This is a genomic window from Benzoatithermus flavus, assembly GCF_037908215.1.
GTDB classification, from domain to species: domain Bacteria; phylum Pseudomonadota; class Alphaproteobacteria; order Geminicoccales; family Geminicoccaceae; genus Benzoatithermus; species Benzoatithermus flavus.
Genome location: NZ_JBBLZC010000008.1, coordinates 1 through 108,233 on the forward strand (window position 1 = coordinate 1; position 108,233 = coordinate 108,233).

Consider the following 108,233-nt stretch of genomic DNA (forward strand, 5'->3'; position numbering starts at 1 on the left):
CGGCGCCGCTGCGCCGGAAGGCGCCGGCAGCGGCCTTTGGCAGCCGCTCGGCCCGTGGCCGTCCGTCCTCGGTCCGCCCTCCGGTGAAGCCGCGCAACCCCACCCTAGGGCGTGTTAGGCACGGTCTTCAGAACGCGCTGATGCGCTCTGCGATAATGAAGATGCACGCAGCGGTGAGGAGGGCCAAAATGATGTGGCCGAGCCTGTCCCGCCGCCGGTCCAGGCGCTTATTCGCCAGCAACCACGCGCAATCGTGCTCGATGATACAGCGGACCGAACCCAACCCCGAGCCGTGTGGTGCACCGACCTCGCGGATGCGGGGCTCGATGCCGTCCTGCAGGCAGAGCTGCCGGTTCTCGGCGCTGTGGTAAGCCGCGTCGGCATACAGCTTGCCGATGGCCGCGCAGACCACCTGCGCCAAGCGCAGCCGATGCGGGAAGAGGCGCGTGTCATGGACGTTGGCCGCGGAGGGGACCGCCGCCAACGGGAGGCCGTCGGTCGAGGCCACGACGTGGTACTTGGTCCCGGCCTTGCCGCGGTCGGTGGGATTGGGACCGGTCAGCTCGCCGCCCCGCTTGGCCCGAACCGAACAACTATCGACCACCACGTCCCAGGTGACCTCGGGTCCTGCACGCACCATCCGGACCAGGACGACATGGACGTGGCGCAGCAAGGCCGTGGTGCTCCAGCCGTCCAGGCGGCGGCGCAAGGTGGAGCCGCACGCCCGCGCGGCGGTGGCCCGCAGCTCGCGCCACTGCACACCCTCGCGAACGAAGAACCGGAGCGCCTCGACCACCTTGATGGTCGGCAGGGGCGGCCGCCCAGCCCCGTACGGCCGGTTCTCGATCCGGTCGATGATCCCCGCCACCAACGCTGTCGCCTTCGGCCCCATGCTCGCCTCCCGCTGCCAAGGGCACGGGAAACCGACGCGAGGTCAGCCGGATGCAAGAAGGCTGACGAGCTGCCAGCGTTCTGGAAACGGCGCCTTAGTGTCTGATCCCATCGAAGGTGGTGGCGAGGCTCGAGACGGCGAGAAAGGATCGGGCGGTCTCGTCATAGCGAGTAGCTACGGCCCGCCACCCCTTCACGCGTGGCCATCGCCGCTCGACCCGTTCGCGCTTGACATAGACCCAGGCCCGACAGGCCACCGGGGCCTCGTTTCTTCTCGTCGGCACGGCTGGGGTCGAGCCGAGATCCCAGATGGCCGCACGCAGTGCATGGCAGCCGCGATCGGCGACCGTCGACACCGGCGTCCCGGCAGGAAGCCCAACAGCGCCTCGGCCTGGGACACCTCCGCCGCTTGGTCCGGGGTGAGCGCGAACGCGACCGCCCACCCGCATCGGCCAGGGCATGCCCTTTCGTGCCGAAGCCACCGCGCGAGCGGCCGGGCCTCGGCGCTCGCCGCAGGCGCCAGGCCCTGCTTGCGGGCACCGGCCGCTTTCCGATGCGCACGGATCACCGTGCTGTCGAGGAATACCATGCCGAGTTCGAGCCCGTACTGCTCCTGCACCCGCCGATGCAGGTGCGCCCACACCCCAAGCCGCGCCCAGCGAATGAAGGTCTGCGCCGCCATCCACCAGGGACCAAGCTCGGCCGGGATCGGGCGCCCCTTGGCCCCGTTCTGCTGCCGCCAGACGATGGCCTCGATCGTTCGACGCAGCGCGCGGATCGGGCGCGCCGCCCACAGCCGGACCTCATTCAGCAACGGTTCGAGCACCTCCCACCGAGCATCCGCCACCACCTGCACCGCCTTGTCGCTCCCGGCCTCGTTGCCGTGAGTACATGGCAATGCTCGCCGTGCCCGTCAGGCCGACGCTAACAGGCCCTCGTGCATCTTCCGGCGACCGAGGGTGCGAGGGGCTGGAGGAGCGGCACGTGGTCGTGCTCGCACAGGCGCTGCTGCCGCTCGACCGCGGCGCGCTCGCGCTCCGCCAGGAACGGACCTTCTGGCTGACGTGCCAGGAGGCGTTGTCCCAGACCAGGGCCCAAACCCGCTCCCCCTCGGCCGCGCGCTGCTCGACGGCCCTGCCGAGCAAGGCGCAGGTCACCGGGCTGACCGGCCGCCCCCCGACGAAGCGCGGCCGCCGCCGCTGCCGTGCCGGCAGCCACAGGCCGTAGCCGGCCAGCGCCTTGGGGGCGGGATCGGCCGCAGCGGCGGCGTGCAGGCCAAGGCGCAGCGCCTCGCCCGCCGTCCCGGCATGCAGGGCCGGTTGCGCCAGACGCGAGAACCGGACCTCGTCGGCAAAGCCGCGCACCCAGCCCGGCCGGTGCGCGGCCACGTGGAGCCGGCGGTCGCGGCGCCTTTTTGGCGAGCGCAGGCCGGGTCGGGGCTGGTCAGCCAGCGCTTGGCGCGCTTCCAGCCGACCTCCGGGCGCAAGAGGGCCCGGCGGATGGTCTCGGCCGACAGCACACCTGCGCTCGGCCCCTGCTGGTGCGCGACCCGCGCCAGGAGCGCCAGCGTCCAGCTGCTCCTCGCCTGACCGAAGGCGCGCGGCGACCGGGGCAAGATCGCGCGCAGCCGCTCCAGCTCGGCCCGATCGAGCACCGGCGCGGCGCTCTTCGGCCGCGCCGAGCCCGCGGTCGGCGCCAGCTGGCCGCGGGCGTCGCAGGTGCCGATCGCATCGCCCACGGTCTGGCGGGCGCAGCCCAGGCCGGCGGCGATCGCCCGCGGCGGCTGCCCCGACGCGCTCCACAGCACGATCTGGGCTCGGCGCATGGTGAACGCGCTCTCGCTGCGCCGGCTGGCCGCGCGCGGCTCACGAACGAAGATGGGCGGGCGCATCCCGGTCAGATGCGCCCCCGGCTCCCTTCGCACAAAGACCGCCGCGGAGGATGCGCTAAAGGCTGTCATGAACTGCGGGCCAAGGCCCTGCAGGTCGGATGACCCGCAAGCCCTACCCCTCCGACGTCTCCGATGACGAATGGGCGCTGGTGGCGCCCTACCTGATGCTGCTGCCCGTGGCCGCCCCACAGCGCGCGCCCCCTTTGCGCGAGCTGTTCGACGGCCGGCGCTACGTGGTCGAGAACGGCATCCCGTGGCGGGCCATGCCCGACGGCCGGCCACCCTGGGCGGCGGTCTGGCCGCCGGCCATGCATTGGCTCAGGGCCGGCTCGTTCGCGGCCCTGGTGCACGCCCTGCTCCGCGTCGCCGCCGGCCGGGAGCGCACGCCCGCCGCGGCCATCCTCGACAGCCGCACGCTGCAGAGCCCACCCGAGAGCGGGGCGCGCGCCGGCCGGGACGGGGCCAAGCGCAGCAACGGCGCGCAGCTCCCCCTCGCGGTCGACGCGCTCGGCCATCGGCTGGCCCTTCATGTCACCCCGGCCGACGCGCAGGATCGGGCCGAGGTCGGCCGGCTCGCCGCGGCGGTGCAGGCCGCCACCGGCGCGAGCCTCGGGCTGGCCTTCGTCGACCAGGGCGACACGGGCGAGCCGCCCGCCGCCGCGGCGCAGGGCATCCGCCTCGAGGTGATCGAGCTGCCCAAGGCCATGCGCGGCTTCGTGCTGCTGCCGCGGCGGTGGGTGGGCGCGCGCTCGTTGGCTCGGGCCGCGCGCTGCCGGCGGCTGCTCGGGGACTACCAGCGCCGGCACACCACGCTGGCCGGCCTGCCCGGCGTCGCTTGCCCCTGCCTCAGGCGCCGACAAGACGCCGAGCCGCTCCAGGTCCATAACAGCCTTCTAGGGCGTGTCTGCAAAGCGGTTGCACTGCCGGGATGTAGCCCCATCTGGGGCGGCTGGCACGCTTCGAGCTGACCGATCGGCAGTGGGCGCGGCTCGCGCCCCTGCTGCCGCCCGAGTGGCCGCGCACCGGCCGGCCCGACCACGACCACCGCCGCATCCTCGACGGCATCTTGTGGATCCACCGCACCGGCGCCCCCTGGCGCGATCTGCCGGCGCGCTCTGGCCCGGTCGGCACCGTGTCGAGCCGGTTCCATCGCTGGCGCGCGGCCGCGATCTGGGAGCGGATCCTGGCCGCGCTGCAGGCCGTGGCCGATGCGAGGGGTGCGGTCGACTGGGGCCTGCACTTTGTGGATGCCACCATCGTCCGCGCCGATCGGCACGCCGCCGGCACCCGCCGGACCGGCACGATCGGGGGGTGAGGTGCCGGGCCGTTCGCCGGGTGGCTTCGCGACCAAGATCCATCTGCGCGCCGAAGGTGGCGGCAAGCCGATCACCGCGGTGCTGACCGGTGGCGAGCGCCACGAGCAGATCGCGCTGGACGCGTTGCTCGACCAGGGCGCCATCCGCCGTCCAGGTCGGGGCCGGGTGCGGCTGCGCCCGCGGCGGGTGGCCGGCGACAAGGGTTACAGCAGCCCCATCGCTCGGCACCGTCTGCGCCGCCGCGGCATCGGCCGGGTGATCCCGAGCAAGCGCAAGCAGCAGCGGCAGCGTCGGTTCGACCCGCAGCCTATCGCGAGCGCAACCGGATCGAACGGCTGATCGACCGTTTGAAGCAGTTCCGACGTAGTGCGACCCGCTACGAGAAGCGAGCGGTCAACGACTTGGCCATGCTCACCATCGGCATGATCCTGCTGTGGCTATAAGCTTTGCAGACACGCCCTAGTAAGGGTATCCACTGCTTCGAGGGAGGATCAGAGGCAAGCCGCCATGCCTATTCCTGCCGCGTCGGCAGCCTGCTGGCTCGGCCGTCGTTCCTGCTGCTCGGCCCCGAATCCCGAACGGCCATTCCGGGAGATCTCCATCTGCTTGCCGGATCCACCGCTGAGCGCAGCCCGGATCAGGCCGTGAGCGACGCGGGCGCTGTCTCGTCCGGCCGCGCGGAGCCTGCGGGCGGGCCGGCCGCGGCACCATCCGCGATGCGGGCCCAGCTCTCGCGCATCGGGGTCAGATAGGCGATGATCTCGTCGCAGAGCGCCGAATCATTCTTCTGGTTGATCTGCAAAAGGCGGTTCATGGCGCTGCCATAATAACGGCACAGCATCGGCGCGATCGTGCCGCCAAGCTCGAAATCGAGGCAGGACTGCAGAGCCTGCAGGATCTCGAACGCCTTGAGCACGAAGCGGCAGCGATCCTCGATCCGCTGCTCCGTGATCGCGGTTCGGGCCTCGTGCAGCTGTCGGATGGCGATGTCGTAGAGGAGCGCGATCTGTCGAGCAGGATGTTCTGCTCGGGCAGCATTCTGGTAGGCGCTGGCGGCGCGCATGCGCGGGGAGCAGGCGTTCATCGGCGGATGGTCCTCAGTTCCTGGCCGTCATCGCGTCCATCTGCGCTTGAACCTGCCGCATCATCGTCTCGGCGAGGCTCAACGCGGTTTCCATGGCGCTGTAGCGCGCGACCAGGCGCGCCCGCATCGCCTCGGCCCGCTGGTCGATGGCGGCGATCTGCTTCCGGTAGGCTTCGTTCGTGGCAGCGAGATCGGCGATCGCGTGCCCGATGGGTCCGTCCAGCTCGTCGAGCGCATCGTCGAGGGCATTGAACAGCCTGTCGGCCACGCCCGTGCTGATCCTAACGTCGATGCTCGTCGAGCCTTTGCCGACCCATACCAGCTCGAGGCCCTCGTAAGCCGTGCCGGCCCGGCCCTCGATCCTCCCGCCCGTCACGTCGACGGCGACCCCGTCGATGCTGGCGCTCTCGGGCACGCCGTCGGCATCGGCGTCCACGATATCGAGCCGGAAGCTCGTGTCGGTCAGCGCGTTGCTGCGGCCGAGCACGCGCAGCTCGGGCGAGCTCGCAGAAAAGCCGAACGCGAGCACGCCGCGCACACTGTCGAGATCGGACAGGAGCTTCCGGTCGAGCCTGCTGCCGTCGATCACGAGGCGGTTGTCGGCGTCGAAGCCGAGCCCGATATCCCGCAAGGTCGCGGGCGCACCCGAAGCGAGGCCGACGACGCTGCCGCCCGCCAGCATGGCGAGGTCGACGGAAAGGGAGCGGAGCACGGAATCGCCGTGGAGCACGGCACCCTCGCTCACCTTGCCCGATGCATCGACGGCACTCTGCTTGGCGACGAAGTCGCGCACGGCATTGTAGGCGTCGACGAAGCTCCGGATGCCGCTCTTGATCGAAGCCAGATCCGGCTCGATGCCGACCGTGACCGTGGTTCCGGGCTCGGCCTTGAGCAGGCTCAGCGTGACGCCTTCGTAGAGGTCGTCGATCGTGTTGCCGGTGCGCTCGACCGTGACCCCGTCGACGACGATCCGGCTGGTCTGCGCCGCCTGGAGCCGGCTCAGGCCCATCCTGCCGAGCACGTCGTCGCCGGCCGGATCGCTGCCGAGCGTGATCGCCCGGCCAGTCTCCGTGCCGGTGAGGATCAGCCGGCAGTCCGTGTCCGAAACCTTGACGATGCTGGCCGTGACCCCGGTCTCGACGCTCTTCGCGTTGATGGCGGCGCGCAGATCGGCGAGTGTCATCGTGCCATCGACGGCGATCCGCTGCTGCGGGCCGCCGGCAAGACCGATGAGGAGCGTGCCCGCGAAGCCGCTGCCGGCGTTCCAGCCGTCGGCCAGGGTCACGCCGGCGCCGCCGACCGACGCCGTCGCCTGCTTCTCCGCCGTCGCCAACCGCTCCACGGTGAGCGCGAACGTTCCGACCGAAGCCCGGTCGGCGATATCGAGGCCGACCAGCGTGTCGGGCCGGGTCGTCGTGCTGGAGCTGAGATAGGCCTGCTTCGCCTCGAACAGGTTGCTCTCGCCGCCGAGCGTGCCCGGCGGATTGCGCAGGCCGTCGAGCGAGCTCTGGAGCTTCTCGAGCAGACCCTTCAGCTCGGCGAAGGCCGCGGCCTTGGCCTCGTTGCGGGTGATGCTGTTCTCGAGCCGGACCGCGGGTGCCCGCTTCGCCTCGTAGACGGCCTTGACCAGCGCCTCGGTGTCGAGCTGCGAGCTCGTGCCGACGAGGCGGGCCACCCCGCCCGCCGTGCTAAGGCTGCCGAGATTCAAGCCGGTCGGCATGGTCCGCTTCCGCTCGGCGCGCTAGGCCTCATCATGACGGAACATCCTTTCGGGACGGTGCGGGAAGGCGGCAGCAGCCGCCTCCCCGACCCCGGAGCTCTACTGCATCAGCCGCAGCAGGTTCTGCGGCATCTGGTTGGCCTGGGCGAGCATGGCCGTCGCCGCCTGCTGGAGCACGTTGGCCGAACTGAACCTCGACATCTCGTCGGCGACGTCGACATCCATCAGATTGGCGCGGGCCGCATCGAGGTTCTCGACCTGGGTGGCAAGATTGGCGCCCGCGAACTCGAATCGGGACATCAAGGAGCCTGCCGTCGCACGCGCGCCATTGATGCTCGCGATCGCCGTGTCGAGCTGGCTCGCGGCTGCGCTTGCATTGGCGCTGGTCAAAACGTCGTCGCCACTGAGCCCGAGCCCAGTCGTGGTCACGTCGGCCAAGTTGACGGTAATCGTGTCGCTGGATGCATTGGCCCCGATCTGGAAAGTCAGGGTACCGCTACCGCTGACGTCGAAGGTATTGCTGGAACTGACAGCGGCGCTGACATCGAAGTTCTTCAGATTGACACTGATGCCAGCAGTGGCGAAATCGAGGGTACCTTCGTAGACCGTGAGGCCGGTAGGGTCGATTTGAGACGTGTAGCTCAGCGTGCCATCAGTCAGCGTGAAGGTGTCGGTGCCATCGTAGGACAGGGTCCAGGTGCCAGCCTTGGCGTTGCCGGACAGCGCGACCGATATGCCCGCCCCGGCCAGGCCGCTGCCGATATTGCTGATGGACTTGCCAGCCGAGCCGTTCAGGAGTGTCTGGCCGTTGAAGCGGGTCTGGTTGGCGATACCGTTAATCTGGGTCCGCAGCGCCTGATATTCCTGATCGAGGAAGGAGCGTTCGTTGTTCGACACCGAGCCCGACTGTGATTGAGTCGCCAGCGCCTTCATGCGCAGGAGGATGTCGCTGATCCGCGCCATGCCGCCATCGGCCACCTGAAGCAGGCTCTGCGCGTTGCTGACGTTGGTCTGGGCAACTTTCAGCGCCGATATGTCGGCCTTGATCCTGGTGCCGATCGCGAGCGAGGCCGTATCATCGGAAGCCTTCACGATCCGCGAGCCGGAAGCGAGCTTGGCTAGCGAGCTCGAGGCCTCGGCGGCGTTGTTCTTCAGGTAGCGGATGGCCGTGCTGGCGGCCTGATTGGAAGTGGCGGTGAGCATGTCAGGTCCCTTCGGCACCCTACCTGGGCGCTCGGTCAGGAGGCCATCCCGCCTCTGCCTGAGGCGGGCGCCCGGGAACGACCCGCGGGCGAGTGCATATTCCGGCCTCACTCCTTAAGATGAGGTGAACGCCCCACCGCCGCGTCGGCTGGCACGAACATCCGAGTATGGCATGATACGCCGGCGGACACGGATCACCGCCTCAGCATGGGAACGGCACGGCATGACACCGCGGATCGCGACGGTCCTCCTCGGCTTGAGCGCGCTTCTTCCGTTCCTTTCGACGGCTGCGCCGGTCCGGGGCGAGCAGGCATTGGCACTCGGCCTGCCGCTCGCCTGCACGCCCGGCGAGGATTGCTGGGTCGTGCGGCTCAGCGACCGGGACCCCGGCCCGGGCTTCACCGACTATCGCTGCGGTGGGCTGGGCTCGGACGGCCACGACGGGACGGACTTCGCCCTGCCCGATCCCGCGCGCATGCGCGCGGGCGTGCCCGTGCTCGCCGCTGCTGCCGGCACGGTGCGGGCGGCGCGCGACGGCATGCCGGATCAGCCGCCGACCGGCCAGCTCGCCCACGACTTCGGCAGGCTGAGCTGCGGCAACGGCGTTCTTCTTCAGCACGAGGGCGGCTGGGAGACGCAATATTGCCACCTGCGCCAGGGCAGCGTGCGAGTCCGTCCCGGCCAGGCGGTCGCCGCCGGCGACGCGCTGGGCCTCGTCGGCATGAGCGGCGAGGCCAACTTTCCTCACGTCCATCTCGGCGTCCGACGGGAGGGACAGACGATCGATCCCTTCACCGGTACGCCGACCACGTCGCCCTGCGGCAAGGCCGGAACACCGCTCTGGGAGCCGGAGCTGCGGGCGGCTCTCGATTACGTGGCGGTTCCGATCGCGATCGTGGGTCTTGCGGGCTACGTTCCGAGCCACCGGGACATCGTCTCCGGGGCGGCCGCCTCGGTGGGACCTCGCCCGGACACGCCGCTGGTCGGCTACGTGCTGGCCTACGGCCTGAAGCGCGGCGATCGGATCGGCATCACCGTCACCGGCCCCGATGGCACCGTGGTGAGCCGGGCGAGCTTTCCGGTCGAGGAGGAGGCGCCTCGCGCCTCGCGCTCGGCCGGCCGCAAGGCGCCGCCGGGCGGCTGGCCTGCGGGCACCTACCGCGTCGAGGCGAGCGTCGAGCGCGGCGACGCACGCTGGTCCAAGAGCCGGGAGCTCACCTTGACTCAGTAGAGCCGCCCACCGTTCGGTACCGGCCGATCGACTCCGACCAGCACCACGTTGCCCACAGCGTCCGGGAAGCCCAGCACCAGGACCTCGGAGAGCGTCCTCGCGATCCGGCGCGGCGGGAAGTTGACCACGGCCGCCACCTGCCGGCCGAGGAGGTCCTCGGGCCGATAGTTCTCGACGATCTGCGCCGAGCTGGTCCTGCGCCCGATCTCGGGGCCGAAATCCACCACGAGGCGGTAGGCCGGCTTGCGGGCCCCCTCGTTGGGCACCGCCTCGACGATCGTGCCGACGCGAATGTCGAGCTTCAGGAAATCGTCGATCGTGGCGGTCATCGGCTCTCGGTGCCCGAACGGGAACGGCATCGGGCGACGTGCCGCCGCCCGCCCCCGCTTAGGGGAAGCCGCGGGAAGGCGTCAAGCCGCACGGACCAGGACCGCGGAAGAATCGCGTGTCGAAGCGGCCCTGGCCGCTTTCGAGCGGGCCGAGCGGCCGGGCGAAGCCCTCGCCGGGATCTTTCATGCCGGCTCACCGAAGTTCCGACCCGAGGGGCAGCAATGGCCGGTCGAGCTGACGAGCCGGCCAGACCCGACGGATCGTGAGCGTCAAGTTCTGTCGATGGGCTGGTGGCACCGGGCTGGCGAGCCGGTTCAAGCGGCCTCGCGAAGCGGGAGCTTTCTTCTGCTCTGGGAGGCCGTTCATGTAGGCAGCGGCTGGCTGCCAGCGATTCTCGCGGCCCTCGACCGCAAGCTGCCTCCGGCACCATCTCGCGCGCCGCCCCACAACCCGGCACGATCGTCGGCAGCCACGGGCTCGAGCCTGCATCTTCTCGCAGTGGGCATCGGGGACCAGGCAGACAGACGGCTCCGCCAGCCGTCGGCGGGCGCAGAGGCAGCGAGGCGCGGTTCGATGGCCGAGGCCGTGACGGCGTGGCCGTCCAGCCTTGGGTGATCGCCTTCACCTTTCGCGTCGACATGCCCTGGACGTGCATCTCGGCCAGGGTGGCCACGAGCGCCGGCCCGGATCGCTGGCAACGTCCGAACGGCCCGGTGGAGATCAGCAGCAGTGCCGTTCATCCGTTCCGGCCCGGATCGCGAGCGGCGCTCGCGATCCCGCGGCTCCAGCTTGCCGATCGATGGCGGCGCCATTGACTATGATCAGGGTACGACCGTAGCCGCCCGCGCGGCAGCCGAGCCTGCCTGCGGTGCGTTCGCGCTCGGCAACACCGGGTGCGTCGGTCATCTCGGTTTCCAGGACCTCCTGCAGCACGGTGCGCACGGATCCACAGGCCGCGGAGCATCGGATCGATGCTCACGTCACACGACGACAGCTATCAGGCGCAACGCTGCCACATGACGTTCCGGCAGCTTTCGACATCCATCGCGGGTGCAGGTGAGCGGGATGCCGACCGGCTCCCCGCAGCAGGTGCCGATCACTCCTCGTCGAGCGGCACGTCGAGCTCTTGCGCGTTGGCGAGCTCGGGATTCGCGAGCGCTCGAGCGAGATTGCAGATCGCCTCCTGATGCTTGCGGCTCGGCATGCTGATGAAGTTGCGCGCGAGCTCGAGCAGCATGCGCTGCTGCGGGGTCGGCTTGAACGCCCGCTCGCTCTCCATGCCGTCGAAGAAGTAGCCGACATCGACGCCGAGCGCCTGCGCGATCGTGAACAGCCGCCCCGCGGCGATCCGGTTGATGCCCTTCTCGTACTTGTGGGCCTGCTGGTAGGTCACCCCGATGAGCTCGGCCATCTGCTGCTGGGTCAGGCCGAGCATGATCCGCCTCTCCCGCATGCGCGCACCGACATACCGGTCGATATCCTGCGCCCGCGAGCGTCCGGGCCCCACCTTTGCTTTCAGGCTAGCAGTCGCCATCTTGACCTCCGTCACCTGCCTCGAACGTCGTGTCGGGTCGAACGCCTGGAAGCTTTCAAGGCCGAGCCTCCGTCCATGAAGCTTCACCACGAGATTGATCTACCACGAGGTTAGGCGAGCCACCCTTTAGGGATAGTTAACAGGAAACACGAAAAACACTAGTGCATCCATGTGGACGGAGATGTCAATCGAGCAACACCACCGACGGTTTAACACCCTATAGTATGGTTAATATGATGTTTATGAACGCTTAAGATGATCTCAATCTATTGCCGCCGCCGCTCTCAGCGAGAGGCGATTCGGATCTCGCGATCCGTGCTCGGCCTCTTCAACTGAAGAATATATTTTTTCATTTCAGTATTAACCCTAAAGGAGAAACATCTTGCTCATCGCGATGCAGTTGCGGACCTCGCTGGAGCGGGCGCTCGCTCCTGAACATCTCGAGATCGTGGACGAGTCGGTACGGCATCATGGCCATGCTGGCTGGCGGCCCGAAGGAGAGACCCATTTTCGCGTGCTCGTGGTCAGCGCCGTCTTCGCCGGGCGCAGCCGGCTCGAGCGTCAGCGCATGGTACACGCCGCCGCCGCCGGGCTTCTGCGCGAGCGGATCCACGCGCTGTCGATTCGCGCCCTGACACCGGAGGAGGCGGCCTCAGCCGCCTCCGGCTGATCCGTCCTCCTCGCGCAGCGGTCCGTTGTACCAGCGGGGGTGGTGCCGACGCACGACGTCGCCGTCGCGGGCGAGCGCGTGGCAGCTATCGAGATGTACCGGCGGGCGATCCTGCGCCACTGCCGGCCTCTCGCGGGCGAGGATCGGGTACACGGTCTGGTAGGCGGCCGTCGCCAGCGGCCAGAGCAGCTCCACGAGATGCGTGCAGCCCTTGACACCGCCGAGGCGACCCAGCACCTCGCGCCGCCAGCCGGGGCCAATCCTCACTCCTTTCAAGGTCGCGAAGGCGGGTGTTATGGCCGGACAGACCGCATAAGGGCCGGCATCGGTCACGGCGACGACGTCCCGAACGACGAGCTCGTCGTCGACCGTGAGCCGCAGCCACATCGCGTGCAGCGGCTCGCCCGACGGAATCTCGCCACGGAAAGCGTTCGTGAACGGATAGGCCTTGGTGTCGACCAGCCGGCCTTCGATGTCCCACAAGCCGTCCGCGCGCCGATAGCCGCGGCACTGGATCTCGCGGCTGTGGACGGGCTCGCGCGGGACCGGCTCGGGCAGCGGCACGAGCGGTCTCTTCAGGCCGAAGCCGTGCCACGGATGGCGCCGTCCTCGTCGGCCGCCGGCAACCGCCGCCGGCTGCACGCGGGTTCGGCACCTTCGTCGATGCCCGGAACGATTCGCTCCCTCATGGCACCCGCTCTCGAATCACGTGGCTCCGGCCCTGATCACGGAACGGTGCCTTGCCGCCATCTTCCTTCCAGGTCAAGAGAAATCACGGCGGCTCCGCGCACAGCCGAGGCCGGCCCGGAGCTGCCGCTGTCGATCACTCGCCCGTGGATGTCAGCTTGCCCTTGGCACGCTCGATGCCCTCGAGGATGAGCTGGTGCGCCCGCTCCGGTCCTTCCCAGCCCTTCACCTTCACCCACTTGTTGGGCTCGAGGTCCTTGTAGTGCTCGAAGAAGTGCGCGATCCGGGCGAGATCGAGCTCGGGGATGTCCTGATAGGTCCGCACATGCCTGTGCACGGGCGTGATCTTGTCGATCGGCACGGCAAGCAGCTTCTCGTCGAGCCCGGCCTCGTCTTCCATCTCGAGCACGCCGATCGGACGCACGCGCAGAATCGCGCCCGACATCACCGGCATCCGGCCCACCACCATCACGTCGAGCGGGTCGCCATCGCCGCCGAGCGTGCTCGGGATGAAGCCGTAATTGCAGGGATAGAACATGGAGGTGTAGAGATAGCGGTCGACGAAGATGAAGCCGCTGTCCTTGTCGTACTCGTACTTGATCGGATCGGAGCGCAGCGGCACCTCGATCAGCACGTTCACTTCATAGGGCGGGTTCTTGCCGGGGGGCAGGCGATTGATGTCCATTGAGCCTCGCTCCTTGAGTCGTGAGGGAAGGGCCGCTCAGGGCCAAGCGACGACCGGCGGCAGCGACATCAGGATGGCTTCCGGGTTGCCGCCGGTCCTGAGGCCGAACTGGGTGCCGCGGTCGTAGAGCAGGTTGAACTCGACGTAGCGCCCCCGGCGCACGAGCTGGTGCTGGCGCTCGGCCTCGGTCCAGGGCCGGTTCATGTGCCGGCGGACGATCTTCGGATAGATGTCGAGGAAGGCCTCGCCCACTTCTCGCGTGAAGGCGAGATGGCGTTCGAACTCGCCCTCGAGATAGTCGTAGAAGATACCTCCTACCCCGCGCGGCTCGTCGCGATGCGGAATGAAGAAGTACTCGTCGGCCCAGGCCTTGAAGCGCTGGTAGGCGTCGGGCGCGTAAGAATCGCAGGCCGCCTTGAGACGGGCATGGAACGCGGCCGTGTCCTCCTCGTCGGGGTAGATCGGGTTGAGGTCGGCCCCGCCGCCGAACCAGGCCCTGGCCGTGCGGATGTGGCGCGTGTTCATGTGCGCAGGAGGAACGTGCGGCGAGCGCAGATGCGCCACGAGCGAGATGCCGCTGGCCCAGAAGATGCCGTCCGCCTCCTCGGCACCCGGAATCTGGCGCCGAAACTCGGGGGCGAAGCTGCCCCAGACGGTCGAGACGTTGACCCCCACCTTCTCGAACACCCGGCCGCGCATCAGCGCCATCACCCCTCCGCCGCCGCCGGGGCGCTTCCAGGGCTTGCGCTCGAACCGGCCGGGGGGCAGGTCGGCATGCTCGGCCCCGGCATAGTCGTTCTCGATGGCCTCGAACGCGGCGCAGATGCGGTCCCGCAGGCTCTCGAACCAGGCCCGCGCCCGCTCCCGCTCGTCGTTGCTGTCGCCGCCCGCCGGCATCGTCATGCCTTTCCACATCCTTGCCTAGAGAGCGACCTCGTGAAAGCCGCCCGTCTGCCGCAACGCCTCGGCGAGCACGATCGCTGCCGCCGTCACGACATTCAGCGAGCGCAGGTCGGGCCGCATCGGGATCTTGACCCTGAGATCGGCGCGGACATGTACCGCCTCCGGCACCCCGGCGCTCTCGCGGCCCAGGAGCAGCACGTCGTCCGGCCGGAATGCGACCCGATGATAGAAATGCTCGCCGCGCGTGCTCAATAGGACCAAACGGCGTCCTTCCGCCAGACGTGCCGTCTCGAACGCGGCGAAGTCCTGATGCCGCACCCAACGCGCATGGGCGTGGTAGTCGAGCGCTGTCTGGCGGATGCGCCGGTCGTCGAGCGGGAAGCCGCACGGCTCGATCACGCCGAGCGTGACGCCGAAGCAGGCGCACAAGCGCAGGGCCGAGCCGAAATTGTGTGGCCGGTCCGGCTGGTAGAGCACGAGCCCGAGCCGGGGCAGGCCCGGCTGCGTTCCTCGCATCTCATCACTTGCCGACAGCATCGATTCATCTCCGTGGGCCGCAGCCTTCTAACGCTATGCGCGAAATTTCGACCGCGTCATGATCGCAAAAGCCTTCATGAAGGATGCAAAGCCATGAATTTTCAGAAAATTTATGCGACCAATAGTCGCTTGTTCCCGATATGTGGCCTCTATAGATTGCGCGCCAGTTTGTCCCAGGCCCTCACCAGTAGCAGCGGGCGCAGCGCATGGCCGATACCGCCAACCCCACCTCCACGCCGTCCGGCGGCACTACCCGCCGAGATTTTCTCGATCTGGTCACTTGGTCGACGCTGGCGGTAGGCACCGCTGCCGTGGTGTGGCCGCTCATCGATCAGATGAACCCTTCCGCCGACGTGCTGGCTTTGTCCAGCATCGAGGTCGATCTCTCCCAGGTCCCGGTCGGCCAGGCCGTCACCGTGAAGTGGCGCGGTAAGCCCGTGTTCATCCGCCATCGCACCGAGGAGGAGATCAAGGAGGCCGAGGCGGTGCCGCTCGGCGAGCTGCGCGATCCGCAGACCGACGAGCAGCGCGTGAAGAAGCCCGAGTGGCTGGTGGTGATCGGGGTGTGCACCCATCTCGGCTGCGTGCCTCTCGGCAACAAGCCGGGCGAGCCCAGGGGCGACTATGGTGGCTGGTTCTGCCCGTGCCACGGCTCGCACTACGACACTTCGGGTCGCATCCGCAAAGGCCCGGCGCCGTTGAACCTCACCGTGCCGGACTACGCCTTCCTGACCGATACCTCGGTCCGCATCGGCTAGAGCACGCGACATCCTCGACCCGGCTCACCCTGCCGGCGGCTGCGGCCCATGCGGGCCAGCCTCGACGGGCCGGGGAGACAACCACTGGAAGGTCCCATGGCCGCCGACGTACCCAATCCCGTGTTCAAGAGCGGTGTGCTGCGCTGGATCGATGACCGGCTGCCGCTCATCAGTTGGAGCTACAAGGAGTTCGTCGCCTATCCGGCGCCGAAGAACCTCAACTACTTCTGGAACTTCGGCTCGCTCGCCGGCATCATGCTGGCGCTGCAGATCGTGACCGGCATCGTGCTGGCGATGCACTACACGCCGCATGTCCTGCATGCGTTCGACTCGGTCGAGCACATCATGCGCGACGTGAACTACGGCTGGCTGCTGCGCTACGCGCACGCCAACGGTGCTTCGATGTTCTTCATCGTGGTCTACATCCACATCTTCCGCGGGCTCTATTACGGCTCCTACAAGGCGCCGCGCGAGCTCCTGTGGATGCTGGGCGTGATCATCCTGCTCCTGATGATGGCGACGGCGTTCATGGGCTACGTGCTGCCGTGGGGCCAGATGAGCTTCTGGGGTGCCACGGTGATCACCAACCTGTTCTCGGCGATCCCGTTCGTGGGCGACCCCATCGTCACCTGGCTCTGGGGCGGCTTCTCGGTCGACAACCCGACGCTCAACCGGTTCTTCTCGCTCCACTACCTCCTGCCGTTCGTGATCTTCGCCGTGGTATTCCTGCACATCCTGGCGCTGCATCAGTTCGGCTCGAACAATCCGGTCGGCATCGACCTCACGAAGAAGGACAAGATCCCCTTCCATCCGTACTACACGGTGAAGGATCTGTTCGGCCTCACCATCTTTCTGATCTTCTTCAGCTTCTTCATCTTCTTCGCGCCGAACTATCTGGGCCATCCGGACAACTACATCCCGGCCAACCCGCTCTCCACGCCGGCGCACATCGTCCCGGAGTGGTACTTCCTGCCGTTCTACGCCATCCTGCGCTCGATGATCTACGAGCAGCTCTTCACGCCGCTCTCGTTCCTCGCCTGGTTCGGCATCTCGGCCAAGCTCGCCGGCGTGCTCGCCATGTTCGGTTCGATCGCCTGTCTGCTCGTGGTGTCGTGGCTCGACACCTCGAAGGTGCGCAGCGCCACCTTCCGGCCGATCTACAAGTGGGTGTTCTGGCTCCTGGTGATCGACTGCATCGTCCTTACCTGGGTCGGCGGCCAGGTGCCGACCCGTGGCGTGGTCTGGATCGGCCAGTTCGCGACGCTCTACTACTTCCTCCACTTCCTCGTCATCCTGCCGCTCCTGGGCAAGCTCGAGCGCCCGCTTCCGCTGCCCGCGAGCATCGACGAGCCGGTCCTCGGCCGTCGCGGCGTGGCGGCGCAGCCCGCGGAGTGAGATCGATGCGCATGGCAAACCGTCTCTTCGCCGCCACCGTCGCAGCCTTCGCCGTGACCGCCGGCCTTGTTCCTTCGCCGACCGAAGCCGCCGAGGAAGGCATCGTCACGCGGCATCTGCACTGGCCGACCGACGGCTTCTTCGGCAGCTTCGACCGGGCGGCCGTACAGCGCGGCTTCCAAGTCTATCGCGAGGTCTGCTCGGCCTGCCACAGCCTCAAGTACGTGGCGTTCCGCAATCTCGCCGACATCGGCTACGACGAGGAGCAGATCAAGGCGATCGCGGCCCAGTACCAGGTCACGGACGGGCCGAACGACCAGGGCGAGATGTTCCAGCGTCCGGGCCTGCCGTCCGATCGCATCCCCGGTCCCTATCCCAACGAGCAGGCCGCCGCAGCCGCCAACGGCGGCAAGGCGCCGCCCGACCTGTCGCTGATGGCCAAGGCGCGCGAGGGCGGGATGGATCACATCTACAGCGTGCTCACCGGCTACGAGGAACCGCCCGCCGATTTCACCATGCCGCCGAGCGGCTACTACAACGTGGCGTTCCCAGGCCACGTCATCGCCATGCCGCCGCCCCTGAACCCGGACCAGGTGACCTATGCCGACGGCACCAAGGCGACCGTGGCGCAGATGGCGCAGGACGTGTCGCAGTTCTTGATGTGGGCCGCCGAGCCCAAACTCGAGGCGCGCAAGCAGACCGGTATCAAGGTGATCCTGTTCCTGGTCGTGCTCACGGGCCTCACCTTCGCGCTCAAGCGCAAGGTCTGGGCCGACGTGCCGCACTGACGCCGGACGGCCCCCGCGCGATCGCGAGACGAAGGGAAGGGGCGGACCCGTGCGGGCCCGCCCCTTCCTTCGTCCGGCGCCGTGCCGCACCGGTCAGTGCTTCTGCTCGCTCTGGTCGTGCGGCCCGCCCGGCTCCTTGATGCCGGTCACGGCCGTATCGGTGAGCGAGCTATCGCCCTGGATCGCGATGTCGCCGAGAGAGACGATGCCGACGAGCCGCTTGTTGCGGTCCATCACCGGCAGCCGCTGAACCTTGAGACGGGCCATGTTCTTGACGACGTGGTCGAGCTGCTCGTCCTCGTAGCAGTACTTCACGTCGCGGGTCATCGCCTCCTCGACCCTGGTGTCCGGGCCTTTGCCCTGGGCCACGGCGCGCACCGTGATGTCGCGGTCGGTGATCATCCCGACGAGCCTGTCGCCCTGGGCCACGGGCAGGATGCCGGCATCGAGGTCGGCCATCAGCCTGGCGGCCTCGCGGATCGTCACGTCGGGGGTGGTGGTCTTGACCGTGCGGGTCATGACGTCGCTGACTTTCATGGCTGCCTCCGTGTGATCACGGCCATTACCATAGCCGTCACGCGGCCCAGGGAAGTCCAAGGGCTGCGCGGTACGGCTGCCTAACGCCCGCCTCCTTGGGGGGTTCCGCCGAGGAAGCTCGGCCTTCGGCCGATCGATCGGCACCCTGGGAGTGCCGGACCAGGTGCCCCGGCTCACCTCGTGGAACCTGCCCTTTCACCCGTCGTTGGAGAGGTCGTCGGGCGCGGACGGCGCCGGGACCGGATCTGGAGCGGAGCCATGGCCACAGCCCCTTACGCGCAGCGCAGCGTCCCCGATCTTCTGAGCGATCCGACCCGCCTCGCCTGCCTTCTCGGCGGCGGCCTCCTCACCCTCCTGGGCGCGCGTCGCGGTGGCATGCTGGGCGCGGGCCTGGTGCTCGCCGGCGGGGCGGTCGCCTTCAAGGGCCTCGCCGATCTGCCACTCGCCGGCGAGGGTGGCATGCTCGAGGAGGGGCTGCACCGGCTCGAGCGCACCCTGCCCACCGGTGCGGTCAAGATCGCCCGCAGCATCACGATCGGCCGGCCGCGCGAGGAGGTCTGGCGCTTCGTGCGCGACCTGTCGGGGTTTTCCCGCTGGGCGCGCCACGTCGAGAGCGTGATCACCACCGATGACGGCCGCAGCCACTGGATGGTCCGCGCCCCCGGCGGCACGCGGATCGAGTGGGACGCGATGATCGAGGCCGAGAGCCCGAACGAGCGCATCTCCTGGCAGACCCTGCCGGGCAGCGAGATCCGCCACGCCGGGGTCATCACCTTGCGCGACGCCCCCGGCGGGCGCGGCACCGAGCTGATCTTGCGCCTGAACTACGAGGCGCCGGGCGGTGTCCTCGGCCGGACCATCGCCCGGCTCATGGGTGAGGAGCCCGGCATCCAGGCACGGGACGACCTCCGCCGCCTGAAGCAGCTCCTCGAGACCGGCGAGATGGCGACCAACGCGATGCGGCCGGAGGATGCCGGCCGGGAGAGGTTCTGATGCGCGCCTTGTGCTGGAACGGGATCGACGATCTTCGGACCGAGCGCGTGCCCGATCCGGGGATCGTCAATCCGCACGACGCCCTCGTCCGGGTGAAGCTGTCCTCGGTCTGCGGCTCCGATCTCCACCTCCTGGGCGGCTTCGTGCCGACCATGAAGCCCGGCGACATCATCGGCCACGAGTTCCTGGGCGAGGTGGTCGAGACCGGCAGCGAGGTCAAAAAGCTCCGCCGCGGCGACCGGGTGATCGTGATCTCGATCATCGGCTGCGGCCGCTGCTGGTTCTGCGAGCACGATCTCCATTCCTTGTGCGACAACACGAACCCGAACCCGAGCGTCGCCGAGACCGCCTACGGCCACGCCACCGCCGGCATCTTCGGCTACAGCCACGCGTTCGGCGGCTATGCCGGCAGCCACGCCGAGTACATCCGCGTCCCCTTCGCCGACGTCGGCGCCTTCAAGGTCCCCGATGGCGTGCGCGACGAGCAGGCCGTGTTCGTCTCGGACGCGGTGCCCACGGGCTTCATGGCGGCCGATCTCGCCGGAATCGAGCCCGGCGACGTGGTCGCGGTCTGGGGCTGCGGCGCCGTGGGGCAGATGGCGATCGCGAGCGCCTTCTTTCTGGGGGCGGAGCGCGTGATCGCGATCGACCGCTTTCCCGACCGGCTCCAGGCTGCGAACGAGCGCTACGGGGCCGATATCGTCAACTACGAGCAGGCCGACGTCTATGAGGTCCTCATGGAGACGACCGGCGGACGCGGCCCCGACCGCTGCCTCGACTGTGTCGGCCTCGAGGCCCACAGTCCCGGCCTCGGCCACTACTACGACAAGGCCAAGACGGCGCTCATGCTCGAGACCGATCGGATCTCGGTCCTGCGCGAGGCGATCCGCTGCTGCCGCAAGGGCGGCACGGTGTCGGTGATCGGCGTCTATGGCGGCTTCGTCGACAAGTTCCCGATGGGAGCGGTCATGAACAAGGCGCTCACCATCCGTGGCGGCCAGCAGCACGGCCAGCGCTACGCCGAGCGCCTGTTCGGCTATATCCGGAACGGCAAGCTCGACCCGTCCTGGCTATTGACCCACCGCCTGCCGCTCGAGCGCGGGCAGGAGGGCTACATGATGTTCAAGCACAAGGAGGACCGCTGCCTGCGGGTCGTGTTCGACCCGACGCTGGAAGCCGCCTGAGCGGGCTGTTATCCTCCTCAGGAGTGGAGTGGCAGGTTCATGGGTCGGATCGTCGTCGAGGGGCTCGCCGAGCAGATCGCGGCCGAAGCCGCGGCTTGAATGGCGCGGCCGGTTCCGCGAGGCTGAGCGTTCGCTGGACGAGGAAAGAGGAGCCCCGCCATGCACGCCATCTGCACGACCTGCGGTACGCAGTTCGCAGCCAGCGAGGCGCCGCCCGAACGCTGTCCCGTCTGCGAGGACGAGCGCCAGTACGTGGGCTGGGGCGGCCAGCGCTGGACCACGCTCGAGGAGCTGCAGGGCGCCCACAAGCTCGCCGTCCGCGATCAGGGCGACGGCCTTCTCGGCCTCGGCATCGAGCCCAAGTTCGCGATCGGCCAGCGTGCGCTCCTGGTGCCGGCGCGCGCCGGGAACGGCGGCCCCGGCCGCAACGTCTTGTGGGACTGCATCAGCCTCGTGGACGCGGCGGCGGTGCGCGTGATCGAGGCCCTGGGCGGGCTATCCGCGATCGCCATCTCGCACCCGCATTACTATGCGTCGATGGTGGAATGGAGTCGCGCCTTCGGCGGCGTGCCGATCTGGCTCCACGCCGCCGACCGCGAATGGGTCGTGCGCCCCGATCCCGCGATCCGCTTCTGGGACGGCGACGCGCTGGAGCTCGGGCCGGGCCTCACCCTCCTGCGCCTCGGCGGCCACTTCGCCGGCGGCACCGTGCTTCACTGGGCCGATGGCGCCGAAGGTCACGGCGTGCTGCTCGCCGGCGACATCCTGCAGGTCGTGCAGGACCGGCGCTGGCTCAGCTTCATGTACAGCTACCCGAACTACCTCCCGCTGCCCGCCGCCACGGTGCGGCGGATGGCGGCGATGCTCGATCCCTACCCGTTCGAGCATCTCCACGGCGCCTGGTTCGATGCCGCGGTGCAGGGCGACGCCAAGGCGGCCGTGAAGCGCTCCGCCGAGCGTTACCTGCGGGCCCTGGGCGAAGGATGAGAGCGAGGCACCCTCATCCCCCGACCGGCCGGCTCACAGCACGAAATCGGTAGCGGTGAGGGCGATCTTGCCCGTGAGCTGGATCTCGAAGTCCGCCACTTTGTCCCCGTTCACGTCGCCCTGCACGATGGTGTTGCCGCTGTCATAGAGGTAATGGAGCTGGCCCGCGGCGGTGAAGCCCTTGGTGCCGATGAAGGTGAAGGCCTGATCGCCCGCAATGCCGCTCTTGGCGTCGATCGAGACGAGGTCGATCCTGTCGCTGCCGCGCTGGAAGTCGGCGATGATGTCGCGGCGGCCGAGGCCGACGCCGGTGTCGCCGAGATTGATGTCGAACACGTCCTTGCCGGCCTCGCCGTACATCCGGTCGTAGCCGGAATCGCCGGTGATCCTGTCGTCGCCGACACCGCCGTAGATGGCATCGTTGCCCGCACCGCCGAACAGCAGGTCGTTGCCGGCAAGGCCGCGCAGCTCGTTGGCGCCGCCGCTGCCACGGATCTCGTCGCCATAGGCCGAGCCGATCGCGTTCTCGATGCCGTAAAGCCGGTCGAGCTCGCTGCCGCGCGTCGCCGTGCCGGTTGCCAGATCGATCTTGGTCGCGACACCGCTGACCTCGACGCTGATCGTGTCCGTGCCCGCACCGCCGTCCAGGAGATCGTCTTGGTCACCGTCGAAGCTTGCCCCTTCGGTATAATCCTGATCGACCGCGATCACCTTCGCATCGGTGAAGGACGTGCTCGCATCGAGCGACGCTTGGATCGTGTAGGCGGAAGGCGTTCCATCGTACACCGTGTTGACGCCACGTGCATCGAGGTAATAGATGCCCGATGAGCGAGCAGTGAAATCGAAGCTTGCTTCGTAGGAAATTCAGTAGAATTTCTCGTGCGCATCAACAGATTTGATGACGTTCCCGTTCGCGTCGCGCAAGGTCAGCGAGTAGATCGAGCCATACTCGCCATCGACACGGAAGGCATAAGACTGACCTTTGTTCAGGTAGATCCTGAACCAGTCGGAGTCGCCATCCCGATCGAAGTCGCTCTCCGACGCCACCCCGAGCATCAATGTGGCATCGGTGCCGATGTTGCCAGGAATATCCGTCACTGATTCATATCCTCGATTGACCGCTTAAAGCGTAATCAGAAGGATGTTCATAGCGTCCAGGTTGTCAATCATTGCTCCGGCGGTCCTGATATGCCCTATCGTATCGGGACGGGTCCATGATGCAGGCGCGTCCCGAATGCCGGAATGATTTGTCATTCCAAGAAAATAAACCTATAGTCAAGGCATGACGACCTGCCAATCTCCGGCCGGTCCCGCAGCCCGATGGCCGCACCGAGCTTCCATCGGGGAACATCCCCACCGGCACGAGCGAACCCGACCTCGGCAGCAGCTACTCGCTGCCGAGCGTCCGCTTCAGTCGAACACCGCCCGATCGGCATTCCTGGCCGCGTCCAGGCCTTTGATCGTCTCCTTGCCGACGAGCTTGCGCAGGATCGTGTCGGTGAGGTCGGCCCCGGTGAAATCGGCCCCGATGATGCTGGCACCGGTGAGATCGGCGCCGCCGAGGTCGGCTCGGGTCAGATCCGCACCGTCGAGCCGGGCCTTGCCGAGCTTGGCGAAGGCGAAGTCGGCGCGCGCCAGCCTGGCGTCGGTGAGATCGGCCGCTTCGAGCACCGCCCCCCTGAAGCTCGCCCGCATCAGGCCCATGGACTGGTTGCGCATGTCGGCGGACCCGTCCGCCGCGCGCAAGGAGGCGCCGCGCAAGGAGGCGTTGTCGAAGCCGGCCGCGATCCTGGCCCGGTCGAGCCTGGCCCCGTCGAGCTTCGCGCGCAGGAGCTGAGCCTGGAACAGGCCGGCCTCGGTGAGGTCGGCCTGGGAGAAGTCGGCCTCGAGCGCCCAGGCGAGATCGAGCCAGGCACCGGCGAGGCGGGTGCCCTTGAGCGTGGCGCGGTTGAGCCGCGCCCAGCGCAGATCGGCCGCGGCGAGATCGAGGCCCGAGAGGTCGAGCCCGTTCAGGCTGCGGTCGTGGAGATCGACACGGCCGTTGCGCGCGACCGCCTCCGCCGCCATCGCCGCCACCTGCTCACGGGTCAGCTCGGCCTTGACCATGCGCGGCGAATCGAGGTCGACGTGCCGCATCATGTCCTGGGCGCTCGGTCCCCGCTGCGGGATACCCGCCGCAAAGGCCGTACCCAGAGCACCTTCCAGCAACCGCCGCCGCGTCGTCATGGCCATCGCCCGTCCGGCGGGATCCCCGCAACGGGGTTCCCCGCGGTCTCGATGCTAGCCGATCCGAGCTTGCGCCGGGAAGGCCGGGATCAACCGGCGGCGCTCTCCGCCTCGGCCGCAGCCGCCGCCTGTTTCTTGCTGCTGCGCGCGCGGCGGTTCTGCGCCAGGCGCTCCTGCTTCGCCGCCTTCCTCGCCGAGAGTTCGGCCTCGATCGCCGGCAGCACGGCCGCGGCCGAGGCGCGCTGCTGCGCCGAGCCCGCCTCCTTGAGACGCACGGCATTGGCGTGCAGGTTGTTGAGGTCGGCATCCGCCATACCCGGCAGCTTGTCGACGAGGCTCATCGAAGTCCTCCGCTCGCTCGCCGGCCGCGGTGCGGCGCGGCATTCCTGGTCCCAAAACAGCGACACCCCCCGGAAGCCCGGAGGGTGTCGTCTGGCCGAGGCTGCGATCGCCCTGTTAGGAGGCGCGCTGCAGCTCCTCGGCCGAGCTCTTGCCGTTCTTGCCGCGTACCAGACGGTACTGCACGCGGTCGCCCTCGCGCAGCTCGCCGAGCCCAGCCCGCTCCACGGCGGAGATGTGGACGAAGGCGTCAGGGCCGCCCTGGTCGGGGGTAATGAAGCCGTAGCCCTTCGTCGCGTTGAACCATTTGACCGTGCCGGTCTGCATCAAATCACCTCGGTAGGTGGGTCGTGCACGCCGGGCGACAGACCGCGGCGTGAGGTGATCTCTGGCGTCTGTCCTGGAGAGTGGCCGGTAGAACCGGTCGGCCGGAAGAGCGGGTAGAGAACCTGAAGCTAAGATGGAACGTGCCGTGTCTTTCCGCAAGGGCAAATCGGCAGGAGCATCACCACGCGAAAGCCGGCCGAAGAAACAGCGGAATTGGCCGCTCCCGGCATACCGCCGTAGGCTTCTGATCCCTTCACCCATCCTCCCGCGCGATCTAGTCTCGAGGGTGGACGGTCCCGGCTTTCCGCTGGTCCGCCTGCCTGTGAAGGTGCCGCCATGGCGAAGGATCGCCGTCTCAGCGCCATGCTGCCCTCCGCCGGGTCCGGTCGTACCCGATCCGGACCCGGCGTGGCGCTGGCCGGATGCCTCGTGCTCCTCGCCGGCTGTGGCCGGGGCGAGGCCCCGCCCGCGTCCGTGGCCGACCTCGCCTGGCGCTGCGCCGACGGCCACGTGCTGCGGGTCCTGTTCCAGGAGGAGCAGAACAGGGCGGTGCTCACCACGAGCAAGGACGCGCTGACCCTCACGCGCTCGCCCGCCGACCGGGGCCGCCGCTTCACCGCTCCGGGCTGGGAGCTCTGGGCCGTGCGCGACGAGGCTCTGTTCACCTATCCGGGCGGTGTCCAGACCTACTGCCGTTACCGGCCCTGGTTCGATTCCTGACCGGGCCGCGCGCCCGAGCTTTCCATCCGGGTTCTCCTGCGCCATCATCGCGCGAGCCCGGCCTGCACCCGGAGGGGAAATGCCCTCGCCCGTCCCGCGCTCTTTGATCGCCCTCGCTGCCGCCGCCATGATCACGGAAGGCCCGACCCCTGTCCCCGGTGCTACCGTGCCCGAAGCGCGTTGGCATGGAGCGCCGGCCCGATCGACGCAGCCTGCACCTTCCGTCGAGGTCGTCCTTCCCCTGGATGCGGGCGGCCTCGGCCCCTGCGCCGACCAGAGCCGCCATCCCGGCCGCGCGCGCGTCGACAGCACGGGGCCGTTCGATCTCGAGACCGACGCCACGATCCCACCAGCCGACCTCGGCTGCTGAGTCTGCGTGCAAGGCCGGCTCGTCTCGCAACCCCGGCCGCGTCTCGGTGTTAGCAGGATCGGGCCCGTGACGGCCGAGCCGAGGCGTTCGGGGAAAAGGAATGAGGCTCGCCACCAGTCTGACCGATGCGGCCCGGAGCGCGCTGCGCTTCCTGGCACGCCCCGTCCATGTCGTACGAGACGACGGCGGCGTCGTGCTCCAGCCCTATCGGGGCTACGGCTCGAAGGAGGAGATCTTTCTGATCGGCCGGGTGTTCCGCGAGCCGCCGCGCCGCGCGGAAGGTGCGCCTTTGGGCAGCCTCGCCCGGCTCGGCCGTCACCTCTTCCGCCACGGCATCGGCGCGGCACCGGTCCTCGCCCGCTTCGGCGGCGCGGAGCAGCGGGTGGTGACCGACGCGGACGGCTATTTCCGCATCCATCTCGAGATCGCGCAGCCGCCGCCCGATGACCGACTCTGGCATCCCATCCCGCTCGAGCTGTTGCAGCCCGTGCGGCTCGAGGTGGAAGGCGAGCTGTTCATCCCGCCCACACGCTGCCGCTCCGTCGTGATCAGCGACATCGACGACACGATCATGGAAAGCCGGGTCGCGAGCCTGCCCCGGATGCTGTGGCGACTGTTCCTGCAAGGCGCGCACCACCGGCTCGCCTTTCCCGGCATGGCGGCGCTCCTGCGGGCGTTCCATCGGGGCGCTTCGGGCGAGGCGTTCAACCCGATGCTCTACGTCTCGCGCAGTCCCTGGAGCAACTACGAGATCCTGGACGAGTTCTTCCACCTCCACCTCATCCCGGTCGGCCCGCTCCTGTTCCTGCGGGAATGGGGTATGACGCTGCAGAACCCGCTGCCCCGGCGCGGCAAGAGCCACAAGCTCGACATGATCCGCCACATGCTCGCCCTCTACCGCGAGCTGCCCTTCGTCCTGATCGGCGACAGCGGCCAGCGCGACCCCGAGATCTACACGCGTCTCGTCCGCGAGCATCCCGGCCGCGTGCTCGCCATCTACATCCGCAACGTCAGCCGCAGCCCGGAGCGCCGGGCCGCGATCGAGGCGCTGGCGGCCGAGGTCGCGGCCGCCGGCAGCAGCCTGCTGCTCGCCGCCGACAGCCTCGCCATGGCCGAGCACGCGGTCGAGCACGGCCTGATCGCGGCCGAAGCCCTCGCCGAGGTCGCCGCCGAGCGTGCACAGGAGCCCGAAGCACCCGCACCGGCCACGACCCGCACCATCGTCCGTCCGACACCGGAGAAAACGCGGGCCGCGGTCGAGCGCGGCCGGCTCGATCAGGCTCTGGACCAGGGGGCAGCAGGTGGGACGCCGCCCAACGTCGTGGTCGAGCCGGAGGACAGCCGCCGCCTCTGAGCAGGTGCGCCGGGCATGGCCGATGCCCGCGAGGCTGTGGGAACGGCATCGCGGGCGTTCGTCGGCCCTTCCTACCCGCGAGCGCGAGGAACATGCCCATGCCGCGACGCCCATCATCCCTGCTCGGTGCCGCGATCCTGCTCGGCGTTGCCGCCTGCGCCAGCGTGCCGGTCGAGACGGACCGCACGGTAGCGGGCGATCCGGCCGAGGTGCGCAGTCGCATCGAGGCCGAGATCATCCGGCTCGGCTTCACGCGGACGACGGACGGCACGAGCGGCGTCGTCACGGCATCGCGCAGCGGAACGCCCGCCGCCTGGATGTCCTGCGTGCCCGAGATCGTGGGTCAGGAGGACCCCGAGCGCCGCATGGTGACGGTCCAGAGCCGCCACGGCACGGTCCGCGTCACGCTCGAGCCCGCCGCGGGCGGGACTCGCGTCGTCATCGCCACCGACTTCACGGGCACCTACCGCAACCCCTACACAACCTATCCCTTCGAGAAGCCCTGCCGCTCCACCGGGGTGGTCGAATCCCGTCTGTTCGCTGCCGCGAGCGCCGGCCCGACATCCTGACCCTCTTTCAGGGCATGGAGAATGGCCCGGGTGGCCGCGGCCGGGTCGTCCGCCTGCATCACGGCGCCGACGACCGCCACGCCGGCGGCGCCCAGCGCCCGGCACGCCGCCGCCGTCGCCGCGGTGATTCCGCCCAGCGCCAGCACGGGCAGCCCGGCCGCGGCCGTGGCGGCACCCAGCCGCGCGAGACCGCCGCTGTCGCCATGGCCGGGCTTGCTCAGCGAGGGCAGGACCGGGCCGAAGGTGACGTAGTCCGCTCCGGCAGCGCCGGCCGCCGCGATCTCGGCCGGGTCATGGGTCGAGATCCCGATGACCGGTTTCGGCCCGAGCCGCGCGCGCGCCGCGGCGACGTCAGCACCCGCGGGCAGATGCAGCGCCGGCAGGCGCAGGTCTGCAGCCGCCTCGAGATCCGCATGGACGCCGATGCAGGCCCCGCAAGAAGCCGCGCGCTCGAGAAGCCGGACGAGAAGCCGCCGTCTTTCCGAGGGCGGCAGGTCCCTCTCGCGCAGGCTCACCCAGCGGCAGCCGCCGGCGAGTGCTGCCGCCACCACCTGCTCGAGCGGCCGGGACGCGAGCTTCCGGTCGGTGATCAGCAGCAGGCGATCGGGCAGCCGGCTCACTCGATGAGACCGAGCTGCGGGCTCGACGCCTCGGCGTAGCGTCGCCGCGGGATCCGTCCGGCCGCCCTGGCGCCGATCCCGGCCTCGACCGCGTGGCGCATGGCGGCCGCCATCCGCACCGGATCGTGCGCCTTCGCGACGGCCGTGTTGAGCAGCACCCCGGAGCAGCCGAGCTCCATCGCGAGCACCACGTCCGAAGCGGTGCCGATCCCGGCATCGAGGATCACGGGCACGCCAGCGCGGCTGCAGATCAGCTCGAGATTGTAGGGGTTCAGGATGCCCATGCCCGAGCCGATCGGCGAGCCCAGGGGCATCACCGCGGCGCAGCCCACGTCCTCGAGCCGGCGGCACAGGACCGGATCGTCGGTGCAGTAGGGGAGCACCACGAACCCATCGCGCACGAGCGCCTCGGCTGCCGTCACGAGCTGCTCGGCATCGGGGTAGAGCGTCTCCCGGTCGCCGATCAGCTCGAGCTTGACCCAGCTCGTGCCGATGGCCTCGCGCGCGAGCTGGGCGGTAAGGACGGCATCCTGGACGGTGGTGCAGCCCGAGGTGTTGGGCAGGAGCCGGTAGCGGTCGCCCAGCACGTCGAGCAGGCTGCCGCCATAGGCATCGAGGCTGATCCGCCGGATCGCCGCCGTTACCACCTCGGCCCCGCCGGCCTCGAGGGCGGCCGTCAGCACCTGTTGATTCGGGTAGCCGGCCGTTCCCATGAACAGCCGCGAGCGCAAGGCCACCCCTGCAATCTCGAGCCGGTCGCCGCTCGGGGCGCCGTTCGTCTGCCCGTCCATGGCTCAGCCTCCGACGGAGAGGCGGATGATCTCGACGCGATCGCCCTCGGCGAGCCTGGCTCTGGCCCATTCCTGCCGGTGCACGACGACACGGTTGACCGCCACCGCCAGGCCGCGCGCCCGCTCCTCGAGCCCGCACTCGCGCAAGAGCTCGGCCACCGTCTCGGCGCGCACGGTCTCCTCGCTGCCGTTGATCCGGACCTTCTTCATGCCGATGCCTCCTCGCTCATGGCCGGCGCTCGCGACCCGTGCCGGGCGAACCGCTCGAGGCCGAAAGGCCGGATCTCGGGCGGGCGCTCGCCCGTGAGCACGAGCCGGGCCGTGGCCTCGATGGTGATGGGTGCGAGCAGGATGCCATTGCGGTGATGCCCCGTCGCCACCGTCAGCCCCGCCACCGGGGTCGGGCCGATGATCGGCGCGTCGTCGGGCGAGCCCGGCCGGAACCCGACCCACATCTCCTCGATCGGCAGCTCCTCGATCGCCGGCAGCGCCCGCCACGCGCTCTCGAGCAGCGCCAGTACGCCGCCCGCGGTGAGCGTCGCATCGAAGCCTCTCTCCTCGACGGTCGCACCCACGATCAGCCGCCCGTTCCGCCGCGGCACCAGATAGACCTTGGGCGCCCAGACCACGTGGCGCAGGAGCGGTGCTGCCGGGTCCATCCGCAGCGCCAGCATCTGCCCCTTGATCGGCCGTACCGGCGGCAACGCTTCCGGCGGGATGCCCTGGATCCGCCGCGACCATGCGCCCGCGGCGAGTAGCACCGCATCGGCGGGCAGGCACCGCTCGGCCGCGCGCACGCCCGTCACCCTGCCACCCTCGATCACGACCGCCTCGACCGGGGATGCCTCGTGCAGCCTGCCGCCCGCCGCCGTGAACGCCCGGACCAGCGCCGTCACGAGGGCGCGGTTGTCGACCTGATGGTCGTGCGGGCTTAGGACGGCGCCGGCGATCCCGGGCCGCAGGAACGGCTCGCGCTCGCGCAGCTCGCGCGCCCCGAGCCAGCGCAGCTCGATCCCGAGCCGCTCCTGGAACGCGACGTTGGCCCGAAGCCTGGCGAGATCGTCGCGGGTCAGCGCCAGAACGAGGGTGCCCTCCTCGCGCAGGTCCGGATCGATGCCGGTTACCGCCCGCAGCTCCTCGGCGAAGCCGGGCCACATCGCCTGGCTCGCCCGCGTCAGTGCCAGCAGGCCTTCCTCGCCGGGCTCGGTCTCCACCCCGGCCGCCAGCATGCCGGCCGCGGCCCAGCTCGCACCTCGTCCGGCTGTGCCGGCGTCGAACAGATCGACCGCGCAGCCGGCCTGCACCAGGCGCCAGCCGACGCCCAGGCCCACGACACCGGCACCGATGATGCTCACCCGCTGCGGGTGCTTCGCCGCAGCCTCGAGGACGGGTTCGATCGGAGCTCTCCGTTCGCTAGCATTACCTAGGTCACGTTCCGTGGGTATGCTCTCAGCCGACCGGCGATGCCGGTCAGCACCCCAAAGCTCGTGCCCGCATAGTCCGCGATCGGCGCTCCCGAGGCAAGCCCCGGCGTCAGGTCACGAGACGGTCCCGCTCTCTCAAGGCAGGAAACCAGCGTGCCCACAGGCCCGCGACGACCAGCGTGCCGATGCCGCCCACGACCACGGCCGGCACCGCCCCGATCAGGGCCGCGAGCACGCCCGATTCGAACTCGCCGAGCTCGTTGGAGGCGCCGATGAACACGGCGTTCACGGCAGCGACCCGGCCGCGCATGGCATCCGGCGTCTCGATCTGCACCAGGGTCTGCCGCACGAACACGCTGATCATGTCGGCGGCCCCCATGACGAACAGGAAGAGCAGTGACAGAGGCAGGCTCGTCGAAAGGCCGAAGCCGATGGTGGCGAGGCCGAACACGGCGACGGCTTGGAACATCCGCCGGCCCGTGCGCCGCGACAGCGGCCGATGCGCCAGGAGCACCGCCATGACCACCGCCCCTACGGCCGGCATGCTGCGCAGGATGCCGAGCCCCCACGGGCCGACATGGAGGATGTCGCGGGCATAGATCGGCAGGAGCGCCGTCGCTCCGCCCAAAAGCACGGCAAACAGGTCGAGCGAGATGGCGCCCAGGATCGCCGGTCGCGAGCGGATGAACCGGATCCCGGCGAGGAGCCCGGTCCAGCTCGCCTTCTCCTGTATCCCTCGAACGCCGCGAGGGTGCATGGCGAGGAGGAGAAGGAAGGTGAGGGCGAAGCAGAACGTCGCCGCCGCGAACACGACCGTGCCGCCGAAGGCGTAGAGAACGCCGCCGAGTGCCGGCCCGGCGATGGTCGCGGTCTGCCAGGCCGAGGAGTTCCAGGCGACCGCGTTCTTGAAATGCTCGATGGGGACGAGGTTCGGTACCAGCGCCTGCCCCGCCGGGTTGGCGAAGGCGCGCGCCGTGCCGAAGAGCAGGATCAGGGCGTAGATCGGCCAGACCGGGGGCGTGTTCTGTCGGGCGACGAGGAGGAGCCCGGCGGCGCTCGCCATGGTGAGGGCATAGCAGAGCAGGAGCACGCCCCGCCGGTCGAACCGGTCCGCGACGTGGCCGGTGAGGAGAGCGAAGCAGATCGCCGGCAGGAAGCCCGCGAGACCGACGAGCCCGAGGGCCAGGGGATCGCGGGTCAGATCGTAGACCAGCCAGCCCACGGCCACGGTCTGCATCTGGATCGCGAGCGCCGAGAGGAACCGCGCGGCGCAGTAGAGCGCGAAGTCGCGGTGACGGAAGGCCACCCATCCGGAAAGGCGCTGTTCGTGGGCGCTCGTCGTGTCCTGCATCTGCCCGATCCACCTTCTGGCAGCACCCGAGAGGGCATCGCCGCCTGCCCCGAAACGGGGCTGGGCACGATGCGCCGGAGAGCGACACCTGACAATGCCGGCCCGACGCGCTGGCCGCGAGCAGGCATCGGGCTTGATTTTCCCGCTCGGGCTCGCTAGCTCTCGGCCAGCGTCCCCATCGTCTAGCGGTCAGGACACAGCCCTTTCAAGGCTGGAACACGGGTTCGATTCCCGTTGGGGACGCCAGCAAAATCAAGCATTTAGCCTAGGTCAGCTCTCGCGGCAGCTCATACGGCAACGGTACGGCAAACCTGCCGCTGCCCAGATGTGGATAGCGGCGGACGACTGCGGCCAGAGCCTTGCTGAGCGCTGCCGCAGCGTGCGACGCTGACGGTCGGGATCGAGCAGGAGGATGACGGCCGCCGACTGGCCGAGGCGCCGGCCGTACCGGGAGCGATGGCCTACGGCGCCACGCCCGAGGAGGCGAGCGGATCGGCTGGTGCATCAAGCCTCGATCCGGTTCACACCGCACGCTGGCGCGCGGCGGTTGGGACGACGTGGTGTTCGCCTTCCACGACGAGGAGGAGATCGGCCCGAAGATGCTGGCGCGGATCGCGCGCCGCACCGGGCTCGAGCCGGGCGACCTTGAGGGTGCCGCCGGTCGGTGTTGGCGACCGACCTCCTTGCCGGCGGTTCAAAAACATCGGGACGCTTCGCGCTACCCCCGTCGCATCCGGAATAGCGGTCGGGTTCAGCCGATCCCGGTGGCCGCGATCCGGATCCGAAAGCAGGCCTCGCGGTCGGCGATGTCGGTCATGACGACGGAGGCTTCTGCCCGTACTGCAGAACCTGGACCTTCTCGAGGGTGACGAGGCCGCTGCCCATCATGCCGTCGAGGACGGGAAGAAACTGCCGGATCTTGTCCTCGCTGTCGACGATCTCGATCACCAGCGGCAGATCGGCGGACAGGCGCAGGATCTTCGCCGTGTGCAGCCGGCTCGAATGGCCGAAGCCCATCGGCCCGCGCAGCACGGTCGCACCGGCGAGGTGCGCTTCCCGCGCCTTCATCACGATCGCCTCGTAGAGCGGCTGGTGACCATGGCGGTCGCTCTCGCCGAGAAAGATCCGCAAGAGTACGGCGTCGCGTGGAACCTGCATGGGCCCTGCCCCTAATCGTTGATCGCGGCTGCGGCCACGTGGCCGAGCCAGACCGAAAGCATGCAGAGCACGACCGAGAGCACGATGTTGAGCCCGGCGAGCAGCCATTCCTCGTCGCGCAGCAGGCTCAAGGTCTGCAGGCTGAACGAGGAGAAGGTGGTGTAGCCGCCGCAGATGCCGACCATGACGAACTGGCGGGCATTGGGGCTCACGAGCAGCCTGCCGTCGGGTCCGGTGAGCGTGGCGAAGAAGCCGATGATGAACGAGCCGACGACGTTGACCAGCATCGTGCCCCACGGGAAGGTGCCGCCGAAGCGCTCGGCCACGAAGCCCGAGCACCAGAAGCGGCCGATCCCGCCCAGAGCGCTGCCGAACGCTACCCAGAGATAGGTATCCATCAGGGTAGCCGCCGCAGGAGGTCGAAGCGCATGGGCTGGGAGAAGGCGCGGCCGCCGTCGGGTGTCGGCTCGCCCAGGCTCGCGAACAGCCGCTCCAGCTCGGGCTCGACCTGCGCCAGCGCCTCGGCCCGCGCCGGGTTGGCGGTGAGAAAGCGCGCGCGGGTGGCGGCCCAGGAAGGCTCGGCGATGCGGGTGTCGTAGCAGCCTTCCTGCACGAGGCGCAGGCCCGAGGCACCGGCGGCGTGGAGCGCCCTGAAGGCCTCCCTCCGCGCTTCGGTCTCGTCCTCGAGCGGCTGGAGCAGGGCGAAGTAGTCGCCCTCGGGCAGAGGCTCGACGACGAGGAGCTCGCCGCCGCTGGCGAGCACGCGGGCGGCCTCGACCAGAGCCTGCCACTGCCGGGCGAGCGGCACGTGGTGCAGGCTGTTGAAGTAGAGGACGAGGTCGAGGCTGCCGGAAGCGAACGGCAGAGCCTCCCCCACCCCCGCCACGAGCGGCACCGCGGGCGCTTCGGCCCGCGCCCGCGCGAGCTGGGCCGGATCGGGATCGAGGCCGATGGGAGCGGCACCCTCGCGGGCGAGCCAGGCCAGCAGCCGGCCGGCACCGCAGCCCGCCTCGAGCGCGCGGCGGCCCCTGAACGCGGTGGTCTCGCGCAGGACATCGGTGTGGCGGCGGACCGGGAGCGGCATCGCGTGGCGGCCTCGACGGTTGGCGGGCGTCGCCGTCCGTCCTAGCCTTCCCGACGGGTCAGGGACAAGGAGGCACGGTCATGCTGCAGCGTCTCGACAATACCAGGCGCATCCGCGCCCCGCGCGGCCGCACGCTCACCGCACGGAGCTGGCAGACGGAAGCGGCCTTGCGGATGCTCATGAACAATCTCGACCCGGAGGTGGCGGAAGCGCCCGAGGAGCTCGTGGTCTATGGCGGCATCGGCCGGGCGGCGCGCGACTGGCTCTGCTTCGACGTGATCGCGGCCTCTCTTCGGGACCTCGCCGAGGACGAGACGCTGCTTATCCAGTCCGGCAAGCCCGTGGGCGTGTTCAGGACCCACGCCGACGCGCCACGCGTGCTGATCGCCAACTCGAACCTCGTGGCACGCTGGGCAACCTGGGAGCACTTCCACGAGCTCGATAAAAAGGGGCTCATGATGTACGGCCAGATGACGGCCGGCTCCTGGATCTATATCGGCAGCCAGGGCATCGTGCAGGGCACCTACGAGACCTTCGCCGAGGCCGGGCGGCGGCATTATGGCGGCGATCTCGCCGGGCGCTGGATCCTGACCGGAGGGCTCGGCGGCATGGGCGGCGCGCAGCCGCTCGCGGCGACGATGGCGGGAGCCTCCTGCCTCGCCGTCGAGTGCCGGCGCTCGCGGATCGAACGGCGGCTGGAAACGCGCTATCTCGACCGCATGGCGGAGACGCTCGACGAGGCGCTCGCGATCATCGAGGAGGCCTGCCGCGCGAAGCGAGCGGTCTCGGTCGGGCTCGTCGGCAACGCGGCCGAAATCTTCCCCGAGATCTGGCGGCGCGGCATCCGGCCCGACATCGTGACCGACCAGACCAGCGCGCACGATCCGCTGCACGGCTACCTGCCCCGCGGCTGGGACGTGACCGCCTGGGAGGCGGCGCAAGAGACCGATCCGCAGGCCGTGGAGCGGGCGGCCAAGGAATCGATGGCGGTGCAGGTCCGCGCCATGCTCGACTTCTATCATGCCGGCGTGCCGACGCTGGATTACGGGAACAATATCCGCCAGTTCGCGCTGGAGATGGGAGTAGCGGACGCGTTCGACTTCCCCGGGTTCGTTCCGGCCTACATCCGTCCGCAGTTCTGCCGCGGGCGGGGGCCGTTCCGCTGGGCGGCGCTCTCCGGCAACCCGCAAGACATCTGGAGGACCGATGCCAAGGTGAAGGAGCTGTTTCCCGACGATCCGCATCTCCACCGCTGGCTCGACATGGCGAAGGAGCGGATCGCGTTCCAGGGCCTGCCGGCCCGGATCTGCTGGCTGGGCCTGGGCGAGCGGGCGAAGGCAGGGCTCGCCTTCAACGAGATGGTGGCCAGAGGCGAGCTGGAAGCGCCCGTGGTGATCGGGCGCGATCATCTCGATTCCGGCTCGGTCGCGAGCCCGAACCGGGAAACCGAGGCCATGCGCGACGGTTCGGACGCCGTGGCGGACTGGCCGCTCCTGAACGCGCTCTTGAACTGCGCCTCGGGCGCCACCTGGGTCAGCATCCATCACGGCGGCGGGGTCGGGATCGGCTACTCGCAGCATGCCGGGATGGTGGTGGTGGCGGACGGCACGCCCGAGGCGGCGCGGCGGCTGGAGCGGGTACTGACCAACGACCCGGCGAGCGGTGTCATGCGCCATGCGGATGCCGGCTATCCCGAGGCGGTTCAATGCGCCCGCGAGCACGGATTGAAGCTGCCGATGGTGGCGGCGATGGAGGCAGGATGAAGGGAACCGCGGCGATCGTCGTCGTCCTTCTGGGATTTCTCGTCGCAGCGGGCGTCATCGCTTGGTGGGGCTGGAGCCAGCTCGCCGACGTGCAGATGGGCGCCAACGGCTATATCGCGCTGGGCTTGGGCGTGGTGGTGACGCTGGCACTCGGGGTCGGGCTGATGTGGCTGGTCTATTACAGCCACCGGCACGGCTACGACGAGCGGATCGGCCGGCGCTGAAGGAAGCTCCGGATCAGGTCCGGAACGTCGCTGCCGAGGTAGTAGCGGCGGGCTTCCAGTCCTTCGGCCAGCATCGCGGCGAGGTGAAAACCCAGCTCCTCCGGATGCTCGCAGACCCGGATGGGCTGATATTCGGCAAGGCGATGCACGAGCGCCGTCTGGTCGTTGCTCGGGTTCGCGCGCGTGACCCGGCCGCGGCGCGGGACCACCAGGATCGGCCTGCCCGCCCGCATGGCCTCGCCCAGAAGGCCCACGCCGCCATGGCAGACGACGAGCGAGGCGGCCGCGATGCGCGCCTGGAGTGCCGTGGGTGGCAGGAAGCGCGCCCAGTCCAGATGGCGCGGGATCGCCCGCGAGCCGCCGATCTGGGCAAAGCCGCGAAGGTCGAGCGCTTTCGCCGCCGTGTCGGCCGCCTCGACCAGGGCGTCGAAGCCGTGAATGAACGTGCCGACCGCGACCAGGAGCGTCAAAGGAGCGGTCCTCGCGCCAGGATCGCGCGCGGGAACGCGCGAAGCTTCTCCGGCCACGGGACGATGAAGAGATCGGCGAAGGGATAGAGCAGCCGGCCCGAGAGGCTGGGCTCGAGCTCGCCCGTGGTCTCGACGAAGACCAGCCGGGCACCCGCGAGGCGGGCCAGGATGCAGACCGGGACGGCGACGTCGGCCCCGGTCGAGATCACGAGCCGCGGCCGCTCGCGGAGCACGATCCGGAGGGCTTGGAGCAGATTCAAGAGCGTGCGCCAGGCCGAGCGGCGCGGATGGCAGACGTGATAGATCCGGCGCGGCGGCTCACGTGGCGGGCGGCCGCCCGCGAAGGTGACGTCGAACCGGTCCGAAAAACGGATGCCGGCCGTGGCGCGCTCGAGCTCGGCCAGATGCCCGCCCGGCGAGTAGGCCCAGCAGGTGCGCCGGGTCTCGATCCAGAGCAGCTCGCTCATGGGGAAAAGGATGCCACGCGTTCGGGGAACAGCGTCGCGAGGCGGCCGTCGCGGTCGAGGATGACGAGCAGCCGCTCGCGTTGGTCGAAGCGGCGCAGCGATTCGGGGCTGTCGTAGGCATAGAGATCGAGCGGGATGAGGCGAAGGAAGGCCTCGGCGCGCAGGCGCAGAAGCAGCAGGTTGACCGCGAGCCAGGCACGAGCACCCGGCGGGAAGACGAGGCGGAGGTCGAGATCGGACCGCTCGCTGCGGATGACGCCTCTGTCGCCGCGCGAGCCGATGCAGACCGCCTCCCTGAGCCGTGGTCGCGTGCGGAGGTCCGCGGCGGCGGCCAAGAGAAAGCGCTCGAGCGCTGCCGGCTCGCGGTGCCAGAAGCGGGCGTAGCGGACGCAGACCCAGAGCTGGCCGTTGAGGGTGAAGCTCATGGTGTGCGCCGCGACGAGACCGGACAGAAGAGCCATGGGTGCTTCCAGCCACCACCCGGCGGCTGCGGCCAGAAGCAGGGCCAGCACCAGCTCGGCCGGGAGGCGGAACGCGAGCTCCTTCCGGTCCATTCCGCGCATGCCCTGCAGGCACCAGTTGACCGCGAGGATGAAGGCGAGGCTCTGCATCGGGCGGGCGAACCACGGCGAGCGCGGCCGGATCGGGAAGAGCTTGGACTTGGGAACGCCGAAATCGGTAGCCATGAAAGAGATTTTCAATCATTAGTTGTCCATGATGTCAACCGTCCGGCAGCGGCAGGACCCGTGACCCGCCTCCTGACCCGCCTCCTGCTCCTTTCCGTCTGCGCCTTCGCTGCCCTTTCCTCCTCGGCGGCGGCAGCACTCGGATTCGAGGAGGAGCGGATCTTTCTGTTCACGGGCCTGCTCGTGCTGCTCCTGCTGCTGCCGTTCCTGGTGCGGCCGATGCTGGCGCAGCCGAGCGGGCCCGTCGTGATCTTGTGCCTGCTCGCGGCCTGGATCGTGCTCACGGGTGCCGGCGGCGAGAGCTTCTCTCCGGTCGACGCCAAGTTCGTCCTGCCTCTTCTCGTCCTCCTCGCCGCCCCCGATCTCGCCCGGCATTTCGATCCCGAGGGCCTGCTGCGGCTCGTCTGGTGGCAGCTTTCGATCTACGTGGCGCTCACCTTCGCCCACCAGGCGCTGGCCGGGCCGGCAGCGGTGGCGCGCGGCTACGCGAGCATCGTGCGCTACGATCCGACGGGCTCGGTCGTGATGCACAGCAGCCTGAGCTTCATCCACCTCGTGCTAGCCGGCACCCGGCTGCGGCAGGAACTGCGGCCCGCGGATCGCGCGCTCACGCTGGCGCTGGGTGGCATGGCGCTCGCCATGGTGCTGATGACGGCGACCCGGACGGTGCTGCTGACGGGCGCTCTCACCGCGCTCCTCCTGCTCCGGGTCTCGCCCCGGCCGGCCGAGGCGGCGATGCGGCTGGGCATGGCGGGGCTCGGCTTCGCCTTCGCCTTCTCGGGCTGGACGCTTCTCGTCAGCGACAGCTTCTGGCTCCGGCTCACCGGCGGACAGGAGGACTACAGCTCGGGCCGCTGGGCCAGCGTCGGGCACTGGCTGGCACTCGCGGGCGAGCACCCGTTCGGGCTCGGGCTGGGTGCCGTGCGGGCGATGCTGGCCGACGGCCGGCCGGCGCTCGATGGCGTCCAGCTTCTGGAGTGGCCGCACAACGAGCTGGTCCGGTTCTATCTCGAGGCAGGACCGCCGGGGCTCCTGTTCGTCGTCCTGCTTCTGTCGCTCCTCGTGCACCGGGCCGTGCGGGCAGCACGGGCGGAGGCGGAGCCCGTGCGTCGAGCGCTCGTGTGCGCGATCGCGGCCGATCTCGTGACCGAGGCGTGCCTGCAGAACCTGTTCAACGCGGTCTACCACGCGACCGTCCTGATCCTGACCCTGAGCCTCACGATCGCGGCCGGGCAGCGGCAACGGGCGGATGATGCCACCGAGCGCACCCCGGCGCCGTTTAGGCCGCCGACGGCTCCTGAAGCTCGTCGCCGGCTGCCTACCTGACGACGGCGTCGGGCTTCGACTAACATGTCCTGTGTCGGGTCGGCATCCAATCCGGGCGAGGGGCCGTATGGCCAGCGGCCGCAACATGGCTCGTCAGCACGGCTCCGAGCACCTAATCTCGGGGGCATAGCCGACGGCGCCGATCCAGGCGGCGCCGAAGATCGTTCAGGGGGCAGCAGAGCATGATGGCGGACGAGGGCAGCATCTTCGACCTGGCGCTACCGAAGCGGCAGGCCAATTACCGGCCGCTCACTCCTCTCGACTTCCTCGCCTGGAGCGCTTCCGTGTTCCCGGAGCGGGCCGGGGTGATCTACGGCGAGGCGGTCTATAGCTGGAGCGAGGTCGACGCGCGCTGCCGGCGGCTCGCGAGCGCCCTGCGGGACCTGGGCGTGGGCCGGGGCGACACGGTGGCGGTGATGTGCCCCAACATCCCGCCCATGCTGGAGGCGCATTACGGCATCCCGATGGCGGGTGCCGTGCTCAACGCGCTCAACATCCGGCTCGATCCCGCCTCGATCGCCTTCATTCTCGAGCACGGCGAGGCCAAGGTGCTGCTCACCGACACCGAGTTCGCCCCCGTCGTCAAGGCGGCGCTCGCCCAGGTGCAGCGCGAGCTCATCGTGATCGACATCGTCGACCCGGCCGTACCCGGCGAGCGGCTCGGGATCATGGATTACGAGGCACTGCTCGATGGCGGCGATCCGACCTATCCCTGGCAAGGGCCGCAGGACGAGTGGGACGCGATCTCGCTCTGCTACACCTCGGGCACCACCGGCAATCCCAAGGGCGTCGTCTATCACCACAGGGGCGCTTTCCTGAACGCCATGGGCAACGCGCTCATGTTCGGGCTCAACAGCCGCTCGGCCTACCTGTGGACGCTGCCCATGTTCCACTGCAACGGCTGGACCTACACCTGGGGGGTCACGGCCGTGGGCGGAACGCACGTCTGCCTCAGGAAGGTCGATCCCGCCGTGATCTTCCCGTTGATCGAGCGGGCCGGCGTCACCCATCTCTGCGGCGCCCCGATCGTGCTCACCATGCTGATCCATGCGCCCGAGGCGGTAAAGCGCCGGTTCGGGCGCACGATCGAGGTCGCGACCGGCGGTGCGGCACCGCCGAGCGCGGTGATCGAGGCCATGGAGCGGATGGGCTTTCGCGTCACCCATCTCTACGGCCTGACCGAGAGCTACGGGCCGGCCACGGTCTGCGTCGAGCAGGCGAACTGGCCGGACCTGCCGCTCGAGCAGCGCGCGCCGCTGATGGCGCGCCAGGGCGTGCGCTATCCCACCATGGCCGGGTGCATGGTGGCCGATTCCGAGAGCATGCAGCCGGTGCCCGCGGATGGCGCCACGCTCGGCGAGATCATGCTGCGCGGCAACACGATCATGAAGGGCTACCTCAAGAACCCGAGTGCCACCGAAGAGGCCTTCCGAGGGGAATGGTACCACACGGGCGATCTCGCCGTGCTGCACCCCGACGGTTACGTCGAGGTCAAGGACCGGGCCAAGGACATCATCATCTCAGGGGGCGAGAACATCTCCTCGCTCGAGGTCGAGGAAGCGCTCTACCGGCATCCTGCCGTCATGGAGGCGGCCGTGGTGGCGATGCCCGACGCCAAGTGGGGCGAGCGTCCATGCGCCTTCGTGACCCTGAAGCCCGGTGCGGTGGCCGACGAGGCCGGCATCATCGCCTGGTGCCGCGAGCACCTCGCCCACTACAAAGCCCCGGCCAGGGTCGTGTTCGGACCGCTGCCCAAGACCTCGACCGGCAAGATCCAGAAGTTCGAGCTGCGGGCACGTGCCAAGATGGCGCAAGAGAACGGGCCCGATCAGGATGAGGCGTAGACGCGGCATGTGATTCGCGCATGGCTGATCTACTTCTGGAGCAATCCTCTCCTGCATGGCTGGTTTGAGGGAACTTCAAATTACTCCAGGGCACGGTTAATTGCCCGTCGATCAAGCAGACTTTACCCATATTCATGGAAACTTCATGCTGTGGAGCTTGGCACCCCGGGTAAGTTGATCCGTCGTCATCAGCCGGCAGGGCTGAAGCCAGGAGACAAGGTGGTCATGAAGCTGTTCCTGCAGATGCTCGTCCTCGCCATCGGGTTGGCGTCACTCTCTGCTTGCGGCCACGGGACGATGGAGCCGCTCAAGACCGGCGGTGACGGGCCGGGCGACATCGCGAACTGAGGGACGAGGGCCCCACCGGCCGTTTCGCAGCGCGCCCGCGCGGGCAGCCTGCGGAGCGGCATGGGCCTCCTGCTCCGCCGCACCCCGTCGCTCGTAACGGTCGCAGGGCCATTTCCGGCCGGCGTGCTATAGCCGGTGCCAGGACGGGGATCGATGCGGCGGCTCTGGCATCTTCTGCTGCTTCTGGCGCTCGCGGCCGCGGCTGCGGGTGGCTGGCATGTCTGGCGCTCGCGACCGCCCGCGGTCGAGGTGGCCGAGGCCGTGCGCGGGCCGGCGGTCGAGGCGGTCTATGCCACCGGCACGGTCGAGCCCGTGCGCTGGGCTGCCGTGGCACCGGCCGTGAAGGCGCGGCTCCGGGAGGTTCTGGTCGATGACGGCGACCGGGTCGTGGCGGGCCAGATCCTGGCCCATCTCGACGATACGGTGGCGGCGATGCAGGTGGCCGAGGTCGAGGCGCGCGCCCGCTTCGCCGCCGAGGAAGCGCAGAGGCTTTCGCGGCTGATCGAGCGCGGCGTCACGCCGAAGAGCGACGTGGACCGGGCGCAGAGCGAGGCCAGAGCGCTCGCAGCGGCGGCCGAGGTGGCGCGGCGGCGGCTCGACGACTTCGACATCAAGGCACCGATCGACGGCGTGGTGCTGCGCCGCGACGGCGAGCCCGGCGAGATGGTCGACACCAACCAGCCCGTGTTCTGGATCGGCGAGCCGAAGCCGCTCCGGGTCACGGCCGATGTCGACGAGGAGGATGTCCCGCGCGTGCGGCCCGGCCAGAAGGCGCTGCTCGAGGCCGATGCTTTTCCGGGCCAGGTGTTCGAGGGCCGACTCGCCACGATCACGCCCAAGGGCGATCCGGTGCAGAAGACCTACCGGGTGCGGATCGAGCTGCCGCCGGACACCCCGCTGATGATCGGCATGACGATCGAGGCCAACATCGTCGTGCGCGAGACCGAGAATGCCGTGCTGGTACCGACCACGGCCGTTCGCGATGGCGCCGTCTACGTGGTCGTGGGCGAGCATGCGCGGCGCCGGGCGGTCGAGGTCGGCGTCACGGGTCCATACCTGGCCGAGATCAAGGCCGAGCTCGCCCCCGGCGAGACCGTGATCGTCGATCCGCCGACGGGGCTCGAAGACGGAAAGCGCATCCGGATCCGGACGGACGGGCGAGGCCGGGGCACGGCACCGCCCGAGAGCGCCGTCGCCAAGAGGTAGAACCGATGCGGTTGCCGCTGTTCCTCGACATAGCGCTCGGCCATCTCCGGCGGCGCAAGCGGCAGACCGTAGTCTCGATCCTGGGCGTGGCGCTGGGGGTGGGCTTCTTCGTCGGCATCAACGCGCTGATGCGCGGCTTCCAGCAATATTTCATCACCCAGATCATCGACGTGGCACCTCACATCGTGATCAGGGACGAATTCCGGACCCCCTCCCCCCAGCCGGCTTTCCTGGCCTTTCCGCGAGCCGCCGTCACGGTGAGCGGGGTCAAGCCCAAGGACGAGCCGCGCGGCATCCGGAACGCGCGCGCGAAGCTCGCCGAGCTCGAGGCGCTGCCGGGCGTGGCCGCGGCACCCACGCTCCAGGGCCAGGTGATCCTGCGCTACGGCACGCGCGACGTGCCGGTCTCGCTCTACGGCATCGAGCCCGAGCGCGAGCGGCGCGTCACCAACATCGAGCGCGATCTGGCAGCGGGCCGGCTCGAGGATCTGCGCAGTACCGCCAACGCCCTGATCGTGGGTGTCGGCGTGGCGGAGAAGCTGGGCGGTGCCCTGGGTGATACGATCAGCGTGGTCTCGCCGCGCGGGGTCACGCTGTCGATGAAGATCGTGGGCCTGATCCGGACCGGGATCAGCTCGATCGACAACGGGCAGGCCTATGCGCTGCTCAAGACCGTGCAGGTGCTGCAGAACCGCAGCAACGTCGTGAACCAGATCCGGATCCGCCTCGACGACGTGGCGCAGGCCGAACCCCTCGCCCGTCGGATCGAGGCCCGGATGCGCTACCGGACCGAGAGCTGGGAGGAGACCAACAGGAACGTGCTCTCGCTGTTCGTGATCCAGAACTCGATCATGTACTCGGTCGTGGGCGCCATCCTGCTGGTGGCGGCGTTTGGGATCTACAACATCATCTCGACCGTGGTGTACGAGAAGACGAGGGACATCGCGATCCTGAAGTCCTTGGGCTTCGGCGAGCGCGACATTCAGGCCATCTTCCTGGCCGAGGGCGTGATCGTGGGGCTTCTGGGCGGGCTCGTCGGAGCACTCGTGGGCCAGGGGCTGATCGAGCTTCTGGCCCAGGTCCGCTTCGCCAACAGCGGTCCCGTGATCGGCGGCAGGAACGGCTTCATCCTCGCGCGCGAGACCTGGCCCTACGTGGCGGGTGCCGCCTTCGCACTCCTCGCCTCGGTGATGGCGGCCCTGATCCCCGCCCGGCGCGCCGCCCGCCTCAACCCGGTCGACATCATCCGCGGGGCGGCGTGAGCGGGACCACAGCACCGGTGGTGGAGGCACGGGCGGTGAGCCGCACCCTGCCCGGTCCGCCGCCCGTCACCATCATCCAGGATGCGAGCCTCGCCGTCGCGGCGGGCGAGTTCGTGGCCGTAACCGGCCCTTCGGGCTCGGGCAAGTCGTCGCTGCTCTATCTTCTCGGGCTCCTCGACCGGCCGAGTTCCGGCACGGTTCTCGTCGACGGCCGCGACACGGGCAGGCTCGGCCGCAGCGAGCTCGACCGGCTGCGGCTCGCGCGCCTGGGCTTCGTGTTCCAGTTCCATTTCCTGCTGCCGGAGTTCACGACGCTCGACAACGTGCTGATCCCGATGCGCAAGCTCGGCCGGCTCGATGCTCCCGCGATGCGGGCGCGTGCGCAGGCCCTGCTCGAGCGCCTCAACCTCGCGGAAGCGGCACGGAAATACCCGGAGCAGCTCTCCGGCGGCATGCGCCAGCGCGTGGCCATCGCCCGAGCACTCGCCAACGATCCGGCGCTCCTCCTCGCCGACGAGCCGACCGGCAATCTCGATACGGCCAACGCCCGGATCGTGTTCGACATCTTCGAGCGGCTGACCACCGAGGAAGGCCGGACGGTGATCGTGGTGACACACGACCCCGACCTCGCGGCGCGCACCCGCCGCCGGGTGCAGCTCGTGGACGGGCGGATCGTGAGCGACGGTTGAAGACGCTGGAAAGAAGAAATTCGTCACGACCGTATCCGAGGTTACGCCGCGGCCCGACAATAAATCGATCGGCGGTACGGCTCTTTCGGGCATAGACTGCCCTTCTCGGGCAGAGAGGGGCGGCGGGATGCGGCCGATGCTGGCGAGACGAGGTCGGGACGGGGAGGATGTGGCCACCGACGACGTACGGTGGGGTCTGCTCATGGCCCGAGCCCAAGACGGCGACAAAGCGGCCTATCGCGAGCTTCTCCTCGAGGTCACACCCTATCTCCACGCCATGGCGCGGCGGGCGCTGGCCGCGAACGAGGTCGAGGATGCCGTTCAGGACATCCTCTTGAGCCTGCACGTGATCCGCCACACCTACGACCCGGCACGCCCGTTCAAGCCTTGGCTCGCCACGATTGCGCAGCGCCGCCTGGTCGACCACCTGCGGCGCTCCGCCCGCCGGCTGGCGCGCGAGAAGCCGCTGGCCGACGAGGCCGCTCTCGCTCCGGCCGAGGCCGCGACGCAGGACGACAGGGCGCTCGCGGTCCGTGCCGTGCGCGACGCCGTAGCGACCTTGCCGATGCGGCAGAAGGAAGCCTTGCTGCTGCTGCGTTTTCGAGAGCTGTCGCTCGACGATGCCGCAAGAGCGAGCGGGCGCTCGGCCGGCTCGCTCAAGGTGGCATTGCACCGGGCTCTCGCCACGTTGCGCCGTGCGATGCTCCGCGTATGAGGACCAACGCCATGCGAGATACTGCTGCCGTGATCGATTTTCTGGTCGAGGACTGCCGCCCCGTCCGGCGGCTGCGCTCGCCCGGCATGCGGGCAGCGGCATGGCTGGCGCTGGCTTTCGCCGTCGTGGCGCTAGTGGTGGCGGCGCACGGCCTGCGCCCCGATCTCGCGGAAAAGCTCGCCCGGCCGCACGCGATGCTGAGCCTCGCTGCCATGCTGCTCACGGGCATCTCGGCCACCGTCGCCACCTTCGAGGTCAGCGTGCCAGGTCGACCGGCGCGCTGGGCGCTCCTACCCGTTCCCGGCCTCGGCTTGTGGCTCGCGAGCCTCGGCTGGGGCTGCTTCGACGACTGGCTGCGGCTGGGTCCGGACGGGCTCGTGCTGGGCCACAGCTTCTCCTGCCTGAAGGCTATTCTCGCGATCAGCCTGCCGCTGGGCCTCCTCCTCCTCGTCATGGTGCGCCATGCCGGTGCCGTCCGGCCGCACACCACTGCCCTTCTGGCGGCGCTCGCGGTCTCGGCCCTGGCCTCGGCCGGGCTCACCCTGTTCCACGATCTCGACACCGCGCTCATGGTGCTGGTCTGGCATCTGGGTCCGGTGGCGCTCCTGATGCTGGCCGCCTGGGCTGCAGGCGAGCGCCTGTTCGGCTGGATCGGCCCGGTCCGGAGCCAGCGCACGGGTTCGTGACCGTGGCGACCGTAACCTCCGCCGCGGCATCCTCGAATCTTCGGGCGTGATGGCTCCCGATGCCGGGAGCCCCGAAGTGGGGACATAATCCAATGAACAAGACTGCACTCCTATCAGTGGCAGGTGCTCTCGCCGGTGCGGTAGCTGCGGCCGCTGCCGCCGCTCCAGCGCATGCCATGTTGGGCGTGAAGTGCTACGGCATCGCCGCCGCCGGCCAGAACGACTGCGCCAACCAAGCAGCAGGGCATTCTTGCGCCGGCCAAAGCAAGACCAGCTACGATGGTAGCGAGTGGAAGGCGACGACAGACGCCGCCGCTTGTACGGCCGAGGGCGGCCAGCTCCAGCCGTTCCAGGGCAGGAATCCGAAGAAGGCCTGAGCCGCGAGGGAGGAGCCCGGTCATGATCGATCCGCAACCCGCCACGAGCGATCCGCCGCCCCGGCTCATGGACCGGGCCGGGATCGGGCTCCGCCATCCCCATCTCGTGCGGCTGATCGAGGAGCCGCCCGAAAGCCTCGCCTGGGTCGAGGTGCACACCGAGAACTACATGGTCGAGGGCGGGCCACGGCTGCGCCAGCTCGAGCTGATCCGCGAGCGCTACGCGCTCTCGTTCCACGGGGTCGGCCTGTCCTTGGGCTCGGCCGAGCCGCCCGATCCGGAGCATCTCGCCCGCATCAAGTGGCTCGTCGACCGCTTCCAGCCGGCTCTCCTCTCCGAGCACATCGCCTGGAGCGTGGAGCACGGCCACTATCTCAACGACCTGTTCCCGATCCCCTACACCGAGGAGGCGCTCCGCCTCGTCGCCCGCAACATCGAGGTGGCGCAGGAAGCGCTCGGCCGGCCGCTCCTGGTCGAGAATCCCTCCTCGTACCTTCGCTTCCTCGACAGTACCATGCCGGAATGCGCCTTCGTGGCCGAGCTCAGCCGGCGCGCCGGCTGCGGCATCCTGTTGGATGTGAACAACATCCACGTCAGCGCGCACAATCACGGCTTCGACGTGATCGAATATCTGAACGCGATCCCGGCCGAAGCCGTGGGCGAGCTCCATCTCGCGGGCCACGCGGCCTGCGAGATCGACGGGGTCACGGTCCTGATCGACGACCACGGCAGCCGGGTCGAGGAACCGGTCTGGCGCCTGTTCGAGGCGGCGCTGGCGCGGCTCGGGCCGCGGCCGACGCTGATCGAGTGGGACAACGCCATCCCGCCGCTGGAAGTGCTCCTGGACGAGCGCGCCCGTGCGCAAGCACGGCTCGACCGAGCGGCACGGGAGCAGCCCCTTGTCCCCGCTGCATGAGCTCCAGGCCGCCTTCGCGCGCGCCCTACTCGATCCTGCGCACACAGGAACGGTCACGGGCGGGATCGTGGCGGCAGGCATTGCGCCCGAGCGGCGGCTCGCCATCTACCGTCACAACGTCCTGGCCTCGCTGCGGCGCGTGCTCGAGGGTACCTTTCCCGCCACCCGCCGGCTCTTGGGGGCTCGCGCCTTCGCCGAGCTCGCCGAGCGCTTCGTCCTTGCCCATCCCCCCGACCGGCCGCAGCTCGTCGCCTATGGCGCGGGTTTTCCGGCATTCCTGCGCGAGCAGCGGCCGGAAGCGGCGGAGGTCGCCGACGTGGCGGCGCTCGAGTGGGCGCGCGAGGAGGCCTGCCACGCTCCGGATGCGGCGCCGCTCGCCCCGGCGGCGCTGCAGGCGATCCCGGTCGAGCGCTATCCGGCGCTCCGCTTCCTGCCCCACCCGAGCCTGCGCCTGATCCACTCGGCCGGGCCGGTCTACAGCCGCTGGCGGGCCGCGCTCGACGAGGTACCGGAACCGGCGCCGAACCTCGGGCCAGAGCAGGTCCTGGTGCTGCGGCCGGCGATGACGGTGACCACCCGGCCGATCGCGGCCGCCGATGCGGCTCTCCTGGAAGCGCTCCTCGCCGGCGGCACGCTGGCCGAGGCGGCAGCCGAAGCCATCGCGGTGGATGCGGCGTTCGACCTCGAGGCAGCGCTGACCGTGCACCTCACCGGCGGCAGCTTTGTCGCCTGCCAATGAGCATAGCGTCGTAGGCAAGACAGATGGCGACCACGACCCTTTCGACCGTCCCCGGTCCCACCGGCGCGCTCGCGAGCCTGGCGCGGGCCTACGTGCGCTTCGGGGAGGCTTGGGCAGCACCCGTGCTCTTCCTCACCATCCGCATCTGGATGGCCGAGATCTTCTTCAGATCCGGACTCCTCAAGCTCGCGGACCTCGACGCCGCGACCTTCCTGTTCACGGACGTCCACCCCGTGCCGTTACTGCCACCCTGGCTCGCGGCTTATCTTGCGACCGCGATCGAGCTCGGCTGCTCGACGCTCCTGGCCCTGGGCCTCGCTGCACGGCTCGCGGCCCTGCCGATGCTGGCCATGGCGCTCGTGATCCAGTTCGTGGTCGGTACCAGCGATCCGAGCTTCTGGGCGACCGAGCACTTTTACTGGATGTTCCTCCTGGCACTCGTCGCCTGCAAGGGTGCGGGCACCCTCTCGCTCGACCGGCTGCTCGCGGCACGAGGCTGGCCGCTCACCTGAGAAGGCCGCGCAAGGCCTCGAGGGTCGCGTCCGGTGTCTCCAGCATCATCATATGGCCGGTCCCCTCGATCACGGCGGTGCGCGCACCCGGTATCAGGCCTGCCAGCTCCCGACCGGCCTTGGGCGGGGTCATGCGGTCGAGAGCGCCGATGACGACGAGCGCGGGGCAGCGCACGGCAGCGGCGTGCTCGGGACCGGAAGTGTAGGCGTCGCAGGCGGCGAGATCGCCGGCGAGAACGGCGGGGTCGCCGTTGTGGAGCAGGCTCCTCGCCGCACCCTGGAGCCACTGCCCGGGACTGGGGCTGCCGCCGATCTGGCCGCGCGGGCCGAACGCCCAGTCGCACATGAGCTCGACCGTCTTCGGATCGCCCGCGGCGGCGAGCGCGAGGAGCTCGGGATGGACCGGCATCCGGGCGGCGCACCCCACGAGGCACAAGGCCCTGACGCGCTCGGGACGGCGCGCGGCCGCGGCGAGCGCGGCGAGCCCGCCCATCGAGTGGCCGACGAGGACGGCGCCCTCGGGACCGGCGAGATCGGCCAGCGCATCGGCCATGGCCTCGATCGAGGCGAGCGGCGGCAGGGCACGCGAGCGGCCGTGGCCGGGAAGGTCGACCGCCAGCGCGTTCCAGCCGTGGAAGGCGAAGTGGCGGCCCTGCAGCGCCCAGACCGTGTGGTCCATGCCCGCACCATGGACGAAGAGGATGCCGGGAGCACCCTTCGGGCGGGGGCGGCCGTAGCTCGAGACGTAGCAGCTTTCGGTCATGGCCGGCTCAGGCCTTCTGCGACGCACGGAGCGCCCGGTCGAGGTCGGCCACGATGTCGGACGGGGCCTCGAGCCCGACCGAGAGGCGGATCATGTCGTCTTTGAGGCCCACGGCCGCGAGCTGCTCCTCGCCGAGCTGGAGATGGGTGGTCGAGGCCGGGTGGATGACGAGGGTCTTGGCGTCGCCGACATTGGCGAGATGCGAGGCGAGGCGGCAGGCCTCGATGAAGCGCGCCCCCGCCGCCCGGCCGCCCTTGACCCCGAAGCTCACGATCGAGCCTGCCCCCTTGGGCAGGAGCCGCCGGGCGAGCGCGTGGTCGGGATGATCGTGGCGGCTCGGGTGGACGACGTAGGCCACGGCGGGATGGCCGCTCAGGAAGTCGAGCACGGCCGCCGTGTTGGCGACGTGGCGCTCCATGCGGAGCGGCAGCGTCTCGATGCCGAGGAGGAGGTAGAACGCGTTCTGCGGGCTCATGCAGGCACCGAAGTCGCGCAAGCCCTCCGCACGCGCCCGCGCAGCGAAGGCGCAAGGCCCGAAGCTCTCGGCGAAGGCGAGGCCGGCATAGCCGGGATAGGGCTCGGTCATGGTGGGAAAGCGGCCGGGAACGGCCTGCCAGTCGAACCGGCCGCCGTCGACCACGACACCACCGATCGCGACTCCGTGGCCGCCGAGCCATTTGGTGGCGGAGTGGATCACGATGTCCGCGCCGTGATCGAGCGGGCGGCAGAGGTGTGGCGTCAGGAAGGTATTGTCGACCACGAGCGGCAGGCCGTGCGCGTGCGCGACCTCGGCCACGGCCGGCAGATTCAGGACCTCGAGGCCGGGGTTGCCCAGGGTCTCGGCATAGACCAGCCGGGTCTCGGGGCGGATGGCGGCAGCGAAGGAAGCAGGCTCGCGGGGATCGACGAACGTGGTCTCGATGCCGAAGCGCGGCAGGGTGAGGCGCAGGAGGTTGACGCTGCCGCCATAGAGGTTGCGGGCGGCGACGATGTGGCTGCCGGCTCCCATGAGCGTGGCGATGGCGAGATGCAGCGCTGCCTGCCCGCTGGCGGTGGCGACCGCGGCGACCCCGCCTTCGAGCGCTGCCACCCGCTCTTCCAACACGGCCACGGTCGGATTCGAGATCCGGCTGTAGAGATGGCCGGCACGCTCGAGATTGAACAGGCCGGCCGCGTGCTCGGTGTCGCGAAAGACGTAGGACGTGGTCTGGTGGATCGGGACGGCGCGCGCGCCCGTTACGGGATCGGGCACCTGGCCGGCATGCAGCGCCAGCGTCATGGGATCGAGGAACTTCGGGTCCATGGGGCCGCCCTCTCGCGCCGAGGTGGGATGGGGCCGACCGGACGTGCGGCGAATACACCGTAGCGGAACGTGCCCGTCCAGCTTATTCTCGGGCAGCACCAGCAATGATGGCGGTGGGCGGAAAGAAAGATCGCGGAGAGGGATGGCAGGCTCCCTCTCCGCGCATTCGAGCACCCTGGTCAGCTGCGTTCCCCCGACCGAACCAGGGCGCATTGGGCCATCGAGCCTTCCCGGGCCCGGTGGATGGTGGCGGTGGCACCGGACCGGGACATGGCGTCAATGCGCGGACGACATTGCCCCGGTCCGCCCCCCTTTTCATTGACCTAGATCAAGCCGCTCGCCTTTTCGCGATCGCCACGGCTCACTCCTCGATGTAGATCACGTTGGCGCCGCTGGAGGCGGACGGGCCGCTCACGTGGACGGTGACGACCTTGCCGACGGTGATCAGGTCGTAATAGGCGTTGCCGGAGCCGTCCGGCGCCACCAGCGTCATGGGCGAGATCGGGATGATCCGCGCCCCCGGCCCCGCCACGTTGACGAACTTGATCCAGGCACCCTCACCGGCCAGCACGGACGGGACGAAGCCGTTCGTGATGCCGATGAACGTCTTGGCCTTGGCAGGGGAGCGGGAGATGCGGAACAGCTTGCCCGCGTCGGCCGAGCCGAGCGTGTAGTAGTTGGTGGCGGACGGCGGGACGAAGTTCGGGTCGGTCGTGTCCAGATCGCTCGGTGGCGAGGCGGTCGACCACTTGAGCCGGCTGGCGGACTGGAACTCGCCGTCGGGCATGATGTCGTGGGTGGCGAAGATCTGCGTGCCGCCGGCCCCGGCATTGGCGGTGGGGTCCCAGCGCAGCCACAGCTCGACGATCTGGTACTGGCGCGGGATCTCCTTCAAGACGCCCGCACCCGCGGTCGAGGTCCAGGCCGGGGCGGGCGAGCCCGTCTCCTGGAACAGCACCCGGCCGGTGCCCTGGCGCATGATCCACAAGCGCGCCAAGGGAAAGCCCGCCGAGACGATCCCCTCGGGGATGCTCACCGTGCGATCGGAGCCGCTGTTCACCCGCACCAGCCGGCCGACGTGGAGCTGCGAGAGGGTGAAGCTCAGGTTCTCCTCGCGGTCGGGCTCGAGGCCGAGCACGCCGCCCATCGGCATCCACTCGAAGCCGCCCTGCCAGCTCGTCAGCACGTAGAGGCCGGGGCCGCGCCAGCGCGTGTTGACCGGCAGGCCGGCGTTGCCGTCGAACCAGCAGACCATGCCCGGCAGGGTGGCGTTGGCCGGGGCATCCGAGCGGGGCGTGAGATAGAGCGGGTCCCTGAGCTCGATCCGGTGCAGCCGGCCGTCGGGATGGGCGGGGCCGTTGCCGATCTCCAGCCGGCGCACCGTGCTGGTCGTGAGCCCGCGCGGGGCCTGGATCACGGTGGTATCGTTGGCGCTGGCGTCGATGATCAGGCCGCGCCGCGGCTTCTGGTTCTTCGGGTTGCCGTCGCGGATGGCGCCTGCCGCTTCCTGGTAGTCCTGGGCGATGTAGAGGATACCCTTGGCATAGGCGCGGAGCTGCACGGCCGGCAGGCCCTTGTTCGGCTCGCACAGCCAGAGATCGTTGGGCAGCAGCGCGGCGCCGCGGCCGGCCTGGACGGTATCATCGGTCGAGCCCACGCCGGTCTTGAGCGGGAACAGCTCGGTCGTGCCGAGCATGGTGCGGCGGATCGCCCGGCCCTCGCCGTCATCGTTGTTGTCGTCGTAAGGGGTCGAGCAGTTCTGCGCCTGGCAGTTCAGGTAGACGATGTCAGCGTTGGTGCCGGGGTTACCGTTGACACCCGTACCCTCCTCCTTGAAGCCGGTCTCGGTGACCTCGACGTCGACCGTGTCGAGCTGGCAGCGGCGCACCGTCTTGAGCCAGATGCCCACGGTGCCGGCGAGCGGGGTGAGGCCGGTGCCGCCCTGCGGCGCGTTGACCTGGATGCGCGCGAGCAGCACGTTGTTGATCAGGCCCGGGTGATTGCCTTCGAGTAGCACGCCGCAGGTGCCGGCCGCACCCAGCTTGAGCGACACCTCGCTGACGCTGCTGTCGCCGTAGTTGACGCCGGTCTGGGTCGAGCGGAAGCGGATGCCGTTGGCGGCCAGCGTGTGCGAGGCGCCGCCGCCGTAGCCGGCCTGGATCTCCCTGAGCGCGCACTCGTTGGCATCGACGAGGTCGAGGCACCAGCCGTCCGGGTCGGCGATGCCCGAGGGGGCCGAGCCGCCGAAGAAGGCGAGCTCGCGGGCGCGGAACTCGTGACCGATGACCCTGACCCCGCCTTGCGCCATCTTGATGGTCATGCCGCCGAGCGCCGAGCGGTTCCAGTCCTCGGCCGCGGTCGTGTCGACCTTGTACGGGCCGGTGTTCCGGTTGAAGGTGAAGGCGCGCGGCCCGCGCGCGTCGATGATGGTGGCATCGCGGCCGGCGCCGAGCAGCGTGCGGCGCGGCTTGGCCTGCACCTCGCTGTCGAGGCGGTAGGTGCCGGGCGGGACGAAAACCGCCTGGTGCTGGTCCAGGGCGGCCTGGAAGGCCGCGCTGTCGTCGGCGCTGCCGTCGCCCTTGGCGCCGAAGTCCTTGACCGAGACGAGCTCGCCGAGCTTGCCGGCGAGCAGGCGTACGGTGGCGCCCGTGAGCGCCTGCCGGAAGGGCAGGCTCGCGATGCTGGCCCGCCGGGTGAGATTGCCGCTCGCGATCGAGACGACGAGCTGGTCCTCGGGGTTCAGCTCGGCCGCTGCGGTCAGCTCGTGGATCTGCTTATTGGCCATGGGAGGGTTCCGCCGCCAGACGCTCGCCTCTCTCGGTGACGAGCGGTTCGCTGTTCTCGGTCACGAGCACCGGCTGCCCTTGCGGCAGAAACGGCACGGACCGGGGATTCCGCGAAGGGCCGGTGAGCCTCAGCCCCTCGCCGGTGACGCGCAGGCGCAAGGGCATGTCACACCCGGCCCACGATGTAGGCGTCGCAGGGCTCGCCCTCGGCGATGAAGGCGACGTAGCGCTCGCCACGGCGCAGCGGCAGGTCGACGTACTGGCCGGGGAACAGGACTGGACTCGTCGCGGGGTCGGCGATGACGGTATGATCGCCGACCTCGAACCGGCACAGGCCGGTGGCGATCAGACTCACGATCTGCACATCGGAGGGAATCGGAGTCGCGTTGCGCACGGAGGCCGCAACACCCACCGCGAGCTTCTGCGTGCCGCGGTAGTCGAAGCCTAGGACCGGGATCGGGTGCCCGTCATCGTCGAGGGGGAACAGCACGGCCATGGATCGCTCCTGCAGTTTACGATCATTTTCCGGCTTAAGCCGTCTTCAGCCCGATATATAGTATATTTTCCTATAATATGGAAGCCGGTCTTATAGAATCTGTGGACTGCCGGCAGCGCCCGGCTGGCTTGCGCTCTCACCCGGCGATTAGCGCTTCGCGGGCTCGGAGCGCTCTGCCATAGTCCAGGGCGGAGATCATGGGGCTCGGGCAAGGATGGACCACGGCAGCCGCCTGCTGATCTACAGCCACGACAGCTTCGGGCTCGGGCATCTGCGCCGCTGCCGGACGATCGCGCACCATCTGGTCGACCGGTTCAAGCACCTTTCGGTGCTGATCCTCTCGGGCTCACCGATCATCGGCAGCTTCGACTTCCGCTCGCGGGTCGATTTCGTCCGCGTGCCGGGCGTCATCAAGCTCAAGGACGGCGGGTACACTTCCTTGAAGCTGCGCCTCGGCATCGACGAGATGCTCGAGATCCGCCGCTCGATCATCCATCACACGGCCGAGATGTTCGCGCCCGACGTGTTCCTCGTCGACAAGGAGCCGCTGGGCCTGCGCGGCGAAGTGCGTTCGACGCTAGAGCTCCTGAAGGCCCGCGGCACGCGCTGTATCCTGGGCCTGCGCGACGTCATGGACGAGCCTGCGAGCCTCGTCGACGAGTGGCAGCGAAAGACCGTGTTCCCGGCCCTGGCCGAGCTCTATGACGAGATCTGGGTCTACGGCCTGCCGCAGATCTTCGATCCCCTTGCCGAGATTCCGGGCATGGCAGCGTTCGCGGACAAGGTCCGGTTCACGGGCTACCTGCGACGGACCGCGCCCGACCACGGCGGCCCCATGCTCGAGCACCGCGTGCCGGAGGAGCCCTTCATCCTGGTCACGCCGGGCGGCGGCGGCGACGGGGCCGAGCTGATCGACTGGGTGATCGGCGCCTACGAGAGCGATCCCGCCATCCCCTGGCGCGCCGTCATTCTGTTCGGGCCGTTCATGCCGGTGGAGCAGCGACTCGCCTTCCAGGAGCGGGTGGCCCGCGACCCGCGGCTCGTGGCGATCACCTTCGAGGCGCGGGTCGAGTCGCTCTTCGAGCGGGCAAGCGGTGTGGTCGCCATGGGTGGCTACAACACGTTCTGCGAGATCCTGTCCTTCGGCAAGCCGGCGCTGCTCGTGCCGCGCACCACGCCCAGGCTCGAGCAGTACTTGCGGGCCGAGCGGGCGCAGGCGCTGGGACTCGTGCGGATGCTGCCGAACGACGGCACGCGGTCGCCCGCCCGCATGGCGGCATGCCTCGAGGCGCTGCCTGATCTCGCCGTTCCGGGCGAGGAAGAGCGTGCCACCATGCTCCAGGGCCTCGACAGGATCGCGGACCTGATCGAGCCCTGGCTCGCTCCCCGCGCCCAGGTGCACGAGCTGCGCCGCAGCCGCTACGCGTAACGATCACAGCCTTGCCGCACCGTCCCGCTATCCTGGTCAAGGGCTATCCGCGGCTCTCGGAGACCTTCATCGCCCAGGAGCTCCTGGCGCTGGAGCGGATGGGGCTCGCCTTCGAGATCGTCTCCTTGCGTCACCCGACCGACAAGGCCGTGCACGATCTCCATCGGCAGATCCAGGCACCCGTGCGCTACCTGCCGGAATATCTCTACCAGGAGCCCTGGCGTGTGCTGCGCGGTCTCCTGCGGCAGCTTTCGAACCCTCGCTTCTGGCGGGTTCTCGCCGTGTGGCTCCGCGACCTTCGCCACGACCCGACCGCGAACCGCGGCCGTCGCCTCGGCCAGGCGCTCGTGCTCGCGAGCGAGCTGCCGGCCGGGATCGACTGGCTGCACGTGCACTACCTGCACACGCCTTGCTCGGTCGCCCTCTACACCGCCATCCTGCGCGACCTGCCGTTCAGCGTCTCGGCCCACGCCAAGGACGTCTGGACCATCCCGGAGCGCGAGAAGCGCGCGAAGATCCGGGCCTGCCGGTGGCTCGTGACCTGCAGCCGGATGAACGCCCGGCATCTGCAGGCGCTGGTCCCCTCGGCCGACATCGAGCTCGTCTATCACGGGCTCGACGTGGAGCGCTTTCCTGCCCCGGCGCGCGGGCCCGGCCCCGACGGCAGCGGCCTGGACCGGCCGGTCCTGATCCTCTGCGTGGCGCGAGCCGTGGAGAAGAAGGGGCTGGACGTGCTGCTGGCAGCCCTCGCCCGCCTGCCCGAGGACCTGCACTGGCGCTTCGAGCACATCGGCAGCGGTCCGCTCAAGGACGTGCTGATCCAGCAGGCGCGACGGCTCGGCATCGAGGATCGGGTGACGTTCCGGGGTGCCGCCACCCAGGACGAGGTGCTCACGGCGCTGCGCCGGGCCGATCTCTTCTGCCTCGCCGCGCGCATCGCCGCCGACGGCGACCGCGACGGCCTGCCCAACGTCGTCATGGAGGCGATGTCGCAGGAGCTGCCGGTGGTGGCGAGCGCCGTGGCCGGGATCCCGGAGGCGGTGGTTCCGGAGAGCACGGGGCTCCTGGTGCCGCCGGAGGACCCCGATGCGCTGGCGGCAGCCATCGCCCAGCTGATCCGGGACCCCGAGCGGCGGCTCGCCATGGGCCGCGAGGGACGGCGGCGTATCCTCGAGTGGTTCTCGTTCGCAGCCGGCATGGCACGGCTTGCCCGGCGCTTCGGGCTCGCTACGGAGCAACGCGAGGCCGCCTGATGCACATCGCGTTCCACGCCCCACTGAAGCCGCCCGACCATCCGGTGCCCTCGGGCGACCGGCGCATGGCCCGCGCCTTCATGGATCTTCTCGTGAGCCTCGGCCACGAGGTCGAGCTCGCTTCCCGCTTTCGGAGCTACGACCGTACGGGCGACGAGCGGCGGCAGGAGCGGCTCGCCCGGATCGGCCGGGAACTGGCCCGGCGTCTCGTGCGGCGCTATCGCGGGCGGCCGCCCGAGATGCTGCCGGGCTTGTGGTTCACCTACCACCTCTACCACAAGGCCCCGGACTGGCTGGGTCCCGTCGTGAGCACGGCCTTGAGAATCCCCTACGTCGTGGCCGAGGCCTCGGTGGCGCCGAAGCAGGCGGCGGGCCCCTGGGCCATCGGCTTCGCGGCGAGCCGGGCGGCCATCGCCCGCGCCGATCTCGTGCTCGCCATGACGGATCAGGACCGGGCCGGGCTCGCCTCTGTCGTGAGCGGGCCCGGCCGGCTCCACCTTTTTCCGCCTTTCCTCGACACGGCCCCCTTCGCCGCGGCAGCGCTCGCGCGCGGTTCGGCCCGCGCCCGGCTCGCCGCAGCCTCGGGGCTCGATATGGAGTGGCCCTGGCTCGTCGCGGTCGCGATGATGCGCGCGGACGCGAAGCTGCTCTCCTACCGGCTTCTGGCGCGAGCGCTGGCAGCGCTCGCGGATCGCGACTGGCAGCTCGTCGTCGTCGGCGACGGCGAGGCGCGCGGCACCGTCGAGGGCCTGCTCGCCCCGCTCGGCGCCGGGCGGGTGCACTTCACGGGCGCCGTACCGCCCGAGGCGCTGGCCGGGCTTCTCGCCGCGTGCGACCTTTGCGTCTGGCCCGCCTGCAACGAGGCCTATGGCATGGCGCTGCTCGAGGCGCAGGCAGCGGGCCTGCCGGTGGTGGCGGGTGCGGAGGGTGGCGTGTCCGACATCGTGGTGGACGGCAGCACCGGCATTCTCGTGCGGCCGCGCGATCCGTTGGCCTTCGCCGATGCGGTCCGCACGCTCCTGGACGACCCCGAACGACGGCGCGTCATGGGCCTCGCCGCCCGCGCGCACGTCACGGCCCGGCACGACGTCGCCGCAGCGCGCGCGCGGCTGCGGCCGCTTCTGGAAGCGAGCCGATGCGTGTCTGCCTGATCCGCCACGCGGCCACCCGCTGGAACGAGGAAGGCCGCATCCAGGGCCGGATCGACGTTCCCTTGAGCGCGGCCGGGCGGGCGCAGGCCGCTGCCTGGCGGCTGCCGTACGGCTTCATGGAAGCTGCCTGCGTCACGAGCCCTCTCGCGCGCGCCCGCGAGACCGCGGCGATCCTGGGCTTCACCGATGCGGGCGTCGACCCGCGGCTCGCCGAGATGCGCTGGGGCGCCTTCGAGGGCCGTACGCTGGACGAGCTTCGCGCCGAGCATGGCGAGGCCATGCGCCGCCTCGAGGTGCTGGGCGTGGATTTCCGGCCGCCGGGCGGGGAGAGCCCGCGGCTCGTGGCCGAGCGACTCGCCGCCTGCCTGCGCGATCTGGCGGCGACCGGCCGCGACCATCTGCTCGTCGCGCACAAAGGGATTCTCCGCGCCTCCCTGATCCTGGCCCTCGGCTGGGACATGCTGGGAAAGCCTCCGGTCCGCTTCGAGCCCGAGAAGGCGCTCCTCTACGAGCTGGGCCCGTCGGGCTCCTTGCGGCTGCTCGGAGTCCATCCGCTGCGGGAGGAAACGGCGTGACCACCTTCTGGCGCTGCCTGCTCTGGGTGCAGAGCCTCCTGGGCACGGGCCATTTGCGCCGTGCCCTTCTCCTGGCCGAGGCGCTCGCGACGCGCGGGGCCGCGGTCGTACTGGTCAATGGCGGCCCGACGGGTCCCTGGCCGGTGCCGGCCGGGGTCGAGCTCGTGCAGCTACCGGCCGTGACGGCGAAACGAACCGACTTCGGGAGCCTGATCGACGAGACCGGCGCTCCGGTCTCGCCAGCGCTCCGAGCGGCACGGCGGGAACGGCTGCTCGATCTTTTCCGCACCATCCGCCCGCAGGCCGTGGTCACGGAGATGTTCCCTTTCGGCCGGCGCGCCTTCCGTGACGAGCTTCTGCCACTGCTCGAGGCCGCGCGAGAGCAGCGCCCGTGTCCCATCGTGGCGGCGAGCGTGCGCGACGTGCTCGTGAGCAAGCCCGATCCCGCCCGCTATCGCTGGATGGCCGAACTGACGCTCGCCCATTACGACCGGGTACTGGTCCATGGCGACGAGCGTCTGCTCCCGTTCGCGGCCTCGTTCCCGCTGGCGGCGAGCCTCGGCGAGCGTGTGGTCCATACCGGCTTCGTCCGGCCGATCCTCCCACAGGCGGAGGTGCTGGAAGCGCCGGCCGTGCTGGTCAGCGCCGGTGGTGGTGCCGTGGGCGAACGGCTCTTGCGCACGGCCCTCGCGGCACGCTCGCTCACGCGCCTGCGCGACGGGCTCTGGCTGCTTGCGGCCGGGCAGAACCTGCCCGAAGTGGATTTCGCGGCGTTGCGGGCCGAAGCCGATCCCGGCTGCACGATAGTGCGCTGGCGCGACGATCTCGGCAGCCTCATGGGGTGCTGCAGGGTTTCGGTCTCACAGGCCGGCTACAACACGGTCGTGGAAGGTCTCACCGCAGGAGCACGGATGGTGCTGGTGCCGTTCGCTTCCGGCAACGAGGACGAGCAAACGCGGCGCGCGCGGCGGCTGGAGGAACTCGGCCTCGCCGAGCTGGTCGAGGAGGATCGGATCGAGCCGCGAGCGCTCGCGGCCGCGATTGACCGGGCCGCTGCGCGACCGCGGCCCGCGATCGGATACTGGTCGTTCGACGGCGCTGCGCGCTCGGCCGCGATTCTCGCCGCCCTCGTCGAGGAGCGCCACGGTGTCGGTGCCGCCTGAGGCGGCGCTCGTGGCCGCGCTCGGCGCGTCCCCGGCACCGGTGGTGCTGTGGTGGCGGGACGACGATGCCGGGCGCGACCATCCGAGGCTAGCGAGCCTTCTCGCCCTCGCCGAACGGCGGCGAGCACCGGTGGCATTGGCGGTGGTGCCGGAATGGCTGGAGGAGGCCTGCGCGGCGCGCATCCTGGGATGCCCGCTCGCCACGGTCCTGCAGCACGGCATCGCGCACGCCGATCACGCCGTGCCGCCGGGCAAGAAGATCGAGCTCGGCGGAAGCGCCGACCATGCCGCGCTCGCCCGAGATCTCGTCCGGGGCCGGGAACGGCTCGCGGCCGCTTTCGGCGCACGGTTCCGGCCGGTGCTGGTACCGCCCTGGAACCGGATCGACCCGGATCTCGTCCCCGGCCTGCCGGCCCTGGGCTTCAAGGCGCTCTCGACCTTCGGCCGGCGACGCGCGGCCGAGCCCGTCATGGGGCTCCGGCAGGTCAACACCCATCTCGATCTCGTAGCCTGGCGCGAGGGCGGCCGCGCCCTGAGCCCGGAGGAGGCGCTGTCGGCCCTCGCCGAGCGGGTCCGCGCCTATGACGGGGAGCCCATCGGCATCCTGAGCCATCACCTCGTGATGGGCGATGCGGCGCTCGCCACCCTCGACCGGCTCCTGACACTCGTGCAAGATCACCCCAAAGCGCGGCTGCTCGGCATGGGCACGCTGCTCGGGGAGGCTCGATGGTAGAGCCGCTGCTCGCGATCCGTGACCTCCGCGTCGAATTCAAGGCCGATGGAGGGAAGATCCAGGCCGTGGCCGGCGTGTCGTTCGACGTACCGGCCCATCGGACCGTGGCGGTCGTGGGCGAGAGCGGCTCCGGCAAGACCGTGATCTCGCAGGCGGTCCTGGGCATCCTGCCGGCCAATGCTCGGATCACCGGCGGCTCGATCTTCTTCGACGACCCCGAAACGCCGGGGATGCTGCTCGATCTCGCGGCCCTGCCACAGGAGCACCCGACCCGGCGCGCGATTCGCGGCGGACGGATCTCGATCATCTTCCAGGAGCCGATGAGCTCGCTCTCGCCGCTCCATACGATCGGCAACCAGATCCGCGAAGCGCTGATGCTCCATCACGACGTGGACGAGGCGGAAGCCCGCGAGCGCACCGTCGAGATGTTGCACCGGGTCGGGTTTCCGAACGCGAAGGAGGCGGCGCGCCACTATCCCTTCGAGCTCTCGGGCGGCCTGCGCCAGCGCGCCATGATCGCCATGGCGCTGATCTGCCGGCCGGCGGTCCTGATCGCCGACGAGCCCACGACCGCGCTCGACGTCACCATCCAGGCCCAGATCCTCAAGCTCATGAAGGATCTCCAGGCCGAGTTCGGCATGTCGATCCTGTTCATCAGCCACGATCTCGGCGTGGTCGCCAACATCGCCGACGAGATCGTGGTGCTCTACCGCGGCCGGGTGATGGAGCGCGGCCCTACCGCGGAGCTGCTGACGCGGCCGCAGCATCCCTACCTCAAGGCGCTGCTGGATGCCGTGCCACGGCTCCACACCCGCGCCGACCAGCGGCTCGTGGCCCTGCGCGAGGTCAAGGTCGACCACAATCTGCGGCTCGGCCGGAACGGGCCCGCGCGCGACCGCCCCCAGGGCAACAGCACGATCCTCGAGGTGGAAAGCCTGCGCAAGGTGTTCCTGACGCGACGCGCGGGCTGGCTCGGCGGCGAAGGCCGCCGGGTGGTCGCGGTCGACGACGTCAGCTTCTCCGTCCGCCGCGGCGAGACGCTCGCCATCGTGGGCGAGAGCGGCTCGGGCAAGACGACCGTCAGCAAGATGATCATGCGGGCGATCCAGCCCGATGGCGGGCGGATCACCTTCTGCTGCGGGGGAGAAGGTCCGATCGACGTGCTCGCCCTCGACGAGCGGGAGCTGCAGGATTTCCGCCATCACATCCAGTACATCTTCCAGGACCCGTTCGGCTCGCTCGACCCGCGCATGACCGTGGCCGACATCGTGGCCGAGCCCTTGCAGATCCACGGGGTCAAGAGCGAGGCCGAGCGCCTCGACCGGGTGAAGCGGCTGCTCCACGCCGTGGGCCTCGACGTGCGCCACATGCGCCGCTACCCGCACAGCTTCTCGGGCGGTCAGCGGCAAAGGATCGGCATAGCGCGCGCGCTCGCGCTCGAGCCCGAGATCCTGATCTGCGACGAGCCGGTCTCGGCGCTCGACGTCTCGGTGCAGGCGCAGATCCTGAACCTCTTGAAGGACCTCCAGCGCGAGCTCGGCCTCACCTATCTCTTCATCAGCCACAATCTCGCGGTCGTGAAATATATCGCGCAGCGCATCGCGGTGATGTGCGCGGGCCGCATGGTCGAGCTCGCCCCGACCGAGCGCCTGTTCGCCTCGCCACGACACCCCTATACCAAGACGCTGCTCGCGGCCGTGCCCGAGCCCGATCTCGACAACCCGCTCGACTTCAAGGCGCTCGCGAGCGGCCGGATGTCGGAACCGGCGCTGTGGCCGGCGCCTTTCACCCTCGTCGAGGGCTCTGGCCGCCTGCACGAGGTCGAGCCCGGCCACTTCGTCCGATTGCAGACCTGAGACGATCGAACGCGAGAGGGAGCCGCCATGCGCCTCAGCTTCGCGACCGGGCTTGCCGTCCTCTGCCTCGCCACGGCGGCGCTGGCGGGCCCGCCCGAGGAGCCTCGGGTGCTGAACGACATCCCGAAGATCGGCCGGCCGGGCGGCGAGCTCAGGAGTCTGATCGGCCGCCCGCGCGACACCCGCCTGTTCTTCGCCTACGGCCATGCGCGGCTCGTCGGCTACGATCTCAAGCTCGAGCTCGTCCCCGACATTCTCGCCTCCTACGAGGTCCAGGATGGCCGTATCTTCACCTTCCACCTGCGCAAGGGCCATCGCTGGTCCGATGGCGAGCCGTTCACCGCCGAGGATTTCCGCTTCTATTGGGAAGACGTGGCGCAGAATCCGGAGCTTTCACCCACCGGCCCCGAGGTCGTGCTCCTGGTGGACGGTGAGAAGCCCAAGGTCGAGATCCTGGACGAGCGCACCGTGCGCTATAGCTGGTCCAAGCCCAACCCCTTGTTCCTGCCGGCGATCGCCGCGACCACGTCGCTCGAGATCTACCGGCCCGCACATTATCTGAGGCAATTCCACAAGAGATACGCCGATCCCGCGAAGCTCGACCAGCTCGTCAAGGAGACGCGCTCGCGCGACTGGGTGCAGCTCTACTTGCGCAAGGACCGGCTCGACGACTTCGACAACCCGGACATGCCGACCCTTCAGCCCTGGATGCCGACCACGGCCCCACCGGCCGAGCGCTTCGTGGCGGTCCGCAATCCCTACTTCCACCGCGTCGACGAAACGGGCCAGCAGCTTCCCTACCTCGACCGGTTCATCCTCGTCGTGGCCGATCCCAAGCTGATCCCGCTCAAGACCGGTGCCGGCGAGACCGACCTTCAGGCCCGGCATCTGGCTTTCAAGGACTACACCTTCCTCAAGGAGAGCGAGGAGCGCAGCAGCCTCAGGACGCTGCTCTGGCCGGAAGGGCGCAGCGCGCATCTGGCCCTCTACCCCAATCTCAACGCCAAGGACCCCGTCTGGCGCAAGCTGTTCCGCGACCGCCGCTTCCGCGAGGCGCTCTCGCTCGGGATCGACCGCGAGACCTTGAGCCAGTACCTCTATTTCGGCCTCGCCCGGCCCTCCAACAACTCTCTCCTCGCGGAGAGCCCGCTCTACAGGAAAGAGTATGGCGAGCGCTGCACGGCCTACGATCCCGACGCCGCCAACCGGATCCTGGACGAGCTGGGCCTCAAGAGGCGCGGCAGCGGGGGTGTGCGGCTGCTCCCCGACGGCAGGCCCATGGAGCTCGTCGTCGAGACCGCGGGCGAGGACGCGGAGCAGGCCGACGTGCTCGAGCTCGTGCGCGACCAGTGGCAGGAGATCGGCCTCAAGATCCACACGAAGCCCTCCGAGCGCGAGGTCCTGCGCAACCGGATCTTCGCGGGCGAGACCTTGATGTCGATCTTCTACGGCATCGACAACGGCACACCGACGGTGGCGATGCCGCCCAAGGACTTCGCGCCCACGAGCCAGGCCGACCAGCCGCAATGGCCGAAATGGGGCCAATATCACGAGACCAGGGGCGAGGCCGGCGAGCCGCCCGACCTGCCCGAAGCCAAGGAGCTCCTGGACCTCTACCAGCAGTGGGAGCGAACCGCCGATCCTGCCGGGCAGAGAGCCGTCTGGGAGCGGATGCTCGATCTCTACACGCAAGAATGCTTCACGTTCGGCCTCGTCGAGAACGTGCGCCAGCCGCTCGCGGTGCGGGCGAATTTACGCAACGTGCCGGAGGAAGCGATCTTCAACTGGGAGCCGCAGGGCCAGATCGGCCTCTACCGTCCCGACACGTTCTTCTACGACAAATGAAGGTCGCGGCCTCGATGCCGATCATCCGATAGGATGGCCCTTCCTCATTGCCCGCGTGCCGCCCCTTCGCGACGCGGGTCGATGCCGCTCTCGAGCCGGCCGTTCCCGATCAGGATCGCGTGCAGGCCGCTGTTGAGCGGCTTCACCTGGACCTGATGGCCGCGCGCTGCGAGCGCCGGCTCGAGTGCGGCGGCCGGGGTCCCGGCCTCGAGCTCGGCCGGGCCGTTGCGGCTCAGGACGTGGCCCATGGCGACCGCTGCCTGCGGGCTCATCCCCCAGTCCAGGATGCCGACCAGTGCCTGCGCTACGTAGCCGATGATCTGGCTGCCGCCGGGCGAGCCGATCAGGAGCATGGGCCGGCGGCTCGCGTCGAGCACGATCGTGGGTGCCATCGAGCTGCGCGGCCGCTTGCCGGGCTCGACCCGATTCGCGACCGGCCGGCCGTTCTGCTCGGGCTGGAAGGAGAAGTCGGTGAGCTCGTTGTTGAGCATGAAACCGCCCGCCATCAGCCGGCTGCCGAAGCCGGATTCGATGGTGGTCGTCATCGACACGGCGTTGCCCGCGCGATCGACGATCACGATCTGGCTGGTACCGGGGCGCTCGTCGCGCGTGTCGGGGGCAAGCGGCCCGATCTCGCGCCAGGGTGGGTTGCCGGGTATCGCCTTCGGCATCGCCGCATCGAGGCGGATCGCCTGCGCGCGGACCGTGAGGTAGCTCGGATCGAGCAGCCCGCGCAGCGGCACGGGCACGAAATCGTCGTCGGCGAGGTAGAGATCGCGGTCGGCGAACGCCAGCTTCGAGGCCTCGAGCAGGACGTGCATCCCGTCCACGCCAGAGCCGAGGCTCCTCATGTCGAAATGCTCGAGAAGGCCCAGGATCTGAAGGACTGCCACCCCGCCCGAGCTCGGCGGCCCCATCCCGCACACCTCGACCCGTCGGTAGGGCCGGCATACCGGCTCGCGCAGGACCACCCGGTAGGAGGCCAGATCCTCCTTGGTCAGAAGGCCGGGATTGACCGGCGCCTTCTGCACGGCCTCGACGATCGCATCGCCGATCTCGCCCCGGTAGAGCGCTTTTGCGCCCTCGCGCGCGATCAGGCGCAGGCTCTGGGCGAACGCCGGGTTCTTGAGCACGGTGCCCGCCCGGCGCGGCTGGCCGTCCGGCTGCAGGAGGTAGGCCCTGGTCGCCTCGGACCGGTCGAGGCCCTGCGCGGCGGTATCGGCGATCGCCCCGGCGAGCCGCGGCGAGATCGTAAAGCCGTTTTCGGCGAGATCGATCGCGGGCTGGAACAGTTCGGCCCAGGGCAGCCGGCCGTGGAGATCGTGGGCGAGCTCGAGCAGGGCGAGCGTGCCGGGCACCCCCACCGAGCGGCCACCGACCACGGCCTCGAGGAAGCTCATGGGCGTGCCGTCCGGTTTCAGGAAGAGGTCGGGGCGCGCGGCCTTCGGTGCCGTCTCGCGCCCGTCGAAGGTGGTGAGCCGCTGCTTCGCCGCATCCCAGTAGAGCAGGAAGGCGCCGCCACCGATGCCGGACGACTGGGGCTCGACGAGGTTCAGCACGAGCTGTGTCGCCACCATGGCATCGATCGCGCTGCCGCCCCGCGCCAGGACGGCAGCGCCCGCATCGCTGGCGAGCGGGTTGGCGGCGACGACCATGAACGACTGCGCGATCGAGACGGGCTTCTCGGCCCAGCCGCTCGCTCCTTCCGGGGCCGGCTGGGCCTGCGCCGGCCTGCCGGCAGATGCCGCGAGAACGGCGTACGCCACGAGAACGATCAGCCTCGGCATCGTTGCGCGTCGCTTCATCCCGAAGCTCCTCCTTGCTCGCAAACCTGTCGCCCTGCCGTGCCGCTCCCGAGCCGAGGTCCCGGTGGAGCTTGTCGCAGCCGAACGGCGGGCGAGCGCATCACCCTTTCCGGATCATGCCGCCGGACGGCGCAGATGGACGAGCAGGCGGCGCTCGATGCGGCGGAACACCCAGACGATCAGGAAGGTGAGTGCCATGTAGAACAGGCCTGCGGTCAGGAAGGCCTCGTAGGGCGTGTAGTAGGTGGAGTTGATGTTGCGGGCGGCGCCCGTCAGGTCGACGATCGTGACCACGCTCGCGACGGCGCTGCCGTGGAGCATGAAGATCACCTCGTTGCCGTAGGCCGGGAGTGCGCGGCGGAACGCGCTGGGCAGCACGATGCGGCGCATCATCAGCGCGTGCGACATGCCGCAGGCCCGTGCGGCCTCGATCTCGCCGTGCGGGGTCGTCACGATCGCACCCCGGATGATCTCGGTGGTGTAGGCGGCCGTGTTCAGCGTGAAGGCGACGAGCGCGCAGAACCAGGCCTGGGTGAGGAGCGGCCAGAGAAAGCTCTCGCGCAGGATCGGAAACTGCGGCGCGCCGTAATAGAGCATGAAGAGCTGCACGAGCAGCGGCGTGCCGCGGAAGAAGTAGGTGTAGAACCAGACCGGGCCGTTGATCAGCGGGTTCTTCGACGTGCGCAGGATCGCGAGCGGCACCGCCAGGACGAGGCCGAGAGCCAGGGAGGCCGCGACGAGCCAGACCGTGGTCCAGAGCCCGTGGACATACTGGCCGATGTTCTCCCAGATGACCTCAAACTGCATGGGCGGGCCTGGCGTAGGCGATGTTGTAGCGGCGCTCCGCCCAGACCAGGAGCACGGTCGAGATGCTGGTCAGGAGGAGATAGACCAGCGCTGCCGCGGCGTAGAAGGTGAAGGGCTCGCGCGTGGCGCCAGCGGCGAGGCTCGCTTTGCGCAAAAGATCGTCGAGGCCCAGGACCGAGAGCAGGGCCGTGGTCTTGAGGAGCACCAGCCAGTTGTTGCCGAAGCCCGGAATCGCGTGCCGGATGGTCTGCGGCAGGAGGATGCGCCGGAAGACCTGGCCGGGGCTCATGCCGAAGGCGTAGCCGGCCTCGAGCTGGCCCGTGGGCACCGCCAGGATGGCGCCGCGGAAGGTCTCGGTCATGTAGGCGCCGTAGATGAACCCGATCGTGCCGACCCCGGCCGTGAACGGGCTCACGTCGACATAGTCCTCGTAGCCGAGCATGGGTGCGATCTGGTTGACGAGGAGTTGCCCGCCGAAGAAGACGAGCAGCATGAGGACGAGGTCCGGCACGCCCCGGATGATGGTCGTGTAGAGCTCGGCCACGCCCCTCGGGACCCGCGCGCGCGCGAGCTTGGCGAGAGCGCCCAGCATGCCGAGGACCACGGCCAGGACGAGCGAGGCCAGCGCCGATTCGACGGTGAGCACCGTGCCTTCGAGGAGAGAGAAACCGTAGCCCTGCAGATCGAGCAAGAAGTGGCTCCTCGTGCGCCGAGGGGCGGCTCACGGATCGGCGAATGCCGGGCGGCCGCCCCTCCTCGGCCGGTCAGCTGCCGTAGACGTCGAAGTCGAAGTACTTCCTCTCGATCTTCTCGTAGGTGCCGTCGGCGCGGATCTGGTCGATCGCCTTGTTGAACATCTCCTTGAGGTCGGTGTCGCCCTTGCGGATGGCGATCCCGGCCCCCTCGCCGAACCACTTGGGATCGTTGAGCGGCGACCCCACGAACTCGAAGTCCTTGCCCTTGTCGGTCTTGAGCAGACCCTCGCTCAGCGCCACGGAGTCGTCGAGCCTGAGATCGATGCGCCCGTTGACGAGATCGAGATTGGCCTCGTCGGCCGTGCCGTAGCGCACGACCTCGACGTCGTCGCCGAAATTGTCGGTGATGTACTTGTCGTGGATCGTGGCACGCTGCACGCCGACCTTCTTGCCCTTGAGGCCCTCCTTCGAGATCTGGATCCCGGAGTCTTTCCGGGCGACGAACCGGGCCGGGGTATGATAGTACTTGTTCGTGAAGTCGACCGTCTTCTTGCGCTCCTCGGTGATCGACATCGAGGCGATGATCGCGTCGTACTTCTTCGCGAGCAGGGCCGGGATGATGCCGTCCCAGTCCTGCTGGACCAGCGTGCACTCGACCTTCATCGCCTCGCACAGCGCATAGGCGATGTCGATGTCGAAGCCTTGCAGCTTGCCCTCGGGCGAGACCGAGCTGAACGGCGGATAGGCCCCCTCGACGCCGATCCTGACCTTCTTCCACTCCTTGGCCTCGGCGAAGCCGGCCAGCGCCACGAGCGTCGCGGCCGCCGCCAGCGCCAGCCGTCGCGTCAAACGAGCCATCCTACCTCTCCCAAGCCGGGCTCATCCATGGGCGGCATGGTTGGCGTGCGCTCATGGTGGCGTCAAGCCGCCGCAGCACCCTCGCCCTTGGTGAAGTTGGCGAGGAACTGGCGGAAGCGCTCCGTCGGGGGTGCTCCGAACATCTCCTTGGGCGGGCCTTCCGCCTCGATCCGGCCCTGGTGCAGGAACACGACCTCGCTCGCCACGTCGCGGGCGAAGCCCATCTCGTGGGTGACGACCAGCATGGTGCGGCCTTCGGCGGCGAGGTCGCGCATCACCTTCAAGACCTCGCCCACGAGCTCGGGATCGAGTGCGGAGGTCGGCTCGTCGAACAGCATCACCGTGGGCTCCATGGCGAGCGCTCGCGCGATCGCCGCGCGCTGCTGCTGCCCGCCCGAGACGTGGGCGGGATAGGCGTTGCGCCGCTCGTAGATGCCGACCTTCCTGAGCAGCGCCTCGGCCCGCTCGATCGCCTCCTTACGCGGCACCTTGAGCACGTGGATCGGGGCCTCGATCACGTTCTCGAGGATGGTCATGTGCGACCAGAGATTGAAGCTCTGGAACACCATGGCGAGCTTGGCACGGATGCGCTGGACCTGCCGCCGGTCCTCGGGCTCGAGGGTGCCGTGCCGGCCGGGCTTCAGGCTGATCTCCTCGCCCGAGACGACGATCCGCCCCTGGTTCGGCATCTCGAGCAGGTTGAGGCAGCGCAGGAAGGTGCTCTTGCCGGAGCCGCTCGCCCCCAGGATGGCGATGACGTCGCCCTTGGCGGCGGTCATCGACACACCCTTCAGGACCTCGACGTCGCCGAATTTTTTATGGATGTCCTCGGCGACCAGGGCCGGCGTGTCCGCGCTCATGCTGGGCTCGACCTTTCTCGCGGCAATGGCTGAGGCCCGCCATTGCCGCGCCGGCTCCTGCACCTGTCAAGCGTGACGAACGCCGGATCCGCCGAAAGCCGCTTCAGGATGCCGTCGGTGCCGTGGCGGTCTCCTCGCCCCCACGGCCGCGCCGGCGCCGAAAGCCGCGGGTCCAGTGGGCGAGGCTTTCCGCCTGCTGGAGGCGCCGGTCGAGCTCGGCGAGGGTGCGCGCAAGGTCAGGCGTGTCGTCGTCGAGCCAGACCCGAAAGACGCGGGCGTAGATGCCGGCCAGGATCTTGCGCGCGATGGCGCTCATGGCCGGCCCGTCGCCGGTCTCGGCGGCGTCGAGCAGCCAGCGGCTCAGGCGGTCGAGATTGCACAAGCCCGCGGCGATCAGCTCGAGATCGCCCGCCGCCTCCCGCGCCAGCGCCCGCAAGCCCTCCTTGTAGGGCGCCATGGCATCGAAACGGCGCATCACGAGCTCGAACACGCGCTCGCGCGGCGAAAGGCCTTCGAGATCGACGATGCTGACGTCGAGCATCTGCCCGTCGAGGCGGCGGCTCAACGTCTCGAGCAGCGCGCCGCGGTTGGGCAGCTCGGCATAGACGCGGGACAGCGGCACATCCGCGCGTCGCGCGATCTCGGTGAAGCTCAAATGCCGCCAGCCGCGCTCGGCGACGAGCGCCAGAGCCAGCTCGACGAGATCGGGCCTCTGTCCTGTCGTCCTCTCCGCCATCGCGGCTTCCTCCTGCACGTCCCGAGGCCGCCCGCCACCGGGGCGGGGTTTCAGGCCAGCTCGCGCGAGCGGCGCGCCGCTGCGGCCACGGCCTCGACCATGAGCGGAATCAGGCCGCGATCCTCGGCCATCAGCACCTTGAGCGCTTCCGCCGTGGTCCCGCCCGGGCTCGTGACGTTGATCCGGAGCTGGGCGGCGCTCTCGTCCGAAAGACGGGCGAGCTCGCCGGCTCCGACCACGGTGCCCCGGGCGAGCGCCATCGCGAGCGCCTCTGGCAGGCCCGCCGCGGTACCGGCGGCCGCGAGCGCCTCGATCAGGTGGAACACGTAGGCGGGGCCACCGCCGGAAACGGCGGTGACCGCGTGCATGAGCTCCTCGTCCTCGATCCAGTAGGTAGCGCCCACCGCCGCCATCAGGCGCTCGGCGAGCGCCCGTTGCTCCTTCCTCGCAGCGGCGTTGGCGCAGAGCACGGTGACACCTCGGCCCACGGCGGCGGGCGTGTTCGGCATGGCGCGGACCACGCCGAGCGGCTGCCCGAGCATCCGCTCGAAGTAGGCGATGGGCTTTCCCGCCGCGATCGAAAGCACGAGAGTATCCGGCGCCACCCGCCCCACATAGGCCGGGAGCGCTCGGTCCATCATCTGCGGCTTGACGGCGAGGACCAGGGCACCGAGCGTACCGGCTTCCGGCAGCTCCTCGGGCGCCGCCACGGCCCGAACCGCGTGCGTCGTGGCGAGAGCCTGACGCCTCGCCGCATCCGGCTCGACCACCAGCACGGCCTCGGGCGCGAGACCGTGCCGGAGCCAGCCGACCAGGAGCGCCTCGCCCATCTTGCCGCCACCCACGAGGAGCAGCAGGCGACCCGCCTCCAGCATCACGCCTCGCCCTCGGTCTCGAGAAGGGCCGCGGTGATCGCCTCGGCCGGCTCCTTGCCGCCCCAGATCACGAACTGGAACGCGGGATAGAAGCGCTCGCACTCCGAGACCGCGATGTCGACCAGATCCTCGATCAGCTCGCCGCTGGCAACCGCACCCTCGCGGAACAGCACGGCGTGGCGGAACACGGGCAGCCCCTCCTCCGACCAGAGATCGAAGTGACCGAGCCAGAGCTTCTCGTTGGCCATGGCGAGGAGCGCGTAGACGGGGTTACGCTTCTTGCTCGGCACCTTCATGTCGAGCGCACAGGAGAGATGCATCACGCCGAGTTCGGGATGCCACGAGAACCAGAGCTTGTAGTGGCACCACTGGCCGGCGACCTCGGCCGCGAGCTCCTCCTCGTTCTGGCGGTGGAACGGCCAGTCGTTGGCAACCGCCAGCTTCTCGACCAGGTCGAGCGGGTTGGCGCTGGATTCGTCTTGAATATCGTCGGGGTGCAGCGAGGACACGCTTGGGCACTCCTTGCGAGTGGCGGGCACGGGTCTTGCGCCCGAGCCCTGGGTGGTCCCCTGGCGATCCGCAGGCCGTCTCACTCGGCTTCGGCCTTTCGCTCGAAGCCTGCCAAAAGCAACCAGGCTTTACAAGGGCAGGGTCAACCCTGGGATGGATCAGGATTCGGTCGCTTCGCCTCCGTCACGATCCTTTCCGGTCTCGGCCTTGGAACGCTTGCCCGCCGTCCTGGCCTTCTTCAGCTCCTCGAGCTCGGCCTCGAGCCGTGCGAGCTTGCCCTCGAGCTCCTCCTGCGCCGCCCGCGCCTTGGCCGCCATCGCCCGCACCGCGTCGAACTCTTCGCGCGTCACGAGATCGAGGTCGGCCGCCATGCGCTCGACCCGCTCGCGCACCCGCGTCTCGATCTCCTCGCGAAGCCCGCTCAGCGTGTTGAAGGCCCCGCTCGCGACCTTGGCAAGATCATCGAACAGGCGGTTGCTGGTCTGCATGGCCATCTCCAGGAAGCGCATCGTCCGTCAGGACAGCGTCAGGATATGGGACGGGCCGACCGCCAACGCAAGCCGGTCTCCAGGGTTGCCCCGAGGGAGGCCGCCGCCTATGACCACGATCGTCCACGGCGCAACCGCACCGGAGTAGACCGGCCTTGCCCCTGTTCGCCATCCCCTTTCCGGCCATCGACCCGGTGCTGGTCCAGATCGGACCGTTCGCGATTCGCTGGTACGCGCTCGCCTACATCGTCGGGATCGTCCTGGGCTGGCAGCTCGTGCGCCGGCTCGTGCAGCGTCCGGGCTGGACCATCGGGCCCGAGGCGGTGGACGATCTCCTCTTCTACGTGACGCTCGGCATCATCCTGGGCGGGCGGCTCGGCTACGTCCTGTTCTACAACCCCGGCTACTATCTCCGCCATCCGCTCGAGATCCTCTCGGTCTGGCACGGCGGCATGTCGTTCCACGGCGGCCTTTTGGGCGTCATCACCGCCTCCGTCCTGTTCGCGAGAAGCCGCAGGCTGCCCTTCCTCGAGATCGTCGACGCGCTCGCGGTCGTGACCCCGATCGGCCTGTTCCTCGGCCGGATCGCCAACTTCATCAACGGCGAGCTGTGGGGCCGGTCGAGCAACGTGCCGTGGGCTGTGGTGTTTCCGAACGGCGGCCCGGAGCCGCGCCACCCGAGCCAGCTCTACGAGGCCGGGCTCGAGGGCATCGTGCTGCTCCTCGTGATGCTGTTCTTCGCCTCCCGGCCTTACCGTCCGGAGCAGCGCGGCACGCTCGGCGGCATCTTCCTCATCGGCTATGCGCTCGCCCGGATCACGGTCGAGTTCTTCCGCGAGCCGGACGCGCAACTGGGCTTCCTCCTGGGCGGCATCACCATGGGCCAGCTCCTGTCGCTGCCGATGCTCCTGGCCGGGATCATCGCCGTCCTCCACGGCCGGCACCGCAGCCGGCGCCGGCTCGAGACCGCGCGGTGAGCGAGCTCGCCCAGCCCCTACGCCGGCTGATCCGGGAGCACGGGCCGATCTCGGTCGCGCGCTTCATGGCGCTGGCGTCAGCGCATCCGACCAAGGGCTACTACCCGCGGCGCGATCCCCTGGGCACGGCCGGCGATTTCGTGACCGCACCCGAGGTGAGCCAGCTCTTCGGCGAGCTGGTCGGGCTCGCCCTCGTCCAGCACTGGCTCGATATCGGGCAGCCGCCGCGCGTGCTCGTGACCGAGCTCGGCCCCGGCCGCGGCACGCTCATGGCAGACGCGCTCAGGGCTGCGCGCGTCGTGCCGGGCTTCCTCGCCGCGGCCTCGATCCATCTGGTCGAGACCAGCCCCGCTTTGCGCGAGCGGCAGGCGGCAGCACTTCCGGGCTTGTCGGTCCGCTGGCACGACGAGCTGGCCAGCATTCCCGAGGATGCGCCGCTCCTTCTCGTCGCCAACGAGTTCCTGGACGCGCTGCCGATCCGCCAGTTCGTCCGGCACGGCGGAGGCTGGCGCGAGCGGCTGATCGGCATCGACGAGGCGAGCGCTTTCCGGTTCATCCTCGCCCCCCGCGCGACGCCGTTCCCGGAGATCGCAACCGAAGGGGCCGATTCCTTGCCCGAGGGCACGCTCCTCGAGCTCGGCCCGGCGCGGGAAGCTTTGGCCGAGGCCCTGGCCGGCAGGCTCGCGGCCCAGGGCGGCATGGCGCTTCTGATCGACTACGGCAGCGATGCCTCGTTCATGGTCGGCGACACCTTTCAGGCCGTGCGCCGCCACCTCAAGGTCGATCCGCTCGAAGCGCCAGGCGAGGTCGACCTCTCGGCTCACGTCGATTTCCGCGCGGTGGCCCGGCGCGCCGTCGCGGCGGGCGCTGTCGCCTACGGGCCGGTGAGCCAGGGCGATTTCCTGCGCCGGCTCGGCATCGGGCTGCGCCTGCAGCGTCTCCTCGAGCGGGCGACACCCGAGCAGCGGGCAGCCCTCGCGAGCGGCTGCGCCCGGCTGATCGATCCTTTGCAGATGGGCGAGCTGTTCAAGGTCTTGGCGCTCACCTCGCCCGGTGCGCCCGTGCCGCCGGGCTTCACGCTCCAGGAGAAGCGGCAGCCATGATGCTGCGCTCGTCGACGCTCGTGGCGCTGCCGGGCGTGCGGCACGCCTTCTTCACCCGCCGGGGCGGCGTCAGCGAGGGTGTCTGGGCTTCGCTCAACGTGGGCTTACGCAGCGGCGACGACCCGTGGCGGGTCGCCCGCAACCGGACACTCGCGGCCGAGGCGCTGGGGGTTCCGGCCGAACGCCTCGTCACCGCCCGGCAGGTGCACGGGACGGTAGCGCTGAAGGTGTGTCGGCCCTGGGACAATGCGGCCGCGCCCGAGGCCGACGCTCTCGTCACCGACCGACCGGGTCTGCTCCTGGGCGTGCTCACGGCCGATTGCGGGCCTCTCCTCCTCGCCGATCCCGAGGCCGAGGTCGTCGGTGCTGCGCACGCCGGCTGGAAGGGGGCGCTCGCGGGCGTGGTCGAGGCCACGGTCGCCGCCATGATCGAGCTCGGCGCCGATCCGGCCCGGATCACGGCAGCACTGGGCCCTTGCATCGGCCGGACCTCCTACGAGGTCGGCCCCGAGTTCGTCGCCCGCTTCGCCGAGACCGACGCGGCGAGTGCCACCTTCTTCACGCCGGCTCCCGGCCGGGTGAAGGCCCTCTTCGACCTCAAGGGCTATATCGGGGCACGCCTGCGCCGGGCCGGGGTCGAGCGGATCGAGCTCCTGCCGCACGACACCTGCGCGGAAGAGGACCTCTTCTTCAGCTTCCGTCGCACCACCCAGCGCGGCGAGGAGCGGTTCGGGCTGCAGCTTTCGGCGATCGTGCTGGAGGGGTGAAGAGCCTCGAGCTGCTATCACCGCAGCCATGGTCTCGACATGGCGGACACGCTCATCGCGGCAACTGCCATGATGCATGATCCGGGGTTGGCGATCCACAACCGTAAGCACTTCCCGATGCTGGCATCGGTCATGGCCCCTTACCGACCCCTGCCGTCACTCCCCGCTCTGCAGCAGCAGCCCCCGCCGGCGGGCGCTCTGGAAGAGAAGGATGAAGACCACGGCGGCGGCGATCAGCCATAGAGCGAGGATCAGGAGCGCGTAGCCGAACAGGCCGGCGTCGAAGCGGTTCTCGACCAGGATGGCGCGCATGCCCTCGAACACCGGGGCCGAGGGCAGCATCCAGGCGAACCAGCGCACAGCCTCGGGCAGGGTCGCGATCGGATAGTAGACGGCCGAGAAGGGCTGGATGAAGAAGATCGCGGCCCAGGCGAGATTCTCGGCGCCTAAGCCCAGGCGCAGCACGAGCCCGGCGATGATGAGCCCGATCGCCCAGCCGAACAGCATCATGACGGCGAAGAACGGGATCAGCGCCCACCCCAAGGCGCCGATCAGCGAGAAGTGGAAGATGGGAACGGCGAGAAGGCTCGCTCCGCCGACACCGATCAGGACCCGGATGAAGCTCACCGTGAAGTTGGCGAGGACCAGCTCGGCGGGACGCAGGGGGCTCACGAAGAGGTGCCCGAGATGGCGGGCGTAGAGCTCTTCCAGGAAGCATAAAGAAACGCCGAGCTGGCCGCGGAACAGCGTGTCCCAGAGGAGCACGGCCGAGAGGAACACGCCCGAGGCCTGCGCCACCCAGCTCGAGCGCCCGACCAGGAACTGGGTAATGAAGCCCCACAAGATCATCTGCACCGTGGGCCAGTAGACGAGATCGAGGAGCCGCGGCCAGGAGCCGAGGAGAAGATAGAGGTGCCGCAGCAGCATGGCGCGGATGCGGCGCAAGGACGGGCCGAACTCGATCCCGGCGGCGAGGCTCATGCGCTCTCCCTTCCATCGGGCCGGCGACGGTCGCGGGCGATGTCGAGGAACACCTCCTCAAGATCGTCGCGGCCGTAGCGGGCGAGGAGATCCGCAGGACTGCCCTGATCGACCAGCCGCCCCTGCTTCAGCATGAGAACGTGATGCGCCAGGCGCTCGACCTCGCCCATGTTGTGGGATGCCAACAGCACGGTGGCGTGGGTCCGCGCCTGGTAGGCCTCGAGATGGCCCCGGATCTGGTCGGCCGTGTCGGGGTCGAGCGAGGCCGTGGGCTCGTCGAGCAGCAGCAGCTCGGGCTCGTTGATCAGCGCCTTCGCGAGCAGCACGCGCGTCTTCTGCCCGGCCGAGAGCCGGCCGAAGGGCCGGTTCAGGAAACCTTCGAGGTCGAGCGCCGCCGCCAGCGCCGCAATGCGCTCCTTCGGCCGCGGCACCGCGTAGAGCTCGGCATAGACCTTGAGGTTCTGGAGCACGGTGAGCCGCTGCGGCAGGTCCACGTAGGGGCTCGTGAAGTTCATCCGCGGCAGCACCTTGTGCCGGCCCTTGGGCATGAGTTCGCCGAGGATGCGGATCGTGCCGCTCGTGGGCGCCAGAAGGCCCAGGAGCATGGCCATGGTCGTGGTCTTGCCGGCCCCGTTGGGACCCAGGAGCGCCACGGTCCGGCGGCGGCCCACGGTGAAGCCGAGATCTTCCACGGCGACCACCTCGCCGTAGCGTTTGCTCAGACCCTCGACCAGGATCGCCGGCGGCTCGCCCGAGAGCGGCATGGCCTCCTGCGGCGCTGCGGCCAGCAGCTTCGCGTCGTCGAGCATGTTCCGGCCCTTCGTTTCCCGCTGCAGAGGCTTACTCGTCGCCGTTCTCGGCAATACCGTGCTCACGGTAGTAGCGGGCGGCACCGGGATGGAGCGGAATCGCGACGCCGCGCAGCGCATCCTCGGGCCGGATCTCCTTGCCTTTGGGGTGGCCCGCGGCCAGCACCTTCGCCGCGTTCGGGTGCCAGAGCGCTTCGGTGATCGCGTGGACGAGATCCTCGTCGAGCCCGGCCGAGACCAGCCAGAGCGCCGCGACGCCGATCGTGGGCGTGTCCTCGTCCAGCCCCGGATAGGTGCCGCCCGGAATGGTATGCTTCGTGAAGAAGCGGTGCTTCCCGAGCAGCGCTTCGATCCCGGGACCGACGATGGGGACGAGCTTGGCACCGGTATCCCGGGCGAGCTCGCTCACCGCTGCAGCCGGGTAGCCGCCCACGAAGAAGAGCGCGTCGAGCTCGTCCGCGCGCATCAGGTCGATCGACTTGACCAAGGATGCGTAGACCGGCGTCACCGCCCGCTCCGAGAGGCCGAAAGCGTCCAGGATCAGCCGCGCCTCGACCAGCGTGCCGGAGCCTTCGACATCGAGCGACACGCGCTGCCCGCGCAGATCGGCGACGCTCGCGATGCCGGATCCGGCGCGGGCCACGAGATGCACGCTCTCGAGATAGAGGCTCGCCAGCGCCCGCAGGTTCTGCATCGGCGGCCGGCCGGCGAAGATGCCCGTGCCGGAGAAGGCGCCGTAAGCGATGTCGCTCTGCGAGAAGCCGCTCTCGATCTGTCCCTCCTGGATCGCGGATACGTTGTCGACCGAACCCTTGGAGGTCTGGACCACCACGACGAGATCCGGAACGCCGCAGCCGCCCTCCGGCCCGCACGGGCGGGCGCCGGGCGGGCTCGACACCACGCTCGCGATCAGCTCGCCCACGGGATAGTAGGTGCCGGTGATCGGGCCGGTGCCGATCCGCAGAAAGCGGGCATCGTCGGCCAGCGTCCAGCGGCACCCGGTGGCAGCCAGCCCGCAGCCACCCAGGAGCGAGGCCACGAGGCGACGGCGCGGCAGGCCGAGGTGTCGCATGATCCGCTACTCGGCGCGCACGGCGTGGCCGGTCAGCCGGCGCACGACTTCGCCATCCAGGATCCGGTCGAACTCGAGCGTCATGCCGTCCTCGGTCGGCCGACGCTCGAAGATCTGCAGCTCGTAGCGGCCATCGTCCAGGATGACGAAGGAGTAGACGTCGATCGAGCCGCCCGCGACGCTGCCCCAGCGCAGGGGATCGCCGCGCATCGGGTCCGGCTCGGGCCGGGCGTGGAACGGGTCGTAGCCGACCCCGGCCAGATAGAAGCTGCGGTCCGGTGCGGGCACGAGCAGGATCTCGTCGCTGCGCCGCTTCACGCCCGGCACATCGCGCCGCCCGTTCACGAGCGTCACGTTGGTCCAGGTGATCCGCAAGCCCTCGCGCTCGTAAGGGGCGATCACGACGTCGATGTCGCGCTGCTCGCGGTTGCCGGCCTCGTCCACCTGCTCGGCCCGGCCGACGAAGGCACCGATCAGAGGCGCCAGCGGCGGCTGCTCGGCATGGACCGTGCCCGGAGCGCTACCCCCGAGCAGGACGCCGAGCACCAAGGCGCTGGCGACGGGTGTGCCGCTCATGGCCCGGCCTTGGCGAGCTGCATGGTCATCTCCTCCGTCTTGCCATCGGGCAGGCGGCGCTGCAGCGCCACATCGAGCCGGCCTTGCCCGGCTCTGCGACAGGCATAGCGGTCGAGCACGAAAGCGCCCCGGTCGTCGACGCTGAGGCTATAGACATAGACCGCATCCGGGGTGGAGCGAGCCCAGTAGAGCGTGCCCTCGACCAGAGGATTGACCGGCTTGTCCCGGCCGAACATCGACCAGCCCTGGTTCGTCCGCCCGGCGAACACGCCAGGGCGCCTGGTGGGCGTGAAATGAATGTCGGCCTCTCTGCCTCCCGGCACCGTCCAGCGCACGGCGAAGCCGTCTCTCTCCCGAGTCCAGGTCATGGTGAACGGCGCCGGCTGGCCGGTGGTCCAGCGCCCGTAGAGCGAGTCCAGGAGATCGGCGGCCCACGCGGGGCAAGGAGCGGCGAGCGTCACGATGCATGCCATGGCCATCGGCCAGAGCGCACGACGCGGGCTCCGCACCGGCCGCTTCGACTCCATGCCGCGATCATTGCACCTCGCCCGCATCGCGATGCTCCCGTGCCAGCCGCGCCATGGCGGCGGGCCTGGATTGCAGGTAGGAATAGCCCCGAGAGGCACAGTTTCCAATCCGTTGCTGCTAGGTGCTTTCCGCGGCAGCGAAAATCAGGGCCGAACGTGAAAAGGAGCCGTCGATGCTGATCGGTGTCCCCAAGGAGATCAAGACCCACGAATACCGTGTGGGCCTCGTGCCGTCGAGCGTGCGCGAGCTGACCCATCACGGCCATCAGGTGATGGTGCAGACCGGGGCCGGGACGGGAATCGGCTTCGACGACGACGCTTACCGCGCCGCCGGGGCGAGGGTCGTGGACACGGCCGAGGAGATCTTCTCGCTCGCCGAGATGATCGTGAAGGTGAAGGAGCCGCAGACGAGCGAATACCGACTCCTGCGCGAGGACCAGATCCTCTTCACCTACCTTCATCTCGCTGCCGACCTGCCGCAGGCGGAGGGGCTGGTGCAGTCGGGCTGTGTCGCGATCGCGTACGAGACCGTGACCGACGCCCGCGGCCGCCTGCCGCTGCTGGCCCCCATGAGCGAGGTCGCGGGCCGGATGAGCGTGCAGGTAGGAGCGCACCTCCTCGAGAAGATGCAGGGCGGGGCCGGTATCCTGCTCGGCGGCGTGCCCGGCGTGCACGCGGCCAAGGTCGTGGTCCTGGGCGGCGGCGTGTCCGGCACCAACGCGATCCGCATGGCAATGGGCATGGAGGCCCAAGTCTACGTCATCGACAAGAGCCTGGATCGGCTCTACGAGCTCGATCTCCAGTTCGGCCCGATGCTCAACACGATCTACTCCACCGTCGATGCGATCGAGCAGCACGTCACCACGGCCGATCTCGTCATCGGCGCCGTGCTGGTGCCGGGTGCCGCTGCACCCCGCCTGATCACCCGCGACATGATCCGGAAGATGCGCCCCGGCTCGGTGTTCGTCGACATCGCCATCGACCAGGGCGGCTGCTCCGAGACCTCGCGGCCGACGACCCATGCCGACCCGACCTATGTCGAGGAAGGAGTGGTGCATTACTGCGTCACCAACATGCCGGGTGCCGTGGCGCGTACCTCGACCTTCGCGCTCAACAACGCGACCCTGCCCTTCACGCTGGCGCTCGCCAACAAGGGTTATCGCAAAGCCATCCAGGACGACCCGCATCTCGCCAACGGCGTCAACGTCCTTCACGGTCGGGTGACCTACGAGGCGGTCGCGAAGAGCCTCGACCTCGCCTACACGCCTCTGAAGCAGGCGCTGGCGCTGGCCTGAGCGCGGTCCATGGCCGCTTCTCTCGTCGAGAGAGGCGCGGCCATGGGGCGCAACATCGCCGACCTGCTGCCGTTGCAAGATTTTGCCGGCCGATGTTAAACCGGAAACTGTAGCCCAGAGATCCACCAGCCGAAAGCGCATGCGCAACGACCGTCTCGATCGGCTCGCCGAGTTCCCGTTCCGCCGGCTCGCGGCTCTTCTCGCCGGCGAGCCGGCGCCGGCGGGGCCTGCCTTCGATCTCTCGATCGGCGAGCCCAAGCACGCCCCGCCGCATCTGCTCGCCGAGACCGTGGCGGCGCATGCACACTTGTGGAACCGCTATCCGCCGGTGAACGGGACACCCGAATTCCGCGCGGCAGCCGCCGCCTGGCTCACCCGCCGCTTCGGGCTCCCGTCCCATGTGCTCGATCCCGAACGCATGATCCTGCCGCTGGCCGGAACCAAGGAGGGCCTCTACCTCCTACCATCGGTCGTGGTGCCGGCCGATCGGTCGGGGCCGAAGCCGGTCGTGCTGATGCCGGATCCGGTCTATGCCGTCTATTATGGTGCTGCCGTCATGGCCGGGGCCGAGCCCGTGCTCTTGCCGGCCACCGCCGCCTCGGGCTTCCTGCCCGATCTCGAGGCGCTTTCGCCGGCACTCCTCGCCCGCACGGCCCTGTTCTACCTGTGCACGCCCGCGAACCCGCAAGGTGCCGTCGCCGACCGCGACTATCTGCGGCGTGCCGTCCGCCTCGCACGGGAGTACGATTTCCTCCTCGCCGTCGACGAGTGCTACAGCGAGCTCTGGGACGCGGCTCCGCCACCGGGCGCTCTCGAGGCGGCCTGGGCCGAGGACGGCAGTTTCGCGAACGTCGTCGTCCTCCATTCGCTCAGCAAGCGCTCGAGCGCTCCCGGCCTGCGCTCGGGCTTCATCGCCGGCGATCCCGAGCTCCTCGCCCGTCTCCTGCGCTTGCGCGCCTACGGCTCGCCCGTGCAGCCCCTGCCGCTCATGGCCGCGGCCACCGTGCTCTGGCAGGACGAGACCCACGTCGAGGCCAACCGTGCCCTCTACCGCGAGAAGTTCGATCTGGCCGAGCGAAGGCTCGCCGGCCGGTTCGGCTTCTACCGCCCGGCGGGCGGGTTCTTCCTCTGGCTCGACGTCGGCGACGGCGAGGCCGCCTGCCGCCGGCTCTGGCGCGAGGCCGGGGTGAAGGTGCTGCCCGGCGGCTATCTCTCGGCCGGTGCGGATGCCGCCGGGACCAATCCCGGTGCCCCGTTCGTGCGGGTGGCGCTCGTCGATCGGATCGAGCTCGTCGACCGCGCGCTCGAGCGCTTCGCCGAGGTGCTCGGCGAGGCGAGCCGTCCGCGGGCGGCGGCGTCCTGACGATTGCCCAGGGACAAGCTGATGGCTGCATCGACCGCCGACGCCTTCGGCAGCACCCAGCTCAAGGAGCGGCTCAAGGAGAACCTGCTTCGCCTCTTGGGACTCGTCGCCGTCGTCACCGCCCTGGCGCTGGCACTGGCCCTGTTCGGGTACGACTGGCGCGACCCGTCGCTCAATCAGGCGACCGCGCAGCCGGTTCGCAACCCGGTCGGGATCGCGGGTGCCGTCGCCGCCGACCTCCTCTACCAGCTCTTCGGCCTCGCCGCCTGGCTCCTGGTCGTCGCGGGCCTGAGCTGGGGGGTGCGCCTCGTGCTCGGCCGCAGACTGGGCTGGCCCTGGCTGCCGGTCCTGAGCCTGCCGTTGGCGCTCATGAGCCTCGCCGGCTTCCTCGCCACCCTGCCGCTTCCGGCCGTATCGAGCTGGCCGCTTCGGGTCGGCTTCGGCGGCGCGGTCGGCGATCTCGAATGGCGCTGGCTCGAGCCGATGATCGGCTCGACGGCCTTCGCCTGGGCCAGCCTGGCCCTGGCGCTTCTGTGTGGCGCCACGGCGCTCGGCGTCCGCTGGGCGGAGGGCATCTGGGCCGCGAGCCGTGTGGGTGCCGTGTCGCTCTGGGTCGGTCGTCGCCTCGGTGATGCCGCGGGCGCCGCCACGCTCCGGTCGGGCCGGCTCGTGCGCGAGGGCTGGCGCGGCTTCGACCTCGGCCGGCTGCGGCGGCCGACGGCGTTGCGGCCCGCGGTGGACGAGATCGAGGACGATGCGTCGGAACCGGTGTCCCTGCGGCGGCGCCTGCGCCGCGAGCCCGCCATGGCCGGCCCGGTCGGACGCGGCCTCGCCGGGCGCCCGTTCGGCGGCGATCGAGAGGCCGGACCCGACGAGATGGCCAACGAGGCCGCATCATCCGTGCCCGAACGGCGACGCCCGCAGGTCGCCCCGCTCGGCGACGGCGACGAACCGCTGCCGACGATCCGCGCCCGCCGTCCACGCTCCTCTGCCTCCGAAGCGGAGGACGAGCCGACCGAGCGGCCGGCAGCACCCCGGATGGAGCCGGTCGTGGAGCGGACGCGGGCCGCAACGGTCGAGCCGTCGCTCCAGCGGGCCTTCGGGCCCGCTGCCGAGGCCAAGGCCGGCATTGCCCGGCCGGCAGCGCCGCCGCCGGCGCCGGAACACGAGGGCGCGCACGATTTCGAGCTGCCCGGCCTCGATCTTTTGGCCTCGGTCGCGAACGCGGCCCAGCCCAACCACTCGCCGCAGGCGCTCATGGAGACCTCGCGCCAGCTCGAGACCGTGCTCGACGATTTCGGTGTGCGCGGCGAGATCATCGACGCCAAGCCCGGCCCGGTCGTCACCCTGTTCGAGCTCGAGCCGGCACCCGGCACCCGCGCGGCACGCGTCATCAGCCTCGCCGACGACATCGCACGCAGTTTGTGCGCGCTCTCGGTGCGTGTGGCCGTGGTGCCGGGGCGAAACGTCATCGGCATCGAGCTGCCGAACGACAAGCGTCAGACCGTCTACCTGCGCGAGCTGCTCGAGGCCGAAGCCTATCGCGGCAGCGGCGCCCGACTGCCGCTGGCGCTGGGCAAGGACATCGCCGGCAATCCGATCGTGGCCGACCTGGCACGGATGCCGCATCTCCTCATCGCCGGCACCACGGGCTCGGGCAAGTCGGTCGCGATCAACGCCATGATCCTCTCGCTGCTCTACCGGCTGCGCCCGGACGAGCTGCGGCTGATCATGATCGACCCCAAGGTGATCGAACTCTCGGTCTACGAGGACATCCCGCACCTCCTGGCCCCCGTCGTCACCGATCCGCCCAAGGCGGTGGTGGCCTTGAAGTGGGTCGTGCGGCAGATGGACGAGCGCTACCGGCTGATGTCGCACCTCGGCGTGCGCGACATCTTCGCCTTCAACAAGCGCATCCTCCAGGCCAAGGCGCGCGGCGAGGAGCTGAAGCGGCGCGTGCGCACCGGCTTCGAGCCCGGCACCGGTGTGCCGATCTTCGAGGAGCAGCCGATCGAGATGAAACCGCTCCCGCTCATCGTCGTCATCGTCGACGAGGTGGCGGACCTCATGCTCACGGCCGGCAAGGAGATCGAGAACGCGATCCAGCGCCTGTCGCAAAAAGCCCGTGCCGCCGGCGTGCATCTCATCGTCGCCACGCAGCGGCCTTCGGTCGACGTGCTCACCGGCGTCATCAAGGCGAACCTGCCGTCCCGGATCAGCTTCCGCGTCAGCTCCAAGATCGACAGCCGCACCATCTTGGGCGAGCCGGGTGCGGAGCAGCTCCTGGGCCAGGGCGACATGCTCTACCTGATGCCGGGCGATCGGATCAGTCGCATCCACGGGGCGCTGGTCACCGACGCCGAGGTCGAGCAGGTGGTCCGCCACCTCAAGACCCAGGGCGAGCCCGACTATCACGCGGAAGTGACCGAGGATCCCGAGAGCGGCGGCGAGAGTGCCGGCGGAGCCGACGGGGCTCTGTTCGACGGCTCGAGCGCCGGTGGCGACGCCCTCTACAACCAGGCGGTCCAAATCGTGGCGCGCGACGGCAAGGCCTCGACCAGCTATCTTCAGCGCAAGCTGTCGATCGGCTACAACAGCGCCGCCAAGCTCATCGAGCGCATGGAGAACGAGGGCCTGATCAGCCGGGCCGACCATGTCGGTCGACGCCAGGTGCTGATGGGCCGTGGCGGCGTGGACGGCACCGAGCCCACCGACGACCCGTTCTGAGCCCGGCAGCATCATCGGACATCGAAGGAATCCAGGGCACCCATGCAGCGCATCGCTCTCACCCGGCGGGGGCTCGCCTCGCTCGCCCTCGCCACGGCGGTCATGGGCCTGCTCCGCCCCGCTGCGGCCGCCCTGGTGCCGGGCCAACAGGAGATCGTGCAGCGGGTCGAGACCTATTTCAACGGCATCCACACCCTCGCTGCCGACTTCCAGCAGATCGCCCCGGACGGCAGCCTGTCGACCGGGAAGCTCTACATCGATCGCGACCGTGGCGGCATGCGCTTCGACTACGATCCGCCGTCCAAGATCCTGCTCGTGGCACCCGGCGACTGGCGGCTGATCTTCTACGACGGCAGCATCAAGCAGGTGAACGTCATCCCGCTCGCCGAGACCCCTTTGGGCTTCGTTCTGGACAAGGAGGTCAAGCTCGAAGGCGACGTCACTGTCGAGGCCGTGCGCGAGCGCGAGGGCGAGATCGACCTCGTGCTCGTGCGCACGAAGGAGCCGGACCAGGGCCAGGTCGTGCTGACGCTCGCCAAGCGGCCGCTCGAGCTGCGCCGCTGGACCGTGACCGATGCGCAAGGACTCACCACCACGATCACGCTGAGCCAGGTCCAGACCGGCATGCCGCTCGACCGCAAGCTCTTCGTCTGGCGCGACCCCCAGCTCTTCGGCTGGCCCGAGGACTGAAGCCGCCCGTCAGTCGTCCACCCCGCGGGCGAGCAGATCGGGTGCGGTGAACTCGGGCCGGCCGAGCAGGCGGGCGATGCGGTTGCGCTCGTCGATCAGGATCGCGAGCAGGGCGTCGGAAATTTCGGACTCGGCTGCCCGTGCGCGGATCACGGCGTCGATCGCGTCCATGATCGCGACGCGCGCGAGCAGGATCGGGTCGGGTTCGGGCGTGGTCATCGCCTCCACTCCGGGCTGACGGGCAGGCCGGCCTCAACCGCCGGCGAGCCCGAGCGGTGCCGTCTCAGCGGCGGCTCTCGAGCGCCAGGCGCAGGCCGAAAGCGATCAGGACCCCGCCCGTCACCCGATCGAGGGTCCGCACCACGGCGGCGCGGCGGAGCAGGCGGCCCAGGGGTCGGGTCGCCGCGACCAGAGCCGCGAACCAGACCATGCTCAAGAGCGCGTGGACCGCCGCCAGCAGCAGCATGAAGCTCGTGGCCGGAACCCCGGCTGGCAAGAACTGCGGCAGGAAGGTGACGTAGAACACGCCGACCTTGGGGTTGAGCAGGTTGGTGAGAAGGCCGCGCACGAACCAGCGCTGCCCACCCGTCGCAGGAGGGATACCGGTACTGCCCTCGGCCGCGAGACCATCCCGCGCCTGCCGCAGCATGGTCCAGCCGAGCCACAGGAGATAGAGGGCGCCGGCCCAACGGAGCACGGTGTAGGCGAACTCGGAGACGCTCAAGAGCGCACCCAGCCCGACCGCGACGGCCGCACCCCAGGCAAGGCAGCCTCCGCATACGCCGAGGCCCGCGAGCAGCGCCTGCCTGGGACCTTCCACGCCCGCCGTCCGCAGCACGAGCGCGGTGTCGAGCCCCGGTGTCATCGTCAGGAGCGCCGCCGCGAGGCTGAAGGCGACGAGGGCTTCGGGCATGGTCACGGGTGGTTCTCCGAGGGAGCCGGACCGACCCCGGCCGCGCCGCACTTACCATGCCGCGAGCCGTCTCGCCATGCCCTTGCGGCGGGTCTGTTCGGTCTGGCACTCCTGGTTTACCTCTATCGCGTCCGTGCGCCCGCTCGCCGCCGCGACGATGCAGGCGCCCCGCGCAACCTCGCGGCCGACGGCTTCGACCCGCATGATCCCGCTCGCGGCTCCCCTCGACGCAACGGGCGTCGTCCTGCTCGCTGCCTTTCTCCTCGTCCTCCTCTGCCCGCCTCTGGTCGCCTACGAGCCTCTCTGGGAGGTCGCGGCCAGCCTCGGCTATGCCGCCGTCGCTGCCACCGTCCTGACCTTCCGCGTCGTGCCGCGCCGGAGCCATCTCACGCCCTACCGGTTCTCGCTGCACCGGATCGCGGGCAATCTCGCTCTTGCGCTCGTTCTGGCGCACGTTCTGACGATGGTCGCGGGCGATCCCTTCATGCTCGACTATCTCGGCTGGATGATGCCGCTCCACGTGCTCGCAGGTGTCCTGGCAGCGCTCGCCTTCGTGCTCGCGGTCACGAGCCGCGAGCCGGCGCTGCCGCGGCGGCTGCGCCTGGGCGCGCGCAGCCGGACCTTTCATGCCTGGAGCGGCATCGCCGCGAGCACTCTCACGACCTGGCACGTGCTGGCTTCGAGCTCGAAGCTCCTGGACTCGTGGCGCTACGGCCTCCTCGCCCTCGTGTTCCTGGCGCTCCCGGCGCCGGCGCTCTCGGATCGCTTGGGCGGTTTTCGCGAGCGTCGGCCGGCACCCGCCGCCTCGGAGCCCTTCAGCCGAGCGGGAGCGCGGGGAATGCTGCGCATCTCGGCCCTGATCGGCGCCATTGCCGTGCTCCTCGCCACGGCACCCCACGTGGTCCGCCTTCTGCGGGGCTGAGGCCGATGCGCGCACTTTCCATCCCATTCCGTGTCGCCCTTCTCGCCTCGGCCGGCCTCGTCACGGCCGGCGTCTTGTGGCTCGGCTCGGGGCTGCGGCTCGAGCGGATCGCCGAGCGCCCGCTCCTGCCGACCCGCTTCGATCACAAGTTCCACACCGGCGTGAACTGCACGACCTGTCATCACAATTTCCGCGAGCGTGGCCTCGGCACCAAGCCCTGTCTCGCCTGCCACAAGGCCTGGGGCACCACCGAAGCGCGTCGGATCGACACCGTGTTCCACGCCTTCTGTACGGACTGCCACCGCCGCGAGCAGGCGACGGGCGCGAAGGCGGGACCGGTCAAGGCGTGCGTTGCCTGCCATGTCGCCCGCGCGCGCCCGGTTCGGTTGCAAGAAAGATAAAACGGTATTTTTTTGTTAAAAAGCCATATTTACATTCTATGTCCGTGTGAGTAAATGAACCCCAGCCATATCCGTTGATGGGGGATGGGGCGTGGATATCGTCTCCGCCGAGAGGGAAAGCCGGATCTCGCTCGACTGGGCGCGCGAGGCCTGGGACGGGCTGGAAGGTCTAGCACTGCTCCGTGCGGCTCTGACCGGGCCTTGTGCGGGCCGGATCGCTCTGGTGTCCTCGTTCGGCGCCGAAAGTGCCGTGCTGCTCGACATGGTGGCGAGCATCGACCGACGTACGCCGGTAATCTTTCTCGAGACCGGCAAGCTGTTCCCGGAGACGCTGGCTTACAAGGACGAACTCGTGCGCTGGCTCGGGCTCGAGGACGTGCGCGTGATCCGGCCCGATCCGGCCGATCTCGCCCGCTTCGACGGCAAGGGCGACCTCTGGCGCCGCGAGGCCGACATGTGCTGCCACATCCGCAAGACCGAGCCGCTCGACCGGGCGCTTCGGGGCTTCGTGGGCTGGATCACCGGCCGCAAGCGGTTCCAGGGCGGCCTGCGGGCAGCCCTGCCGGCGGTCGAGGCCGACCCGGTCACGGGCCTGCTCAAGCTCAACCCGCTGGCTTCCTGGTCCCTCGAGGACATCCGGCACTACCGCCGCCTGCGGCAGTTGCCGCTCCATCCTCTGGTGGCACGCGGCTATCCTTCGATCGGCTGCGCGCCCTGCACGCGTGCGGTCAAGGAAGGCGAGGACGTGCGCGCCGGCCGCTGGTGGCACCTCGACAAGACCGAGTGCGGCATCCACCGGAGCTGAGCCGCCGGCCGGCGGCGCTCCTTCAAAGAGAGGCCGCAAGCGCCTCCACGAAGCGGTCGATGTCCGCCTCGTCGTTGTAGAGATGCGGCGTGACCCGTAGCCGGTCGCCCCGCGCGCTGACGTGAACCTGCCGGGCGGCGAGGCGGCGCGTCAGGTCGACGGGCGCTCCCGGCGGCAGGCGCAGGCCGAGATAGTGACCGGCACGCAGATGCTCCGGCACGGCCTCGAGGCCGAGCGGGCGCACGCGTGCGGCGATGTCGCGGGTCAGGGCCGAGAGCGTCGCCGCGATCGCCTCCACACCCCAGGCCCGGATCTGCTCGAGGGCGGCGATGCTCATCGGCATCAACGCGAAATTGCTGCGCTCTCCGACGTCGAACCGTCGGGCACCGGGAGCCGACGCCTCCTCGTAGTCGACGAGGCGGGTGAAGTCCTCGGCACCTGCGCGGGTGATCCAGTTGTCCTCGAGCGGCCGCCCGTCCTGCCGGCGCGGATCGACATAGAGATAGCCCAGGCTGTAGGGGCCGAGCAGCCATTTGTAGCCGGCGACGACCAGGAAGTCGGGCCGCACCTGCCGCACGTCGAGCGGCCAGGCGCCCACGGACTGGGTCGCATCGATCACCAGGGCCGCGCCGATTGCCCGGCAGCGCTCCCCCACCCGCACGAGATTGACCAGCCGGCCGTCGGTCCAGCGGCAGTGCGGCAAGGCGGCGATGGCGGCACGCTCGTCGAGGGCGGCCAGCACCGCCGTCGTCAGGTCACCGTCCTCGCCGGCCTCGACCAGCACGAGCTCGGCCTCCCGCTCGCGGGCGAGGCGTTGCCAGCAATAGACGTTGGACGGGAACTGGTCGCGCAGCCCCACGATGCGCCGTCCCTTGCCCAGCGGCAGGTTGGCCGCGGCGATGGCGAGACCGTAGCTCGCCGCCGGAACGATGGCGATATCGTCCGGCGTGGCGCCGATCAGACCCGCGAACAGGCCGCGGGCACGCTCGCTGCCGGTGAAAAAGTCCTCGGGTGCTACCGTCCAAGGCCGCGCCTTGCGCTCCACGCCTTCGATCCCGGCTCGGGTCACCGCCCGCAGGGACGGGGTCATGTAGGCGGCGTTGAGGTAGGCGATCTCGCGCGGCAGATCGAACAGATGACGCTGGCAGGCTAGAGACATAAGGAACGGGCTCGAATCCGCGGCGACATCGGGCTCGCTGCCGAGCCGGTCGCCGTATCGAACGGGGCCGCACTGCGGCCTTGCGCAGTGCGGCCCCGTCTCGTGCCGGCGCAGGCCGGGCGGACCGGCCCGACGGACGGCGGCTCAGGCGTTGATCGCGTCCCGCAGGCCCTTGCCGGGCTTGAACTTCACGGCCTTGCTGGCGGCGATCTTGATGGTCTGGCCGGTCTGCGGGTTGCGACCTTCGCGCTCGGGGCGGTCGACCACCTCGAACGTCCCGAACCCGGCGATCGCGACCTTGCCGTTCTGCTTCAGCGCATTCTGGATGCCGTGGAGAACGGCCGCCACCGCCTTGGAAGCCTCGGTCTTCTTCATCCCGGTCTCGGTCGCTACGGCAGTGTTCAGCTCATCCAGGGTCATCAACGCACTCCCCTCGCATGTCCAATGCGAAAAGACGCCATATCATGAATGCCGACAGTTGCAAACCGTTTCGTTGCCGAGTAATCGCCTAGTCACGGTCGGCCGTATGCTTGCGGGATCGCGCATGCGAGGACTCCGTTCCGGCTACCCGCCGTCACCGACCCTAGGGAAACCGGGCTTTCATGGCGCCGGGCGCGGTCAATGCCGCCCCACGCTACGGCAGCTTCCCGCATGAAATGATTTTGCCTCTTTTTCTATCAAAGCAAATTTGTGAAACGTATTATATACGTATAAATATCTTTATTCTATGAAATAGACCGAACTTGAACGACGCAACAAAAATCTCTCGATGTTTTTCTGATGATGTTTTTATGTTATTTCAATATACTTCAATCAAACTTAAACAACTAATTCCGTATTTTCTCAAGACTTATAAGCTCGTTCCGATATCTTATAAGCAGAGGAATGATCAGCAAACGTCCCAATGGCGCCTCGTTCCCCCTGCATCCTGTCGAATTCGGTACCGGCTTCTCTCACCACATGGCAACTCGAGCAGGGAACCCGACGCTTTCGACGCTCGGTGAGCGTGGCATCGAGGACACGCATCGTTCATCCACCACGATTTCCCCGACAGGTGCGTGTTTGCAACATATTTCTCTTTAGGGTTGAAATCCTGAACCTTTCGTGCTACGAAGGAACCCTGCTCGCCGCAACCGCGTTAACGAACTACTGATATTGGCGGCGAAGCCGCTCATCTGCGGCGGTTCCTGTGCCAACGGGATCTCTCGCGGACCCGGTCACCGACGACTTGACGGAGGTTGGCTTGTCTCGTGCTCCCGCCTGTGGGGGCAGGGGATGGTTCGTGGAGATCGTGGATGACGCGTTCCCCACTCTTCCGTGCATGTCGGCCCGGCCCATCGGCGCCGATCCGTTGGTGCTCGCCAGTACCACCGGACCAGCGCTGCGCCCCTTCCGAGTCACCCGATTCCGACCATTGCCACAGCGGCGATGGCGCCTCCTTGTGGACGAGGTGTGCATGAACACGTTGGCTGCTGCCGAGCCCGTGGCGGATATTCGCACGGGCTATGTCGACGAGGTCGAGTTCGCCCCCACGCCGCGAGCGCGCGAGATCGGGCGGTACCGTTACCTGTTGCTGCTGCGCTTCGCGCTGATCAACGTCACGGGCTTCGCCCTTTTGGGTGCCATCTGGATGCAGGGCTGGATCGCTCGGATCCTGGCCGCAGACGACACCCACATCTGCAAGCTGATCTTCAGCCTGTTCCTCATCGGCTTGTTCTGGGCCGGGCAGAAGATCGTCATGCTCTCGCGCGAGCTCAACGCCCTCGAAGGCGAAGGCATCGATCAGCCCGGCTCGCGCGTGGCGGCCTACATGGATGCCATCGTCGGCCGCGACGGCCAGAGCCGCGCCAATCTCCTGGGAGCCCTTCGCATGAAGATCGGGCACCGGATCGCCGTCGTGCGTCATATGGCGAGCACGCTGGTGCTGCTCGGTCTCATCGGCACCATCGTCGGCTTCATCATCGCCCTTTCCGGCGTCAACCAGGACGCCGTCACCGATTCCGCCGCGATCGGCCCCATGGTGGCGACCCTGCTCCACGGCATGGCGATGGCGCTGTTCAAGACCCTCGTCGGCTCGGTCCTCAATGTCTGGCTGATGGTGAACTACCGCCTGCTCGAGTCGGGGGCGACCCATCTCCTCACCCACCTCGTCGAGGTCGGAGAGCGCGATGCAGCCGTTTGACGACGAAGGCGACGACAGCGACATCGTCTTTCGCGACCTGATCATGCTGACGCTGAGCGGGTTCGTGACCGTGGCGGTACTGCTCCTGCCGCATATCGGCGAATCGAAGGCGAAGAGCACGGCCACCGAGACGACCGAGCCGCCCGGCAACGTCATCATCGAGGCGCGCTGGCCCGACGACATGGACGTCGACGTCGATCTCTGGGTCCAGGCTCCCGGCGACGTCCCGGTCGGCTACTCCAACAAGGGCGGGGTCGTCTTCAACCTGCTCCGCGACGATCTCGGCAAGCGCGCCGACGCCACCAACATGAACTACGAGGTCAGCTACTCGCGCGGCATCCCGGCGGGCGAGTACACGATCAATGTGCATCTCTACCGCAACACCGCGCGAGCGGGCTCGATCCCGGTGACCGTGGTGGCGAGCGTGAAGCGATCGACACAAGAATCGGCACGTCAGATCCTGGCCTCCAAGGTCGACCTCACCCGCGAGGGCCAGGAGCAGACCGTGTTCCGCTTCCGTCTCAACGACCGCGGCGAGCTCGTGCCGGGCACGGTCACGAACCTGCAGCGGCCCATCCGCAGCTGGAAGCCGTCATGAGCGCACTCACGCCTCTGTTCGCTCTCATGGTGATCCTGGCGGCAGCGCTCGCCACGATCAGCGTCTGGGCGCCCCGGAAACTCCTCGTGAAGGTGGGCGCCGTGGCGCTCACCTGCGCCTTCATGCCGGTCGCCTACGCCGCCATGGCCGACCTTCTGAGCAAGCCCAAGCCGGCCTCGTTCGAGTGGTGGCTGGGCAAGGCGCCCGAGGCCACCGTGCTCGGCAGCTCGCTCCAGGAGGACAAGGCGATCTATCTCTGGCTGCAGGTCGACGGCGTGGAGGAGCCGCGCGCCTACGTCCTGCCCTGGAGCCGCCCTCTGGCCGAGCAGCTCCAGCAGGCGAGCCGCGAGGCCGCCCAACAGCAGTCGAGCGTGCGGATGCGGGTGCCGTTCGAGCCGACCCTGGACACGCTCGAGCCGCGCTTCTACGCCCTGCCGCAGCCGGCCATGCCGCCCAAGGACGCGCTGGACCCGCCGCCGGCCCAGTTCGTCCCACCGCCCGGCCGCGATGCCTGATCCAAGGGCCGAGCCCCCGTCCGTCAGATCCGCAAGGAGCGGATGAAGGCGAGGCGCTCGGCCGCGGCCTGCTCCCGCGCCGCACGCAGCCGGTCCAGCTCCTGGCCGAGCTTCGCGATCTCGTCCTCGCTGGCACCCAGACGGTCGAGGTAGCGCTTGGCGAGGTCGCTGCCGCGCGGCACGGCCGCGAGGTTGGCACGAAGCCGCTCCTGCTCCTTGACCCGCTCGTCGCGACGGGCCTCCTTCGCCTCGATCTCGCGGTCGATGTCGGCGATCCGGGCCGTGAGCGCCTGCAGCCGCTCCAGGGCCTGCCGCACCTCCGGCGCGAGGGTCGCACCCTGGAAGGTGAGCCGGAGCTGCTCGGGATCGGCATCGACGAGCTCGATCCGCTCGACCACCGGCCGTTCCAGGACGACGGCGAGCTCGAGCTTCGCTTCAGGTGCGAGCGAGCGGGTCACCTTGAGCGTGTCGCCCTGGATCACGGCATCGGCGGGCTCCGTGACCCGCCAGCCCTCCTCCCGCTTCTGCTCCAGGACGAAGCTGCGCGGCGTCCCCGAGAAGTGGGCGCTCACGTCGTAGCGGACCCGCCGCCGCTCGATCCGGCTCAGCTCCATGAGACCATCGGCGATGCGGACTCGGTCGAGCCGACCTTCCTCCTCCTCGCTCGACGCCACGTCGATGTTGCCGTCGCGTCCATAGGCGAGGATCGCGTCCGTTCCCGGCGCCATGGCCGGCAGCGTGACATCGCCGAGATAGGCGAGGCCACCTGCCTCGATCGGCTCGTAGAGGGTCGCGATCCCGCCCGGCAGGCTGGCCCCGGTCCGGTTCACGAGGCGCACTGCCGCCTTCGGATGCGGCCCGCCCTCGTCTGCCCGGTAGAGGGCCAGCCGCTCGACCGGCGCTTTCGCGTCCACGATCGGCGCCATCACGGTATGGCCCGTCGGCAGGCTCACCTTCTGTGGCAGCCGGAACAGGGTCTGCGCCGTCAGCTCCTGTGTGGTGCCCACCTCGAGGCCGGCAGGTGCAGATGCCGGCGCCGCTTCCGCCATCAGCTCCGGACCGCGGCCCGCCCTCTCGCGGGCCGGTCCAGACGGCAGCGCGGTGCGCGGCGCCGCCGTCTGGACCGGCGGCTTCTGCGCCTCGGGGACGACCGGGACCTCCGGGCGCGACACGAAGTAGCTCCGGAACAGCGCTTGCTTCAGCGCCACAGGGCTGCCGGCGGCGAGAGTCACCTCGACCTCCCGCCAATCCTGACCGCTCAGGTTCTCGAGGATCGCCCAGCCCTGGAGGAGCCCCGCGTCCTTCTCGCCTTCGGCACCCACGACCAGCCGGTAGCCCGCCTTCCACAGCGGCATCTCGGCGAGATAGCCCAGCTCCACGATCCGGCCGGGGGCGCCGCCGAGGCCGATCTCGAGCTCGCGCTCCTGCGCGTGCCGGTTGTCGGCGAGACGGGCCAGCACGCGATCGAGCTCCTGCGCGAGCGCTTGGTCGAGGAGCGTGATTCCCTCCACGCCGCTCTCGAGGATCACCGCGCGGATCCCATCCTGCGTCAGCAGGCTGAGCCGGTGGCGCACGGTCGTGGCCTCGCCCTCCTTCGCCTCCTCGCGCGCCACGGCGAGGATGCGACCGCGGACGTTCACCGAGCCCCGCACCTCCACCTCCGCGCCGCGCAGGCTCGCGAGCAGGGTGGGCAGATCGGCGAGGTCGTGCTCGCCGAAGGGAGCGCCGCGGAAAAGGTCGGCGAGCGGCGTCGGGCCCAGGAGGCTCACCGCCCGCACCGTGCCGCCATCGAGAATGGTGAGGCTTTTCAGGATGTCGTCGACCTGCCGCAGCGGCACCGTGAGCCGGAGCTTGCCGTCGTCGCCGACGGTGGCGCGGTAGCCGAGATAGCCGACACCGCCCGTGGAAAGCAGGACCCGCTCGAGCACAGGTGCCGCGGCCCGGACGACCTCGAGCGGCGCGAGGCCGAGCACGAGGGCAAAGGCCAGGGAGCTTTTCGCGCGCATGGGCCGACGGGTCCTCCTGTTCAGCGCCGCGGCGCATGCTACACGAGCGCCACGGCGTTGTCGCCGCCACCCCCAACCGTTGGCCGAGGCCACCTTGGAGCGTCTTCTTCTCGTCCACGAGCACGCCGATGCCTGGCTTCCCCGGCTGCGCCGGCGCTTTCCCGACCTCGAGGTCCGGACCTGCACCGAGGCCACCGTCCTTCCCCGGCTCATCGCCGCCTTCCGGCCGACCATCGCCTATTCCTGCAAGACGTCGGGAATGCCGGGGCCGACGCACCGGCCGCTACTCGACGCGCCCGATCTCGTCTGGCTCCATGTCGGCGGCTCGGGCTACGATCATCTTGCGGGCTGGGAGGAGCGCTCCTTCGTGCTCACGAACAGTCGCGGCGTGCTCGCACCCTATCTCGCCGAGACCCTGATGGGCGCTCTCCTCGCCCTCGTCTCGGGGCTGCGCCGCCACCTGCGCCAGCAGGAGGCGGGGATCTGGCGGCCCAACCCCTGGCGGCCGCTCGCCGGGCGGACCATGCTCCTGATCGGCACGGGCGCCATCGCCCGCGAGGTGGCGCGCCGTGCGCGGCCTTTCGGCGTGCGGGTGATCGGGCTCAACCGCACGGTGCGCGATCTGCCCGAGTTCGACGAGGTGCGCCCGCTGCACGCGCTGCGCGCGAGCCTCGCCGAGGCCGACATCGTGAGCCTGCATTTGCGGCTGACCGCCGAGACCCGCCATTTGATCGACCGCTCGGTCCTGAGTGCCATGCGCGAGGGCACGCTCTTCCTCAACACCGCCCGCGGCGGGCTCGTCGACGAGACGGCGCTCGTCGAGGCGCTCGAGCAAGGCCACCTCGCCGGCGCCTATCTCGACGTGTTCGAAGAAGAGCCGCTGCCGCGGGAAAGCCTGCTCTGGCGGCTCGACAACGTCATCCTCACCCCGCATGCTGCCGACCAGATCGCGGACTGGGAGGACCGGTTCGCCGATTTCTTCATGGACAATCTCGAGCGCCGGCTGGACGGCCGGCCGCTCCTCAACGTCGTCGCCGCGGAGACCGCACCGGGCCCAAGCGCATGACCAAGCTCCCCGTCGTACGGCTCGTCCGCCATGCCTATCTCGATGCCATCGGCAACGCCCGCGGCCTCTTCCAGGTAGGCGGCCTGTGGCTGCTCCTGAGCTGGGCGCTCCTGCTCCTCGCCCGGAACGGCTCGGTCTTCTTCATGGCCGCTGCCGATCTCGCGGTGACGGTGGGCGCTGCGGCGATCGCGGTCGCCTGGCACCGCCACATTCTCCTGAACGAGCCTCTGACCAAGAGAATGGCGCCGCTCGATGCCAGGGTCGCGCGCTATTTCGTACTGACCGTGCTGGTGGCGCTCCTGATGAGCACCGTACCGGCGCTCGTCTTCGTGCTCAGCGGCGGCGCCTTCCTCGCGGCGGGACCGGGCGCTGCCGCACCCGGCCTCGGGCCGCTCCTTTCGGGTCCCCTCGCGGCCCTCGTCTGCCTCTATCTGGCGCTCCGGCTGCAGCTCGTGTTCCCGGCCACGGCCATCGGCGACGAGACCACCACCTTCCGCCGCTCCTGGGAGCTCACCCGTGGACATGGCTGGCGGCTGCTGCTCGGCTTTCTCCTGATCGCCCTGCCGGTGGCAGCGGTGACGATCGGGCTCGCCATCCTCCTGAACCGGGCCGCCGAAGCCACGGGCAGCCTCGCCGTGAGCGCGCTCGCCGATCTCGCCGCGGTCGGCAACGCCTGGCTCCAGGCACCGCTGATCGCGTCCTTCCTCTCCTACGTCTACACTTGGTGCCGCGAGCAGAAAGCGCTTCCTCCGCCTTCCGGTCCCTGGGGCTGAGACCGGCGCCGGGAGCCGCCCTCAGTGCCGCTCGCGGGTGGCCGTGAAGCGGATCTTGGGAAAGTCCTCCTGCACCCGGTTCAGGTCCCAGTTGTTGCGCGCAAGGTAGACCGGGTTGCCGTCGCGGTCCGAAGCCAAGCTCGCCTTCTTCGCCTGCACGAAGCGGTCGAGCTCCTTCGCGTCGTCGGCATCGCACCAGCGCGCCGTGATGTAGGGCGCGGACTCGAAGTCGATCGGCAGGTTGTACTCGGCGTCGAGCCGGGTCTTGAGCACGTCGAGCTGGAGTTGGCCCACCACACCCACGACCCATTCCGCCCCGATCATCGGGCGGAACACCTGCGTCACCCCCTCCTCGGCGAGGTCTTCCAGGGCCGCCTTCAGGTGCTTCGCGCGCATGGGATCGCCCAGGCGCACGCGCATCAGGATCTCGGGTGCGAAGTTCGGGATGCCGGTGAAGCGGATCGGCTCGCCTTCGGAAAGCGTGTCGCCGACCCGAAGCTGGCCGTGATTCGGCACGCCGATGATGTCGCCGGGGAAGGCCTCTTCCGCGATCTCGCGCTCGCGGGCGAAGAAGAAGATCGGGCTCGAGATCGCGATGGGCTTTCCGTGCCTTACCATGTTGAGCTTCATGCCGCGCTGGAACCGGCCCGAGCACAGGCGCAGGAAGGCGACACGGTCGCGGTGCTTCGGGTCCATGTTGGCCTGGACCTTGAAGACGAAGCCCGTGACCTTGTCCTCGCCGGGCTCGACGGTGCGCTGATCCGCAGGCTGCGGCCGCGGCGAGGGCGCATAAGCGCCGAGGCCGTCGAGGAGCGCGCGGACGCCGAAGTTCTTCAAGGCGCTGCCGAAAAAGACCGGCGTCAGGTGCCCCTCGCGGTAGCTCTCGAGGTCGAAGCTGGGAAGAGCGCCTTCGACGAGAGCGAGCTGTTCGTGCAGCTCCTCGAGCTGGCTCGCCGGCACGCGCTCGCCGAGGCTGCTGCTGCGCTCGGGCACCACCTCCTCCGAGCCCTGCCCGCCGCCTTCGGTCAGGAGCACGACGTTGCGGCTCGCGAGGTCGAACACGCCGCGGAAGTTCTGCCCCATGCCGATGGGCCAGTTCATCGGCGCGACGTCGAGCGCCAGGCGGTCGTGGATCTCGTCCAGAAGCTCGATCGGGTCCTTGGCCTCACGGTCGAGCTTGTTGATGAAGGTCATGATCGGAATGTCGCGCAGCCGGCAGACCTCGAACAGCTTCAGGGTCTGCGGCTCGATGCCCTTGGCGGCATCGAGCACCATGATCGCCGAATCGACCGCGGTCAGCGTGCGGTAGGTGTCCTCGCTGAAATCCTCGTGGCCCGGCGTGTCGAGCAGGTTGAAGGTGCAGCCGCCATACTCGAAGGTCATGACCGAGGTCGTGACCGAGATGCCGCGCTGCTGCTCGATCTTCATCCAGTCCGAGCGCGCGCGCCGGCGCTCGCCCTTGGCCTTGACCTCGCCGGCGAGATGGATGGCGCCGCCGAACAGCAGGAGCTTCTCGGTGAGCGTGGTCTTGCCCGCATCGGGGTGCGAGATGATGGCGAAGGTGCGCCGGCGGGCTGCGGCGTCGGCGATCGGCGAAAGCGACATGTCGGTCTGATGGGTCTCGGCTGCGGTCGAGCCGTCCTGAGGCCGCCGGACGTGCGGCGGAGCCGGACGGAACCTCCTGGCGTGGGGTGGGGAACCGCTGCAACATGTAGGCTTTCCCTCTTCCAGAGGGAAGAACGAAGGAGGGCCGAGATGAGCAGTCTCCGCGAGGACCCGGACCTGGCCCGACGGGTGCTGGAGGAGAAACGTACCGCGATCCTGCACCTGCTCGAGCAGGGCGAGGAGGTCGCGGCAGCGACCGCCGAGGCCGGCCAGCCGCCCAAGGAGGAGGTCTCGCCCATGGACACGTTGCAGGAGCAGGCCATGGCGCACGACATCGAGCGTCGCCGCCGGCACGAGCTCGCCCGCATCGATGCCGCGCTCGAGCGGCTCGAGGCCGGAGAGTATGGCTGGTGTGTCTCCTGCGGCGAGCCGATCCCGAATGCCCGTCTCGAGCTCGACCCCGCCGTCGCCCTGTGCGTCGCCTGCGCCGGGAAAGGATGAGCCTTCTTCCGCCGCTCCCCGCATTTTCGGTTCAGGCCCACGGCCCGATGGGTTAGGAGAGTGCGCCGCCCATCGGGCGGCCACCGACCGCATCCAGCAAATGGACCAAGAGCCGGGCCATGCGTCGTCGCCACCTTCTAGCCGGAGCCATCCTGCTCATGACCACAGCCTCTGCCGGCGCCGCTACGGCGGTCGACCCCGAGAACACCCTCGTCATCGATCTCTCGACCGGCGGCCGGGTCGTGATCGAGCTCTATCCCGACGTGGCGCCCAAGCACGTCGCACGGGTGAAGGAGCTGGCGCGCGCCGGGTTCTACGACGGTATCATCTTCCATCGCGTGATCCCCGGCTTCATGGCCCAGACCGGCGATCCCACCGGCACGGGCACGGGCGGCTCGGGCCGCGGCAACCTGATGGCCGAGTTCAACAAGAAGCCGTTCGAGCGCGGCACGGTGGGGGCGGCGCGGACCATGAACCCCAACAGCGCCGACAGCCAGTTCTTCATCTGCTTCGCGCCCGCCCCGCACCTCAACGGTCAATACACGGTCTGGGGCAAGGTGATCGAGGGCATGGACGAGGTCGACAAAATCGCGCCGGGCGAGCCCCCGGCCAATCCGACCAAGATGGTGAAGGTTCGCGTCGGCTCCGACGTGAAGTAAGCTGCCGCGGACCGGGCCCGCGTTCGTGGCGCGGGTCCTTCGGGCAGGAGTGGTGCATGAGCGTGCTCGTCACCGGGGTGGCGGGGTTCCTCGGTCTCCACGTGGCCGAGGCCCTGCTGGCGCGCGGCGAGGCGGTGCTCGGGATCGACGATCTGAACGCGGCCTACGATCCGGCGCTGAAGGAAGCGCGGCTGCGGCGGCTGCTCGGCCGCGAGCGGTTCGGGTTCGTCCGCGGCGACGTGGGCGATCCGGCCTTCCTCGACGGCTGGGCGACGCAGCACGGTGGCGACGTGACCGGGGTCGTTCATCTGGCGGCAGGGCGGTCGCGCAAGCACCCGTCTCACCCACGCGAGGAGGTGCATCAGCGCATCGCCGGCCACCTCGTCCTGCTGGCGCTGTGCCGCCACCGCCTGCCGCAGCTCCGGCATCTCGTCCATGCCGAGTCCGGCCTGCCGCTCCCGGAGGACAGCGACGGGACGGCCGGAGCCCGTCGGCGCAAAGCGCTTCGTGATGCCGAGATCATCCTCGGCCGTGCCTATGCCCGGCTGTATCGCATACCACAGACCTGCATCCGCCTCGCCAGAGTCTACGGACCTTGGAGTCGCCCCGACGCGCTCTGTCAGGCGCTCGCCGACGCGATCGCGGCCGGCCGGCCACTGCTGCTGCCCGAGGGCGGACAGGTGGTGCGGCTCGCCTTCGTCGAGGACGTGGCGGCCGCGATCGTGTCGGCGCTCGACGACCCGCCCGACCCTCGGAGCGGGACGCCGTACCGGCTGCTCGACCTCGCGGCCACCGAGCCGGTCGAGATGGCGCGGCTCGTGTCGCTCCTCGAGGACGAGCTCGGGCAGGTTGTGGAAAAGCGCTGGGGGCCGGCCCCGCCCGGTGCGGCCGCGGCAGCCCTGGACGATGGTGCGGCCGCCCCCGACCGGCGCCCGGCCACCAGGATCGAAGAGGGGATCGCCCGCTTCGTCGTCTGGCACCGGAAGCACTACGGCCGCACGCTCGAGGAGGGGAGAGCCGCGCCTTTATAACAACGGCACGGCCCGGCCCTCAGGCTGCGGCAACGGTAGCCTCCGCCGTCTTGCGCCGGCGCGAGGCTACGGCGCCGAGGCCTGCGAGCGCGCTGCCAAACAGGACCGCAGCACCCGGAATGGGGGTCAGCGAGACGTTGCCGCCGATCGAAGCGTCGCCCGAGCCGAGGAAATAGCCGGCCGTGCGCACGAGATAGCTGCCGGCCTCGAGCGCGCCGAACGCGAGCAGGACGCTGTAGTCGATCGTGGTGCCGGGCAGCGTGTCGAAGTTGCCGCTCGCGATCGGCGTGCCGATCGGCTCGTTGGCGTTGCTGCGTGCGTAGAGGTCGAACGAGGTGAACTGCAGGTTGGCGCAGCCGGTCGTGCATTCGATCGCCGTGGCGCCGCCATCCGGTGCACCACCGGTCTGGAACAGGAAGTCGGCGGTGAACGAGTCACCGGCCTTGCCGTTGTAGAGATTGACGCCGAAGCTCGCCGTGCTGTTGTCGAGGATCTGGAACGGGCCGTCCGAGCCGGCGATCACCGATGCTTCCGCCGATCCGACCGCAAGCGAGAGGAGAGCGGTCAAAACTCCCGTACTGAGCCATTTCATGCCTGCATCCTTACCACCGCCACATGACCGGGCTATGAATTTACATTAAGGCAAATTCATCTAGAGCCCGAAACCGGCACGAAGCAAGGACCGATATCGATGAGCAGGACACGATTTTTTCTACCAGAAAGAGACATTTCTGCACGATGAGGCCCGTCTCAGTCGTAATGGCACCGAGGAGTAGACGTCATTGGCGCATTCCATCGAGATCCGCGGGCGTCTGATCCTGGCCCTGGTCGAAGCCGCGGTGGCGGGCCGGGACTTGCCGCAGCTCGTCGAGACCGTCTGCGCCGCCCTGGTCGAGGCCGGCGTTCCCCTCGCCCGCGCCAGCATGGGCGCTCTGCTGTTGCATCCGGTGCTGAACGCCACGCTCGTCATCTGGCGGCGCGGCCGGGGTGCCATGGTGGAGGACACGGCGCGCCCCGTCGTGCCGGGTGAGGAGCCCTGGCGGCAGAGCCCCTTCTACCGGCTCCTGACCACCGGCGAGCACGTGCTGCGCCGGCGGCTCGAGCGCGGCGAGGGAGCCGACGAGCTCGCGCTGCTGGCCGGGCTCGCCGCCGAGGGCGGCACCGACTATCTGGCGCTCCGTCTGCGCCTGGGCGAGGCCGTGACCCTGGGCGAGGCGGACGATCTGTTCTCGTCTTGGGTCAGCGACCGGCCCGGCGGCTTCGCCGACGAGCATATCGCCCTCATCCGCGAGCTCGAGCCGCTCGCCGCCTTCGTCTTCGCGAGCACCCTCAACCGGACGACGGCCAAGGCGCTGCTCGCGACCTATCTCGGTGCCGATGCCGCCGCCCGCGTCCTCGGGGGTGCGATCGAGCGCGGGCGGGCCGAGCCGATCGAGGCGGTGATCTGGTACAGCGACCTCGAGGACTTCACCCGCCTCACCGACTCGCTGCCGCGCGAGCAGCTTCTCGATCTCCTCAACGCTTATGCCGAGGCGCAGGTCGATGCGATCGAGGCGGCGGGCGGGCAGATCCTCAAGTTCATGGGCGACGGCATCCTCGCCACCTTCCAGGGAGCCGAGGCCTGCGACGCCTGTGCCGCCGCTCTTTCCGCCTGGGCGGAAGCGCGCCGCACCACCGCCGCCTTGAGCGAGGCGCGGATGCGCCGCGGCGAGCCCGTGACCCGACCTTACCTGGCGCTCCATACCGGCGAGGTGCTCTACGGCAACATCGGCGGCAAGGCTCGGCTCGATTTCACGGTGCTGGGCCCGGCCGTCAACGAGACCGCCCGCATCGCGGCCTTGTGCCGGTCGCTCGGTCAGCAGGCGGTCCTCTCCGAAGCGTTCGCCGAGAGCTGCGGCCCCTGGCGCGAGCGGCTCGTCGGCCTCGGCCGCTACGCGCTTCGGGGTGTCGCCCGCCCGCAGGTGCTGTTCACCCTCGAGCCCGAGGCTCAACTTCCGTAGGTCGGGTTGCTGATGGCGAGGCGGGCGCGCACGGTCTCGAGGAGAAGAGCGCGGATCTCGCCTTCCCGCTCGGCACCGAACCTGCCCGCGCGCAGATCCCGGCAGAAGCGGGCGCGCAGCTCGGGCAGGGATGCGTCCGCGGCAGCGTAGAGCCCGGCGAGAAGAGCCCGCTCGGCGCTTCTCGTCTTAGGGCCGAGCTCGAGCTCCCGCACCGCGATCGCCATCGCGTTCGCGACCATGGCGGCCTCGTAGCGGGCCTCGGGGCTCGTCTGCGGCATCACCGTCTCGCGGAGCACGGTGCGGGCGACCTTCAGGAGGTCGGCAGTGGCACCGAGATAGCTCATCGGCTGGTCTCCTCGATCTCGCGCACCCGGGTCAGAAGGTCGAGCTCGAGCACGGGCAGGACGTGTGCGGTGAGCGCCAGCTCCAGGGAATCCTCCTGGCCCTCGAAGTGCCGCGCCGCCTGCATCAAGGCGATCACCGCCCAGCGCACGGTCGCCATGACCTCCCAGTAGGGCACGGCCGCGCGGTCGATCTCGTGCCCGGCCTCGGCCTCGTAGCCCGCGAAGAGGGCCTCGCGCGAGCCGATCCCGCCCGCCTCGAGCTCGTAAGAGCCGAAGCGCCAGTATTTCGCGAGCATCCAGCCGAGATCCTCGAGCGGGTCCGAGAAGCCCGCGAACTCCCAGTCGAGCACGGCCGTGAGCTCGCCGTTCGAGACGAGGTAGTTGCCGGTGCGGAAGTCGGCGTGGACGAGGCAGAGATCGCGGCCTTGCGGCGCGTGCCGTTCGAGCCAGGTCAGCGCCCATTCCAGCACGGGCTCCTTTGCACCAAGCGCATCGAGATGACGGCGATATTCCTCGACCCGCCAGAGCGCGGGGGCGCGATCGGGAACGGGGATGAACGCGAGCTCGGGCACGGGCGGGCGGACGCGGTGCAGCTTCGCGAGCTCGGCACCCAGCCGGGCCGCGAGCGCTTCGCCTTTCGCGCGCACGGCCGGGTCGCGGACGAGCTTGTGGCCGCGCGCCTCGCCCTCGGCACGGCGCATGAGGTAGAACACCTTGCCGATGACGGCCTCGTCCTCGCAGAGCGCGACCGGCTCGGGCACGGCAACGCCGGCCCGGAACGCCACCTCGAGGATGCGGAACTCCTGCGCCCGATCCCAGCTGACCGCTACCCGCGACGGAGCGTCGGTGCGGAGCACCAATGCGTGGCGGCCGTCGAGCCTGCCCCCCGTGACGCGGACGTCGAGCCCCCAGTTCTCCTGGATGGCGCCGCCGCCGAGCTTCTCCATGCGCTCGATCCTGACGGCCCGCGCTCCCAACGCCCCTTCGAGCCAGCGGGTAAGGGGCGGAATCAGCTCGTCCTTTAGCGCCATGCGAAGAAATTCCGTCCTTCCTTGAGCAGCGTACGCGCGACGATCATGCGGTGCACCTCCGATGCGCCGTCGACGAGCCGCGCTTGCCGCGCGTAGCGGTACATCCACTCGAGCGGCGTGTCCTTGGAGTAGCCCTTGGCGCCCATGAGCTGGATCGCCGTGTCGACGGCGCGGTGCAGCGCGTCCGCAACCTGGATCTTCGCCATCGACACCTCGGCCTGCGCCTTCTCGCCCCGCTCGAGCCGCCAGGCCGCGCGCATGGTGAGGAGCCGGCCGATGTCGATCTGGATCGCCGCCTCGCCGAGGAGGCCCTGGACGCTCTCCTTGTCGGCGAGGATCTCGCCGAACGCGCGCCGCTCGCGGATATAGGGGTCGCAGATCTCGAGTGCTCTGCGCGCCATGCCGAGCCAGCGCATGCAGTGGGTGAGGCGCGCGATCGCGAGGCGGATCTGCGTCACCTTCATGCCCAGCCCCTCGCCCATGAGCACGTTCTCGACCGGGATCTCGAGACCGTCGAGCTCGAGCTCGCAGTGGCCGCCGTGCTCTTCGGGGCCCATGATCGGGATGCGCCGGAGGATGCGCCAGCCGGGCTGGCGCCCGTGGAACATCATGGCGGTGAGGCCGCGGCGCGGATCATCGGAGGTGCGGGCGAGGAGGATGAAGTGCTCCGCACCCTCCGCACCGGTGATGAACCATTTGCGGCCGTGGACGACGTAGCGGTCGCCTTTGTGCTCGGCGCGGGTCAGCATCATGCCGGCGGGATCGGAGCCCGAGCCCGGATGCGGCTCGGTCATGACGATGGCCGAGCGCACCTTGCCGTCGATGATCGGCTGCAGCCAGCGATCCTTCTGCTCCTCGGTCGCGACCCGCTCCAGCACCAGCATGTTGCCGTCGTCGGGGGCGGCGCAGTTGCAGGCGGCGGGTCCGAAGCGCGAGCGGCCGAGCTCCTCGTAGAGGACCGCCATGCCGACCGGACCGAAGCCCAGACCGCCGCGGCTTTCCGGCATCTGCGGGCACCACAGGCGCCGTGCCCTCGCCTCTTTCCGGACCTCCTCCAGGAGATCGAGCCGGATGTGCTCGCCCTCGCCGAAGCTCGAGGGGTCGTCCTCGAGCGGCAGCAAGCGCTCGTCGACGAAGGCGGCGGCGCGTGCCCTCGCCTCCTCGATCCCGGTCGGCAGCGAGAACTGCATGGAGCCCATCCCCCGAGCTAAAGCCCGGCCTGCAGATGCCCGCCGTCGACGACGAGCACGGTGCCGGTCATGTAGCGCGACGCATCGGAAGCGAGAAGAAGGAGCGGGCCGTCGAGGTCGGCGAGCTCGCCCAGACGCCGCTGCGGAATGCGGCGGATCATGGCCTTCCCGGCCTCGCTCGCGAAGAAGTCCCGGTTGAGGTCGGTCAGGACGTAGCCGGGTGCCAGCGCGTTGACCCGAATATCATGACGCGCCCACTCCAGCGCCATGGCGCGGGTGAGCTGGACGAGGCCGGCCTTGGAGGCGGCGTAAGCCCCGACCCCACTGCCGACGCGAAGGCCCAGGATCGAGGCGATGTTGACGATGCTGCCCTCGCGGCCGGCCGCGATCAGGCGCAAGGCCGCTTCGCGCGCGACCCGGTAGGCGCCGGTGAGGTTGACCTCGAGCACGGCGGCGAACTCGGCCGGCGGCACCTCGCGCATGGGCACGCCCCGGCCGGCGATGCCCGAATTGTTGACGAGGATGTCGACCGGCCCCAGCGCCGCCTGCGCCGCCTCGAACGCGGCCGCGACGCTCGCATCGTCGGTGACGTCCATCGCGACCGGCAGGGCGCGCCCGCCCGCGGCCGCGATCGCGCGCGCCAGCGCCTCGAGGCGGTCGACCCGGCGCGCCGCCAGCGCCACGGCAGCCCCGTTCGCCGCGAGCACCTGCGCGAAACGGCTCCCGAGCCCGCCCGAGGCTCCGGTGACCAGTGCCACCTTGCCGCGCAGATCGGCGCTGATGCTCATCGCGGTCCGCTCCTCCCTTCCGGTCGTGGCGAGGTGTGGAGGAGGCGGTCGGACGGGTCAAGCGGCAGGATCGATCGCCCGGCAAAGAACGCGCGCCGGCCGGTCGGATTCGGTCAACACCAAACGTGTCAGCGTTTGAAGCTATCAGCTTTCTCGAAATCGTTCGTGCAATTTTCCTACGCAAGGTCGTGAGGCTCCCGGATCACGGTCAACGCAGGCCTATCTGGAATATTATCCTAAAAAAAACGTTCGTGCTCAAGCCCGAGCGGCCACAGGATGAGCCTCCGTCACGAGCGCGGGTCTTCGGCGCGCCGGCTACGGCGAAAATGCAACCGAGGGTCGAGGCGTTGGCGATAGTGGCCGCGCGGCGCCTCCTCTACCTTGCCTTCAAGCGCAGCGGGTCGGGGAGGTGGCCGCAGCCGAGGATGATCACGGTACGGCACGAGGCCGGGCTGGCGCCGGATACGCCGGCCTTGGGCATTCTCCTGGCGCTCGCCTCCTTCGCCATGTTCACCCTCATGGACACCGGGGTGAAGCTGCTCGGCGGGCACTACCACGTGCTGCAGGTGACGTGGCTCAACTCGCTGTTCGCGTTGCTGGCCGTGACCGCGATCGGCCTCTGCCGTGGCGGCTGGCACCGGCTGCGGCCGCGGCAGTGGCGGCTCCATGTCCTGCGCTGGACCGTGTCTTATGCCGCGACGCTCGCGATCTTCTGGAGCTACCCGCGGCTGCCGCTGGCGGATGCCTATGCCATCCTGTTCGCCTCGCCGCTCCTCGTGACCGCCCTTTCCGTGCCGATCCTGGGCGAGCGGGTCGGCTGGCGGCGCTGGACCGCGGTGGCCGTGGGCTTCTCGGGCGTGCTCGTGATCCTGGCGCCCGGCAGCGGCATGATCGCCTGGCCGGCGCTGGTGGCGCTCGCCGGCGCCGTCGGCCACGCCTTCAACATGCTGATCATCAGGAAAATCGGGCACAATGGCAGCGCCGAGCCTCTGGAGGCGGTGGGCGTGGTCGGCAACGCGCTCACGCTTCTCGCGAGCTCCCTCCTTCTGCCCGAGGTCTGGCTCGCTCCGGGTCCGGCCGATCTGGCGCTCGCCGCCGTCGCCGGGGCGGTGGGCGGCGCCGCCTTCCTCCTGCTGGCGGCAGCGTTCCGCCTTGCGCCCGCGGCCCTCGTCGCTCCCTTCCAGTACAGCCAGATGCTCTACGGCATCCTGGTCGGCTGGCTCGTGTTCCTGGACCGGCCGAGCGTGCGCATGCTCGTGGGTGCCGCCATCGTCATCGGCAGCGGGCTCTATGTCCTGCGCCGCGAGACCGCCGTCCGCCGTGCCCTCGGAGCAGCCGCGTGAGCAGCACCACCTCCATCCTGCCGATCGGCGGGCAGCAGCGCGCGACCGTGCTGCGGCCGATCCTGCTGACGCTCTTCGCCTACGCCTCGTTCACGACCATGGACACCCTGGTCAAGCTGCTCTCGGCCCGCTTTCACCCGGTCCAGATCGCGTGCCTGGTCGCTGCGGCGGGGCTCCTGCCACCGGTACTGTCGGCGCTGCTGCGCCGCGAGCCGAAGCGGCTCGAGAGCCGGGCGCCGGGGCTGCAACTCCTGCGCGGGCTGCTCATGCTCGTGGGCGGGATCGCCGCCTTCATGGCCTATGCCCTCCTACCGCTCGCCGACGCCTACACCATCGCCTTCACCCAGCCCCTGATCGTCATCGCCTTCTCCGTGCCCCTCTTGGGCGAGCGACCGGGCTGGCGACGCTGGGCCGCTGTCGTCGCGGGCTTTCTGGGCGTGCTCGTCATGCTGCGGCCGGGGGCGGGCGTGTTCGGCGCCGGCGCCCTTGCCGCCATGGTGAACGCCATCGGCAACGGCCTGGCCCTGGTCCTGATCCGCCGTGCTGCGGCGCGCGACGCCGCCGAGGCGTTCGCGTTCTGGGGCAACGCCGTCATCGCCGCGGGCTCGGCCCTGGCCCTGCCCTGGTTCTGGACGACGCCGAGCGGGCTCGATCTCGGCCTCTTTCTTCTCGCGGGCTTGTGCAGTGGCACCTCGTTTCTCGTGCTGGCCACCGCCTACCGCCTGGCACCCGCCGCCATCGTGGCGCCGTTCCAGTACAGCCAGATGCCCTACGCCATTCTGATCGGGCTCCTCGTCTTCGGCGACCGTCCGGACCCCCTGGCGCTTCTTGGAGCCGTCATCGTCATCGCGAGCGGGCTCTACGTGCTCCTGGTATGAGCGGAGAGGAACGCTCAGGGTAGGACCGTGGCGGACGCCTCGCGCAGATCGGCCCGTGCATCCTGCAAGATCATCCAGGCCGACTGCAGGAACAGCCCGGCGATCACCACCGCCACGACGAGGTCCGGCCAAGGTGTTCCGGTCCAGGCCACCAGCGCCGCCGCGATCACGACGGCGACGTTGCCGAGCGCATCGTTGCGGCTGAACAGCCAGACCGCGCGCACGTTCGCATCGCCCTGCCGGTGCGGCACGAGCACGAGCGCCGCGGCTACGTTGACCGCCAGCGCCACCAGCCCCAACAGCCCCATCAGCTCGGCCTCGGGCTGGTTCAGCACCAGCATGCGGTAGGCTGTGGTGGCGAGCACGCTGATCCCAAGCGCACCGAGGAACACGCCCTGAAGAAGCGCCGAGCGGGCGCGCCAAGCGAGGTTCCAGCCGATGGCAAGAAGACCGAGAAAGGTGATCAGCCCATCGCCGAGGAAGTCGAGCGCATCGGCCTTCAGCGCCTGCGACCCGGCAATGAAGCCACCAGCCATCTCGAAAAGACCGTAGCCGACGTTGAGCAGCACGACGACCCACAAGGCCCGCCGATACGCGGGCGTGACATGCGCGAGGTCTCGCGGGAGGTCGTCGTCATCGCCGCCGCGGTCGGCATCGGCACCCGGCGCGTCGAGCCGGTCGAGCCGGTAGCCGAGGCCCGTCACCGCGCGCTCGACCTCCGGCAGCCGCGCGTCGGCATCGTCCAGGCGCAGGATCATGAGCTGCGAGGCGATGGAGACCTTCACCTCCGCCACACCACCGAGCCCACGGACCGCCTGCTCGATCTTCCCGGCGCAGGACGGGCAGTCCATCCCGGTCACCCGATAGCGCGCCGTCGCCGGGGCACTGGCGGTGGTGGTAGCCGTCATGGCATCATTCCGCTTCGTCCAGCTCGCTGTCTTCGAGCACATGGTGGGCGAGGTCGACCACGATGCAGCGCACCCGGTCGTCGCGGGGTGCGTAGATGATCTGCTTGCCGTGCCGCTCGGCCCGCAGCAGGCGGCTCGCGCGCAGCAGCCGCAGGTGATGGCTCGCGAGCGAACGGGGCATGCCTGCGCGTGCCGCGATCTCGCCGACCGAGGCTGGCTCAGCCAGACAGGCGAGCAGAACACGCAGCCGTGAAGGCTCGCCGAGGAGGCGAAGGATCTCCGCCACCTCGGCGACCTGCTCGGGGCTCAAGGCGGGCAGGCTGTCCGGAACCGGCTTCATAGCAATAGGCATTTGTATGTTGGCATGCTATTCGTCAATACTCGGCCCGAAGACCGGCGCTATCAGGGAGAAGGAACATGCGCTCCGCAACCGCCATCGCCGCCGCTCTCGCGGCGCTGCTCGTGTCGGCTGCCATCGACGGGGCTCGCGCCCAGCAAGGCCCGGGCATGATGGGCCAAGGCTGGATGGGGCCGGGCATGGGTCCCGGCATGATGGGCCAGGGCTGGGGGCTGGGCCAGCAGGGCTGGGGCATGATGGGGCCGATGATGGGCCCGGGCATGATGATGGGACCCGGCATGATGGCGAGCTGGGTCGAGAACCAGCTCGCCGCGCTGCGCACCGACCTGCAGCTCACCGACGCGCAGACGCCCGCCTTCGACGCGTTCGCCAAGGCCGTGCGCGACAGCACCACCACGATGATAACGGGCTGCTGCATGGGTGGCGGCATGATGGGCTGGCAGGGCAACGCGCCGCAGATGATGGGGCAGATGCAGCAGCGCATGCAGGCGCGGGC

General features: G+C 69.5%; 117 protein-coding genes, 1 tRNA gene, 5 pseudogenes and 1 riboswitch (1 of these 124 running past the window's edge). Of the genes and pseudogenes, 60 read left to right on the forward strand and 63 right to left on the reverse strand.

Features of this window, described 5'->3' with window-relative positions:
• Positions 1–127: 127 nt before the first annotated feature.
• The 3 genes and pseudogenes from U1T56_RS09515 to U1T56_RS09525 all read right to left on the reverse strand — a co-directional run bounded on the left by U1T56_RS09515 (position 128) and on the right by U1T56_RS09525 (position 2,716).
• The gene (locus U1T56_RS09515) at positions 128–892 is read right to left on the reverse strand and encodes an IS5 family transposase (RefSeq protein WP_418159231.1); all 765 of its coding nucleotides are present in this window, start codon (positions 890–892) and stop codon (positions 128–130) included.
• 94 nt (positions 893–986) lie between these two features.
• Positions 987–1,741 (reverse strand): annotated as a pseudogene (locus U1T56_RS09520) (IS5 family transposase).
• Between the two features lie 303 nt (positions 1,742–2,044).
• A complete protein-coding gene (locus U1T56_RS09525; RefSeq protein WP_418159232.1) occupies positions 2,045–2,716 on the reverse strand; it encodes a hypothetical protein in 672 nt (223 codons plus the stop codon).
• A 164-nt stretch (positions 2,717–2,880) separates the two neighbouring features.
• Between U1T56_RS09525 and U1T56_RS09530 the strand changes: the two are divergent.
• Positions 2,881–3,642, forward strand: a pseudogene (locus tag U1T56_RS09530) (transposase); the annotation flags it as partial.
• Between the two features lie 89 nt (positions 3,643–3,731).
• Positions 3,732–4,541 (forward strand): annotated as a pseudogene (locus U1T56_RS09535) (IS5 family transposase).
• A gap of 194 nt (positions 4,542–4,735) precedes the next feature.
• Here the strand turns inward: U1T56_RS09535 and fliS are convergent.
• From fliS to U1T56_RS09550, 3 genes are all read right to left on the reverse strand, one after another.
• Positions 4,736–5,182 (reverse strand): flagellar export chaperone FliS, encoded by a 447-nt coding sequence (gene fliS, locus U1T56_RS09540; RefSeq protein WP_418159233.1) that lies wholly within the window; start codon positions 5,180–5,182, stop codon positions 4,736–4,738.
• A 13-nt stretch (positions 5,183–5,195) separates the two neighbouring features.
• Positions 5,196–6,902, reverse strand: a complete 1,707-nt coding sequence (gene fliD, locus U1T56_RS09545) for a flagellar filament capping protein FliD (protein ID WP_418159234.1) — start codon at positions 6,900–6,902, stop codon at positions 5,196–5,198.
• A 99-nt stretch (positions 6,903–7,001) separates the two neighbouring features.
• Positions 7,002–8,105 (reverse strand): flagellin N-terminal helical domain-containing protein, encoded by a 1,104-nt coding sequence (locus U1T56_RS09550; RefSeq protein WP_418159235.1) that lies wholly within the window; start codon positions 8,103–8,105, stop codon positions 7,002–7,004.
• 223 nt (positions 8,106–8,328) lie between these two features.
• On the opposite strand from U1T56_RS09550, the gene U1T56_RS09555 reads away from it, so the two are divergent.
• The gene (locus U1T56_RS09555; RefSeq protein WP_418159236.1) at positions 8,329–9,336 is read left to right on the forward strand and encodes a M23 family metallopeptidase; all 1,008 of its coding nucleotides are present in this window, start codon (positions 8,329–8,331) and stop codon (positions 9,334–9,336) included.
• On the opposite strand, the gene U1T56_RS09560 is transcribed toward U1T56_RS09555, so the two are convergent.
• The 4 genes and pseudogenes from U1T56_RS09560 to U1T56_RS09570 all read right to left on the reverse strand — a co-directional run bounded on the left by U1T56_RS09560 (position 9,330) and on the right by U1T56_RS09570 (position 11,200).
• Positions 9,330–9,665 (reverse strand): tRNA-binding protein, encoded by a 336-nt coding sequence (locus U1T56_RS09560; RefSeq protein ID WP_418159237.1) that lies wholly within the window; start codon positions 9,663–9,665, stop codon positions 9,330–9,332. The genes U1T56_RS09555 and U1T56_RS09560 overlap by 7 nt on opposite strands.
• 573 nt (positions 9,666–10,238) lie before the next feature.
• Positions 10,239–10,384: pseudogene (locus U1T56_RS24685) on the reverse strand (transposase); the annotation flags it as partial.
• Between the two features lie 2 nt (positions 10,385–10,386).
• Entirely contained in the window at positions 10,387–10,608 is a 222-nt protein-coding gene (locus tag U1T56_RS09565; protein ID WP_418159238.1) for a transposase, read from the reverse strand.
• Positions 10,609–10,762: 154 nt separating this feature from the next.
• Positions 10,763–11,200: a helix-turn-helix domain-containing protein gene (locus tag U1T56_RS09570; protein WP_418159239.1), complete on the reverse strand. Its 438-nt coding sequence runs from the start codon at positions 11,198–11,200 to the stop codon at positions 10,763–10,765.
• 382 nt (positions 11,201–11,582) lie between these two features.
• Between U1T56_RS09570 and U1T56_RS09575 the strand changes: the two genes are divergently transcribed.
• A complete protein-coding gene (locus U1T56_RS09575; RefSeq protein WP_418159240.1) occupies positions 11,583–11,870 on the forward strand; it encodes a BolA family protein in 288 nt (95 codons plus the stop codon).
• Here the strand turns inward: U1T56_RS09575 and U1T56_RS09580 are convergent.
• The 4 genes from U1T56_RS09580 to U1T56_RS09595 all read right to left on the reverse strand — a co-directional run bounded on the left by U1T56_RS09580 (position 11,853) and on the right by U1T56_RS09595 (position 14,661).
• A complete protein-coding gene (locus tag U1T56_RS09580) occupies positions 11,853–12,434 on the reverse strand; it encodes a DUF2889 domain-containing protein (RefSeq protein ID WP_418159241.1) in 582 nt (193 codons plus the stop codon). The genes U1T56_RS09575 and U1T56_RS09580 overlap by 18 nt on opposite strands.
• A 259-nt stretch (positions 12,435–12,693) precedes the next feature.
• Positions 12,694–13,242 carry an inorganic diphosphatase gene (gene ppa, locus U1T56_RS09585; RefSeq protein WP_418159242.1) on the reverse strand — a complete coding sequence of 183 codons (549 nt, stop codon included), beginning with the start codon at positions 13,240–13,242 and terminating at the stop codon, positions 12,694–12,696.
• A 36-nt stretch (positions 13,243–13,278) separates the two neighbouring features.
• Positions 13,279–14,145: an oxygen-dependent coproporphyrinogen oxidase gene (gene hemF / locus U1T56_RS09590; protein ID WP_418159243.1), complete on the reverse strand. Its 867-nt coding sequence runs from the start codon at positions 14,143–14,145 to the stop codon at positions 13,279–13,281.
• Positions 14,146–14,163: 18 nt separating this feature from the next.
• Complete coding sequence (locus U1T56_RS09595; RefSeq protein WP_418159244.1) at positions 14,164–14,661, reverse strand: tRNA (cytidine(34)-2'-O)-methyltransferase; 498 nt, start codon at positions 14,659–14,661, stop codon at positions 14,164–14,166.
• Positions 14,662–14,888: 227 nt separating this feature from the next.
• Between U1T56_RS09595 and petA the strand changes: the two genes are divergently transcribed.
• The 3 genes from petA to U1T56_RS09610 all read left to right on the forward strand — a co-directional run bounded on the left by petA (position 14,889) and on the right by U1T56_RS09610 (position 17,623).
• Complete coding sequence (gene petA / locus U1T56_RS09600) at positions 14,889–15,440, forward strand: ubiquinol-cytochrome c reductase iron-sulfur subunit (RefSeq protein ID WP_418159245.1); 552 nt, start codon at positions 14,889–14,891, stop codon at positions 15,438–15,440.
• A 96-nt stretch (positions 15,441–15,536) separates the two neighbouring features.
• Positions 15,537–16,835 (forward strand): cytochrome b, encoded by a 1,299-nt coding sequence (locus tag U1T56_RS09605; RefSeq protein WP_418159246.1) that lies wholly within the window; start codon positions 15,537–15,539, stop codon positions 16,833–16,835.
• Positions 16,836–16,846: 11 nt separating this feature from the next.
• Positions 16,847–17,623: a cytochrome c1 gene (locus U1T56_RS09610; RefSeq protein ID WP_418159247.1), complete on the forward strand. Its 777-nt coding sequence runs from the start codon at positions 16,847–16,849 to the stop codon at positions 17,621–17,623.
• A gap of 93 nt (positions 17,624–17,716) precedes the next feature.
• Here U1T56_RS09610 and U1T56_RS09615 read toward each other — a convergent pair whose 3' ends face one another.
• Positions 17,717–18,160 carry a CBS domain-containing protein gene (locus tag U1T56_RS09615; RefSeq protein ID WP_418159248.1) on the reverse strand — a complete coding sequence of 148 codons (444 nt, stop codon included), beginning with the start codon at positions 18,158–18,160 and terminating at the stop codon, positions 17,717–17,719.
• 258 nt (positions 18,161–18,418) lie between these two features.
• Here U1T56_RS09615 and U1T56_RS09620 point away from each other — a divergent pair, with 258 nt between their 5' ends.
• From U1T56_RS09620 to U1T56_RS09630, 3 genes are all read left to right on the forward strand, one after another.
• Positions 18,419–19,153 (forward strand): SRPBCC family protein, encoded by a 735-nt coding sequence (locus tag U1T56_RS09620; RefSeq protein ID WP_418159249.1) that lies wholly within the window; start codon positions 18,419–18,421, stop codon positions 19,151–19,153.
• Complete coding sequence (locus U1T56_RS09625) at positions 19,153–20,337, forward strand: zinc-dependent alcohol dehydrogenase (protein ID WP_418159250.1); 1,185 nt, start codon at positions 19,153–19,155, stop codon at positions 20,335–20,337. Before U1T56_RS09620 ends, U1T56_RS09625 begins: the two co-directional genes overlap by 1 nt.
• Before the next feature lie 159 nt (positions 20,338–20,496).
• Positions 20,497–21,324, forward strand: a complete 828-nt coding sequence (locus U1T56_RS09630) for an MBL fold metallo-hydrolase (RefSeq protein ID WP_418159251.1) — start codon at positions 20,497–20,499, stop codon at positions 21,322–21,324.
• A 33-nt stretch (positions 21,325–21,357) separates the two neighbouring features.
• Here U1T56_RS09630 and U1T56_RS09635 read toward each other — a convergent pair whose 3' ends face one another.
• The 5 genes from U1T56_RS09635 to U1T56_RS09655 form a co-directional block, all read right to left on the reverse strand.
• On the reverse strand, positions 21,358–22,110 hold the full coding sequence (locus tag U1T56_RS09635) for a M10 family metallopeptidase C-terminal domain-containing protein (protein WP_418159252.1): 753 nt from the start codon (positions 22,108–22,110) through the stop codon (positions 21,358–21,360).
• 78 nt (positions 22,111–22,188) lie between these two features.
• A complete protein-coding gene (locus U1T56_RS09640; protein WP_418159253.1) occupies positions 22,189–22,422 on the reverse strand; it encodes a PPC domain-containing protein in 234 nt (77 codons plus the stop codon).
• A 312-nt stretch (positions 22,423–22,734) separates the two neighbouring features.
• On the reverse strand, positions 22,735–23,550 hold the full coding sequence (locus U1T56_RS09645) for a pentapeptide repeat-containing protein (protein ID WP_418159254.1): 816 nt from the start codon (positions 23,548–23,550) through the stop codon (positions 22,735–22,737).
• 89 nt (positions 23,551–23,639) lie between these two features.
• The gene (locus U1T56_RS09650) at positions 23,640–23,891 is read right to left on the reverse strand and encodes a hypothetical protein (RefSeq protein WP_418159255.1); all 252 of its coding nucleotides are present in this window, start codon (positions 23,889–23,891) and stop codon (positions 23,640–23,642) included.
• Between the two features lie 115 nt (positions 23,892–24,006).
• On the reverse strand, positions 24,007–24,216 hold the full coding sequence (locus U1T56_RS09655) for a cold-shock protein (RefSeq protein ID WP_418159256.1): 210 nt from the start codon (positions 24,214–24,216) through the stop codon (positions 24,007–24,009).
• A 336-nt stretch (positions 24,217–24,552) separates the two neighbouring features.
• Here U1T56_RS09655 and U1T56_RS09660 point away from each other — a divergent pair, with 336 nt between their 5' ends.
• The 4 genes from U1T56_RS09660 (at position 24,553) to U1T56_RS09675 (ending at position 27,229) form a co-directional block, all read left to right on the forward strand.
• The gene (locus tag U1T56_RS09660; RefSeq protein ID WP_418159257.1) at positions 24,553–24,936 is read left to right on the forward strand and encodes an MliC family protein; all 384 of its coding nucleotides are present in this window, start codon (positions 24,553–24,555) and stop codon (positions 24,934–24,936) included.
• 79 nt (positions 24,937–25,015) lie between these two features.
• Positions 25,016–25,306, forward strand: a complete 291-nt coding sequence (locus U1T56_RS09665) for a hypothetical protein (RefSeq protein WP_418159258.1) — start codon at positions 25,016–25,018, stop codon at positions 25,304–25,306.
• A gap of 100 nt (positions 25,307–25,406) precedes the next feature.
• On the forward strand, positions 25,407–26,660 hold the full coding sequence (locus tag U1T56_RS09670) for an App1 family protein (RefSeq protein WP_418159259.1): 1,254 nt from the start codon (positions 25,407–25,409) through the stop codon (positions 26,658–26,660).
• A gap of 98 nt (positions 26,661–26,758) precedes the next feature.
• The gene (locus U1T56_RS09675) at positions 26,759–27,229 is read left to right on the forward strand and encodes a hypothetical protein (protein ID WP_418159260.1); all 471 of its coding nucleotides are present in this window, start codon (positions 26,759–26,761) and stop codon (positions 27,227–27,229) included.
• On the opposite strand, the gene U1T56_RS09680 is transcribed toward U1T56_RS09675, so the two are convergent.
• The 5 genes from U1T56_RS09680 to U1T56_RS09700 form a co-directional block, all read right to left on the reverse strand.
• A complete protein-coding gene (locus U1T56_RS09680; protein WP_418159261.1) occupies positions 27,145–27,849 on the reverse strand; it encodes a thiamine phosphate synthase in 705 nt (234 codons plus the stop codon). The two genes, U1T56_RS09675 and U1T56_RS09680, sit on opposite strands and share 85 nt — an antisense overlap.
• A complete protein-coding gene (thiG, locus tag U1T56_RS09685) occupies positions 27,846–28,640 on the reverse strand; it encodes a thiazole synthase (RefSeq protein ID WP_418159262.1) in 795 nt (264 codons plus the stop codon). The genes U1T56_RS09680 and thiG overlap by 4 nt, the downstream gene beginning before the upstream one ends.
• A 3-nt stretch (positions 28,641–28,643) precedes the next feature.
• The gene (gene thiS, locus U1T56_RS09690) at positions 28,644–28,850 is read right to left on the reverse strand and encodes a sulfur carrier protein ThiS (protein ID WP_418159263.1); all 207 of its coding nucleotides are present in this window, start codon (positions 28,848–28,850) and stop codon (positions 28,644–28,646) included.
• On the reverse strand, positions 28,847–29,989 hold the full coding sequence (gene thiO / locus U1T56_RS09695) for a glycine oxidase ThiO (RefSeq protein ID WP_418159426.1): 1,143 nt from the start codon (positions 29,987–29,989) through the stop codon (positions 28,847–28,849). The genes thiS and thiO overlap by 4 nt, the downstream gene beginning before the upstream one ends.
• 39 nt (positions 29,990–30,028) lie before the next feature.
• Positions 30,029–30,131, reverse strand: a riboswitch (TPP riboswitch).
• A 42-nt stretch (positions 30,132–30,173) separates the two neighbouring features.
• Positions 30,174–31,415 carry an MFS transporter gene (locus U1T56_RS09700; RefSeq protein WP_418159264.1) on the reverse strand — a complete coding sequence of 414 codons (1,242 nt, stop codon included), beginning with the start codon at positions 31,413–31,415 and terminating at the stop codon, positions 30,174–30,176.
• Between the two features lie 171 nt (positions 31,416–31,586).
• Between U1T56_RS09700 and U1T56_RS09705 the strand changes: the two genes are divergently transcribed.
• Positions 31,587–31,661: transfer RNA gene (locus U1T56_RS09705), tRNA-Glu, on the forward strand.
• Between the two features lie 242 nt (positions 31,662–31,903).
• Positions 31,904–32,062 (forward strand): annotated as a pseudogene (locus tag U1T56_RS09710) (type II toxin-antitoxin system HicA family toxin); the annotation flags it as partial.
• A gap of 166 nt (positions 32,063–32,228) precedes the next feature.
• On the opposite strand, the gene U1T56_RS09715 reads toward U1T56_RS09710, so the two are convergent.
• Genes U1T56_RS09715 through U1T56_RS09725 form a run of 3 tightly spaced genes read right to left on the reverse strand, consistent with a single transcriptional unit; the run spans position 32,229 to position 33,657 of the window.
• Positions 32,229–32,573: a DUF190 domain-containing protein gene (locus tag U1T56_RS09715; protein ID WP_418159265.1), complete on the reverse strand. Its 345-nt coding sequence runs from the start codon at positions 32,571–32,573 to the stop codon at positions 32,229–32,231.
• Positions 32,574–32,584: 11 nt separating this feature from the next.
• Positions 32,585–32,971, reverse strand: a complete 387-nt coding sequence (gene crcB, locus U1T56_RS09720; protein WP_418159266.1) for a fluoride efflux transporter CrcB — start codon at positions 32,969–32,971, stop codon at positions 32,585–32,587.
• Positions 32,971–33,657 carry a class I SAM-dependent methyltransferase gene (locus U1T56_RS09725; protein ID WP_418159267.1) on the reverse strand — a complete coding sequence of 229 codons (687 nt, stop codon included), beginning with the start codon at positions 33,655–33,657 and terminating at the stop codon, positions 32,971–32,973. The genes crcB and U1T56_RS09725 overlap by 1 nt, the downstream gene beginning before the upstream one ends.
• Positions 33,658–33,737: 80 nt before the next feature.
• Between U1T56_RS09725 and hutU the strand changes: the two genes are divergently transcribed.
• Positions 33,738–35,420 carry a urocanate hydratase gene (hutU, locus tag U1T56_RS09730; RefSeq protein ID WP_418159268.1) on the forward strand — a complete coding sequence of 561 codons (1,683 nt, stop codon included), beginning with the start codon at positions 33,738–33,740 and terminating at the stop codon, positions 35,418–35,420.
• Positions 35,417–35,644, forward strand: coding sequence for a hypothetical protein (locus U1T56_RS09735; RefSeq protein ID WP_418159269.1), 228 nt, complete (start codon positions 35,417–35,419; stop codon positions 35,642–35,644). The genes hutU and U1T56_RS09735 overlap by 4 nt, the downstream gene beginning before the upstream one ends.
• Here U1T56_RS09735 and U1T56_RS09740 read toward each other — a convergent pair.
• From U1T56_RS09740 to U1T56_RS09750, 3 genes are read right to left on the reverse strand one after another with little or no spacing between them, the layout of a single operon-like run.
• On the reverse strand, positions 35,617–36,114 hold the full coding sequence (locus tag U1T56_RS09740) for a glycosyltransferase (protein WP_418159270.1): 498 nt from the start codon (positions 36,112–36,114) through the stop codon (positions 35,617–35,619). The genes U1T56_RS09735 and U1T56_RS09740 overlap by 28 nt on opposite strands.
• Positions 36,111–36,581, reverse strand: coding sequence for a UDP-N-acetylglucosamine--LPS N-acetylglucosamine transferase (locus U1T56_RS09745; protein ID WP_418159271.1), 471 nt, complete (start codon positions 36,579–36,581; stop codon positions 36,111–36,113). Before U1T56_RS09745 ends, U1T56_RS09740 begins: the two co-directional genes overlap by 4 nt.
• The gene (locus tag U1T56_RS09750) at positions 36,578–37,267 is read right to left on the reverse strand and encodes a hypothetical protein (protein ID WP_418159272.1); all 690 of its coding nucleotides are present in this window, start codon (positions 37,265–37,267) and stop codon (positions 36,578–36,580) included. The genes U1T56_RS09745 and U1T56_RS09750 overlap by 4 nt, the downstream gene beginning before the upstream one ends.
• A 60-nt stretch (positions 37,268–37,327) precedes the next feature.
• On the opposite strand from U1T56_RS09750, the gene U1T56_RS09755 reads away from it, so the two are divergent.
• The 12 genes from U1T56_RS09755 (at position 37,328) to U1T56_RS09810 (ending at position 47,887) form a co-directional block, all read left to right on the forward strand.
• The gene (locus U1T56_RS09755) at positions 37,328–38,593 is read left to right on the forward strand and encodes a hypothetical protein (protein ID WP_418159273.1); all 1,266 of its coding nucleotides are present in this window, start codon (positions 37,328–37,330) and stop codon (positions 38,591–38,593) included.
• 185 nt (positions 38,594–38,778) lie between these two features.
• On the forward strand, positions 38,779–40,437 hold the full coding sequence (locus U1T56_RS09760) for an acyl-CoA synthetase (protein ID WP_418159427.1): 1,659 nt from the start codon (positions 38,779–38,781) through the stop codon (positions 40,435–40,437).
• Positions 40,438–40,662: 225 nt separating this feature from the next.
• On the forward strand, positions 40,663–40,785 hold the full coding sequence (locus U1T56_RS09765; RefSeq protein WP_418159274.1) for a hypothetical protein: 123 nt from the start codon (positions 40,663–40,665) through the stop codon (positions 40,783–40,785).
• Between the two features lie 153 nt (positions 40,786–40,938).
• Positions 40,939–41,991: an efflux RND transporter periplasmic adaptor subunit gene (locus tag U1T56_RS09770; RefSeq protein WP_418159275.1), complete on the forward strand. Its 1,053-nt coding sequence runs from the start codon at positions 40,939–40,941 to the stop codon at positions 41,989–41,991.
• A gap of 5 nt (positions 41,992–41,996) precedes the next feature.
• A complete protein-coding gene (locus U1T56_RS09775; protein WP_418159276.1) occupies positions 41,997–43,253 on the forward strand; it encodes an ABC transporter permease in 1,257 nt (418 codons plus the stop codon).
• Between the two features lie 35 nt (positions 43,254–43,288).
• A complete protein-coding gene (locus U1T56_RS09780) occupies positions 43,289–43,942 on the forward strand; it encodes an ABC transporter ATP-binding protein (RefSeq protein ID WP_418159277.1) in 654 nt (217 codons plus the stop codon).
• Between the two features lie 136 nt (positions 43,943–44,078).
• Positions 44,079–44,657, forward strand: a complete 579-nt coding sequence (locus U1T56_RS09785) for a sigma-70 family RNA polymerase sigma factor (protein ID WP_418159278.1) — start codon at positions 44,079–44,081, stop codon at positions 44,655–44,657.
• 11 nt (positions 44,658–44,668) lie between these two features.
• Entirely contained in the window at positions 44,669–45,343 is a 675-nt protein-coding gene (locus tag U1T56_RS09790; protein WP_418159279.1) for an NrsF family protein, read from the forward strand.
• A 176-nt stretch (positions 45,344–45,519) separates the two neighbouring features.
• Positions 45,520–45,720, forward strand: a complete 201-nt coding sequence (gene bufA1, locus U1T56_RS09795; RefSeq protein ID WP_418159280.1) for a BufA1 family periplasmic bufferin-type metallophore — start codon at positions 45,520–45,522, stop codon at positions 45,718–45,720.
• Positions 45,721–45,742: 22 nt separating this feature from the next.
• Positions 45,743–46,636 (forward strand): MNIO family bufferin maturase, encoded by an 894-nt coding sequence (gene bufB / locus U1T56_RS09800; protein ID WP_418159281.1) that lies wholly within the window; start codon positions 45,743–45,745, stop codon positions 46,634–46,636.
• Entirely contained in the window at positions 46,620–47,375 is a 756-nt protein-coding gene (locus U1T56_RS09805) for an HvfC/BufC family peptide modification chaperone (RefSeq protein ID WP_418159282.1), read from the forward strand. The genes bufB and U1T56_RS09805 overlap by 17 nt, the downstream gene beginning before the upstream one ends.
• Before the next feature lie 23 nt (positions 47,376–47,398).
• Complete coding sequence (locus tag U1T56_RS09810; RefSeq protein ID WP_418159283.1) at positions 47,399–47,887, forward strand: DoxX family protein; 489 nt, start codon at positions 47,399–47,401, stop codon at positions 47,885–47,887.
• Here the strand turns inward: U1T56_RS09810 and U1T56_RS09815 are convergent.
• The 4 genes from U1T56_RS09815 to U1T56_RS09830 form a co-directional block, all read right to left on the reverse strand.
• Complete coding sequence (locus U1T56_RS09815) at positions 47,880–48,650, reverse strand: alpha/beta fold hydrolase (RefSeq protein WP_418159284.1); 771 nt, start codon at positions 48,648–48,650, stop codon at positions 47,880–47,882. The two genes, U1T56_RS09810 and U1T56_RS09815, sit on opposite strands and share 8 nt — an antisense overlap.
• Positions 48,651–48,657: 7 nt before the next feature.
• A complete protein-coding gene (locus U1T56_RS09820; protein ID WP_418159285.1) occupies positions 48,658–49,953 on the reverse strand; it encodes an O-acetylhomoserine aminocarboxypropyltransferase in 1,296 nt (431 codons plus the stop codon).
• 361 nt (positions 49,954–50,314) lie between these two features.
• Positions 50,315–52,738, reverse strand: a complete 2,424-nt coding sequence (locus U1T56_RS09825) for a glycosyl hydrolase family 28-related protein (RefSeq protein WP_418159286.1) — start codon at positions 52,736–52,738, stop codon at positions 50,315–50,317.
• Positions 52,739–52,905: 167 nt separating this feature from the next.
• Positions 52,906–53,235, reverse strand: a complete 330-nt coding sequence (locus U1T56_RS09830) for a hypothetical protein (protein WP_418159287.1) — start codon at positions 53,233–53,235, stop codon at positions 52,906–52,908.
• Between the two features lie 214 nt (positions 53,236–53,449).
• On the opposite strand from U1T56_RS09830, the gene U1T56_RS09835 reads away from it, so the two are divergent.
• Genes U1T56_RS09835 through U1T56_RS09870 form a run of 8 tightly spaced genes read left to right on the forward strand, consistent with a single transcriptional unit; the run spans position 53,450 to position 63,240 of the window.
• Entirely contained in the window at positions 53,450–54,664 is a 1,215-nt protein-coding gene (locus U1T56_RS09835; protein ID WP_418159288.1) for a glycosyltransferase family protein, read from the forward strand.
• An 11-nt stretch (positions 54,665–54,675) separates the two neighbouring features.
• Complete coding sequence (locus U1T56_RS09840; protein WP_418159289.1) at positions 54,676–55,917, forward strand: glycosyltransferase; 1,242 nt, start codon at positions 54,676–54,678, stop codon at positions 55,915–55,917.
• Complete coding sequence (locus U1T56_RS09845; protein ID WP_418159290.1) at positions 55,917–57,068, forward strand: glycosyltransferase family 4 protein; 1,152 nt, start codon at positions 55,917–55,919, stop codon at positions 57,066–57,068. The genes U1T56_RS09840 and U1T56_RS09845 overlap by 1 nt, the downstream gene beginning before the upstream one ends.
• On the forward strand, positions 57,053–57,643 hold the full coding sequence (locus U1T56_RS09850) for a histidine phosphatase family protein (protein WP_418159291.1): 591 nt from the start codon (positions 57,053–57,055) through the stop codon (positions 57,641–57,643). The genes U1T56_RS09845 and U1T56_RS09850 overlap by 16 nt, the downstream gene beginning before the upstream one ends.
• Complete coding sequence (locus U1T56_RS09855) at positions 57,640–58,806, forward strand: glycosyltransferase family protein (RefSeq protein ID WP_418159292.1); 1,167 nt, start codon at positions 57,640–57,642, stop codon at positions 58,804–58,806. The genes U1T56_RS09850 and U1T56_RS09855 overlap by 4 nt, the downstream gene beginning before the upstream one ends.
• On the forward strand, positions 58,790–59,539 hold the full coding sequence (locus U1T56_RS09860; protein ID WP_418159293.1) for a polysaccharide deacetylase family protein: 750 nt from the start codon (positions 58,790–58,792) through the stop codon (positions 59,537–59,539). The genes U1T56_RS09855 and U1T56_RS09860 overlap by 17 nt, the downstream gene beginning before the upstream one ends.
• Positions 59,533–61,395, forward strand: a complete 1,863-nt coding sequence (locus U1T56_RS09865) for an ABC transporter ATP-binding protein (protein WP_418159294.1) — start codon at positions 59,533–59,535, stop codon at positions 61,393–61,395. Before U1T56_RS09860 ends, U1T56_RS09865 begins: the two co-directional genes overlap by 7 nt.
• A 27-nt stretch (positions 61,396–61,422) precedes the next feature.
• The gene (locus U1T56_RS09870; RefSeq protein WP_418159295.1) at positions 61,423–63,240 is read left to right on the forward strand and encodes an ABC transporter substrate-binding protein; all 1,818 of its coding nucleotides are present in this window, start codon (positions 61,423–61,425) and stop codon (positions 63,238–63,240) included.
• Between the two features lie 44 nt (positions 63,241–63,284).
• Here the strand turns inward: U1T56_RS09870 and ggt are convergent, their stop codons facing one another.
• The 9 genes from ggt to U1T56_RS09915 form a co-directional block, all read right to left on the reverse strand.
• A complete protein-coding gene (gene ggt / locus U1T56_RS09875) occupies positions 63,285–65,045 on the reverse strand; it encodes a gamma-glutamyltransferase (RefSeq protein ID WP_418159296.1) in 1,761 nt (586 codons plus the stop codon).
• Between the two features lie 114 nt (positions 65,046–65,159).
• Positions 65,160–65,852, reverse strand: coding sequence for an ABC transporter permease (locus U1T56_RS09880; protein WP_418159297.1), 693 nt, complete (start codon positions 65,850–65,852; stop codon positions 65,160–65,162).
• Entirely contained in the window at positions 65,842–66,543 is a 702-nt protein-coding gene (locus U1T56_RS09885) for an ABC transporter permease (RefSeq protein ID WP_418159298.1), read from the reverse strand. Before U1T56_RS09885 ends, U1T56_RS09880 begins: the two co-directional genes overlap by 11 nt.
• A 73-nt stretch (positions 66,544–66,616) precedes the next feature.
• Positions 66,617–67,405 (reverse strand): ABC transporter substrate-binding protein, encoded by a 789-nt coding sequence (locus tag U1T56_RS09890; RefSeq protein ID WP_418159299.1) that lies wholly within the window; start codon positions 67,403–67,405, stop codon positions 66,617–66,619.
• A gap of 62 nt (positions 67,406–67,467) precedes the next feature.
• Positions 67,468–68,265: an ABC transporter ATP-binding protein gene (locus U1T56_RS09895; RefSeq protein WP_418159300.1), complete on the reverse strand. Its 798-nt coding sequence runs from the start codon at positions 68,263–68,265 to the stop codon at positions 67,468–67,470.
• A gap of 103 nt (positions 68,266–68,368) precedes the next feature.
• A complete protein-coding gene (locus tag U1T56_RS09900; protein ID WP_418159301.1) occupies positions 68,369–69,001 on the reverse strand; it encodes a hypothetical protein in 633 nt (210 codons plus the stop codon).
• Between the two features lie 50 nt (positions 69,002–69,051).
• On the reverse strand, positions 69,052–69,876 hold the full coding sequence (gene proC, locus U1T56_RS09905; protein WP_418159302.1) for a pyrroline-5-carboxylate reductase: 825 nt from the start codon (positions 69,874–69,876) through the stop codon (positions 69,052–69,054).
• Positions 69,876–70,385, reverse strand: coding sequence for a type III secretion system chaperone family protein (locus tag U1T56_RS09910; protein ID WP_418159303.1), 510 nt, complete (start codon positions 70,383–70,385; stop codon positions 69,876–69,878). The genes proC and U1T56_RS09910 overlap by 1 nt, the downstream gene beginning before the upstream one ends.
• 159 nt (positions 70,386–70,544) lie before the next feature.
• Positions 70,545–70,874, reverse strand: coding sequence for an accessory factor UbiK family protein (locus tag U1T56_RS09915; protein WP_418159304.1), 330 nt, complete (start codon positions 70,872–70,874; stop codon positions 70,545–70,547).
• A 155-nt stretch (positions 70,875–71,029) separates the two neighbouring features.
• On the opposite strand from U1T56_RS09915, the gene lgt reads away from it, so the two are divergent.
• From lgt to pgeF, 3 genes are read left to right on the forward strand one after another with little or no spacing between them, the layout of a single operon-like run.
• Positions 71,030–71,851 (forward strand): prolipoprotein diacylglyceryl transferase, encoded by an 822-nt coding sequence (gene lgt / locus U1T56_RS09920; protein ID WP_418159305.1) that lies wholly within the window; start codon positions 71,030–71,032, stop codon positions 71,849–71,851.
• Positions 71,848–72,954 carry a class I SAM-dependent methyltransferase gene (locus U1T56_RS09925; RefSeq protein ID WP_418159306.1) on the forward strand — a complete coding sequence of 369 codons (1,107 nt, stop codon included), beginning with the start codon at positions 71,848–71,850 and terminating at the stop codon, positions 72,952–72,954. Before lgt ends, U1T56_RS09925 begins: the two co-directional genes overlap by 4 nt.
• Entirely contained in the window at positions 72,951–73,721 is a 771-nt protein-coding gene (pgeF, locus tag U1T56_RS09930) for a peptidoglycan editing factor PgeF (protein ID WP_418159307.1), read from the forward strand. The genes U1T56_RS09925 and pgeF overlap by 4 nt, the downstream gene beginning before the upstream one ends.
• 156 nt (positions 73,722–73,877) lie before the next feature.
• Here the strand turns inward: pgeF and U1T56_RS09935 are convergent, their stop codons facing one another.
• The 5 genes from U1T56_RS09935 to U1T56_RS09955 all read right to left on the reverse strand — a co-directional run bounded on the left by U1T56_RS09935 (position 73,878) and on the right by U1T56_RS09955 (position 77,632).
• The gene (locus tag U1T56_RS09935) at positions 73,878–74,702 is read right to left on the reverse strand and encodes an ABC transporter permease (RefSeq protein WP_418159308.1); all 825 of its coding nucleotides are present in this window, start codon (positions 74,700–74,702) and stop codon (positions 73,878–73,880) included.
• The gene (locus U1T56_RS09940; RefSeq protein ID WP_418159428.1) at positions 74,699–75,466 is read right to left on the reverse strand and encodes an ABC transporter ATP-binding protein; all 768 of its coding nucleotides are present in this window, start codon (positions 75,464–75,466) and stop codon (positions 74,699–74,701) included. Before U1T56_RS09940 ends, U1T56_RS09935 begins: the two co-directional genes overlap by 4 nt.
• A gap of 76 nt (positions 75,467–75,542) precedes the next feature.
• On the reverse strand, positions 75,543–76,583 hold the full coding sequence (locus tag U1T56_RS09945) for a TAXI family TRAP transporter solute-binding subunit (RefSeq protein WP_418159309.1): 1,041 nt from the start codon (positions 76,581–76,583) through the stop codon (positions 75,543–75,545).
• A 6-nt stretch (positions 76,584–76,589) separates the two neighbouring features.
• Positions 76,590–77,159, reverse strand: coding sequence for a hypothetical protein (locus U1T56_RS09950; RefSeq protein ID WP_418159310.1), 570 nt, complete (start codon positions 77,157–77,159; stop codon positions 76,590–76,592).
• Complete coding sequence (locus U1T56_RS09955) at positions 77,156–77,632, reverse strand: hypothetical protein (protein WP_418159311.1); 477 nt, start codon at positions 77,630–77,632, stop codon at positions 77,156–77,158. Before U1T56_RS09955 ends, U1T56_RS09950 begins: the two co-directional genes overlap by 4 nt.
• Before the next feature lie 227 nt (positions 77,633–77,859).
• Between U1T56_RS09955 and ald the strand changes: the two genes are divergently transcribed.
• The 4 genes from ald to U1T56_RS09975 all read left to right on the forward strand — a co-directional run bounded on the left by ald (position 77,860) and on the right by U1T56_RS09975 (position 83,761).
• Positions 77,860–78,981, forward strand: a complete 1,122-nt coding sequence (gene ald, locus U1T56_RS09960; RefSeq protein ID WP_418159312.1) for an alanine dehydrogenase — start codon at positions 77,860–77,862, stop codon at positions 78,979–78,981.
• Between the two features lie 139 nt (positions 78,982–79,120).
• Entirely contained in the window at positions 79,121–80,344 is a 1,224-nt protein-coding gene (locus tag U1T56_RS09965) for an aminotransferase class I/II-fold pyridoxal phosphate-dependent enzyme (protein ID WP_418159313.1), read from the forward strand.
• 21 nt (positions 80,345–80,365) lie between these two features.
• On the forward strand, positions 80,366–83,071 hold the full coding sequence (locus U1T56_RS09970) for a DNA translocase FtsK (RefSeq protein ID WP_418159314.1): 2,706 nt from the start codon (positions 80,366–80,368) through the stop codon (positions 83,069–83,071).
• 42 nt (positions 83,072–83,113) lie between these two features.
• The gene (locus tag U1T56_RS09975) at positions 83,114–83,761 is read left to right on the forward strand and encodes a LolA family protein (RefSeq protein ID WP_418159315.1); all 648 of its coding nucleotides are present in this window, start codon (positions 83,114–83,116) and stop codon (positions 83,759–83,761) included.
• Positions 83,762–83,770: 9 nt separating this feature from the next.
• Here U1T56_RS09975 and U1T56_RS09980 read toward each other — a convergent pair whose 3' ends face one another.
• From U1T56_RS09980 to U1T56_RS09990, 3 genes are all read right to left on the reverse strand, one after another.
• Entirely contained in the window at positions 83,771–83,980 is a 210-nt protein-coding gene (locus U1T56_RS09980) for a hypothetical protein (protein ID WP_418159316.1), read from the reverse strand.
• Positions 83,981–84,044: 64 nt separating this feature from the next.
• Positions 84,045–84,680 (reverse strand): LysE family translocator, encoded by a 636-nt coding sequence (locus U1T56_RS09985; RefSeq protein ID WP_418159317.1) that lies wholly within the window; start codon positions 84,678–84,680, stop codon positions 84,045–84,047.
• Between the two features lie 45 nt (positions 84,681–84,725).
• Positions 84,726–84,878 carry a hypothetical protein gene (locus U1T56_RS09990; protein WP_418159318.1) on the reverse strand — a complete coding sequence of 51 codons (153 nt, stop codon included), beginning with the start codon at positions 84,876–84,878 and terminating at the stop codon, positions 84,726–84,728.
• Between U1T56_RS09990 and U1T56_RS09995 the strand changes: the two genes are divergently transcribed.
• The 3 genes from U1T56_RS09995 to U1T56_RS10005 all read left to right on the forward strand — a co-directional run bounded on the left by U1T56_RS09995 (position 84,877) and on the right by U1T56_RS10005 (position 86,802).
• On the forward strand, positions 84,877–85,596 hold the full coding sequence (locus tag U1T56_RS09995; protein ID WP_418159319.1) for a hypothetical protein: 720 nt from the start codon (positions 84,877–84,879) through the stop codon (positions 85,594–85,596). The genes U1T56_RS09990 and U1T56_RS09995 overlap by 2 nt on opposite strands.
• 5 nt (positions 85,597–85,601) lie before the next feature.
• Entirely contained in the window at positions 85,602–85,997 is a 396-nt protein-coding gene (locus U1T56_RS10000) for a cytochrome c3 family protein (RefSeq protein ID WP_418159320.1), read from the forward strand.
• 91 nt (positions 85,998–86,088) lie between these two features.
• Entirely contained in the window at positions 86,089–86,802 is a 714-nt protein-coding gene (locus U1T56_RS10005) for a phosphoadenylyl-sulfate reductase (protein ID WP_418159321.1), read from the forward strand.
• Between the two features lie 22 nt (positions 86,803–86,824).
• On the opposite strand, the gene U1T56_RS10010 is transcribed toward U1T56_RS10005, so the two are convergent.
• Entirely contained in the window at positions 86,825–87,961 is a 1,137-nt protein-coding gene (locus U1T56_RS10010) for an aminotransferase class V-fold PLP-dependent enzyme (RefSeq protein WP_418159322.1), read from the reverse strand.
• 144 nt (positions 87,962–88,105) lie between these two features.
• Positions 88,106–88,381 carry an HU family DNA-binding protein gene (locus U1T56_RS10015; RefSeq protein WP_418159323.1) on the reverse strand — a complete coding sequence of 92 codons (276 nt, stop codon included), beginning with the start codon at positions 88,379–88,381 and terminating at the stop codon, positions 88,106–88,108.
• 1,036 nt (positions 88,382–89,417) lie between these two features.
• Here U1T56_RS10015 and U1T56_RS10020 point away from each other — a divergent pair.
• Genes U1T56_RS10020 through U1T56_RS10030 form a run of 3 tightly spaced genes read left to right on the forward strand, consistent with a single transcriptional unit; the run spans position 89,418 to position 91,256 of the window.
• On the forward strand, positions 89,418–90,143 hold the full coding sequence (locus U1T56_RS10020; RefSeq protein WP_418159324.1) for a MotA/TolQ/ExbB proton channel family protein: 726 nt from the start codon (positions 89,418–89,420) through the stop codon (positions 90,141–90,143).
• Positions 90,130–90,741: a hypothetical protein gene (locus U1T56_RS10025; protein WP_418159325.1), complete on the forward strand. Its 612-nt coding sequence runs from the start codon at positions 90,130–90,132 to the stop codon at positions 90,739–90,741. Before U1T56_RS10020 ends, U1T56_RS10025 begins: the two co-directional genes overlap by 14 nt.
• On the forward strand, positions 90,738–91,256 hold the full coding sequence (locus U1T56_RS10030) for a hypothetical protein (protein ID WP_418159326.1): 519 nt from the start codon (positions 90,738–90,740) through the stop codon (positions 91,254–91,256). Before U1T56_RS10025 ends, U1T56_RS10030 begins: the two co-directional genes overlap by 4 nt.
• Before the next feature lie 23 nt (positions 91,257–91,279).
• Here U1T56_RS10030 and U1T56_RS10035 read toward each other — a convergent pair whose 3' ends face one another.
• Positions 91,280–93,262 (reverse strand): hypothetical protein, encoded by a 1,983-nt coding sequence (locus U1T56_RS10035; RefSeq protein ID WP_418159327.1) that lies wholly within the window; start codon positions 93,260–93,262, stop codon positions 91,280–91,282.
• Positions 93,263–93,356: 94 nt separating this feature from the next.
• Here U1T56_RS10035 and U1T56_RS10040 point away from each other — a divergent pair, with 94 nt between their 5' ends.
• On the forward strand, positions 93,357–94,328 hold the full coding sequence (locus U1T56_RS10040) for a D-2-hydroxyacid dehydrogenase (protein WP_418159328.1): 972 nt from the start codon (positions 93,357–93,359) through the stop codon (positions 94,326–94,328).
• A complete protein-coding gene (locus U1T56_RS10045) occupies positions 94,325–95,101 on the forward strand; it encodes a hypothetical protein (RefSeq protein WP_418159329.1) in 777 nt (258 codons plus the stop codon). The genes U1T56_RS10040 and U1T56_RS10045 overlap by 4 nt, the downstream gene beginning before the upstream one ends.
• Before the next feature lie 21 nt (positions 95,102–95,122).
• On the opposite strand, the gene U1T56_RS10050 is transcribed toward U1T56_RS10045, so the two are convergent.
• Positions 95,123–96,706 carry a peptide chain release factor 3 gene (locus tag U1T56_RS10050; RefSeq protein WP_418159330.1) on the reverse strand — a complete coding sequence of 528 codons (1,584 nt, stop codon included), beginning with the start codon at positions 96,704–96,706 and terminating at the stop codon, positions 95,123–95,125.
• Between the two features lie 150 nt (positions 96,707–96,856).
• Here U1T56_RS10050 and U1T56_RS10055 point away from each other — a divergent pair, with 150 nt between their 5' ends.
• The 3 genes from U1T56_RS10055 (at position 96,857) to U1T56_RS10065 (ending at position 98,897) form a co-directional block, all read left to right on the forward strand.
• Entirely contained in the window at positions 96,857–97,207 is a 351-nt protein-coding gene (locus U1T56_RS10055) for a TraR/DksA family transcriptional regulator (RefSeq protein ID WP_418159331.1), read from the forward strand.
• Positions 97,208–97,365: 158 nt separating this feature from the next.
• On the forward strand, positions 97,366–97,866 hold the full coding sequence (locus tag U1T56_RS10060) for a peptidylprolyl isomerase (protein WP_418159332.1): 501 nt from the start codon (positions 97,366–97,368) through the stop codon (positions 97,864–97,866).
• A 56-nt stretch (positions 97,867–97,922) separates the two neighbouring features.
• Positions 97,923–98,897: an NAD-dependent epimerase/dehydratase family protein gene (locus tag U1T56_RS10065; protein WP_418159333.1), complete on the forward strand. Its 975-nt coding sequence runs from the start codon at positions 97,923–97,925 to the stop codon at positions 98,895–98,897.
• Positions 98,898–98,916: 19 nt separating this feature from the next.
• Here the strand turns inward: U1T56_RS10065 and U1T56_RS10070 are convergent, their stop codons facing one another.
• The gene (locus U1T56_RS10070; protein WP_418159334.1) at positions 98,917–99,489 is read right to left on the reverse strand and encodes a hypothetical protein; all 573 of its coding nucleotides are present in this window, start codon (positions 99,487–99,489) and stop codon (positions 98,917–98,919) included.
• A gap of 190 nt (positions 99,490–99,679) precedes the next feature.
• On the opposite strand from U1T56_RS10070, the gene U1T56_RS10075 reads away from it, so the two are divergent.
• Positions 99,680–100,897: an adenylate/guanylate cyclase domain-containing protein gene (locus U1T56_RS10075; protein ID WP_418159335.1), complete on the forward strand. Its 1,218-nt coding sequence runs from the start codon at positions 99,680–99,682 to the stop codon at positions 100,895–100,897.
• Here the strand turns inward: U1T56_RS10075 and U1T56_RS10080 are convergent.
• From U1T56_RS10080 to U1T56_RS10095, 4 genes are read right to left on the reverse strand one after another with little or no spacing between them, the layout of a single operon-like run.
• The gene (locus U1T56_RS10080) at positions 100,885–101,241 is read right to left on the reverse strand and encodes a DUF6285 domain-containing protein (protein ID WP_418159336.1); all 357 of its coding nucleotides are present in this window, start codon (positions 101,239–101,241) and stop codon (positions 100,885–100,887) included. The genes U1T56_RS10075 and U1T56_RS10080 overlap by 13 nt on opposite strands.
• Positions 101,238–102,272: a phosphotransferase family protein gene (locus U1T56_RS10085; protein ID WP_418159337.1), complete on the reverse strand. Its 1,035-nt coding sequence runs from the start codon at positions 102,270–102,272 to the stop codon at positions 101,238–101,240. Before U1T56_RS10085 ends, U1T56_RS10080 begins: the two co-directional genes overlap by 4 nt.
• The gene (locus U1T56_RS10090; protein ID WP_418159338.1) at positions 102,263–103,462 is read right to left on the reverse strand and encodes an acyl-CoA dehydrogenase family protein; all 1,200 of its coding nucleotides are present in this window, start codon (positions 103,460–103,462) and stop codon (positions 102,263–102,265) included. The genes U1T56_RS10085 and U1T56_RS10090 overlap by 10 nt, the downstream gene beginning before the upstream one ends.
• Positions 103,463–103,479: 17 nt before the next feature.
• Positions 103,480–104,250 (reverse strand): glucose 1-dehydrogenase, encoded by a 771-nt coding sequence (locus U1T56_RS10095; protein ID WP_418159339.1) that lies wholly within the window; start codon positions 104,248–104,250, stop codon positions 103,480–103,482.
• A 425-nt stretch (positions 104,251–104,675) separates the two neighbouring features.
• Here U1T56_RS10095 and U1T56_RS10100 point away from each other — a divergent pair, with 425 nt between their 5' ends.
• Together U1T56_RS10100 and U1T56_RS10105 are read left to right on the forward strand one after the other, a co-directional pair.
• Positions 104,676–105,593 carry a DMT family transporter gene (locus U1T56_RS10100; RefSeq protein ID WP_418159340.1) on the forward strand — a complete coding sequence of 306 codons (918 nt, stop codon included), beginning with the start codon at positions 104,676–104,678 and terminating at the stop codon, positions 105,591–105,593.
• A complete protein-coding gene (locus U1T56_RS10105) occupies positions 105,590–106,471 on the forward strand; it encodes a DMT family transporter (protein ID WP_418159341.1) in 882 nt (293 codons plus the stop codon). The genes U1T56_RS10100 and U1T56_RS10105 overlap by 4 nt, the downstream gene beginning before the upstream one ends.
• A gap of 14 nt (positions 106,472–106,485) precedes the next feature.
• Here the strand turns inward: U1T56_RS10105 and U1T56_RS10110 are convergent, their stop codons facing one another.
• On the reverse strand, positions 106,486–107,379 hold the full coding sequence (locus U1T56_RS10110; RefSeq protein WP_418159342.1) for a cation efflux transmembrane domain-containing protein: 894 nt from the start codon (positions 107,377–107,379) through the stop codon (positions 106,486–106,488).
• A gap of 4 nt (positions 107,380–107,383) precedes the next feature.
• Positions 107,384–107,689 carry an ArsR/SmtB family transcription factor gene (locus tag U1T56_RS10115; protein WP_418159343.1) on the reverse strand — a complete coding sequence of 102 codons (306 nt, stop codon included), beginning with the start codon at positions 107,687–107,689 and terminating at the stop codon, positions 107,384–107,386.
• A 107-nt stretch (positions 107,690–107,796) separates the two neighbouring features.
• On the opposite strand from U1T56_RS10115, the gene U1T56_RS10120 reads away from it, so the two are divergent.
• On the forward strand, positions 107,797–108,233 hold the 5' portion of the coding sequence (locus U1T56_RS10120) for a Spy/CpxP family protein refolding chaperone (RefSeq protein ID WP_418159344.1). 112 nt of this gene lie beyond the right edge of the window; the window shows 437 of its 549 coding nt (coding positions 1–437); its start codon is at positions 107,797–107,799; its stop codon lies off the right edge, out of view.

Bases quoted from the DNA above. Each gene is read 5' to 3' on its own strand.
- U1T56_RS10010 (WP_418159322.1), bottom strand. From the start codon at position 87,961: ATGTCTCTAGCCTGCCAGCGTCATCTGTTCGATCTGCCGCGCGAGATC.
- fliD (WP_418159234.1), bottom strand. From the start codon at position 6,902: ATGCCGACCGGCTTGAATCTCGGCAGCCTTAGCACGGCGGGCGGGGTG.
- U1T56_RS09950 (WP_418159310.1), bottom strand. From the start codon at position 77,159: ATGAGCGGCACACCCGTCGCCAGCGCCTTGGTGCTCGGCGTCCTGCTC.
- U1T56_RS09630 (WP_418159251.1), top strand. From the start codon at position 20,497: ATGCACGCCATCTGCACGACCTGCGGTACGCAGTTCGCAGCCAGCGAG.
- U1T56_RS09725 (WP_418159267.1), bottom strand. From the start codon at position 33,657: ATGCCGCTCCCGGTCCGCCGCCACACCGATGTCCTGCGCGAGACCACC.
- U1T56_RS09605 (WP_418159246.1), top strand. From the start codon at position 15,537: ATGGCCGCCGACGTACCCAATCCCGTGTTCAAGAGCGGTGTGCTGCGC.
- U1T56_RS10065 (WP_418159333.1), top strand. From the start codon at position 97,923: ATGAGCGTGCTCGTCACCGGGGTGGCGGGGTTCCTCGGTCTCCACGTG.
- thiS (WP_418159263.1), bottom strand. From the start codon at position 28,850: ATGAAGAAGGTCCGGATCAACGGCAGCGAGGAGACCGTGCGCGCCGAG.
- bufB (WP_418159281.1), top strand. From the start codon at position 45,743: ATGATCGATCCGCAACCCGCCACGAGCGATCCGCCGCCCCGGCTCATG.
- U1T56_RS09655 (WP_418159256.1), bottom strand. From the start codon at position 24,216: ATGCAGACCGGCACGGTCAAATGGTTCAACGCGACGAAGGGCTACGGC.
- U1T56_RS10025 (WP_418159325.1), top strand. From the start codon at position 90,130: ATGCAGCCGTTTGACGACGAAGGCGACGACAGCGACATCGTCTTTCGC.
- U1T56_RS09870 (WP_418159295.1), top strand. From the start codon at position 61,423: ATGCGCCTCAGCTTCGCGACCGGGCTTGCCGTCCTCTGCCTCGCCACG.
- U1T56_RS09900 (WP_418159301.1), bottom strand. From the start codon at position 69,001: ATGGCGGAGAGGACGACAGGACAGAGGCCCGATCTCGTCGAGCTGGCT.
- U1T56_RS09560 (WP_418159237.1), bottom strand. From the start codon at position 9,665: ATGACCGCCACGATCGACGATTTCCTGAAGCTCGACATTCGCGTCGGC.
- fliS (WP_418159233.1), bottom strand. From the start codon at position 5,182: ATGAACGCCTGCTCCCCGCGCATGCGCGCCGCCAGCGCCTACCAGAAT.
- U1T56_RS09830 (WP_418159287.1), bottom strand. From the start codon at position 53,235: ATGGCCGTGCTGTTCCCCCTCGACGATGACGGGCACCCGATCCCGGTC.
- U1T56_RS09645 (WP_418159254.1), bottom strand. From the start codon at position 23,550: ATGACGACGCGGCGGCGGTTGCTGGAAGGTGCTCTGGGTACGGCCTTT.
- U1T56_RS09865 (WP_418159294.1), top strand. From the start codon at position 59,533: ATGGTAGAGCCGCTGCTCGCGATCCGTGACCTCCGCGTCGAATTCAAG.
- U1T56_RS09570 (WP_418159239.1), bottom strand. From the start codon at position 11,200: ATGGCGACTGCTAGCCTGAAAGCAAAGGTGGGGCCCGGACGCTCGCGG.
- U1T56_RS09650 (WP_418159255.1), bottom strand. From the start codon at position 23,891: ATGAGCCTCGTCGACAAGCTGCCGGGTATGGCGGATGCCGACCTCAAC.
- U1T56_RS09970 (WP_418159314.1), top strand. From the start codon at position 80,366: ATGGCTGCATCGACCGCCGACGCCTTCGGCAGCACCCAGCTCAAGGAG.
- petA (WP_418159245.1), top strand. From the start codon at position 14,889: ATGGCCGATACCGCCAACCCCACCTCCACGCCGTCCGGCGGCACTACC.
- U1T56_RS09615 (WP_418159248.1), bottom strand. From the start codon at position 18,160: ATGAAAGTCAGCGACGTCATGACCCGCACGGTCAAGACCACCACCCCC.
- U1T56_RS09890 (WP_418159299.1), bottom strand. From the start codon at position 67,405: ATGGCTCGTTTGACGCGACGGCTGGCGCTGGCGGCGGCCGCGACGCTC.
- U1T56_RS10080 (WP_418159336.1), bottom strand. From the start codon at position 101,241: ATGAGCTATCTCGGTGCCACTGCCGACCTCCTGAAGGTCGCCCGCACC.
- U1T56_RS09835 (WP_418159288.1), top strand. From the start codon at position 53,450: ATGGACCACGGCAGCCGCCTGCTGATCTACAGCCACGACAGCTTCGGG.
- U1T56_RS09775 (WP_418159276.1), top strand. From the start codon at position 41,997: ATGCGGTTGCCGCTGTTCCTCGACATAGCGCTCGGCCATCTCCGGCGG.
- U1T56_RS09525 (WP_418159232.1), bottom strand. From the start codon at position 2,716: ATGCGCCGAGCCCAGATCGTGCTGTGGAGCGCGTCGGGGCAGCCGCCG.
- U1T56_RS09595 (WP_418159244.1), bottom strand. From the start codon at position 14,661: ATGCGAGGAACGCAGCCGGGCCTGCCCCGGCTCGGGCTCGTGCTCTAC.
- U1T56_RS09915 (WP_418159304.1), bottom strand. From the start codon at position 70,874: ATGCAGACCAGCAACCGCCTGTTCGATGATCTTGCCAAGGTCGCGAGC.
- ald (WP_418159312.1), top strand. From the start codon at position 77,860: ATGCTGATCGGTGTCCCCAAGGAGATCAAGACCCACGAATACCGTGTG.
- U1T56_RS09845 (WP_418159290.1), top strand. From the start codon at position 55,917: ATGCACATCGCGTTCCACGCCCCACTGAAGCCGCCCGACCATCCGGTG.
- U1T56_RS09610 (WP_418159247.1), top strand. From the start codon at position 16,847: ATGGCAAACCGTCTCTTCGCCGCCACCGTCGCAGCCTTCGCCGTGACC.
- U1T56_RS09625 (WP_418159250.1), top strand. From the start codon at position 19,153: ATGCGCGCCTTGTGCTGGAACGGGATCGACGATCTTCGGACCGAGCGC.
- U1T56_RS09955 (WP_418159311.1), bottom strand. From the start codon at position 77,632: ATGGCATGCATCGTGACGCTCGCCGCTCCTTGCCCCGCGTGGGCCGCC.
- U1T56_RS09760 (WP_418159427.1), top strand. From the start codon at position 38,779: ATGGCGGACGAGGGCAGCATCTTCGACCTGGCGCTACCGAAGCGGCAG.
- thiG (WP_418159262.1), bottom strand. From the start codon at position 28,640: ATGGACGGGCAGACGAACGGCGCCCCGAGCGGCGACCGGCTCGAGATT.
- U1T56_RS09550 (WP_418159235.1), bottom strand. From the start codon at position 8,105: ATGCTCACCGCCACTTCCAATCAGGCCGCCAGCACGGCCATCCGCTAC.
- U1T56_RS09995 (WP_418159319.1), top strand. From the start codon at position 84,877: ATGATCCCGCTCGCGGCTCCCCTCGACGCAACGGGCGTCGTCCTGCTC.
- U1T56_RS09945 (WP_418159309.1), bottom strand. From the start codon at position 76,583: ATGCGACACCTCGGCCTGCCGCGCCGTCGCCTCGTGGCCTCGCTCCTG.
- U1T56_RS09880 (WP_418159297.1), bottom strand. From the start codon at position 65,852: ATGCAGTTTGAGGTCATCTGGGAGAACATCGGCCAGTATGTCCACGGG.
- U1T56_RS09515 (WP_418159231.1), bottom strand. From the start codon at position 892: ATGGGGCCGAAGGCGACAGCGTTGGTGGCGGGGATCATCGACCGGATC.
- U1T56_RS09745 (WP_418159271.1), bottom strand. From the start codon at position 36,581: ATGAGCGAGCTGCTCTGGATCGAGACCCGGCGCACCTGCTGGGCCTAC.
- U1T56_RS10060 (WP_418159332.1), top strand. From the start codon at position 97,366: ATGACCACAGCCTCTGCCGGCGCCGCTACGGCGGTCGACCCCGAGAAC.
- U1T56_RS10110 (WP_418159342.1), bottom strand. From the start codon at position 107,379: ATGACGGCTACCACCACCGCCAGTGCCCCGGCGACGGCGCGCTATCGG.
- hemF (WP_418159243.1), bottom strand. From the start codon at position 14,145: ATGACGATGCCGGCGGGCGGCGACAGCAACGACGAGCGGGAGCGGGCG.
- U1T56_RS10070 (WP_418159334.1), bottom strand. From the start codon at position 99,489: ATGAAATGGCTCAGTACGGGAGTTTTGACCGCTCTCCTCTCGCTTGCG.
- U1T56_RS09765 (WP_418159274.1), top strand. From the start codon at position 40,663: ATGAAGCTGTTCCTGCAGATGCTCGTCCTCGCCATCGGGTTGGCGTCA.
- U1T56_RS09980 (WP_418159316.1), bottom strand. From the start codon at position 83,980: ATGACCACGCCCGAACCCGACCCGATCCTGCTCGCGCGCGTCGCGATC.
- U1T56_RS09895 (WP_418159300.1), bottom strand. From the start codon at position 68,265: ATGAGCGCGGACACGCCGGCCCTGGTCGCCGAGGACATCCATAAAAAA.
- hutU (WP_418159268.1), top strand. From the start codon at position 33,738: ATGCTGCAGCGTCTCGACAATACCAGGCGCATCCGCGCCCCGCGCGGC.
- crcB (WP_418159266.1), bottom strand. From the start codon at position 32,971: ATGGATACCTATCTCTGGGTAGCGTTCGGCAGCGCTCTGGGCGGGATC.
- U1T56_RS10045 (WP_418159329.1), top strand. From the start codon at position 94,325: ATGACCAAGCTCCCCGTCGTACGGCTCGTCCGCCATGCCTATCTCGAT.
- U1T56_RS10055 (WP_418159331.1), top strand. From the start codon at position 96,857: ATGAGCAGTCTCCGCGAGGACCCGGACCTGGCCCGACGGGTGCTGGAG.
- proC (WP_418159302.1), bottom strand. From the start codon at position 69,876: ATGCTGGAGGCGGGTCGCCTGCTGCTCCTCGTGGGTGGCGGCAAGATG.
- U1T56_RS09665 (WP_418159258.1), top strand. From the start codon at position 25,016: ATGCCCTCGCCCGTCCCGCGCTCTTTGATCGCCCTCGCTGCCGCCGCC.
- U1T56_RS10000 (WP_418159320.1), top strand. From the start codon at position 85,602: ATGCGCGCACTTTCCATCCCATTCCGTGTCGCCCTTCTCGCCTCGGCC.
- U1T56_RS10050 (WP_418159330.1), bottom strand. From the start codon at position 96,706: ATGTCGCTTTCGCCGATCGCCGACGCCGCAGCCCGCCGGCGCACCTTC.
- U1T56_RS10035 (WP_418159327.1), bottom strand. From the start codon at position 93,262: ATGCGCGCGAAAAGCTCCCTGGCCTTTGCCCTCGTGCTCGGCCTCGCG.
- U1T56_RS10100 (WP_418159340.1), top strand. From the start codon at position 104,676: ATGATCACGGTACGGCACGAGGCCGGGCTGGCGCCGGATACGCCGGCC.
- U1T56_RS09750 (WP_418159272.1), bottom strand. From the start codon at position 37,267: ATGGCTACCGATTTCGGCGTTCCCAAGTCCAAGCTCTTCCCGATCCGG.
- U1T56_RS09965 (WP_418159313.1), top strand. From the start codon at position 79,121: ATGCGCAACGACCGTCTCGATCGGCTCGCCGAGTTCCCGTTCCGCCGG.
- U1T56_RS09850 (WP_418159291.1), top strand. From the start codon at position 57,053: ATGCGTGTCTGCCTGATCCGCCACGCGGCCACCCGCTGGAACGAGGAA.
- U1T56_RS10085 (WP_418159337.1), bottom strand. From the start codon at position 102,272: ATGGCGCTAAAGGACGAGCTGATTCCGCCCCTTACCCGCTGGCTCGAA.
- U1T56_RS09700 (WP_418159264.1), bottom strand. From the start codon at position 31,415: ATGCAGGACACGACGAGCGCCCACGAACAGCGCCTTTCCGGATGGGTG.
- ggt (WP_418159296.1), bottom strand. From the start codon at position 65,045: ATGAAGCGACGCGCAACGATGCCGAGGCTGATCGTTCTCGTGGCGTAC.
- U1T56_RS09935 (WP_418159308.1), bottom strand. From the start codon at position 74,702: ATGAGCCTCGCCGCCGGGATCGAGTTCGGCCCGTCCTTGCGCCGCATC.
- U1T56_RS09785 (WP_418159278.1), top strand. From the start codon at position 44,079: ATGCTGGCGAGACGAGGTCGGGACGGGGAGGATGTGGCCACCGACGAC.
- U1T56_RS09815 (WP_418159284.1), bottom strand. From the start codon at position 48,650: ATGACCGAAAGCTGCTACGTCTCGAGCTACGGCCGCCCCCGCCCGAAG.
- pgeF (WP_418159307.1), top strand. From the start codon at position 72,951: ATGATGCTGCGCTCGTCGACGCTCGTGGCGCTGCCGGGCGTGCGGCAC.
- U1T56_RS09715 (WP_418159265.1), bottom strand. From the start codon at position 32,573: ATGCAGGTTCCACGCGACGCCGTACTCTTGCGGATCTTTCTCGGCGAG.
- U1T56_RS09735 (WP_418159269.1), top strand. From the start codon at position 35,417: ATGAAGGGAACCGCGGCGATCGTCGTCGTCCTTCTGGGATTTCTCGTC.
- U1T56_RS09555 (WP_418159236.1), top strand. From the start codon at position 8,329: ATGACACCGCGGATCGCGACGGTCCTCCTCGGCTTGAGCGCGCTTCTT.
- U1T56_RS10095 (WP_418159339.1), bottom strand. From the start codon at position 104,250: ATGAGCATCAGCGCCGATCTGCGCGGCAAGGTGGCACTGGTCACCGGA.
- ppa (WP_418159242.1), bottom strand. From the start codon at position 13,242: ATGGACATCAATCGCCTGCCCCCCGGCAAGAACCCGCCCTATGAAGTG.
- U1T56_RS09675 (WP_418159260.1), top strand. From the start codon at position 26,759: ATGCCGCGACGCCCATCATCCCTGCTCGGTGCCGCGATCCTGCTCGGC.
- U1T56_RS09660 (WP_418159257.1), top strand. From the start codon at position 24,553: ATGGCGAAGGATCGCCGTCTCAGCGCCATGCTGCCCTCCGCCGGGTCC.
- U1T56_RS09770 (WP_418159275.1), top strand. From the start codon at position 40,939: ATGCGGCGGCTCTGGCATCTTCTGCTGCTTCTGGCGCTCGCGGCCGCG.
- U1T56_RS09820 (WP_418159285.1), bottom strand. From the start codon at position 49,953: ATGGACCCGAAGTTCCTCGATCCCATGACGCTGGCGCTGCATGCCGGC.
- U1T56_RS09810 (WP_418159283.1), top strand. From the start codon at position 47,399: ATGGCGACCACGACCCTTTCGACCGTCCCCGGTCCCACCGGCGCGCTC.
- U1T56_RS09825 (WP_418159286.1), bottom strand. From the start codon at position 52,738: ATGGCCAATAAGCAGATCCACGAGCTGACCGCAGCGGCCGAGCTGAAC.
- U1T56_RS10090 (WP_418159338.1), bottom strand. From the start codon at position 103,462: ATGCAGTTCTCGCTGCCGACCGGGATCGAGGAGGCGAGGGCACGCGCC.
- U1T56_RS09790 (WP_418159279.1), top strand. From the start codon at position 44,669: ATGCGAGATACTGCTGCCGTGATCGATTTTCTGGTCGAGGACTGCCGC.
- U1T56_RS09975 (WP_418159315.1), top strand. From the start codon at position 83,114: ATGCAGCGCATCGCTCTCACCCGGCGGGGGCTCGCCTCGCTCGCCCTC.
- U1T56_RS10015 (WP_418159323.1), bottom strand. From the start codon at position 88,381: ATGACCCTGGATGAGCTGAACACTGCCGTAGCGACCGAGACCGGGATG.
- U1T56_RS10020 (WP_418159324.1), top strand. From the start codon at position 89,418: ATGAACACGTTGGCTGCTGCCGAGCCCGTGGCGGATATTCGCACGGGC.
- U1T56_RS09940 (WP_418159428.1), bottom strand. From the start codon at position 75,466: ATGCCGCTCTCGGGCGAGCCGCCGGCGATCCTGGTCGAGGGTCTGAGC.
- U1T56_RS10030 (WP_418159326.1), top strand. From the start codon at position 90,738: ATGAGCGCACTCACGCCTCTGTTCGCTCTCATGGTGATCCTGGCGGCA.
- U1T56_RS09670 (WP_418159259.1), top strand. From the start codon at position 25,407: ATGAGGCTCGCCACCAGTCTGACCGATGCGGCCCGGAGCGCGCTGCGC.
- bufA1 (WP_418159280.1), top strand. From the start codon at position 45,520: ATGTTGGGCGTGAAGTGCTACGGCATCGCCGCCGCCGGCCAGAACGAC.
- U1T56_RS09990 (WP_418159318.1), bottom strand. From the start codon at position 84,878: ATGCGGGTCGAAGCCGTCGGCCGCGAGGTTGCGCGGGGCGCCTGCATC.
- U1T56_RS09620 (WP_418159249.1), top strand. From the start codon at position 18,419: ATGGCCACAGCCCCTTACGCGCAGCGCAGCGTCCCCGATCTTCTGAGC.